Raw genomic sequence first — 115,343 nt, 5'->3', positions numbered from 1 at the left:
TTGCTGATTACCATTCTCCTTATTTTCGAAATATCGCCGCCTGTGGATAAATCCATAACAGCGTCTGCACCATATTTTATTGAAGTTAAAAGCTTTTGCCGTTCATACGAAAGGTTACAATTCATCGGCGAAGTCCCGATGTTGGCATTGACTTTTATTTTAAGTCCTCCGCCTATACCTTTTGGCTGAAATTTAGGATTGTATTTTCTTAACTTGTTTTTACAAATGACAATGGTCCCTTTTGCAATGCCATTACGGACAAATTCAGCAGAAACACCTTCCGCTTTTGCAATTGCCTGCATTTCTTTGGTAATAATATTTTTTCTGGCTGATTCTATCTGGGTCATATATTTAAATGGTCTTGAATACAGATTCCCGTTTTCACGGGAATGACAGACTTTTAAACAGATACTATTATAAATATTTTAGTATTTCCTTTTCTATGTTATAAACCTTAAACCTGATTTTTTTGAATTTCGCTCCGGCAGTTGCTGAAATAGTCTTTGAAAATTCCTCAAGAACTCTTAATGATTCTTCCGCTCTTTTAATATTTGAGACAACAACCGCATAATTGTTACTTTTGCCGGATTCTTTTGTTTCACGGAAAACATCGTCTTTCGTGTTGCGTGAAGCAATTAACTCAGGGTAAATAACCCTTGATGTCTCATCTATTTGGTGTCTCAATTTTTTAATTTCTGATGATAATTTTTTATCTTCAACTACAAATCTTATAAAATCCTCAACAACCCGCAATCCCTCTTTTGACCTGTTTAAGTTAACATCAATAATTCTGTAAATATTATTCATTTTGTGGTTGTTTTATTTTTTATCCGTCATTGCGAGGGAGGTCACCTTAGTGACCGACCGTGGCAATCCCATTACTAAAACCGAGATTGCTTCACGGAGTTTACACTGAACGTAGTGAATGTGTTCGCAATGACACCTTTGGTAATTTTAATTATATCTTCTTAAAGGCTTTTTAATTTTTTTATTATATTAGTTGTTGAATATCCTTTTACGACAGGGAATCTTTTAACTTTTTTGGAAAATTCAGCGCCTACTATCTCACCATTTTTCCAATCAGAACCTTTAACTAAAACGTCCGGCTTAATTTTTTTTATAATCTGATAAGGAGTCGACTCGGAAAACTTTACTACAAAATCAACCATAGAAAGCGAAGCGAGAACTTCCATCCTTTCATTTTCCGGTATTAGAGGGCGGGTTTTCCCTTTAATAATCTTTACAGAAGAGTCGGAATTAACCCCTATAATCAGAATATCGCCGAAAGATTTTGCCTTTTCAAGAAGCCGTATATGACCTATATGCAAAATATCAAAACAACCATTGGTAAAAACAATTTTTTTACCCGCTTTCCTTAATTTTTGAACAATTTTTATAATTTGACCTAGTGATTTGATTTTTTCCATTTTTTAACGAGGGGAATATTTTTGAAGAACTTTCTCCGCTCTGCTTTCTTGCAAAAGCAAAGAAGAAACAACTACATAAAATCAGCAGACCAAGGGTCTGCAACTACATTAAAGTCATTTATTTCTTCAGCCCTTAATCGCAATTGCAAGCAATATTTTGCTTTTTTTAATCGCAAAGCGAGGAAATAATTTCTGCAGAACCTAAATTTGCGACTTATTTGTTCCAGGAGCAAATGCCAGAGCGAGTTCTAACGAGCGTTTCAAAGAAATTAGTTTCCGAGCGATATTTTACTGCTGAGCATCCTCAATTAGTTTACATATAATATGTCCAACAGTAATGTGTACTTCCTGGATACGGGCTGTGTTTTTTGAAGGAACACTTAACGTTATATCACAAACATCCTTTAATTTACCGCTATCACCGCTAAACCCGACAACTATTGCACCCTGCTTTTTCGCTTGTTTCACCGCTTCAATGACATTTTTTGAGTTGCCGCTTGTTGAAATCGCTATAACTATGTCGCCCTTTTGGACAATTGATTCAACTTGTCTTGAAAATATTTTATCAAAACTATAATCGTTTGCTATAGCAGTCAATTCGGAAGTGTTAGTAGTAAGTGCAATGGCATTTAGAGATTTTCTTTCTTTTTCAAAGCGGCAAACAAGTTCCGTGACCAGGTGTTGCGCATCGGCGGCTGAACCGCCGTTACCAAAAATAACTACTTTTTTACCTTTACGGTAACCATCAATTATTGCTTTTGCTATTTTTTCAATTATTCCTGCAAGTGATTTGGATTTTTCTTTTACTGCTATGCTTTCATCAATAATTTGTAAAATTGTTTCTTTCATATAAATAATGAGCCGAGCAAGCTCGGCAACTACAACTACGACATGGTAACATAAGCACGCCAAGGGCGTGCTACTACATAACTACTGTGGGATACAATCCCACCGCTACATAACATCAGCAGACCAAGGGTCTGAGATTACATAAAAATTAATAGAAACGGGAAAAACTATTTCTCGCCGTAGATTCTTTTTTGGACAAAATTTGTATAAATTTCGCCTCTTTTGAAATAATCGTTCGCCATTGTAATTTTATGGAAAGGGATGGTTGTTTTTATTCCTGAAATCTCGAATTCGGATAATGCACGCTGCATCCTGGCTATTGCTTTTTCCCTTGTAGAATCAGTAACAAGTAATTTCGCAATTAAACTGTCATAAGTTGAAGGTACGGTATATCCGGCGTAAATGTGAGAGTCAACCCTGACCCCGGGACCACCGGGAAAAATTAATGATTCAATCTTACCGGGACTCGGGATAAAATCCTTTTCGGAATCTTCGGCGTTAATCCTGCATTCAAATACGTGCCCTACAATTTTTATGTCGTCATAACTATAACCGAGCCGTTCACCCGCGGCAAGACGAATTTGTTCTTTTAATAAATCTATTCCGGAAACCATTTCTGTTACCGGATGTTCAACTTGTATACGGGTATTCATTTCCATAAAATAAAAATTCTCTTTTTTATCAACTAAAAACTCAATTGTGCCTGCTGTAAAGTATTTAACTGCTTTCGCGGCAAGCCGCGCATAATGTCCCATTTTTTTTCTTAATTTTTCAGAAATCATTGATGGAGATTCTTCAATAAGTTTTTGATGCCTTCTCTGAATTGAACAATCCCTTTCCGGGAATGAAACTACATCACCTTTTATATCACCAAGTATCTGAAACTCAATATGTCTGGGTTCTTCAAAATATTTTTCAAGATAAACATCCCCATTGCCAAACGCTGCCTTTGCTTCAGACTGTGCAGTAAGTATCGCATTTTTTAACGCATCTTCCGATTGAACAACTCTCATACCTTTTCCGCCGCCGCCGGCAGATGCCTTTACTATAAGAGGATAACCGATACTTTTGACAATCTTAGCAAGTTTCGGATGGTCAGCTGTTATACATTCGTCTGTTCCGGGAATAGTCGGCACACCCGCTTTTCTCATTGTCACTTTAGCGGCTATTTTATCGCCCATTGTCTGAATTGTAGTTTTTGACGGACCTATAAATTTAATATTACATGATTCACATACATCAGCAAAATACGTATTTTCCGAAAGAAAACCGTAACCCGGATGTATTGCATCAGCACCGGTAACTTCAGCGGCAGAGATTATATTAGCAACATTTAAATAACTCTCCTGGGGACTGGCAGGACCGATACAAACAGATTCGTCTGCAAGTTTTACGTGAAGACATTCATTATCTATATCCGAATGAACAGCAACTGTTCTTATCCCCATTTCCCGGCAGGCACGAATGACTCTTACGGCTATTTCCCCACGATTAGCTATCAAAATTTTATTAAACATTTGTTCGCTTCGCTCACACGCTGATTACCGCTGATTTGACACCAACTGAACGCGGATTATCGCTGATTTTTATCTGCGGACATCTACTCTTTTTTATCTGCTGGTATCTGCGGTTCCAATTCAAAAAGAGGCTGACCATATTCAACCGGATGATTGTCTTCTACTAAAATTTTCACAACTTTTCCGGCAATTGATGAAGTTATTTCTTTCATTAATTTCATAGCTTCAACAATGCAAACTTTTTGACCTACTGTTACAAAATCACCTTCATCTACTAAAGGTTTCCCACCTGGTGAAGATGTTCTTAAAAATGTTCCTACCATTGTAGATTTTATAATATTGTTGATCTCTGATGGCACCGGTTGAACTGATTTGCTTTGTGAATTATTTTGCACTACGGAATTGACACTCTTAGTTGCCAATACCGGTTCCGCAGAAATATCTTTTCTTTTAAATCCGGATTTCTCACCGTCTTTCTCCATCCAGATTTCTTCGATATCCGTATCTTTTATTGCTTCTAATATTAATTTGATTTTATCTATTTCCATAATCGCTGATTACTGCTGATTTGAAACCTTAACTAACACTTATTATCGCTGATTACCGCTGATTTTGACACCAACTGAACGCAGATTACTGCTGATTTGACACCAACTGGACAAGATTATCTCAGATTCTTATCCGCCTTTATCTGCCGTACCTTTATCTTCATTTATCTGCGTTCACTTCGCGACGCGCAGTAGATATTCTCCGGTTCTGGTGTCGATTTTTATAAGATCGCCTTCTTTAATAAAAAGCGGAACTTGAATTTCAATACCGGTTTCTAAAGTGGCCGGTTTAACAAGATTTGAGACAGAATCACCGCGAATGCCGGGAACTGTCGATACAACTTTCAATTCCACGTTCGAAGGTAAATCCATTGTCAGAAATCTTTCGTCAATATAAAGGGCTTCAACTTCAGCATCAGGTTTTAAATATTTTACAACATCTCCGAGTTTATCCTTTTGCATGGTTATCTGTTCATAGTTTTCCATATCCATAAAGATATAATCATTACCTGCTGAATATAAAAACTGTTTTTTTCTCTTTGTAACTGATACTTCTTCAAATTTCTCTCCTGATTTAAAAGTTGTTTCTGTAATTGAACCTGTTTCAAGATTTCTTAACTTTGTACGCATTACTGCTCCGCCCTTACCCGGTTTGTGATGCTGAAACCAGATAACCTGGCACGGTGCTCCATCTACCACAATATTTAATCCATTTTTAAAATCAGAAGTTGAAACCATATTTATAATACCTCACAGCCGTTCTTTGTCACTAAAACCATATCTTCTATGCGAACACCGAATTTACCGGGAATATAAATGCCCGGCTCTACTGTAACAACCATACCTGCTTTCAATATCATATCTGATTTTGAAGAAAGCGCAGGTTTTTCGTGAACATCAATACCTAAACCATGACCTGTTGAATGAATAAAATATTTATTGAAACCGTTTTTATCTATAAAATTTCTTGCTTCAAAATCTACTTTTCTACAACTTACGCCATCTGCGATAACATTTATCGCTTTTTGCTGTGCTTCTTTTACAATTTCAAATACTTTTTGTTGATATTTGTTTATTTTACCTAAAAAAACTGTCTTTGTCAAGTCAGAATTATAATCATCATAAATACATCCAAAATCAATAAGAACGATTTCATCTTTATGAAATCGCCTGTTAGTCGGTTTATGATGACAATTAACAGAATTTGGACCTGACGCAACTATAATATCAAAAGATGACTTTTCCGCACCGTTTTTTCTTAAATGATATTCCAATTCATCGGCAAGTTCCTTCTCTGACATACCACAGTTTATTTTCTTTTTGACCGACTCAAACGCCTTTTTTGAAATTTTGCAGGCAGTTTTTATTTTTGATATTTCCGGGTTGTCTTTTACGAGCCGCATGTTCTCTATAAAATCAATACATATTTTCAATTTAATATTCGGAATTTTTTCAAGTTCTTTCAAATACCAATATGAAATGCTACTCTCAAAACCAATTTTTTTATTTTTGTATTTTTGGAAAGAATCTTTGAAACTTCTGATAATTTCCACCTTGCACCTTGCAAGTTTTTTTGCTGATGAATAGAGAAGTTCGGGAACTAACAATATCGTTTCCTTGCGGGAAACGAAAATAAAAGAACTTTCCGCACGGAATCCGGTTAAATAAAAAATATTAGATGGATTAAATGAAATCAATCCGTCTAACTTTTCTAATTCAATCTTTTTCTGAATATTTTTTATTCTCAAAAACATAGTATCCTATGGTTATAGAGTTATAGAGTTTTAGGGTTATAGGGTTATTTCGGCACGCCAAGGGTCTATGAAACTACATCATTTATTACTATTTTATCCCTTTGTTCTAAAGTTTTAAAGTTCTTTGGTTTCAATTAACATCAGAACCTGAGAACTCGAGAACATAAGAACGCTTTTTACTTTTTAACAATTTCAATTGCGGCAAGTAGGCCTAAAAGATAGGAATTTGTACCAAAACCTGAAATTTGACCTGTTGCAACACCTGCAACCAGTGATTTGTGCCTGAACTCTTCCCTGTGATAGATATTAGAAAGGTGAACTTCCACTACAGGAATGTCTATGGCAGCAACAGCATCCCTAATCGCTACTGATGTATGTGTATATGCAGCAGGGTTCATTACAATTGCACTATATTTTTTAGGCGACTTTCCGATGATATCGACAATTTCACCTTCGTGGTTTGATTGAAATACTTCAACTGAAACGTTTTTTTCTTTTGCCAGCTTTTTTATTTTTTTATTTATATCTTCAAGCGAAAACTTGCCATAAACATCCGGCTCTCTTTTACCAAGCAGATTTAAATTGGGTCCATGAATTATAAGTATCTTTTTCATAACAAAACTATTCTCCTTTTTGTTCTTCTAAGACTTTTTTTATTATTTCATCAGGGATATCGTCTTTTAAGACAGTCCTGCCGGGACGGCCATCGGGCAACACAAATCTGACTTTTTTATCCAATACTTTTTTGTCATAAATAAGTTTTTCAATGATTTTATCAGTATTTAAACTATGTGTTACCGGAAGCCCTGCCCTGGTCAATATTTTTTCAATCCTGTGAGTCCACATGTCATTGAGTAAACTTATTTCTTTTGCAATTTTGGCAGCACAAACCATTCCTATTGAAACTGCTTCACCATGCAGGTATTCCTGATAATTAGTCGCTGCCTCAATTGCATGACCTATTGTATGACCGAAATTCAATATTGCGCGTAAACCCGTTTCTTTTTCATCCAATTCAACCACCCATTTCTTTATCTGGCAGCTTCTCCATACTGTATATTCAACCCTTTCAAGGTTAAGTGACTTAATTTTTATAAGGTCTCTTTCCAGAACAGTAAAATATTTCCTGTCTCTTATAATCCCGTACTTAATAGCTTCTGCAAGCCCGCTGTTAAACTCTCTTTCCGGAAGTGTTTTTAAGGTTGAAATATCAGTATAAACCAATGCCGGCTGGTAAAATGCTCCTATCATATTTTTTGATTTCGGGTGATTAACTCCGACTTTCCCACCGATAGAAGAATCTACTTGTGAAAGTAAAGTTGTCGGCACCTGGACAAAAGGAAGCCCGCGCATAAAAGTTGCAGCGACAAACCCGGCTATATCTCCCACCACCCCGCCGCCAAGCGCTACTATAGTCGAACTCCTTTCGAGGTGTTTATCCATACACACCTGATAAAGATTATTAACTGTTTCAAGCGTTTTGTATTTTTCACCGTCAGGAATCTTTGTAATGAATGTTTCAAAACCTGCACGTGACACGCTATCAGTCACCATATCCCCGTAAAGCTTATTAACGGTTGTATTTGTTATTATAAGCACTTTGCCGAAAAAGTCTTTTTCTTTCAGACAATCGCCAAGATTTGTCAAAGATACGCCGACATGTATCGGATAAGTCCTCTCACCAAGTTTTACTTCAACTATTTTCATATTAAACACTACTCATCTTCTTTATAATTCTCTTTGCAGCTTCTTTAGGTGTCGTATCTGTTGTATCGAACGAAAAATCACATTTTTCATAATGCGGTGTTCTTATATACAGGAGTTTCTCTGTTTCGGATTTTTTATCTCCAACATTAAGAAGCGGTCTATCAGAATTTTTAGATACCCTTTCTAAAATTTTTTCAACTGATGCTTTTAGATTTATTATTTTACCGTTTCTCTTTAAATTATCAATATTCTCCTGCCTTAGAACAATACCACCGCCTGTGGCAATTACATAATTGTCATAACCGCCGACTTCTTTGGCAATTTCGGATTCAATATCCCTGAAATATTTTTCCCCTTTTTCGGAAAAAATATCAGATATTTTCATGCCGGCTTTTTCTGTAATAAGGACATCCGTATCAACAAATTTCATCTTCAAAAGCCGGGCGATTTCACGGCCTACGTCACTTTTGCCAGTCGCCATAAAGCCGGTTAAAATAATATTCATTTTTTAATTTTAAGCCCATTGAAAAAATACCATTTACCGATAATAACCTAGACCCCGAAACAAGTTCGGGGTGACACTGTTGAAATTTTTCAACAGTGTCATTTTATAAAAAATACCTTGAATTGTCAATGTATTTATATATAATTAAGGAAGAACCAAATAATTTCTGTATCTATATAATAAAAACTGCATCTAAACAAATGGACTTAAACGAAAAACTTCTAATTTCAAAGTCAAAAAATGGCGATACCCGTGCTTTTGAGCAACTAATTAAAAAGCATGAGCTAAAAATCTATAATTTATTACTTAATATGACAGGCAGAAGGACTGTTGCCGAAGATCTTTTACAGGAAACATTTTTAGCTGCATGGCAAAAGATAAGTCACTTCAAGGGAAATTCCGAGTTTTCGACATGGCTTTACCGTATTGCAGTCAATTTGGTCCTAATGAAACGGCGGAAGAAGAAAGTCGTTCATACTGTCTCTATTGATACTCCTATCATTACTTCAAAAGGAGAGATAAAAAGAGAATTTATAGACGACTGGTCAAAAAACCCGTTGGCAAATTTAGAAAACACTGAACTAAAAAACCGTCTAAACAAAGCAATAAATACTTTGCCGGAAAAATATAAGGATGTACTTGTTTTAAGAGATGTTGAAGGAATGACAAATGATGAAGTTAAAAAGATATTAAGGATTTCGCTTCCGTCAATAAAATCGCGGCTCCACAGGGCACGATTGTTTTTAGTCGCTGAACTTTCGAAGTATTTTAGAGGACACTAATGGATTTGGAAAGATTTTTACTATTATTATCTGATTTCATGGACGATGAAATGGATTTTGACTTGATTGAAGATTTTGAAGAAAATCTTGAAGATGAGTTCTGCTGTCACTTTTTAAATACATTCAGGAAAACAGCAGAGTTATGTCACCAGATTGAAATGCAGCAAGTTCCAAGGATACTTCACTACCGCATAATACAAACAATTGAAAACATTGAAAATACAAAAAAACCGGTTAAAATGAGAAAGAAACCAACCAAGCGGCTTCACCGCAAGATCGTTTCCCACCACTCCCTCTACTGAATCTTTGGCGGGCAAGGAGCCGTTGGCGGGTTTGGAGTCATTTCATTACCCGCAACAACAGCAACATTTACCTGCTTTTCTTTTATTATCTAAAATCTTTATCGCTTCAATTGCTGTTTTTATTGCTTCTTCTATTCCAACTTTTCTTATAATCGGCTTGTCTGAATATGTTAAACCGATAATTGCAAGTACTTCACCGGCATAAACTTTTCTAATTGCCGAAATAACAAAAATTGCAGAAGATTCCATAGAAGTTGACAGAACATTTGAACGGCACCATGTTTTCCACATCTGTTCGTTATAATCTGATAAAGGTAAATCTTTCGCATTTTCAGTATAAAAAGCATCTTTACAATGATTAATCCCGGCATGCCATTTAAAACCTAATTTTGCTGCTGCTTCAATAAGTGCATTCGTAACTTCTAAATCGGCAACGGACGGATATGACAGCGGAACATACTGACGAGTAGTACCTTCTTCACGAACAGATGCTGTTGAGATAACAATATCGCCAAGTTTAACATTTTTTTGAAGAGAACCGGCAGTACCAACCCTTATAAATGTATCTGCGCCGATTTTTATCAATTCCTCAACTGCAATCGCTGTTGAAGGACAACCGATACCGGTTGAAGTTGCAGATACTTTTATTTTTTTACCGTCAAAACCTGTAATATTTCCGGTAAATGTCCTGTATTCACGGTTAAAAGCCATTTCTTTTGCATTCTCGAAAGACTTTGCAATAAGAGGTACCCTTCCCGGGTCCCCCGGTAACAAAACATACCTTCCAACATCACCCTTGCCTAAAGTTATGTGATACTCTTTTCCTTTTTTCATTAAAATCCTTTGCTTACGCGATTACAATTATCCGGATTACCCGGTTATTCTTCCTTTTCTTGCTCGCTTTGTGAATAGAACTCAATTTTATATATTTCAAGAATAGTAAGGAAAATCGCAGCTATAAGAGGTCCTATTATCAACCCGGCAGGACCGAAAGTAACAATCCCTCCAATCATAGAAAAAAACACTAATAAATCATGCATACCGGCGTTCTGCCCTATTATCCTGGGTCTGAGAATATTATCTATCATAGAAATAAAGAGTACGCTTATAATTATTATCGCTATACCCTGACCGGGATTGCCGTTAATTATCTTTATGATACCGGCAGGTATCAGTACTGCACCGGTACCTACAAAAGGGATGGGAGAAAGTATGAGTATCACTATTCCCCATAACAACCATGCCTTTATTCCAAAAATCCATAAAGTTATTGTTGCAAAAACGCTTTGCAGGAAAGCTATAAAAAGTATTCCCTTAATTGTAATATTTGTCATAGCATAAAACCTGGATATTATCCTGTCTTTATACTCATCACTGAGAGGTATTACATCTTTAATTTTAGACAACATGCTTTTCCCGTCCCGTAAGAAATAAAACAGTGAAAACATTGTGATAAATAAATCAAATATTATACCCACTGTTGCCCGTGAAGATTTGCTTATATTTCTTACTATTGCAGAGTTTAAAAAAAATATAAATTTATCCAAAAGGGGTTTCCACTCAATTTTTATACTATACGCTGACAGATATTTGCCTATAGATGAATTCATAATTCCCTGGATTATTCCAACACTGCCTTTTTGAATCAACCCGTCTACATCTTTTCCTGTAGTACTATAAAACTCAATACTCTGAACTATCACAAGGTTAAAAATAAAAATTAGCGGCACAACTATCACCATCAGTATTATCAGGCAGCTTAACAGGGATGCAAAGGTCTGCCTGTTTCTTGTTAGTTTTAGGGTTATTTTATATAAAGGGTAACTTAAAGTCGCAATTATTACGGCAATAATTATCGGCAGGATAAATACTTTTATCATACTTAAAAAAACTAAAAAGGACAAAATGAACGTTATCAGTAAAAAATATTTGCTGAACTTTTTCTCTTTTAAGATGCTTGGTTTTTTTTCCATTTATTCTCCTCCCTTAATTAAATGTGTAATGTGTAAAGTGCTTGCCACAAGCGGTTTACACGCTTGTGGTAAATTGTAATGAATAGTTAAAACATTAAACCTGAGATACCTCCTAACCTTTTATCCCCTCCCCTTAGGAGAATGAGAATTTTGAGTTAATTCCTTAAAAATTATAAAACCTATTTCAGATTCAACAATATAATACGAAGAATCATTATTTTAACTTTTTGAGTATTTTTAATATTTTTTCTATCTGAAACGGTTTTTCCAAATACCCGGATATCCCTTTTTGTACAAGTTTCTTTTTATTGTTTTCATCTAACCACCGCCCTGTTATAATAAAAACTTTTGTTTTAGGCGATATTTTTTTTATTTTATCTAATAACTCATCCCCATGAATGCCCGGCATAAGCAAATCCATAAATATAATATCAAACCTTCCAGATTTACATAGTTTTATGGCACTTTGCCCGTTTAATGCATACTTTGAATGATAACCTTCAATATGTAATAATTCCACTAATAATTCACAGAATTCTTTTTCATCATCTACTATAAGAATTTTTTTTAATTTAACCATCGAGTTCAGTTCCTATTTTTAACAGGTAATTTTATGGTAAAGATGGTCCCTTTTCCCTCTTCGCTTTCAACTGTAATGCTCCCGCCATGCCTTTTAATAATACCATGTGAAACCGGCAATCCAAGTCCCGTCCCTTCTTCACCGTGTCCGGGCATTTTTCCACCACCAAGTATACCCTTAGTAGTGAAGAACGGGTCAAATATTTTGTTGATATTATCTTTTTTTATTCCTTGCCCGGTATCACTAAATTTTATTTCAATAGTTTTATTAGCTTGCCTGATACTTATTTCCAGCTTACCACCTTCAAACGACATAGCATCACGGGCATTTATTATTAAATTCAAAAATACCTGTTGCATCTCTGATATATTAAAACTAATGTGTGGTATCTTGCCGTATTTTCTAACTATCTTTATATTTTGTCTGGATAGTTGCCTTTCCACTATTGATAATACAGCTTCGATAGATTCAATAATATTACTCATTTCTACATGATGTGATTTTTGTCTTGCAAAAGTAAATAAATTTTTAATAATTTTACTGCCTCTGTCACTAGTAGTTAATATTTTATCCATAATTTCCCTGATATTATTAATATTTTCTATTCTTTTTGCATATTCTATGTTACTATTGATTATTTGAAGTACATTATTGAATTCATGTGCAACTCCGGCTGTCAGAATACCAATCCCGGCCATTTTCTCAGACTGGATAAGTTGCTGATTTAATGATTCCTTTTCTTTTTCTATTTTATAGTATTCAGTAACATCCCTTACGGTAGCTTGTAAATATTTATTATTACCAATTTCTACTCTTGTAAGTAAAACAGTTGCAGGAAATTCTTCGCCGTTTATCCTTTTATGCATCCACTCAAAATAATTAGAACCTTTTTCCATTGCTATTTGTATCATTTCAAGTGCTTTTTCCATTGATAACCTGCCGTCCGGTTGATACCGCGGAGAAAGTTCATATGGTTTTCTTGAAGTAAACTCTTTTTCATTTTTCGCTCTGAACATAGATATTGTAGAATTATTGCCGGTTGTAAAATTCCAATCCGGCGGAGCAAGAGTCATTATTGCATCTTTAGAACTTTCATAAAGTGTCCGGTACTTCTCTTCTTTTTCCCTTATATTTTTCTCTGCTTTCTTACGATCAGTAATATCACGAAATATCCCCTGAATTACTTTTTTATCTCCAATTTTTATTACATGTGCATTTATACTTACCGGAACAGTAGTTCCGTCTTTTCTAACAATCTCTGCTTCATTATCGAAAACCATGCCTTTTTTAATATGCTCGCAAAAATGTTGATGATAATACTTTAATTTATCCGGAGAATGTAATTTAGAACGATTACTGCCTATAATTTCCTTTTTTGAATAACCTGTTAACGATTTAACATTTTTATTTGCATCCAATATTATTCCTGTTTTTACATCTGCTATTAAAATCGTATCAACTGCACTTTCAAAAAGATGCATATACTTTTTTTCATTCTTATTTAAATTATATACTGTTTTTATTTTCCCAAATTTCGACATTTTTAGTTTAGAAACCTGATGACGCAGTTGTTCAATTTCATTTATAAGTTGATTTTTTGTTTTTTCTTTGTCTTTCATTTGACGACCTTAAAAACCACTCCTTTTCACCAAAAAGCTATATTCTGTTAATCCGTTCATATTCTACATATTTTTAGTTAATTTTCAACCAATAAAAGCAATAGAATCATTTGCTAAAGATGAGTTTTTATAGTAAAATTGTCCGCATTCCTACCTGATGGCAGGTAAAAATCATGAAAAGACCTTTAATTGTAATAACTGTTTTGTATATTATCATAATCGTTCTGCTTGATACACTTGGAGTTCTTAACAAAATTCCATCTGACAATATAGCACGACAAGCAGTTGGAAATACTGTTAAAATTACAGGCAAAATTAATACTGAACCTGAGAAAATCAATAATAGGACATCTTTTATTTTAGAAACAGAAAAAATAAACGATAATGCTACAAAAGGGGAAATTTTAGTTAATATCTATACTGATAAAATTGATCTTTCATATGGAGATATAATTGATATCACAGGTAAATTTTTCAAGCCAAATCCATCATCAGTTTTAGGTGCTTTCGACTACAAAAAATATTTGTTCAGGAAAAAAATTTATGCAACATTATCTGTAAATAATGAAGAAAATGTTAATGTTATAGGAAGAAACCCGTCATATCTATGGCAATTATCGTTAAAATTAAGAAAGCAAATTCTGGCATCTTATTATAAAAATCTTCTGCCACAGCAAGCGGCAGTACTTTCGGGAATAACTATAGGTGCAAGGTCCGGGCTAACCCCGTATATCCAAAAAATATTTGTTGATGCAGGCGTCATGCATGTTCTTGTTGCAAGCGGTTCCAATGTCGCTTTTGTTGCTGTGATATTCTTCTGGATATTTAGAAATATTTTTAAACTTAAAAAGAAATTTGCCTTTGGACTGCTGATTCCTATAATTCTGCTTTACACGATGATTACCGGCGGAAATCCGCCTGTTGTAAGAGCAACAATAATGACACTTACTGTAATCCTTGCTATGCTTTTATCAAGGAATGCAGATGTTTACCAGGGCCTTTTTTTGGCAGCATTAATAATTCTTATTTACAATCCTCTTACTTTGTTTGAAGCAGGTTTCCAAATGTCTTTTGTGGCGACAATTGGAATAGTTTATCTCTATCCAAAATTTCAATCTGCACTTCAAATGCAAAAGCTTCCAGGTATTTTTAACTGGTTTTTAAGCATTTTTTTTGCATCTTTATCAGCCCAGATAGCAATCGCTCCGGTACTGGCATATTATTTCAACAAAGTTTCGTTAATAGCAATAATTTCTAATCTTATTATATTGCCATTAATCGGAGTTTTACTTGCAGCGGGTTTCATATTATATTTAACAAGTCTGATAGGAACTCAGTTATTAATTATTGTTGCAAAAATTACAGGTGGAATAATATCATTTATGATATATATGATTGATTTTTTTGCCAATATCCCCCATTCTACAATAAGAACACCAACACCAAGTATCTTTTTCCTTATTATTTTTTACCTTGTTATTATAGGAATTCCAAAAATGAGGAACTATTTATGGAAATGGCTTGTAATTATTGCACTTACAGTTTTAATAATCTCCTCTTTTTTTAATAACTCCCTGCGAAATAAAAATAATCTTTCAGTAACATTTTTAGATGTAGGCTTGGGGGATGCAGTTTTCTGCGAATTTCCGGATGGCTCCAACATGCTCATTGACGGCGGCGGTAACTGGGAAAAAAAATATGATATCGGCGAAACAATTATCTCGCCCTTTTTATGGAATAAAGGAATTACTAAAATTGACACAGTAATACTGACCCATCCGCACATAAATCACTACCAAGGGTTAATTGCTGTTTGTAAAAATTTTAAAATCAAAAAATTTATAACAATCATTGCAATATCGGAAGAAAGTGAATACTCAGAATTAATGGAAATAATAAATAGTAAAAAAATACCGTTTGAAAGAATTTCGAAACCAAAAATACTTGAAATCGGGAAGGTTAACATAAATATACTAAATCCTGAAATAATTTCTAAAAATAACGATGCTAATTCCATGGTATTACGTTTACTTTACAACGAATTTTCAATTTTGTTATGCAGCGATATTTCTATGAAAACACAAAAGACACTTGTTAAAAAACCCACAGCTTCAAATATTTTACTTGTTCCAAACCATGGTAAAAAGAAACTTTCCCATGATTTCCTATTACAAATTTCACCGGAATTTGCTATAATATCAACAAATGCTGCTTCCCTGAAAGTACTTGAACAATTAAAACGATATAAATTGTTTACAACAGCTAATTCCGGGACTATAATTATTGACACTAACGGTAAAACCTGTAATCTAAAAGAAACACTAATAGATGCACCAATGGAAATGATAATTTTAGATTAAGTTTTTAATAGAATGTTTTGGTATGTGGAGAAAAATATGAAGGATATTTCTAAAAAAGTAGTGGTGATAATCTTTTTTGTTAGTATTTTAACAGGAAAAACTTTAGCGAAAAATACTATTTCCAAAGATAAAATAGATGAATGGAATACTTATCGGAATGAAAAATATGGTTTTGAAGTTAAATATCCAAAAAATTTTATATTACAAGATGGGGATGCCAATTTCAGTTTTAATTCTTTTATAAATGCAACACCTGTAATTATTATTGGTTTTCCAGGATCCGAATATACAGGCACTAACTTAGGGGAAGCTTATTTTGCTGTTTGTATCAGTACTGAATATTTAACAAAATGTCTAAAGTATACAGATCCATCAGGATTGTCAATACAAGGTGAAGAAGAAGATGATGAAGATGGTTGGGATGTAGTTTTAAAAAAAGCGAAAAAAATTAATGGTATTGTTTTTCACACTGGCTCTTGGACCGAAGGAGGAATGAGTCAAATTTCTTCTACAGATATTTATCGAACTATCCATAAGCAATATTGTTATGAAATACAATTATTTACCCATTCGACTAATATGGGTGTTTATGTTGAAAGAACAGTTAAAGAATATAATGTGAAAAAAATTTGGAAAATTCTTGAGCAAATATTGGCTACTTTTAAGTTTACAGATTAGATTGCTTTGTCGCGAAGTTTATCCCACACATTTTTTGTACGGGACTTCTCGCGATGATTTTTTAACAAAGTTGTAAAAAATTATAAAAACAACATTACTAACTGATATTCGGGAGAGATTATGAAAAACATTATAATTCTTGCAAATAAGGAAAAATCAAAAGCGGTTGAATTTTCTAAGAAAATAGCAAATTGGCTTAAAAAGCAAAAAATCTCAGATACATTGAAATTTGCTATAATTCTCGGCGGTGACGGAATGATGATAAAATCTGCAAGAGAGTTTGCGTCCAAGAATATTCCTCTTTTTGGAGTCAATCTCGGCAAGCTGGGGTTTCTTAATGAAACAGATGTAAAAAATGTATTTTCAGCGTTAAAAAATATTATTTCCGGAAATTATAAAATTGAAGAAAGAAATATGCTTCAAATTGAAGTTTTTCGTAAACAAAAAATGATAAAACGTTCTGTCGCCTTAAATGATGCCGTTATAAAAAACGGTAAAACTGCCCGGGTTATAAAACTGAAATTAATTATTAATCAAAATTTTGTTACCGAAATAATCGGTGACGGTGTTATTATTTCTACCCCAACCGGTTCAACAGCATATTCACTTTCAGCAGGCGGACCGATTGTACATCCAAATACAAAAAATATTATTATTACTCCGATTGCCCCTCACACATTAACACAAAGACCGGTAATTATCCCTGATGATTGCCTTATCTCTGCTGAAATAAATTCAAACCATAACGATGTGTTGCTGTCAGTTGACGGGCAAATTGATTTAACCTTATCTATCGGGGATATTGTTAAGGTGCAAAAATCTAAAATACCTGCAAAACTAATTACTTTTGGCAAAAGTGATTATTTTGAACTCCTTAGAAAAAAATTTAATTGGGGCAAGCGGTAAATGTTACAGACATTTATAATAAAAAACTACGCGATTATTGATGATTTGACTATTAATTTCGGGAATGGTCTCAATATTCTGACCGGTGAAACCGGTGCCGGAAAATCCATAATTATTGATGCATTAGGACTTATACTCGGCGAACGGGCAAATTCATCGATAATCAGAAAAAATTCATCAAGTTGTGAATTGACAGCAAGTTTTAATATTGAAAATCTGCCGCAAGTAAAAAAGTTATTATCTGCTATCGGCATATCTTCTGAAGATATGCTTATTATCAAGCGGGAAATCACTAATGATAGCAAAACAAAATGTTTTGTTAACGGCGCTCCTGCAACAGTAGGAATGCTTCAAACAATAGGTACCGTACTTGTTGATGTCCACGGTCAACATGAACACCAAACACTTATAAAAACCGATAGTCAAAGAGAATTGCTTGACAGTTACGGGAACCTTGAAGCATTAAAAACGGCTGTCGGCAGTATATTTGAAAAGTTCACGTTACTCAGAAGCAATTTAGATGAGTTAAAAAATTCTGAAAAAGACCGTTTACAAAAACTTGACCTTTATAAATATCAGCTGAAAGAAATTGAAGATGCAAAGCTTTCTGAAACTGATGAAACCGGTCTGGAAAACGAATTTAACCGTTTAAATAATGCCGAGAAACTGTTCAATTACGCGCAGGAAATATATTCGTTATTATACGATTCAGAAGGTTCGGCAATTGAAAAATTAGGTATTGCAAAAAAGGCAATAGAAAATCTCTCACTAATAGATACATCTACAAATGAAAATACGAAAACTATTAACAAAACATTGGATGAAATAAAATCAATTGCCGATACATTTCGCCAATATAAGGATAATATTGAATTTAACCCTAAAAGACTTGAGGATATCATCGTTAAACTTGAATTGATTAAAAAACTTAAGAAAAAATATGCCCCGACAGTTAAAGAAATCCTGGATTACGCTAACAATATAAAAAAGCAGATAGAATTTTTTGAAAAAGCAGATGAAAATATATTAGAAATGGAAAAGGAACTCAAATCCTCTGAAACAAAACTTAAAAAATCATCTGTTGAACTCTCTGAAAAAAGAACTGTAGCCGGAAAAAAACTCTCTAAAGAAGTTGAGAAGGAACTTTTTGAACTCGGTATGCCGAAATCAAAATTCTCAATTTCTGTAGAAGATGAAAAAGATGCTGACGGTACCTATAAATTCAAGTCAAATGGAATTGATAAAATCGAATACCGGATTGCAGTAAATGTCGGTGAAGATTTAAAACCGCTGAAAATGGTAGCGTCCGGCGGAGAGATGTCAAGAATTATGCTTGCCATAAAGACAGTTCTTGCCAAAGCTGATAAAACACCCACGCTGATTTTTGACGAAATAGATGCCGGCCTTTCAGGATATATGGGTAAAGTCGTCGGCAAAAAGTTAAAATTACTTTCTAAAAATCACCAGATATTCTGTATTACACATCTTCCTCAACTTGCAGTGTTTTCGGCAATACATTTCCATATATCAAAAAACGTATCCGGTGAGCGAACGGTAACTTCAGTACAAAAACTCGAAGGAACAGAAAAAGTTAACGAAATTTCAAGAATGCTTGGTAGCGAAAAAAATACCGATATTTCTATAAAGCATGCAAAAGAATTGATAAAAGAAACTACAATGTGAATAAGACTTACATGTTAAAAGTCTTATAATCACCCCTCACCTCTTTCCTCTCCCCGCAAGGGAGAGGATGGAAAATTAAGTATCTTCTACCCCGTGGGGAGAAGATGAAAGATGAGGGGTAAGTAAATACCTATTATATGATATCAAAAAAAACAACCGGACCTGTTATAATTCTTACTGCTTTTCTTGGAATATCTTCACTTTTGTTAATATTCCAGAACAAAACGATTGATATATTTTCATTTTTTATTTTATTAATATTCGCCTCTTCATTTTTTGTTGAATCACTTATAACGGACCTTGTTGCACTTTTAACAAGTGTAACGGGACTCCTCGGAATGAATTTTACCAATGCTTCCGGAAGACTTGTCCTTTTAGGTGAGATAGCTTCCATATGGGCTATCATCTGGCTTATTCACCTTCTTAATGACAGGGCAAAATATCAGCAATCTTCAAACAACCGTGAACTTGCAGATATTTCTTCCGCAATTGAAAATATGGGAAAAGAACTTTTATCAAATAGAAGCAATTTAGAAAAAGTTTCGGGAAGAATTGCCCAATACAAAAATCTTACACTTGCAACTAAGGAAATAATAAAAGTCACAAATTTGCCTGATTTGAAAGTAAAACTTTTAACAATTATAAAAAAAATATTAAATTGCAACGACACCCGCTTTACGACATTTCTTCCCAGTGACGATAGACCGCCTGATACGTTTGACGCCTGGGTAGTCAGGAAAAGATCTTCACTGTTGATTCAAAATACTATAAAAGATTACCGTTTTGAATATACTGCAATTCCAAAAGCTACAAAATCCGTTATAGCAGTCCCTTTATTAAGCGACAAAAATATTATCGGAATTGTACGGCTGGATTCTGATAAAGAAAACAGATTTACACAAGAAGATATGTCTATAATTTCAATATTGGTGAATGTCGCTGAAATGACGGTAGAAAATCTTACACTGCTAGAAAAAACAAAAGAACTTTCAATTATAGACGGCTTAACCGGCGTATATGTCCGCAAATTTTTTGACGAAAGATTACAAGAAGAAATGACAAGAGCTTCAAGGTTTAAAACACTTCTTTGTTTAATTCTCTGTGATATTGACCATTTTAAGAAGTTTAATGACACTTATGGACACCAAAAGGGAGATGAAGTTTTAAAACAATTTTCACATGTTTTGAAGCAGGTTTGCCGGGAAACGGATGTTGTTGCACGTTATGGCGGTGAAGAATTTGCTGTCATATTACCGGAAACATCAAAAGATGTTTGTGTGAAAATTGCGGAAACCATAAGAACCGAATTTCAAAAGGAAACAATAGAAGGACAACCCGTTACCGTCTCTCTGGGAATTTCATCTTATCCTGATGATGCTAACGAACATCATCAGCTTATCCGCAGGGCAGATGAAAGACTTTATAAAGCTAAAATGTCAGGGAGAAACAGAACTATATGGAAAGAATAATATATTTTTTACCATTATTAGTATTTATTATAGGATATAAATTTGGAATAATATTATCAAGATTAGCAGCTATATTGTCAATAATATTTACAGTGTTTTTCCACCCGTCACCTCTTTCTACTATTTCCGTAATTCTGACTTTATGCCTTGTCGAACTTGTTATAGAAAAGTTTTATAAACAATTGGCTTCCAGCAGAAGAAATTTCAATAAAGAATTGAGTAATCTTACGGGAAAACTTGCACTTGTAAAAGGAGAATCAGGCAAAACAAAATTGGAACTTCTTAGAAATGAAAAAACAATTAAAAATATTTTACATATCTACGAATTATCAAAAAACATAGCAGCGTATGTAGATTTAGAAAAAATGTTTGGCCTGATTGCAAAATCATTAGATGAGCAATTCAATATAAAAGATGTAAACCTGAAAATATTTGAAGGTAATAAAAACTTTCAGAAAGGACTCCCGGTTCGCATTGACGAAAATATCAAAACTCAGACTATTTCTAATGGTATAATCCATGTACCCCTATTTATAGGTGAACAATCGCTGGGAATTATTTCAACAAAAATACCTCCGTTATACGAAAAGGACGAAGAATTTTTCGATGAAATAGCAGCGTTTGTGGAAGAGCTCATTTTAGCAGTACAACGGGCTATTTTATACTCAAAGGTTGAGGCAATGTCACGCACGGACGGTCTTACGGGATTATATCGCCGCGGATATTTTAATGAAAGGTTAAAAGAAGAAGAATTCAGGGCAAAAAGATGGAACGGAAGGTTTTCAATTTTAATGATGGATATCGACCATTTCAAGAAAGTTAATGATACGTACGGTCACCAGGCAGGAGATTTGGTATTAAAAACAGTTACCGGAATCTTAAAAAATTCTATTTACGAGACTGATTTTGCGGCAAGATACGGCGGTGAAGAATTTGTGGTAATTTTTCCGCAAACAGACCCGGCAGGTATAAAAATTAAAGCTGAAAAGATTCGTGAAAAAATTGAAGAAACAGAAATTCTTGCAGGTTTAGAAAAATTAAAAGTTACCTCATCTTTCGGTATTGCACACTACCCTAAAGATGCTTTAACTGCAAACGAAGTCCTCCACAAAGCGGATATGTCACTTTATAAATCCAAGGAAACCGGCAGGAACAAAGTAACAGAATTCGAAGAGTAGAGCTTTACAAAACATCTTTTAGCTGTCATTTTTGGTTGTTTTGGCCGGTAATAAGTTTCTTTATCCGTTCAAGTAAATCACTCATACCAAACGGTTTTGTTAAGTAATCATCAGCACCCAATTGGAACGCTTTCTGTTTATGTTCTGCAAGTGTTGATATGCCTGTTAATATAATTATAGCAATATTTTTAGTCTGCTGGTCTTCTTTCAATATTTTACAAACTTCAAAACCGTTAATACCGGGAAGAACTACATCTAAAATAATAAGAGCGGGATTAAACTCTTTTACTTTTTCAATACCTGTTTCTCCATCGCTTGCTGCGTTAACAGTGTAACCTTCGCTGGTCAACACATCACTCAAAATTCCTAAAATTGCAGGTTCATCATCAATAATTAAAATTTTTTGTCCCATTATATTTCTCCTTTAAATACCACTGAACTATTTCCGTGCCAGTTCCGTGTCTTGTTCTGCTTTAGTTCTATGTTCATTATGCTATCGGCAAAGATACTATAACTGCAGTGCCTTTCCCTTGTTCACTTTTTACATTAATTTTCCCGCTGTGATGTTCAACTATCTGCTTTGCAATTGCCAGTCCCAACCCTGACCCATCCATCTTTGTTGTAAAAAACGGCTCAAATATATTCTTAAGTTTGTCATCTGGAATTCCACAACCGGTATCGGTAATTGTAACATCAACCATCTTTTTATCCTGCATACCGCTTGTTTCAATTTTAATTTCACCGCCAATACTTATTGCTTGCAAGGAATTAATAAGCAAATTAATAAACACTGATTGAATATAGGTTTTATCAACCAGTACAAGAGGCATATTATTACCATTATATTTATTATTAAGTTTTACTTTTTGTTGTCTGAATCTAATTTCCAGAAATCGACAAGCATCATCCAAGATATCACTGACTTGCTGCGGCTGAAAAGCTATTTCTGCCGGTTTGGAAAATGTCGACAAATTTTTTATTGACTGATACGCAAGTTCTTCATTTTCAAGAATAGTTTTTAACTGGGCTCTTACTTTTTCGTCTAATGGTAATTTCAGCAGGCAATATTCAACACTCATTTTAATAATAGCAAGATAGTTTTTGAACTCGTGGGCAATATTTGTTGCTACCTGACCCATTGTACGCAATTTTTCTGTCATTAGTAGCTGCCGCGTCCTTTCCTGGACCTTTTGCTCCAATTCCTCTACATGTTTTTTTATTTGTTGGTGTAAAGAAGTATTCTCAATAGAGAGTCCTGATTGTGAAGCAAACACAGACAATAAATTGGTTTCTCTGATTGTAAATTTTTTTTCGTTTTTCGTTCTCTTCAAGTTAATATAACCGATTAATGTTCCCCTGACTACCATTGGAAGTATCATTGCAGATTTTACTTCTTTATATTCCTCCAGATGTTTGAACCGCGGATCTTCTTTCAGGTGACCATGTATAACCATCGGGGTTTTTTCTATAACACCACTGCCAATAATTCTTTCACCCACTTTAATACGTCTTCCAATAATGTTCTCGCTAAATTCTCCGTATATTGTCTTTATTTCATATTCCTTGCTCTCCGGATAATAAAGCAATAAAGAACCCCCGTCTGAATCACTTATTTCAACTGCTAACTTCAAAACCAGATTCAATAGCTCCTCTAACTCCATTAAAGAACCAACTGCTTGTGTAATCTCGTATAAAGCAACCGTTTCTTTCAAGTCTTTTATCTTCTCTGTCTTGTGCAAAGTATTTCTTATTTTGCCAAGCAAAACATCGGTATCACAAGGACGAGTGATATAATCTTCAACACCTAATTTAAGAGAGGCAATTTCGTTTTTTATTCCTGTTTTCTGAGCGGTAAAAATAACTACGGGTATATGCGCGGTTTTATTATTATCCTTTAATACTTTTGCCACTTCCCAACCGTTCATACTGGGAAGCATTATATCCATTATCACTAAATCGGGCTGTAACTCTATCGCTTTTTCAATTGCTGTTTTGCCGTCTTTTGCTACAACAACTTTAAATTTTTCTAATGTCAAAAGATCTACAAGAAAATCTGCTGAAGATGAATCATTATCAACTACCAAAATCTTTTGTTTTTCTACAATTTCTCTTACCAGACATTTATCTATTTTATCTGTTAACTCATCAAAATTAAACGGTTTGATAACATAATCAAATGCACCTATTTTAATACTTTCCAAAGCAGTTTCTACAGTAGCATTCCCTGTCATCATAATCACGTCTGTATCATATTTAGTTTTTTTTATCTCTGCAAGTGTTTGTAATCCGCCAAGCCTTGGCATTTGTAAATCAAGAAGGATTAAATCGAATCTTTCATTATTTACTTTTGCAAGACACTCTTTCCCACTTTCTGCAGTTACAACATCAAAACCACGGTTCCCTAACTCAAAACGAAGCGATTCTCTTACTTCCTGCTCATCATCGACAACTAAAATTCTTCTCATAACAATGCAGCTATGGTTAAGTTTGTTTTATTTTTCTGTTTCTTCTTCAGTAATTCCTTTTTCAAGTTCTTTATTTTCCAATTCCATTTCACGGTATAGTCCATCTATTTTTTCTTCTTTCCACTTTGCTTCCTGTTCTTCAAGTTGTTGAATCTTTTTTTGATATTCTGTTTTCAACTGGGCTTCTTTTAATTCTTCCCATGTTTTATGTTTCTCTTTTTCTAAAACTAATTCTCTTTCATAGGCGAGCAATTTTTGTTCTATCCCGTCGTATTCTTTTTGCAGTGATTTCAGATTCTTCTGCATTTCAGCTTCACCTGAAGAAATCTGCTTAACACGCTCTTGCCAATATATTCTTTCTTCTGCCATTCTTTTTTTTAATTCCTCGCGTTCTCTTTCCAAAGCAACCTTAATTGCAACTAAGTCCTGTTGACCTGCAACATGCTTTGCTTTTAATTCTGCTTCATTAAGTATTATTTGCGACTTCATCAAATTTTTTTCTTCTTCCCCGTTTCTTCTGGTTTTTATTTCTTTATCAAGTGATGCTTCAACAGAACCAAGCCTTTTCTCTTTTTGCTCAACTTCCGAATTCAGACGTTTTATCTCCCCTTCACTATTTTTCAGTTTTTCTTCCCAGAGAAGTTTTTCATTTTGTGATTTTATTCGGAAATCCTCAAGCTGTTGTTTAACCACTTTGAGCTCTTCTTCTTTTTTATATTGCTCTGCTTTAATGCGAGCTTCTCTTTTTATCATCCCTGCTTTTATTATCGGGCTTTTTTCATCTTCCATTATGTTATTCAATAATTCTATTTCCTTTTCTAAATGTTCCTTTGCAGCAACTAATTTTAGTTCTTTTTCTTTTGCTTCACCTAATCTCTGCGCCATCTGAAACTCTAAATCTGAAATATCTCTTTTCTTCTTCTCTATCTCTTCTTCTCTCTGGGATATATAACTTTTCAAACCTCTAATTTCATTTTCTTTTACCCTGACCGATTCTAACCAATGCTCCCTTTCTTTTTCTAACGTTTCCTTCGCCAGGATAAGTTCCCCTTCTCTCCTCTTTGTCTCCATTTGCCATTGTTTGACATGCGATTTAAGATCTTCTATTTCTCCATTTTGTGCTTTTATTTTTTCTGTTAAATTAAAACTCTCCATTTCATGCCATTTCTTCAAATCTTTAGTTTTTTCATCTAACTTTTCTTTTAATAATTCAGTAAATTTCTTTTCTTTTTCCTCAATTTCCACCTGCTTTATTTCTAATTTATTTTTTAAATGTTTTAAAGCAGTTTCCAAACGTGCCTTAGTCGCCTGCAAATCCCTAAATTCTTTTGGTCTTTGTTCATCTTCACGTTCAACAAGTTTTTTCTTTACATTCTGCAATTCCTGCTTAAGGGTATTTTTGATTTCTTCTAAAGAATCCCTGAGATTAATAATTTCTTCTTCTTTGCTTTTAATAATTGATTCATTCACATTGTCATCAAGGATACGAAAACCTTTTGCCTGCGCTTGATTTAATGCATTATTAAAAATCTCATCTGCCCATTTATTATGATCAGATTGATTAGCCATAATATCACCTCAAAGACAGGTAAAGAAAAAATGTAGGTAGAGGTAGAGAATTTTTGTCTTTCTTTATCTGGCTCACCCCTTTACCTGCCTTTAATTATTCGGCACAACACCTAAGAATTTTTCTATTTCTTGTTTAAGCGCCTCAACTGCTAATTCTTTGTCTTTAATTTCTTCCATATTTGCCGCTTCCATTGTAGCAAGATCTCTTTTCAAAGTATTGATTTCATCTTGTTTTATTAATATCTGCTCCCTGACTTTTATCTCCTGGGAACTTGATATTTCATCAAGCTCGGTTAAATGAATTTCCAGTTTTTCCCTGTTTTTTCTAAATGAAAGAACTTCCTCTTCCTTTTTATGATATTCAGATTGCCACTCTTTAAGCCGTTGTTCAAGTTCATTTTTTATAGCTATGAAATCCTGCTCTTTCATTTTTAACAATTCTTCCCAGTGTATCTGTTCTTCACCCAAACGACTCAGCAACACCTTCGATTGGTCTACTAGGTTTTTTTCTTTTGCATCTACTAATTCCCATTCTTCTTCATGTTCATGGTTTCTTTTGCCGGCATCTACTCCCACCTGTTCTATTTCTCTTTGTATGTTCTTTATTTCTTCCTCTCGTGATTTTTCTTCTTCTTTCATGGTCCTTTCTTCTTCGCTTACTTTTCTAATTAACACACTAATATCCGCGTTGAAATTTTTTATTTCATCTTTAGTGACATCGAGAATTTTTTGTTTCCGTTGAATGTCAGCATTTAAATCGACTTCCATCTGCACATATTTTGTTTTAATCTCGGATATTTGTTTGTCTTTTTCTTCTAATTGCTTTTGCAGTTTTTGCTCGTTTTTCTCCAAAATTGACTGCCAAGCTGCCTTGTTAGCCGATATGGTTTTCCTGAATTCCGCCATTTTTTCATCAAATTTCAAATCTGCCATGTTTCCCCCTATAAGATACGCGAATGATCGCGAATGTAACGCGAATTATTCGCGAATATCTGCGTTTGATTAGCGTTTATTCGCGTTTTCTTTATTTTCCTAACAATTTACTCCAAAATGATCTTTTTATTGGCGTTTCTTCTGTCTTAACTTCACTATTTTCATCAACCAATTTGGTTTTTTCAGGAACCGATACCACCGATGCAATAAATTTGGGCTCTTCCAGTACAGGTATTTCTTTTTGTACTGCTTGTTCCTCTACTTTTTTCTCTACTTTTTCTTTTACTTTATCTTCTTTTATTTCTGTTGATTTACTTTCGAACTTTACCCCGACCCCGCCTGCTAATTCTTCAATAAACCTATCCATTTCTTTCTGAAGCGCCTCAAGATCTTTTTCTCTCGTCAAAATTTCTTTTTGATGTATTTTTACTTTTGATTCAAATTCGCGTTTTAGTTTATTAATTTCATTCTCCATCGACGTCAATTGGTCCCGCCATTTTGCCTCTCTTTCCCTAAATTGCCTTTCTTTCTCCTTCACCTTGTTTTCAACATCCTGATGAATACCTTTCATTGTTTGCACTTCTTTTTCTTCTTCTTTATATTCACTTTGCGACATCTTAACTTTATTGACAAGTTCATCCCTAAGTGATACGAAATCGTCACCCTTCATCCTTACGACTTCCTGCCATCGTTTTTTGTCATCAGCCAATCTATTGGTTAATTCTGTAACCTGTGATTCTAATTCCTGAATGTGAAGTTTACTTATTTCACATTTCATTTCATTTTCACGAAACTTTTTATTTACTTCTTCTTGTCTTCGTACTACCTCACCTCTCATAGTAATCACGGTCGATTCGTGCAGTTTTTCCTTTTGTTTTTTTCTTTCATTTTGTATAAACATCAAATCTTCTTTTAATTTATTTTTCTTGGTTATAAGATTATTTTTCTCAAAATCCATAGCAGAAATATCCCCATCTATCTTATGAACTTGCGTCAATAATTCAGTCTCTTTCGATGTCGATTTAGAATTAAGCACAATCATTTCATCGCTTTTTTCTTTCAGTTTTTTCTGCCATTCCTGCTGTTTTGTAGCAACAATCTGCTTCCATTCTGATCTGTTTTTCTCAATAGTTTTTTTCAACTCTCCCAGATTCCCGCCAGTTTTTAATTCAGTCATTTAAAACCTCCTGTGAATAACGACAACGCTCCACTAATCAATTTTCATTTGATTTTACACACATTATTGATTATATGAATATTTTACAATTCTGTCAAGTAAAAAAGGGGTTGTTTTAAGTTCAAGGTGTTAGTGCAATACTTTATTGGAAACCTGCTATAAATCGGTAAGTTCGAGCCATTAGATGTTTTTAGATTTTTGGACAATTTCTTTATTTTTCTCTATTAGTTTTATAAGCCCGTCTAATTTGAGGTCAGTGCCTTCGCATCCATCTTTGGAAAGAGGATAAAAATATACAGGAATTTTATGTTTTTCGCATTCCTTGATACCTTGAGTGCCTTCAAAATAGCAAGCAACACCTAAAATACCTTTGGGATTCAGCTCTTTAACCATTTTCCTGATAGTGCTGCCGCCTTTTAAAATTCTTACCCCCAAATAACCGGTATCTTTTGCTGCTTTTACAATTTTGGCTATCTTACAGCCGCCGCATTCAGCACATAAATAGTAACTTCCAAATTCTTTAGCTTTGCATTTCTTAATATTTCTTAAACATTGCGGTACAAAGATGATTTTTTTATCCACACTATTTCCAAAAAATATTTTAAAGTATTTTTTGTTCTTTTCAATCGTAAATTTTTTATAGTTCATAAAAGTATTAAAAATGCAACAAGTATTATTACTACAGAACACAAAACAGGTAGCCAGACGGGACCAATCCATGCTGTTGGAATCAAAAAGAAAATATCAGTTGTATTAAATGATTCCGGCCAGTTCAATATTATCTTTAAAAAAACATAATAGAAAATATCCCAAATACCAAATGCTAAAAGAAAATATGCAAAACAGGTTATAAGCGAATTACCGAGCAGTATTGCAAAAACAAGAAGCATTACTATCGTAGAGAATTCCCTGCCAATTTCTGTCCATATTAATTTTTTAGCGAATGGTTTTAGTTCCTCAACCTGTCCGAATTTTATAAACGGGAATTTAACCTTTACCAGTATTTTGAAACCGTTAGGATAGTAAAGTTCCCTTAAATAAACAACAACGGCCGATTCCAGATAACCCATCGCGACCGCGAAAATCACAGTTAAAAGTATTTTCATTTCTATATTTTTGTTAAAATCAGTTTTTGAACGATTTAGATGTTTTTAGCTTAAAAAATCGTTAAGAAATTGCTATGTCTGACGAGCAAAGCGAGGAGTTTAGCAATTTTAGATTTTTTAAGCGTTAAAAAACATCGTTAAGTGAAAAAACTTGATTTTATAAAAACTTCTTTAGTGCGGATACCTGTTCGGCATTCCCCATAACTATAAGCTTATCACCTTGCTGAACAACAGTATTTTGTGCCGGATTAAATACATATCCGGACTTTGATACAATAGCAAGAAGTAATACTCCTGTCTTTTGTGTTTGTATTTCAGATAATACTTTTACAGCAGTATTTTTTACTTCAATTTCTTCAACCCGCAAATCTCCTTTGCCTTCTTTTAACATTATGTCAAGAAATGACACTGCTGTCGGTCTAACCATCTCCGATGCCATACGCAGCCCGCCAATAAGGCTTGGCTGGACTACGGATGTCGCCCCGGCTGTTATTAGTTTCTTTGCCGATGTATCCTTTACTGATTTTGCGATTATTTTTATATTCGGGTTTATTTCACGTGCGGTTATGATTAAAAAAATGTTTTCTTCATCGGTAGAAAGCGAGGCAAAAAGACCTGCCGCATTTTCAATTCCCCCTTCTTTAAGAACATTTTCATCACTTGCATCACCGTTTAGACATAGATAATCGCTAAATTTATTCAACAATTCTTTATTATTATCAATTATCACAAAATCTCTTTTTGTTTTGGCTAATTCAGATATTATGTGACTCCCAACCTTTCCTGCACCGCAAATAATATAGTGGTTTTTTAGATGAGATATCTGTTTTAACATTTTTTTCCTCCTGAAAATCTGACTTTATTCGCCTTCTATAAAAAATGATGTAATTGATGAAACAGTATAAAGCAAGATACTTATCCCTGTCAAAATAAGAAAAATAGTAAAAATACGCCCCGGAAAAGAAAGCGGATGCGTTTCACTATAACCGACAGTGGCAAGAGTGATAACGGTCATGTAGAGTGCATCGAAAAACTGCCACTTTTCAATAACCACATAACCGAGTGTCCCAAATAATAAAACAATTATAAGGATTAGTATTGTGCGGATAAGATTCTTGTACATTGTTAGACCTGGGGATTTGGTTTTTCTGCCTCTTTAAGTTCAGGCAGGTCAGGTTGGAAATCGTATTTTAGAAATTCTTCAACTATTTTTGAATCAAACTGAGTACCGCTATTTCTTTTAAGTTCTATAAATGATTCTTCCAATGTCATTGGTTTTTTATAGGGACGTTCTGACATCATAGCATCAAAGGAATCAACAACAGCAAGTATCCTTGCGCCTAAAGGAATTAAATCTCCTTTAATCTTATCGGGATAACCATTACCATCATACCGTTCATGATGATGCTTTACATACTCTGCGGCACCTTTAAGAAATCTTACTCTACTGATAATATTTGCACCAATTGTAGAATGTTTTTTAATTATTTCATATTCTTCAGGGGTTAGTTTCCCTGGTTTCAAAAAAACAGATTTGTCAATACCTATTTTACCGATATCGTGAAGGATTGCAGCCATTTCCAAATCTTTCAACTCCTGTTTTGACATCCCTAAATTCTTCCCGATATGAGTTACATACTTGACCATTCTTTCAGAGTGACCTCTTGTAGAATGGTCTTTTGCTTCAATCGCTTCTGCCATTGCGGAAAGTACTTCCAAATAAATTTCTTCATTTTGCCTGTAAAGCGGCCAGTTCTTGCTATGGAAAATCTTCTTAAAAAATTTAATCATAGTTTTATTATATCAATTAAAACCAAAAAAATCAATATTCTGTAGTTATATGAATTTATTTTCCAAATATTCACCTTAAATCACATTATTCCTGCATCTCTGGTTCTGTGTGAACATGTACATCACATCTTTCTATAGTATCACGAAGTTTTTTTTCAACACGGTGTGATATCTCGTGTGATTGTTTTATAGTTAATTTTGATTTGACATGAATATTCAATTCAATGAAAGTATCTGCCCCTGCTGTTCTTACTTTTATATCATGATAATTTGTTATTTCCGGAATTCCTTTGAGTGCAGCATCAATTTTTGTTAAAATTGTCGTAGGGGTCCTGTCTAATAGCGCATCCATCGCTCTTTTTCCAAGACGAAAAGAAACAAATATAACAATGAAAGCAACAAATAGTGCAGCTATTGAATCTGCTAAATAATAACCAAAATTTGCAAATATCAACCCGATTAATACAACTGTCGAACTCCATATATCAGTTGAAAAATGCAAAGCATCTGCTTCCAGTGCCTGACTATTGTATGTTTTTGCAGCTTTAGACAATGCTCTTGACCTTGAATAATCAATTATTATAGATGTTAAAACAACTATATAACTCCAAATATTTACTTCAATTCTTACTTTTCCTGTTATTAAACGATGCACTGCTTCATGAACAATCCAGACACAAGTTATTAATAATAATATTGTTTCAATGAACGCAGAAAAATTTTCAATTTTACCATGTCCAAAATTATGATCACTGTCGGCTGGCTTATCCGATATACGGACTGAAAAAAAAGTGATAATTGCTGCTGCTAAATCCAAACCGGAATGCAACGCTTCTGAAAGTATTCCCAAACTATGAGTCAATAAACCGATAAAAAGTTTGAAGCAGGTAATAAAAATAGCTGCAAATACCGATATTAGAGCAACTTTCTTTTTTTCATGACTTGCTATTTGTCTTTCGTCTATCATAACTGTGTTTATTATAGCAAATTGAAGTAATTTTTGTCAAGAAAAGTTCTGCTCACTTTTCCAGAACAATTTTTATGATTTCTGAGCGCGAGAAAAGCCGCATGGGGGGTCCCCATATTCCAGTACCGGAGGTTGTGTATAAATACGAGGTATTTTTTTGATATAATCCATACGGATATTTAAAATAAAACTCAACTATCAAATCCATTGGCGGGATTTGACCTGCATGGGTATGACCGGAAAGCTGTAAATCAACTCCTGACTTAACTGCTTCATCAAAAACATCAGGTTGGTGTGAGAGAAGAACCACCAATTTTTTAAAATCACAGTTTTTTAACGCTCCCTTTAAATCAGAACCTGTTTCTGAAAACCTTTTACCGGTATTATCATCAATTCCTATAAGTTCAACATAGTTTGCTATTGTCCTTTTTTCATTCCTTAAGACAGCTATATTTGAATTTTTCGCTATTTCCAAGAACTTATCAATCCCAGCATAAAATTCATGGTTACCTGTAACTGCGAAAACGCCATACTTTGATTTCAACCGTTTTAATATCTCATAAAAATTCTTCAAACCTTCTACATCGGCATCTATTAAATCGCCTGTTATAACAATTAAATCAGGATTTTGACTATTTGTTTTATCTACAATTTTATTTAGCCATTCTTCTGATTTTAGAAAATTTAAATGGACATCGGAAAGTTGAATAATTGAAAATTTTGGAAGATTTGAAGGTAATTTACCGGTTTTTATTTTTATTTCTTTAAGAAACGGTTCTCGTGCAACATTGTAAATTGAATATAGCGATATCACAGCTATCACTATAAGTGAGAAAATTACGGAATAATATCTAAATGGCTGGGAGTGGAAAAATATTCTCAAAATATCTGCAACTAGAAAAACTGTTACTGCAATTGAAATAGCACCAATCCAGACACTACTATACTGAGCTGCTATTTTAATCCATGGCGAAATTACTACTTTTCTGCTAATAAATTCAATAATTACAAACGATAAAGCAGAAATCAGAAAAAATATTTTAATATAATTCTTAACCGGTCCTGAAACCATCAATCCATAAATAATTCTATTGTACGTATAATAGTGAATTCCGAAATATATTAAAGAAAATATTGAGATAAATAATGCAAAATATATTTTATTCATATTAATTGATAAATTTATTTTTCAAGATTATAGTAATAATCATACATGTAAAACCACCTGCGACTACAGTTATCGGTGCTGTTATCTTATGTGCCAGAAATCCTGCAACTATACTCCCAATAGGAGCTAAGCCCATAAAAGACATTACAAAAAATCCCATTATTCTTCCTCGCATTTCGTTTGGAATTGTCAATTGTATAAGGGTGTTACTCAAAGCCATTTGTAAAACTAAAAAATAACCGATTACAGCAAGAAACGGAATAGCAAGAAAAACATTTTTTGAAACTGCAAATGCAGCTATAAATAACCCTAAAAAAAATGATGACTTAACTATTGCTTTTTCTATACCGATAACATCTTTTTTATTTGCAATTTTCATTGTTCCAAAAAGCGCACCTATTCCCACTGCTGACATAAATATTCCGAGACCCTTTGCATCTAATTTATAAATATCTTTAACGAATACCGGCATTAAAGTCATAGGAAATGCGCTTACCACACCCGTAACCGATATCAGTAAAAGCACATTTGAAATAATTTTAGAATTGCGGATATATTTGACTCCCAAAGATAGTCTTTGCAAAATCGGTAAATCATCTTTAGTAGAATGACTCGTTAATTGTGTAATTAATAGTAATGCAATAATCACTGCAATAAAACTTAAACCATTAAGTAGAAAACATAAGCCTTCGCCAAAAGAAGCAATCAATAGCCCGGCAATTGCAGGACCTATTAAACGTGCTGAATTGAAAATCAAAGAATTCAATGCAATTGCATTCATTAAATCATCCTTACCAACCATTTCAAATAAGAATGCCTGACGGGTAGGCATATCAAAAGCAGTTACTATGCCGAGTAATATTGCTAATACTATTATGTGCCAAATTTGTAATTTTCCGGAAATTGCGAGAACACCGAGAACAACTGCCTGTACCATTTCGAAAGTTTGAGTTATAATTAATAGTTTCTTTTTGTTATAGCGGTCAGCGACAACACCTGCAAGGGGTGCAAGCAAGAAAACAGGAATCTGGCTTAGAAATCCAATCAAACCTAATAATATAGTAGATGAGGTAAGCCGGTATACCATCCAGGGCATAGCAGTTATTTGTAACCATGTTCCTGCTACGGATATACCTTGTCCGACAAAAAACAACCTGAAATTTCTATGCCGAAGCGATTTAAATATGCTTTTATCCATAATGTGGAATATTTATAATACTCTACAAACCCTATAACCCTATAACCCTACGAACTCTATAACCCTCTTTTATTATTTCCCAACTGCTCTTTCCAAACTCGCTATAGCGACATTATAATCATATAACGCCTGTATGTAATTTGTCTCTGCTTGTGTCAATGCTAACTGTGCATCTCTCACTTCAATATCAGTCATAAGACCAAGTTGAAATCTTTTCTGCGCTGTAACCAGATTTTCCTTTGCGGCATCAACGTTTTCATTGTTTGCTTCAATCGAATCTTTAGCCTGTTTGTAATTCAGGTATGCTGCACGGGCTTCATATTTTATTCCTTCTTCAAGCGCTTCCCGTGTTAATTTAATTTGCTCTAAACTTGTTATTACTTGTTTGGTTTTATAATAATTAGAAAAACCATCGAATAGCGGCAAATTTAAAACAGCAAGTGCTGTCCACGAATTATACCAGTTTTTCATTTCCCAACCAGTATTCTGCCATTCTGTATATGCTGTAATAATGATATTCGGTTTGTTGCCGGCAGCAGTAAGTCTAACCAATGATTCTGAAATATCTTCCTGAAGTTTAACCTGCTTCATTTCAGGACGGTTATTCATTGCTTCGTTTAACAAACTGTCAAGATTTAAATCCAACTGCACATACTCTAACCCACCCGTAAATTCAACATTTATTTCTTTAATATTTAAAATGTTTATAAGAGATTGCCTTGCCAGGTCAAAACCATTTTCAACCCGGATTAAATTTGTTTTTTCATTAGCAAGTGAAACTTTTGCACGGGAAACATCGTAGGAAGAAGAACGTCCTTCATTATAAAATTTTTCTACAACTTTTAGATGCGCTTCGGTTACATCAAATGCTTCTTTAGAAATGGCTACTAACTGTTTTGATAATATGTATTTATAAAACCCCTCTTTAACTTTATAAATAATCTCCTGCCTGGTTCTACGATATTCTTCATCAGTATATTTGTAATTCAGTGATGCCTGTCTATTTGACTGGTAGATTTTACCCCACATAAATACAGGTTGAGATAATGTCAATTTATTATCATACACTTCGTTCGCAAAAGCAAACCTAAAAGTTGGAGAAACGGAAGTAATAGCCGAAAGTGCCGATGTGTTAACTTCTTTCCTGTCGAGATAGCTTACAGTCCCTGAAATATTAGGAAGATATCCTGCAAATGCTTCCCCTTTTTTTGCTTTTGCAGATTCAAGTTTCTGTTCAGCTATTTTTATTTGCGGATTTTCTTTTAAAGCAATCTCTAAACATCTGTTTAAATCAAACGATTGGCTGTAAAGACAGCTAATCGTAGATAGTTCATAGTTCATAGTTAAACCTAATAAAAATACTATCAATCGCTTATTCCGGATTTCAAATTTTAAACTATTAACTGATTTTTTCATTTCTCGGTTACCTTTTTAAACATCCAATATTTCATTTTATATACTGTAAAATTTGTTTCTTTACATACTGCATCCCCATCTTTCAACTCACTATATCATGCTGTTACAGATTTCTATCGGGACACACCAGCGGTTAAAAGGAGACTCCGAGCGTTACTCGGATGTCATACTTGACTTTAGAAAATGTATATTCTCTGTTTGCTTTTCCAAGTGTAGAATTGACTAAAAGCCCCGCGGAAAAGTCATTAATATTCTTGTAGGTGACTCCTGTTGAAAGAATTCCCGAACTATCACAGAAATTGCTGATATAATTCATATTCAATGTCATATCGGTTATAACGAACCTGCTGACACTAGTAAAAAGAGCGCCATAATAACGGGATAAATTATTCGGGTCATAAAGGCCGTTCAGTAATAAAAAATCTTTTTTTGTTCCTGAAAAGACAGATGAATCAAATTGGTATATATTGCGGTCATTGAAAAGGTTCTCTTTATACCCAGACTGGTTATAGAAAAATTCGGTTGAAACCGTAAGCCTGTCATTGAAGTTTCCTAGTCGAAATCCTTTTGATAAATTAATGCTTGCTTTGGTTGTGAAGTCTCCGTTGTTCCTGTAAATGCTGAGTATTCCGTTGTCCTCCCTGATTCTTTTTATATTGTCGCCTTTAGAGACGGCCAATTCGCCAAGTATATCAACATCTCCTATACGGCTTGAAAAATCATACCCATAAACTGAGTTATATGTTTTCTTCGCCCAACCGGAAAACGCCATTTCGGTTTTGCCTGCAAGGAACTCGTATTTTAGCGCACCGCTTAAATTGTCCGGTGATAATGCATTCCCTGTATCAAGAAATCCGTAGATGTTATATTTCGTTCCGAACGGCACATGGACTTTCAGTCCGTAAGCACCCTCCCGATACCCGATTTTAGTGATGAAAGTTTTCTTTTCAATATTTATAAGATCGGTCGGGTTCCATAGATAACAGCGTCCCCACTGGAGAACCTGTTTCCCTGTTCTTAGGTACACCCTGCGATTAAGGTTAAAATCGAAGAACATTTCACGAAGGCCAAATGTGGTGTCTCTTGTCTGCGGATGATAGTTTGTTTCAAGATTGGCAAACGCTTTTATGTCATTTTTCATCCGGACATCGAGAAATATATTACTAAGGATGTATGAATCCAGGTAATCTTTCGTTGAGGTACTGATTCCGATATCCTCTTCTACACTCGTGACTGAACCGGAAAACCCTATCGTTTTTTTTCCTTCAGATGCCGGGACAGTGTTAGCAGCCTGCATAACAACTTCGGAACTAGAGAACATTTCGTTTTCATTGATAGTTTCCGCAGCCATTGAAAGAGAACGGAAAACTGAAATAAAGAGAACAGGTAAAATAATTCGGTTAAATGTTTCTTTTAACTTTTTCATAACCGCTTCCTGACTTCTGCCTCCATCACTTGCTTAAATTTTCCAAATAAGCCTTTGTAAATATTTTGTCGTCTATTTTTTGAGTTGAAATGTCAGATATTTCCACTATTGTCTTGTTGCCTTTTTCAAATTCATCAATATAAATATGTTTAACCGGTACAAATCTTCCATCAATAACTGTAAATTTCAAGTAATAAGCCGTTTGCATTAATGTGCCTGAAAGTGAATAAGATTCTTCTTTAAGCACAAGATTGTTATCTTGACGCGTCCAGTAGATTTTTTTAGGATAATCCACATCGTTAACTTTTGCCTTCACCTCAAATTTATTTATGGGAATTTGACCAAGCATCTCCTTGGAAATTTTTTCATTACCATTTGCATCAATCACTGGTGCATAAAGTTCAGTTAGTTTGCGGGTCTCAAAATTTCCGCTGTGTGCATCCGTTCCTCCGATGCTCTCGTCGCGGTTGATATGCTGGAATGTCCTTGTGTTTATGCGGTACATCCAGAAATTATCTCCGACACGCAGGTAACCGTTGCCTTTCTCATTTTCAGGCGATTTCATAACTATCAGGAACGCATCATCCGAATCCCTGCGGTAATATATCATCTCAATTATTTTAGTGCCTTCCTCTGCTTTTTGCTGTGTCATTACAACGTTTGCGCTTGCATCTGTTTTGATTTTATAATTACTATCGATGCTTATAAGTATTGGCATGATACGACTTTCCGCAGAAACCATTGTAGAAAGCATGAGAACTAAAAATGTGATAATAATATTACGTTTCATTTTTTACTCCAACTTGTTACGATTTTCATCTGTGTAATCTTGACTTTAATCTGTGTAATCCGTCGTTATTCAAAATGCCGTAAAGCCTTTGCCGGCGAAAGATTTGCAGCACGTCTTGCAGGAAAATAAGCCGTCACAACTGCAATTGCAACTATCAGCAATACGTTGCCTGCTATACCTGCGACTGTCGGTAGAAAATAAAGGTGGCCGTTTACGAGCAGCATACCTAACGGGTTATCCTGCATATTTATTGTAATACGGGTGAGGAACCAGATTCCACCGAACCCGATCAAAGTTCCGGTAATAGAAGCGAACAGCGTCAGAAAAAAAGTTTCAAGTATAAATGTGTTTCTGACATCATTTCTCTGCATACCGATAGCACGTATGGTGCCTATCTCGCGAGTGCGCTCGCGAATAGTCATTCTCAAAGTATTTACAACCCCAAGAACTATAATGAAAAACAGCACCATAACTGCTGAAAGTGTTATCAGTTTAAGCACGCCCTCAAGTTTTAATATATCGCTTGCAGTCTCATACATTGTTGCTACATCTACAACCGTTCCTTTCCATTTCTTTCTTCCTAATTCCCTATATTTTTCAATTGCCTCGTCAGTATTTGATGTCCTTTTCAGAAGTATCCATTCAGGTGCGAGTAATTGATAACAGGGATTGTTTTCTTCCGGAACTATTGCCGAAGAATATAGGGTGTAATCCTTCGGTAAGTTTTCGTAATAGGTATCATAAAATTTTTCATCATTCATGAGAATAATGTTTCCGTCCAAACCTTCTATAGATTCGCAAACAGCGCTTATATCATAATTCAATTCGGCATTTGTGCTCTCAAATTTCCTTTCATAACTAACATTAATGATATCTCCCGCAGAAACACCCAGTGCCGATGCAACCGACCGGGCAACAATAACACCGTCCTTTTTCATAGCGGCTTCAATAGTTCCGCCGGTCAGCTTAAGCATTCCGGAAAGTTTCTTCTTTGTTTCATCGTCACTTTTGTAGCCCAAAATAGTAACATATTGTTTTTTATTTTTGTTTTTTACCGAAGCATAAATAACGGCAAGACCAGGTTTCAGCCGTGCGTGAATTCTGTCTGCAAGTGCACTCGCGTTCTTTTGCGGGTCTTTCAATATAATGCTTATGCTTCCTGTCTCATAGGGACGATAAGCCAGCAATTCTTTTGCTTTATCAAGTTCAAGAAAAATAACCGGCTGCATGAAAATGTTGTCGTTTTTCATAATTCCTACAATTGTAAGCCGGGCTGCCTGGTCCTGACTAAACATATTCCGGAAACGTACGCGGATAATATCGTTTCTCTTTACATTTAGATATCGCGCTTTTTCCTCCGAAACTATCACAGGATTTTCTATAGCTGAATTTTCCAAATCCTTCCATGTCCCATCTATCAGCCTGAATGATTCTTCAACTTCTTTTCTGGTTTTTTCGCTTATGCTTTGAGTAGTGTTCACACCAACCAGTATTACGTTGTCCGACTTTCCATTCCCGATGGCACGCATGAACATCCCGACGCCAGCATCCGCTTCAACAACACCCGGCTCGCTTTTAATTATTGCCATAATGCGGTCTTTATCACGGAACAATTCTCTGGATACTCTGCCTCTTTCATTGAAGCGAACCGTCACTTGTCCTGTCACCCAGCGCATTATTTTATTGAACATTATATCTGAAATGCCATGAGAAAACGAGTTAGCAATGACTAGAATCGTCACACCCATCGCCATAGCAATACCCAAAAATATATTTCTCCGTTTTTGACGGAAAAGGTTACGCAGACTTAACATTATTATAAGTTTCATTTTTTAATTCCCTTTAAATAGTAACGCCCCTTGTCTTATCAGTCCCTAGAAATCGCATCTAACGGCGTAATGCCTCTGGCAACACCTACCGGATATAGCGCCGCAATAATAGTAACAAATATTAACTGCAGTACCGTCAGGCTGATATCCGGCACCATCAGCACCGGATGAAAAATATCGCCGCCATAAAGCAGCTGAACCATATCATTAGAAGTAGTTATTTTAAACAGCGGTATCAGTTTGACTATTATTATGCCTGTGATGATACCGGCACCGCCGAAAACTGCAGATAGTATTCCAGTTTCCCCAATGAACATTCCCCCAATAAATGACTTTCTTGCACCGACCGCACGCATCATTCCTATTTCAGAAGTTCTTTCCAGCGCCGCCATAGTAAGCGTATTAATGATAATTATAACCGCTACACAAAAAAGTATTGTTACGAAAACAAACAATGCCCCTTTAATAATTATCGCCATGCTGCCAATAGGACCCGATGCCTTATTCCATGTAATCGCTCTTACTCCGGTTTTTGATTCCGAAAGTACGCGATTCAGTTTTGCGATAGCTACCTGGTATGAGACTCCATCTTTAAGTTTGACGAAAACAATATTGTAAATCCCGCTTTCTATATTTGTTTGTTCTTTTTGCGCTGATGTACCGGATTTTTTAAGTTTCGGTGCTTTATTCTGGGTATTTGATATAACAAGAGATTCTGACCCGAACATAGAGTCAAGGTCGGAACTTCCCATGGTTAACAATTTCTTCTCTTCCTTTGGGACATCAACAGCAGTATCTGCTGTGGAAAAATAACCAAGACATTCACGATATGATTCAATATCCGTAATACAGAAATGACCAAACATAGTTTTAAGCGCATTATATTTCACTATACCTTTAACTACAAATCTGACATCAGTAGCAGAGTTCACACCGTTTGCCATTCCCATAAGAACAATACTTGAAGAAATAGTGATATTTTGAATATTTTCAAGGGCTTCCTTTGTCATATTCTGTTTTATAAGCTTGCCGTTTTCCGGAATAATCCATGTATTAAAAGCGGTATATATATGTTCGTTACGGACATGGGTTGGTATCAAAATTCCTCTTTCTCCCGGCTTAAGCAACCGACCTTCTATGACCTTAAAACTATTAGGAAACATTTTTTGATATTGTACAATATTGACACCTAAAAGATAAGCGGGGCTTGGTGTGTTTTCATCCTCTTGCAATATCATAGCAAGATTTTTCCCAACAGGTAGGTATCGGTCTACATAATTCTGAGTTTTAAGGATTGCATCTATCTGCTTATATGTGCTTATAGGCTCTACTGATGCTCCCATGAAATCAAAAAATACGTTATCGGTCTTTTGTTTATCGGATATCAACACTATGTCACCCATGAATGCGTTCACTATGTTTTTCTTGATACCGTCATTCATGCCTGTTATTATACCATTACCCAACGTCATAAGCAGCGCCCCGAGGAATAAAATGATACCGATAACAAAGCTTTTTCCTTTGTGACGAAATATGTTGCGCCAGGCAATTTTAAGCATTAATCGCATAAAGTCAGTTCATAGTTTATAGTCATCGTTCATATTGATTTTGTTAAATTATAAACTCAGAACTATTAACTAACTATTTATTTCAATGAGTCCGTCTTTAATTTTTGTTATATTATTTGCATATTTTAAGACATTGGCGTCATGGGTTGAAAAAATAAATGTCGTTTTCTCTATCCGGTTCATTTCCCTCATTAATTCCAGAATCTGGTCACCTGTTACCGAATCGAGGTTTGCTGTCGGTTCATCAGCAAGTACTATGTCGGGATTAGTAACAAGCGCCCGCGCTATTGCTACGCGCTGCCTCTGTCCGCCGGAAAGCTCTGCCGGACGGTGTTTCATAAATTCTTTCAGTCCCACTTCATCAATTAGTTTTTCAGCCCGTTTCCGTATTTCTGCAGCCGGCTGTTTCTTCATCAAAAGAAGGGGGAACTCCACATTTTCAATGACGTCAAGAACAGGTATAAGATTGAATGTTTGAAATATAAATCCAATCTTATTAAGTCTTATATCGGTAATTTCTTTGTCATTCAGTAAAGTTATCTCTCTGCCGCTGACTTTCACGCTTCCGGTTGTTGCAAAGTCTATACATCCGATGACATTCAAAAGCGTGGTCTTTCCGCTGCCTGACGGTCCGATTATACTCATAAAATCGCCCTCGTTGACATTGAGGTCGACTCCGCGAAGTGCATGTACAGTGGTAGTACCGAGAGGATACTCTTTTTGTAAACCTTTAATTTCGATAATGCTCATTTTAAATCTCCTGAAATAATCGGTATATTTTTTATATTCATTTTTCTATTCCCTTTGAAAAAACGTCCCATATAAACTGTGGAGTGATATTAATTTCTATCATCTTATTATGCATTCCTATTTTCTGGTGTATATTGACAGACATAAGTGAAAGATATAACGCCGCAAGCGATGAAGACGGAAAACTTTTAAATTCACCATCTTTTTTACCTTTTTCAATAATTTGGGAGACTATATCCATAAGTACATTAATCTTTTTATTAAGCGCATTATGAAATTTTTCTTTATGTGATTTTAAATTCTGTCTGACAGCCATAAAAATATTTCGGTATTTTCCCATAAAATCTAATTGTTTTTCCAAAAACAGTAATAGTTTCTTACTTGCCGATAGATTACTTTTGTAGATATCATCCGCCATTTCGTTTAATTTATCCGTTAACATAAAAAGTATTGAAAAATAAAGTTCTTCTTTACTTTTGAAATACAGATATACTGTCCCTTTTGCAACACCTGCATTCTTTGCAATTTCGTCAATAGGACATTTATGATATTCCTTATTGTTTAGAATTTTAATTGCAGCATTTAAAATTTTTTGTCTTTTTACTTCGGGATCCCAGCTTTTTGGTTTTGGCATATTGTTTTATCCAACTATTGCATCATTAGATAGTGTAACTTATCCAGTATTATATTTAACAGGTTAGAGTTTAATCTTCTTCTTTATCAATTTCTCTTAGTTCGGGTCTTCCTACTAATTTTCTGGTCCACCTGCGAAGAGTATCCATATAACCAAAAACGGCAGGAATAACCACCAGCGTAAGTACTGTTGAACTTACTAGTCCGCCAATGATGGCAATACCCATACCCCTTCGGGATTTACCGACTTCACTTAGTCCGAGGGCTAACGGCATCATACCTGCTATAAGTGCAAAGGTAGTCATAAGTATAGGTCGTAATCTTGTAAGTCCCGCCTTTACAATAGCTTCGTTACAATCAATTCCTTTTCGTATGAGTCGCTGGGTATAGTCAACCAACAGTATCGAGTTTTTAGTAACAAGCCCTAATAGCATTATAAAACCAATCATTGTGAACATATTTAATGTCTGGTGTGCAACAAAAGTAGCTATCAATCCGCCAACAATTGCCAATGGTAGTGCAAGCATTATTGTAAACGGTATTATCAACGATTCGTATAAACTTGCGAGGGCAAGATATATAAATATTATTGACAAAGCTGCAGCTATCATCATGTTTTTAAATAAGTCCATCATATCTTCCGATGTTCCAATAAACTCATATGTTACACCTTCTGGCAATTTTTCTTTAGATAATATTTTTTTCGCCTGAGCTGTTATATCGCCAATGGCTCCATTCTTACCCATATTTCCAACTATCATAACATAACGGGATCTGTTTCTTCGGTAAATTTTGGAAGGACCTGTTGTTTTGACCGGGTCAGCAATGTTACTAAGTTTGACCAGCTGCATATTAACATTCGGTACATATAGTGAACTAAACAACTTGCTTAAATCACGCTGATCATTCTGCAATTTTATTCTGATATCATATTCTAATCCGTTTTCACGGTATTTTGCAGGAATAATACCTTCAACCATTCCTCGCAATTCCAATCCGGCGGTAATTGACTGAACTCCAAGCTTAATCATCTTAGAAGGATTCATCTTTATCTGATATTCCGGTTTACCCGGCTTGTAATTTGTATCAACATCCACAAGACCAGGTATTTTTTTGAGTTTATCGATTAAACCGTTTGATATCTTAGCCAGATCATCCAGATTGTCACCGACAAGCATAAAATTAAACGGCTGCTGATCGCCACCTCCCATAGACATATCGTTTACTTTTAAATGGAGAATTTTAGCATAAGGGCTTAAAATATTTCTGACATATTCTTTCATATCTGCCGTAGAACGTTTTCTCTGATTTGAAGGTACCATTTTTATATATAAGGAAGCTACATTGCTTTCGCCATTGGTATTTCCGATAGTTGCGGAAACATATTCTATATCTTTTTCTTTTCTTAAAATCACATCCACTTCATTTGTATATTTTTCCATCTGGCTAAGTGAACAACCTGGGTCGGCTTCCAAAGAAACAAAAAATTCACCAAATTCGTTACTCGGCATGAATGTTTTGGGTATATTTTTTATTAAACCTAAACTTGATAAAAATATAAATACCGCTAAAAAGATAATTGTCAATTTATGCTTGAGCGTGAATCTTATAGTATTTTCATAAACCTTGTCAAGCCAATCCTGCACAATTCCGAACCATCTTACAGGTGCATTGAGTATTGAAACTAAAACTGAATCTTTTTTCTTTTCCGGTTTAATATTGGAAATCATATATGCCGAAAGCATCGGTGCGGTGGTTAAAGCGTCAAATAGCGAAATTGTCATAGCAAAAACAACAGTTAATCCAAATTCCTTGAAGAACTGACCTACCATTCCCTGCAAAAATCCGACCGGCAAAAACACCGCTATTACAGTCAGAGTCGTCGCTATTACGGCAAGCATAACTTCATCTGTCCCTTTCTGGGCTGCTACCATTGGGGTTTCGCCGTTCTCAATATGTCTGAAAATGTTCTCGCGGACAACTATTGCATCATCTATCAGCAATCCCACAGTAAGCGAAAGTGCCATTAAGGAAAGCATGTTGATTGAAAATCCTGCCAGCCCCATAAAAATAAAAGCACCTACCAAACTGTTTGGAAGGGCTATAACCGTAATAAAGGTTGACCTTAAACTACCCAGAAAAAGAAATACTACAATAATTGCCAGCAGTATCCCTTCAAAAATAGTATTCCTGACGTCTTCAAGATTCATCCTGATAGGTCTTGCTCCATCTTGAATGATAGCAAGACTCGGTGTACCTCTTACATTTTTTAATATGTCGTTAAGTTTGCTTATCCGCTTCATTAGTGAATCTGAAACCTCAACGGTGTTTGAGCCTGACTGTTTATATACATCTATCAGCAATGCCGATTTACCGTTTAAAAGACCCAACGTTTTTACTTCTTCTGTCGTATCGTTAACCTCACCAAGCTTATCTATCGTTACAGGTACGTCACTACCAAAAAAATTTACCACAACATTTTTTATTTGATCAACTGATTTATATTCACCAATACTTCTGAAAGTCAGTTCATTGACACCCTGAGAAACTTTTCCTATAGGAATATTTTCGCTATTGGCAGCGACCCTTCCGGCGACCATAGAAAGGCTCGTTTCATATTCCTTGAGTTTTTTCAGATCCAAGTTAACCTGTATCTCTCTTTTTGTACCTCCGATGATTTCAACACTGCTGACATTCGCAATTTGTTCGAGTCCGTTTTTTATAGTAGTATCTGCCAAATCGTAAAGTTCAGCAGGATTGAGGTTTGCGGATAAACTTAAAAACAAGATTGGTCTGTCGGCAGGGTCAAATCTTTTTATAATGGGTTCCTTGATATCATTAGGCAGATTATTTCGTACCTGAGCTACTTTATCTTTGACTTGTTGTTCTGCATATTTAGCATCAGTTCCAAGATTAAACTCTGCGAAAACCAGTGATAACCCGTCCTGACTTGTAGAAGTTACATTTTTTAAACCTGCAATTGAACTTATTTGTTCTTCAAGCACTTTTGATACAAGGGTTTCCATTTCTTGCGGACCGGCGCCGGGATATATTGTTGTAACCCCTACATACGGGAAAGTTACATCCGGGAACATATCCACACTCATACGTTTCATAAAAATAAAACCTACTATAAGCATAACAACTATAACCGCTGTCACAAAAGTCGGTCTTTTTATGGATAATCTTGCTAAATTCATATTTTATTCCCCTCTATAGTTCGAAGTTCATAGTTCATGGTTCGGAGTTAAAATATTAAAGTACGGCTATGAACTATGAACTAATTTCTATGAACTTGCCTATTCTATCGGTTTCGTATTGTAAAGATTTGTCTGTGCGTGTGTAATCATTTGTTCCAATATTAACCTATACACATTTAATTCTGCATCGTCCAGATCATTTTGAGCGGCAAGAAGCTGAAATGTTGTCGTTCTTCCACGCTGAAACCTCTGCTGCTCATTGTCCAATCTTTCACTTTGTATATTTTTTATTTCAACCGCATTAATCAATCTTGATTTTACATTGTTCCAGTTTTTTAAAATCTGTTCCCAGTCATTTTTTGCGGAAAGCTCTGTCTTAATTAACGATTCTTCATATGACTTTACATCTATTGTGTATCCGTTACGAACTTTTTTTATAAGTCCAAAATCCAGCGATGTCATAAAATTAACGCCAACCGTGTAAGTAGGTTTATCTGCACCTGTAACCTGACTCCAGGCATCGGAGTAATTTAAATCAAGTCCGTGAAGAGATGCTAATCCGAAAACACTTAATTCCGGACCGGAACGGTACTGTGCTTCGGTATTTGCAAATTTACTGCTTTCATAAAACATTTTTGCAGACAAGACATCTGCCCGCTGACCGGAATAAGTCAAACTACCGGTCCCTTCATAATCTTTACTTATTTCTTCCAGTTTCTGAAGTTGTTCTTCAACAACTTCACTTGATTTACCCCTAATTTCGTTGAAATTACGGCATGCAGTTACTTCATCTTCAACTGCCATCGTAAGGTTAAAATCTCTTAATTTGTAACCGGCTTGAGATTGCAACAGGTCACTTTTATCAGCCAAATTAAGATTGTATTTATCCTCATTCCATTTAAATATTTTTTCTGCACGCTCCAAAGATTTTTTCCTAAAATAAACCACTTCTCTGTCAAAAGATAGTGATAAATATGCCGATTGCGCTTTTAATAGAATTTGCTGTTTCTTGAATATCTGCATATATTGACCGGCTCTTGCCGCATTTTTTGCTTTTTTTATACCTGACTGGGTTAACCGCGAATTATAATCCTTTAATAGCGACTGTTTTACTCGCACAAATGGTTTTATATCATATCCCTTAAAATTTGAAACCTTGTCCGGTCCGATTATTACAGTCGGCTGCGTCAAATCAAATTCTGCCGTTGAATCTATATAACCGAGAGATACAAGCGAACCAAAAGGGAATTTTTTGTTTAATCCCAAATTCCACGATGTCAGCCACATTTCCTGTGTGGGCAGCGTTGAACCAAAACCAGGCCCGCTCTTATCATCCATATAATTGAAATTACCGGAAAAATAAGGTGAATACGCCATATCCATTTCTAATATTTTCTGGTCAATTGCTTTTATAGATAACTCAACGGATTTTATATCAGGATTGTTTTCTTCTACCTGAGATAAATACTTTTCAATTGTCAGTATCTCCTGGGCAGCACAATAATTATAAAATAATATATTAAAAAAAATAACCAATAAAATTGTTGTTTTTTTCTTCATAACACCTTCCTCTTTTGGTTCTATTTTAAACTGACTGACTGGTCAGTCATACTATAACAAATATGTTAAAACTTGTCAAGTACTTTCTTTGATTCCTTCTCATATAGATAAAATCTATGCTGTTTTATTGAGGATGGGAATAATGATCGATTAATCTTTTTAGTTCGGTATCTGATGGGCTCAACTGCAATGCTCTTTTCCAGAAAGGAAGTGCAGTTTGTATATTATTGGTTAAAATATAACAATTACCTATAAGCTTGTAATCGAAAGCTGTCTTGCTGCTTTCAGGAATATTTAAGAAATCTTCCAATGACTTATTATATTCTTTCGCATTATAATAACTTATCCCTGAACCTCTATAATAAGCGGCTGAACCCTTTTTAGGAAATAACTGCATAATTTTCATGCCGTCGCGGTAGGTTCCAAGTATTTTGAAATCATACCATTTGAAAATATCCTTTATTTCGTTCATCGAAACATTCCAGTCCTTAAGTCCTTTCCCGGTCACTTCTGAAAATATTTCAGATAACGCATAAACATTCATACCCTGGCTTATAAGCGTTTCGACTTGATTTTTTAAAATCCGGAGTCCTTCAGCTTTAGGATTATAACAAAAAATTAAATCGAAAGAAATCCGCCCTACATTTGCAAATGAAGGTATATAAACCTTCCCGGGATTCCACCCTATCCCGGAAATTATTACTACGCCGCCTTTTTCTACATATTTTTTTATAAATAACGCCTTTAAATAATTTTCATTATTTTCAACCCTGGAAATCGGATAAATTGAATCAAAAAAGTTTACTGTCGGAATTACAACAACTGAACATAAAAATAAACCCATTACTGCCTTTCTCAACAACAAACTTACATTTTCATCGTTTAAAAACTCGGAAAACGAATAGGCAATTAAAATAAAAATAGTTATTAAATGCTGGTACCAGTAATCCCCGTTCCCCGGATTAAAATTTGTTACAATTAAAATATAAGTTCCCATCCAGATTACAAAAAGGGCAAATATATGCGGTTGTTTTTTCCAGAATTTCACTTTAAAAAAGAAAAAAAGTGATAAGCTGATAAATATTATTTTTGAGACAATAGGCCAAAATTGGTTCCCGGGAGTACCAAAACCCGACCTGAACCAGATACAATTCATTAATACCTTCGTATTAACTATTGTCATATTTTTTAAATTAAACATTTTCCAGTAACCGTTCTGTTTCAAATCCATCTTCCCTTCAGGTCCGATATAATCGGCGTTGCCAAGAAGCCATTTATAGGAAGCCAAAACGGATTTTTGATTAATAACTAAATTTCCATCTCTTGATAATAATATCCGTTCCTGATATGTTAACGCCCATAAGTACGGTATTACAATTATAAAACCGGTAACTGCGGAAAATATAGCAAAATTTTTAATCCTTTCCTTTTTTACATATAATACTGCAACAGCAATTGCTGGAATAAGAAAAATATTACCTTGATGCATCAGAACCGTTAGTCCCAATGAACATGCCAGGATTAAAAGTTTCTTCCTGTTTGGATATCGCATATATGACCATGCAAGCCACAACGAAATAAATGTATGGAAAACCGAAGGCGGGTAAACATGCGCATCGGTACTTCGCCACCAAAAAGTATTTGAGAAGGCGAGCAGCAGCGAAAAACAGATTGCTATCCAGTTTTTACCTGTTAATTTCTTTAACCATAAAAAGAAAAGCGCGGAAGTTAAAGAACCAAAAAGCGAATTCATAACCTGAAGGGTGCTGTAGCCCTCCGGCGGTGCAGTTTCAACTATTTTTTGTAACCCGATAAATTTGAGAAATTTCCAAAATAAATTACCATAGAAGTTGAAACTTAAATGATTAGCCCACGCGAGCCGCGAACTCCACCCGGATTCTTTTTCTGCAATAAGCGAGGCAAACATTAAAGCATCGAAAAAAAACATTTTACAGAAAGTCAGAAGATAAACACAAAAGACAGATATGAAAATTGCAAAGGCAACAATTAATTCCTTTCTTGAAAAAATGAAGTCAGTCCAATCTTCCCGAGATACAGGTTGGTTTACATTGTTTTTAAATTGGTGATTTATTTTATTTTTTTTATGTTTACTCATAATATATTAAAACCCTTTAAAAAATCTTCTATACGCTGAACTTGTAAAAAAACAAAACCGGCGAGGCAACCAGGAAATATTCCGGAATTGATTAAACCAGAATGCAGGCCTTAAATAAAAATCCCTATACATCTTTTTATACCAGTATATAACTTCGTCTTGAGTCATACCGGCAGGAATATACAGCAAATCGCCTTTATTAGAAGTATAATCGTGTTTATAAGTATTCCATGATTTTTGTAAACTTTTTTTATTCCGCATCATCTCGTTATAAAGTTCAGAACCGGGATATGGGGTAACCATTGAAACACCGATGAAATTAGGATTAAGTTCTTTCAATAATTTCAAACTCATTTTCTCCGACTCGCTTGAAGAACCGGGTAACCCGACAACCAGGTACATGCAGGTATAAAAACCCATTTTCTTGCATAATTTAACTGCTTGCTTTATCTCTTCTATTTTAATGCCTTTATTGATTATGTCAAGTACTTTCTGGTCACCCGACTCTACTCCAAAAAAAAGCATGTAAAATCCGGCTGCACGCATATATTCAAGCATTTCCTTATCAACCTGATCAATTCTTATACCATTTGGAAGAGCAAAACTCACGTCCAATTTTTTTTTAACTGCCAATTTGCAAAATTCTATAACTCTGGATTTTGAAAGCGTGAAACAATCATCATATATCCTTATTTCCTTTACCTTATAATCTTTGATATCTCTTTCTATTTCTTCTATCATATTTTCCGGACTTCTCATACAACACCGCTGTTTATATACTGCCTTTGAACAAAAAACACATTTACCGGGACATCCCCTGCTGGTTATTATGCTTAAATATGGTACCCGCTTGGTATGTGCAAACATTTTTTGTCTTTTGAAATATGTCTTAATATCCAATTTACTGAAATCAGGGAACGGGATATTGTCAAGCTTTTCAATCAATTTAGCAGGACCTGTTGATTGAAGAATATTATCTTTTTTAAAGTAAATTCCGCCTTCATTTAATTTTTCATCAGCCAGTATATGTTTTACCAGATTGATAAACGAGTATTCCCCCTCGCCCTGTATAATATAATCTATAAACTTATGTTTTATTAACTCATCCGGTAATGCCGAAACATGCGGTCCGCCAAAAACAATCATAATTTCAGGTCTGATTGATTTTAATTGTTCTGCAATCATTAAACCGTTAGGAAATTGATTAGTTGTACAGCTGATTCCAACTATTTCAGGATTATACTTTATAACACTTTTCACAGCTTCTGAAACATTTAACTTACCCGCTCTTGTATCCACTATGCAATTATTAATATTATTTTTACTAAGCGATGATGACAAATAAGTTAATCCCAAAATAGGATCACATAGCTCGTATTCCCTTTCCCCGCTATAAGGCGTGAGCAGACATACACTAATATTTTTTTCACTATTCATATTTTTTCATCACCAAATTAAAAACTTGCTTTATATCATTTAACCTGATACCTCTGATAAATAATTTTCTCAAACCCATACTCATCATTTTTATAGTAAAATGCGGATGATAGAACCTCGCGCCATCAGAACTTTGTTTCCACCCTAAATTTGCAAAATCTTTCTTAAAAATATTATAAGAATCATTTATTTGCTCAGGTGTAAGATACGGCGTACGGATTACAGAACCTTTTTTTTCATTATATTCATTCCAATCCTCTGAAACTAACCATTTGTTTTGTTTGGCAATATTATAAAATTCTGTTCCGGGCCAGGGAGTTAGAACATTCATCTCAACTGTCAACACGCCAAGTTTAGCTACATCTTTTGCATAATTAATAGTTTGAAGTACTTCTTCCGGTTTTTCACCCGGCATACCAACCATAAACCATACCCCGACATGGATTCCTGCTTTAACGGTTTCGGCTATAATTTCACGTGCACTATTCAGTGAAATATTTTTATGAAGGACTTCATCAATTACGCGTTGCGAACCGGACTCTATCCCATAACTTATGTATATACACCCGGCAGAATAAAATTTTTTCAGCAAAGCTTTATCTAATTGATCTACCCGTGCATTACAATTAAAAGTTATAGAAAGTTTTTTCTTTTTTATCCGGTCACAGAACTCGGAAGTCCACGATTTTGGTCCTGTCAACTCGGAGTCAGAAAAAACAAAATGTCTAACCTTATATTTTTTAACCAAATATTCCAGTTCATCCACCACTTTTTCCGGTGAACGGCGCCTGTATTTCCCGATATTATCCAGACAAGGCTGGCAATTAGCGCACCTAAACGGGCAGCCGCGGCTGGCAATAATCCTGCTATAAGCTGTTTCTCTATCAGGATAACAATCCATATTAAAAATATGTTTGGCAGGAAGAGGCAATTCATCAATATCTTTATTTGTCGGTTTTTGCGGGTTTAAAATAACTTTACCGTCTTTTCTGCAAACTACTCCCGGAATTCTGGATATATCATTTCCTTTATTCCAGGCGTTTACCAATTCCTGCATGATATATTCACCTTCACCTACAACAACAGCGTCAACTACATCTTTTTTTGTATTAAAAAAATCTTCCGGGAATACAGTCGCATGAGGACCGCCGACAACAACAAATATATTCGGATTTTCCCTTTTAGCTATCTCAGCAACACTTAAAGTCTCATTGAAAGTTTTTGAAGTCGCATAAATGCCTACTAAATCAAATTCTTTAAAAATATCTTTTCTCAATTCCTCTACTTCTAAATTAATACCTTTAACCTTAAAACCGTTATTCTCTAAAACTGCACCAATATAAGACAAACCCAACGGAACAGCTACACTATTCAGATAAAAACCTTCCCTGAAAGATGTATGTATAAGAAGTATTTTATTTATTTTCATTTCTTAAGCCTGGGACACCGGTGGATTTCTGCCCTCTCAGTTGATATAAATATTCGAGCTGCTTTTTAACGTCATACCCGTAATAAAGATATGTTTCATATTCATCTATTACGCTATCCCACATTTTATTCTCTGTAAACACCATTAATAAACTGTTGTTAGCCCAATTTTTTTTCTCAAGTTCTTCCAGGATATTTAAACATGCTTCTTTGGGATTATTTTGACTGCCGACCGGCAAAACGCTGTAAAGATATACCCCTTCATCAAAATATTCAAATTTAATATATTTTTTCCAAAATTCATCAAATATTTTTCTTTCACTCTCAGTCCAGTAAAATGTCTTATACGAGGAATTGACCCTGACTGCTTCTCTATAATTTATTAAAAAGTGGGTTACTCTTTTTTCCTGTAAAAGCGTTCTAAAAGCATTTGCATCCTTTGATGCTTTTAAAAATTCCATTAACGGCTGCAAATTCGTTTCTACCGAATAAGAAATAAAATCTCTTTGCATATAATAAGACTTGCTTTCTCCGACAAACAACACTTTGGAATCAGCCGGGATATTCTTATTCAGCCATAATATTACACTATACGGCGGGTTAGGGTAAGTTGGTTTTGTTTTTGACAGGAATTCATCTTTTGTTTCATTCCCCCCGAAGGGTTTATAAAACCTCGTCATTGAAAAAGCTATGCTGTATAGCGCCAAAAGATTCGTTATACAAACAGCAGAAACTATCCATTTTATAAACGGAATAAAAGCTGATACTGCTGTTGTTGCCCACCCCACTACGATTGCCAGACAAACTAAAGAAGCTAATAAATGCCTGTATACCGGAGCACCTAAAAACCAAAATACATATGCTGCTATGAAACAGACTAACGAGTATTTAATTTTTGAATCAACCTTTTTTGGCAGGACAAGTAACGGTAACATAAAAAGTAAAAGAGCGCCCATATATGACTGAGAATCATTACCTTCTATCGTGTTTCTCCAGGGGAAAAGAATAAATTCTTTAACGTTAAAATTAAATATTTTAAGGGGAAAAGTCGCTACACCTTTCCCGCCCCCGTCAATCTTCATATTCTGTCCCCCAAATGTTTTATATAAAAACGGCTGGACAGGATTGCCTGTAAATACATAATTTTTTATCAACCATGGAGCTACCAAGGCAAAAACGACCAATCCCCATATAATTATTTTTTTTGTTGCTTTCCAGAAAGGTTCGTTAATAAAAAGGACTGTCGCTACTGCAATACCAAGACCTATGACTGGAAATATCCCGGTATATTTCGCACCAAGTGTCATACCGGAGAAAAATGCCGATAAAAATAAAAATCCGTTATTTTTTTTATGCAGCCAGTTAAGAAAAGAACAAAAAGCTAACGTGAAAAAGAATGAAAGACCGATATCATTACCGCAAGTCCAGCTATTCATTGCAACCATTGGTATAGAATAAAAAATTGCAGCTGAAATTATTCCTGTTTTTGTAGAAAATATATTTTTACAAGTGGAATATACAAGAAGCATAATAAAAAGCCCGGTACCAAAATGAAACATTTTAGCGAGTATTTCATCTTTTAATGTAATGGCAAGTAAATACAGCATTTGCATATTAGAAGGAATATTTGAATGCATTAAAAATTCCATAGGCATTATTTTATGATGTATAAGGTAGAAGTTGGGGCAGGCAAGATGATAAACCAGCGAATCATAGAATATTTCAGGCATGAATACCATTCCGATATTCAATAACACAAATAGCGTAATAATACCTATTAAAAACCACCAACCAAAATCCAGTTTTTCCGGTATATCATTTTTTAAAGACGGGAGCTTTATTTTCCAGATTGAAATTGCCAGACAAATTACCAGTCCTATCTGAAATGGCATTCTGTAAAGTAAACCTAAAACACCTAACCCGAACATTAAAAATATTATTATGCTTAAACCGGTACCTATACAGAAAATTATATATTCCAAACCCGATATCTGAAGATTAAGCCATTTAATTATTTGCTGTCCTATTCTATACGCAATTACAGATACCGAGGCAAACATCAAAATAATTATAATGTCTTTTATCAATACTAATACAAAATCCGATATAATTGTTATTAAGCTTGAAATATCTCTAAATGGCCATGCAACAGGATGTATAGAATAATAATTTTTCGCTACTATATAAAACCAGAATATTAAACCTATTATAATAACCCAAACAGGTAATCTCAGTGATTCAATATAGGACGGTTGTTTTTGTTTCTTGTTTTTATTTACCATTTATTAATCTCCGGACTGCCAATTGATAAACAGATTAATTTAGATTCCCGCTGGAGTTTATCCCGCACTCTGATGCGGGGCGGGAATGACACATCTGAAGAGATTGTCATTCCCGAGTGTTTTAATCGGGAATCTATAACATTGAAATTCCTAGACATAAACATAATTAAAACTGATTTTTAATTACTAATTTTTTTCAGCGTAAATAATTACCTGCTGACCCCCGTACCCCTCAGGCATTGTGTTCCAAAGTATATACGCTAAAATATAGCGTATTCCAAACAATATATTAATTAGTATATTATCACTTCCCTGCCTTACATCCAAAATATATTTTATTTTCTTAATTGAAAATCCCTTTTTCGCTAACTCAGTCCTGTAATATTTCATATTATGTATTTTTTCGTTAATAGTACCATTTAGGTGCCACCCGGTTATTTTCCTTAAATTGTGCCCGACAAAATTACTTATTTTCCAGGTAATATTAGAGCCATTCGGCTCGATAATAATCAATTTACCTTTTGAAGATACCCAGTAACTGAAATTATGTATTGCATTGCTAATATCGGGAATGTGATGCAAAACAAAAGGACATAATATTATTTCAAAAGTATTATTTTTAAACAATTTTATATCATCAATATCACCAACAGAAACTTTATAATGTTCTGATTCCATTTTTTTTGCAACTTCTATTGTCTTTGTCGATAAATCAATTCCTGTAACATTATTGCCGTAATTACTGATTAATTTTCCGAAAGAACCCTTACCGCAACCTACTTCTAAAATATTGAAATTACCTTTATGCAGGATATCACAATATTCAATAATATTTTTAACGCGTTCTAAATCTTCTTCAGAAATTTCAGGTTTTTGCGTTACTTCCCAATCGTGATATTCTCTTTCTTTTACCTTATCCTGCTCTATCATAAATTATTATTCTTTAAACACAAAGTCGACTATCTTTGGTATCTGAATGTTCCAACTAAACTTTTTTACAGTAGACGAACCTTCATTCCTTATTTTTTCCAACATTTCAGGCGATTCCAACAAAAAAATTATTTTTTCTGACAAATCTTTTGAATCACCCGATGTGAAAAAAAGAATGTCTTTCTTATCCTGTGCTATTTCCTCGATTCCCGCTAATCGCGATGAAATTATCGCTGTAGCAGACGCCCAGTATTCATATAATTTCAGGGTAGTAATTATCCTGTTAGGTAAAGTATCTTCACGGGGAATTATGCCGATTTTCGCTTTTTTCAAATATTCACGCGCCTGCTGGCAAGGTAAATAATCAGTAAATATACAATTTTTAGATATACCCAGTTCATCTGCGAGTTTTTTTATATTAGGGAGCTCCCTGCCTCCTCCAACTATGAAAAACTTTACATTTGGCATTTTTTTAACAACCCCCGGTATTGCATGAATAAATATTTCAACGCCGTGTTGCCTGTCTACTGACCCCAAATGAATTATATTAAAATTAGAGCCCGGCTCTTTTTCCGTAGACAAGTGGTCAATTTCTGCCCCGTCATAGACAACTTCTATTTTTTTAGCATCTATGCCTTTTTCTACAAGCAGATTTTTCATCTCCTTTGTCGCTACTGTTATAGAATCGGCACAATTTATTACCCAATATTCAACCATTAAAATAATCGGGGTTAAAATTTTCTCAAACATATTCCTTTTTCCAACCAGCAAATATTCAGCATGAATGTCTGTAATATCAAGCGCAAACTTGAACGGATATATTTTTTTCAAAAACGGGATTGTCATTGCAGCAATTGTATTATGAATAAAAAAAATATCGGTTTTTTTAGCAAATTTTATAAATTTTATGAGAAGCCGTGTATTAAATTTAATTGAACTTAATATCGAGGACCTCTGCTTTCGGGGAGCGTGAAGCCAGTGCGTTTCTATCCCGGAAAGCATATTTTTGCCGTCGGTAGGAGCGACAATTTTTACATTATGACCTCTTTTCTTGAATTCCTCTGCTGCTTTAAGTGTTCTTAAAGCACCTCCGCCTATTATAGGATGAAGCGGGTCATGAGTTGAAACAATAATATTTTTAGCCATCTACACATTCCTCATTTCATCAATAATAATTGAATTTATTTGTTTAAAAAAGAATTTTATCCCAAGTCCTTTAATGCTGCGGTAAACATTACGCAGTTGCCGAAAAAACCAGGAAAACGAAAAAAACTTATAAACAAACCATCTTAACAGGCTTTTTTTCATAATCTTCTCAACCATCATTAAATCTAATTCTGGATATGATACGACCTCAGATGCTTTACCGTCGTATTTCTGCCAATCTTTACTTTTTAATAGACCTTGATTTTTTACCTCTTCAAAAAATTTTGTCCCCGGAAAAGGAGTGCAAATAGATAACTGAATAGTATCCACGTCTAATTTATTTGCAAACTTTATCGTCTCTTTTATAGTTTTCTCTGTCTCGCCTGGAAGTCCGAGACTAAAAGTAGCATGACTCTTTATTCCATACTTAGCACACATTTTAGCTACATCATATACTTTTTTGAGATTTATCGGTTTACCCAGATTTTTCAGCATTTCCTCACTACCGCTTTCAACTCCGAATTTTATTCCGATGCAGCCACTTTGTGCCATTGTTTTTATAATTTCTTCATCAAGGTTAATGGCATCCCCCATACAACTCCAGCTTACTTTCAGGTGCCGGTCCATTATTTTATTGCATATTTCCAGAACAAATCTTTTATTTATTGTAAAATCATCATCATCAAAGTAAATTTCCCGGGCATTATATTTTTGTACAACATCTGCCATTTCTTCTACTACCCTGTCTGAAGTAAACGTTCTATATTTTCCATTTCTATACATTACCTGATTCCACAGGCAGAAAGAACATTTATAAGGGCAACCGCGGGAAGCATGCATCTGTATTGCAGGACGTTTTTGGCAAAACCCGTCCCAATAAATAGTCGGGTCACTTTTGTCGTTAGAAGGAAATAAATCTCTTGCCGGAGGAGGTAAATTATTCAATGGTTCTGTAAGCGGTGCAAACCCGTTGTCCTCAACTCCGCCGTTTTTTCTCATCACTATCCCCGGGCAACCTGAAAATCTGCCTTCCCGTAAAGATTTTGCCAAAGTCAGGAGAGAAAATTCATATTCACCTTTAAGTATGAAATCGATATTTTTAGAATTTTGTAATATTTCGCGGGCATAAGTAGTAGCATGCGCACCGGCAATAACAATATTCGGAACACCTGCAACTTTTATCTTTTCTACCAGCTGCAAATCGTAATCAATTGTAGGAGTGGTGACTTCAAAAAGTATTATTTCGGGTTTTATGTTTTTGATTCTTTGAATAAACTCCGACTCTGAGATATCCAAGGCTATAGCGTCAATAACATAAACCTCAAAACCGGAATTTCTCAGCAAAGCAGCACTATAAGCAAGATAAAACGGAAAAGGAAGATAGTGCGGGATATCTTTCTTTTTTTTTACTCCTGAATGCGGCCAGCGGGAACCGGCCCGTATGAAATATTTCTCATATTTACTGTTTATTTCATACTTGCAAGGAGGATTTGCTAATAAAACTTTCATCTTTTAAAAATATCCTTTTGTCCTTTTGCCCATTCTATTAAATTCGAAATTCCTTTGGCAGGAGAAATCAGCGGCTTCCACTTTAAATCTTTCTGAACTTTGCTTATATCCGAAATATATACTTTTTGGTCGGAAGGCCGCCAATTGGTGTATGTAACAGGCGGGTGACTACCCATTTCCTTTTTAAGTAAAGTAAGAAACTCGATTAGCGATATAGTATTATCCGGACCACCGCCGATATTCCACACACAATGTTTTATGTCAGATTTAATAAATGCATCATACGCAGCAACTACGTCATCAGCATATAAAAGATCCCTTACCTGTTTGCCGTCACCATATATTGTTAACGGCTGTGAGGTTAAATTAGCTATAATAAACCAGGCTACCCAACCCTGGTCCTCAAAACCGAATTGTCTGGTTCCGTAAATACAGGACATCCTGAATACAGCTGTTTTCATTCCATAAATATGTGCATATTCCTGGGTATATAAATCTCCTACATATTTGCTTGCCCCGTATGGCGTATGCCCGGTATGGTCAATAGACAATTTTTCCGTAACACCTTTTACTTTTTTGTAAACATATCGTGTTTTTTCTTCCTCAAGCTGAATTTCATCTACATTTTCGCCATAAACTTTATTTGTTGAACAATAAACAAAAGCGGCCGATGGACATATATTTCTGACACATTCAAGAACATTTAAAGTTCCATAAGCATTTATGGAAAAATCCTCGCGCGGAATCCTTACCGAAAGGGGAACTCCCGGTTGTCCAGCAGTATGAACTACGGCATCTACACCGTCACCGAGAGCCTTTTTAACATCTTCTTCATTGCGAACATCGCCTTTTACTCTTTTAATATTTTTAAAATTACTCAGATAATTCCAGTTATATTCCACGCTTTCTTTATCATAACCGAAAAGATGAGAACGCATAAGGTTATCAAGAACAATTACTTCGCAATTTTTCTTTGCGTAATATTCCGCGCAATGACTGCCTATTAACCCTGCACCGCCTGTAACCAAAACTTTCATAAATACCTCCATATAGTCCATAATCCGGCAATCCCGTCTTTCCAGCCGATTTTCTTGCCCTCTTCAAGACGGCGAGGGCTGTAACTGATCGGGAGTTCCAATATTTTTATACCTTTTTTCAAAAACTTCACAGTAACCTCTGCTTCAAATTCAAATCCTTTCGATTTCAAATCAATACTTTTTATCGTTTCTGCTTTGAAAATTTTATAACAGGTATATGAATCTGTTATCATCTGACCATATAAAATACTGATTATTTTGCTTAGCAACCAATTGCCTATTTTGTATCTCTTGTAAATATTTATTATAGGTTTTTTTAAAAACCTGGACCCGTAAACAACTGATGTGTAGTTTTCTTCTATTGGTTTTATAAGATTCTGAATTTCATCAGGATTATATTCCAAATCCGCATCCTGTATAACTATAATCCCGTCGTTTATACATTCTATTGCAGTTCTTATGGCTGCACCTTTTCCTTGATTCTTTTCGTGATGTATTACCTTTATTTTCCCGTTTTCAATCTTTAATTTTTCAAGTATCTCTTTAGTCCCGTCAGAGGAACCGTCATTGACTACTACAATTTCTGCCGGTTCAAGAGAAATCATTTTTCTGATAACCTTTTCAATTGTATTTTTTTCATTATAAACAGGAATTATGATTGATACTGAATTTAACCCAGCCAATGTAGAGCCCTCCTTAAAAGAAATTTAAAATGTTTAAACGATTTTATTGCCATAATATTCTTTATTATTATTTTGGGTCTTAAAAAGAAACTTAAAAATGCTTCCCGCTGAAGTTTTTTGAGTTTATTTCTTGTCAATCCTTTCGGGACATAAGAAGCAGCTGTAAATAAAAATTTTCCCCAGTCAATATTTTTTAATTCACCGGTTTTTTCAAGTTCACTGTATATTTCTGTTCCCGGTAATGGAAGAAATGTAAAAAAATTAGCGCGGACTAACGGAAGCTTCTTTGCAAGTGATATTGTTTTTCTAATATCTTCTTCCGTTTCATCAGGAAATCCCATAATAAAAAAACCGGCAATATCGAAACCGAAAGATTTTATAAAATTCACTTCTTTCTTAATAACATCTACGGTTAAGTTTTTCTTCATTAGTTTTAGAATCCTGTCCGAACCAGATTCTATTCCAACTGAAACAAGATAACAACCTACTTCTTTCATAAGCGAAAGCAGTTCCGTATCAAGTGTGCCAAGCCGTATCCCGTTTGGTACTGCCAGAGAAATCTTCAGGTTGCTTTGTTTTAATTTTTTTAAAATTGATTTAGCATGTTCTTTATTTAACGTAAAATTATCATCAACAATATGAATTTCCCTTATATTAAATTTATCATAAAGCAGCTTTATTTCGCTGACAACACTTTCTGCACTCCGCATTCTCAGTTTCCTGCCGGTTGTTTTATGCGCAGCGCAGAAAGTACACCCAAACGGACAACCGCGGGTTGTTATTATCGGCGCAATCGGAAAATTTTTAAAGAAAGCCCCGTGCTGTGCTTCCGGATATGTTTCCGGATGAATCAAATCCCATGCCGGGAAACCTAATTCATCTATATTATCACAAACTACGGAGGAATTAGCTATTACCTGCCCGTTCTTTCTCCATAAAAGTCCGCTTACTTTTGAAAAATCGTTGCTTTTTTTAGAAAAACCTGATAAAAACTCCGGAAAACTTTTTTCAGCTTCACCCTGAAATGCAAAATCAATATTTTTCATCTGTTCAAGCACTTCTATGCCGCAAGAAGATGGATGAGGACCGCCAACAACAATAGTGATAGCAGGAAATCTTTCTTTAATTTTTTCAATCGCTTCTTTGATAAAATTGAAATCGTAAGTATAAAATTGAAAACCTATAACATCCGGCAATTTATTTTCAATATATTTTACAAGACCTTCTATTTTGATATTTTCTTTTATACAATCAAGAATCTCAACATCGTGTTCTTTTCGTATTGAATTAGCAAGATAACCCAACCCGAGTGACGGCTGAATATGGTCTGAAACGTTATATGGCTTGACTAATAATATTTTCATAAACTAAGCCTCGTTACGCTCGGCATTCCGCAGAGACCGCAGAAATTCCGCAAAAGCCGCAGAAAAAGTCTCCCCTTTTTGCGTAATCTATGATTATTTTGCGTCCCCTGCGAAAAATTCTTATATTACAAGAATTCTCTGAATACGTGATTTGCAAACATCACACCTTTACTGCTTAACTTTATAAGGTTATCCTGCTCACTTAACAATCCCATACTCTTCAAATTGTTAATCTTATAGGAATATTTTTTTTTAACTTCATCGGATACAGTAATCCCTTTTATAAGCCGCAAACCCAACATTAAACTTTCCGATACTTTTTTGTGGTCGCTAAGTTCTTCAACGCAATACTGAAATTCTTCATTAAAATATTCTTTGATATCTTCCGTATTCTTGATTCTTTTACCGTCAATGTATGAAACTGCGCCTAAACCCAAACCTAAATACTGACCGTTCTGCCAATAGTTTATATTATGTTTACATTCGAAACCCGGTTTTGAAAAATTTGATATTTCATACTGTTGAAAATCATTTTTTTTAAGAAATCCTATGGCAAACTTATACATATCTGCATCCAGATCATCATCTTTTACCACATTCTGCCGGAAAAAATTTGTTCCTTCTTCGACAGTAAGAGAATAAACAGAAATATGCTGTGGATTTAGCTGTAAGACATTAACAAGAGTATCTTCCCATGTTTTCATCGTTTGACCGGGAACTCCAAAAATTAAATCAATATTTATATTATCAAAACCCGTTTTTTTTGCTAATTCATAACTTTTCTTGAAATCATCAACTGTGTGAACCCTGCCTAAATATTTTAATATCTCGTCGTCCAAAGATTGAAGCCCAAAACTTAAACGGTTAACACCGTAACTTTTCAGAAGTTTTAATTTACTTTCTGTAATTGATTCGGGATTAATTTCAAAAGTTATCTCACATTTAGGCAAGTTAGATTCCCGCTGGAGTTTACCCCGCACTCCGATGCGGGGCGGGAATGACACATCTGGAGAGATTGTCATTCCCGAGTGCCTCAATCGGGAATCTATAATATTGAAATCCCTATACATTAAATTAGAAACTATTTTTTCAAATAAAAAAATGATTTGTTTTTCCGAAAGCAGTGACGGTGTTCCGCCTCCGATATAAACAGTAAGTGGGAAACCCTCCACTCCCTCCACTGAATCTTTGGCGGGCAAGCGGGAAGTGAATTCATTGACGAGAATATTTAAGTACTTATCTGTGTAATCTGCAGTTTTTTCCGCGTAATCAGCGCTCACAAAATCACAGTAGTTGCATTTTTTTCTGCAAAATGGTATATGAATATAAACGGCAGGAATAAACCCTGCCGTTGTATTGGTTAAATCTGCAGTATTCATCAGCGTAATCTATGTTATTTCTTCTCTTCCTTTTTATCTTTTTCTTTGAAGAGTTCGGAAATTCCCGCTATTGACCCGAGAACACCCGAGGTTTCTAACGGCAGGAATATTTTTGTTGCCTGACCATTTGCAACTTTTTCAAGGGTCTCAAGATATTTTATTGCGATAAGGTCAGTTGTCGGACGACCGGAATGAATCGCATTATATACAATCTCAATCTGATATTTTTCTGCGTCTGCAACACGTTTTATTGCTTCGGCTTTGCCTTCTGCTTCCAATATCGCCGAAAGTTTTGAGCCTTCAGCTTTTAAAATTGCTGCCTGACGAAACCCTTCCGCTTCAAGTATGTTTGCACGTTTTTCTCTTTCTGCTTTCATCTGCTTTGACATTGCCTGTGTAATATCGGCAGGAGGGTCAATTTTCCGCAGTTCAACACGTGTAACCTTTACTCCCCATGCATCAGTTGCTTCGTCTAAAACCATACGTAACTGTGTGTTTATTTTTTCACGGGAAGTTAGCGTTTCATCCAGAGCAAGTTCTCCGATAACGTTTCTCAGGTTAGTCTGGGCAAGATTTATTGCTGCCTGAATAAAATTTGCAACATTATAAAGAACCTTAAACGGGTCTGTTACCTTAAAGTAAATGATAGCATCAACTGTAACAGCGACATTATCTTTCGTGATAACATCCTGCGGCGGGACATCCAGAACCTGTTCACGCATATCAACCTTTCTGATAGTTTCAAACATCGGGATTACAAAAGCAAGCCCTGAATCTGCAGTTCTATTAAACTTACCTAAAAATTCTACAAGTCCTTTTTCAAATGGCCTAATTATACGAAGCGCCATCTTTGCAAAAATAAACAATAAAATTATTCCAACAATCAATAACGGAACCGGAATTTGCTGCATAAATACCCTCCTATATAACTTTGTTCTTATGCTCTAATGTTCTTAAGTTCTCTAATCTTTTGGTCTTTAATCCGCCGACGACTCAGTGGCGAACAATCTTTTAATCTTTGAATCTTTTAATTTTCTTTTTTCACTATTAATCGCGCACCTTTTACTTCAATAATTTTTACCCAGATACCTTTCGGAATTTCTTCAGATGATCCGGCAAGCCATTCTTCGCCCTCAACTTTCACTCTGCCGTATTTTGACGGTTTTATTTCTTCCAAAACAAAAGCGTTCTTATTTATAAGTGCATCGACATTGGCAGGACGGGACGGGGTTTTCATTAGTTTGTTAACGAGAGGTCGTGAAAGAATTATCGCCGAAAATGAGACAATAAAAAAAACTGTCCAGTCAAGCCACATCAAATTAAATATAGTTGCAACTGCAGCGAAAACCGCACCTAATCCCAAACAAGCAAAGAAAAAAACAGTCGGAGAAACCATTTCAACAATAAAAAGAACAACTGCAATTACTGCCCACGTAAGCCAATTTTCAAACATATCAACTCCTTAGTCACGAATAAAATATCACGAATATTCTCACGAATTGGCACGAATAACTTCAGGGTTTAATATCCGTTGGTAAGTTAATCTCTCTGAGCGAAAATTTACTAAAATACCTAATGGTAATTTTACTTCCTTTAAATATGAAAGAACTTGTTTTATATCATCCCTGTGAAATTGAACAACAGTTTTGAGTTCCACAACTATTTTATTCTCCACAATAAAATCAAGAATATATTTCCCAATTTTACTACCTTTGTACATTAAATTAACAGCAATCTGTTCCTTGCAAAATAATTCTGCTTCCCGAAATGCTGTTTTAACCGCACGTTGATAATATTTCTCCTGATATCTATTCCCCATTGTTGTATGAACATCAAATAATATCCCCATAATTTTATAGCTTAATTCTGACTCGATAATTCTTTTATTCGTGCTTATTCGTGATGTTTGCATTTATTCGCATGTCTCTATTCGTGAATTATTTAATTAGTTTAACTCGTTTTGGGGGCCAGAAAATTAGAAGCGGTTTGCCTTTAATATACTTTTCATCAAGAGTTCCCCAAAACCTTGAGTCTTTGCTATTGTCCCTGTTGTCTCCCATCATAAAATAATTTCCCGTAGGTACCGTAATTGGACCAAAATTATCCCTCTGTGGGATATTATCATTATAGACATCTGAAATAATTACATATGGCTCTTTCTGAAGAACATCATTTACATATAATTTTTTCTTTTTGACTTCAATTTTGTCACCGGCAACACCGATACACCTTTTAACAAAATCTTTTTTTATACCTGCTTCTCTCTCATAAGGTTCAAGCGCTTCAGGCGGTGCGGCAAAAACCACTATATCGCCCCGCTTGGGTTTCTTCAATACTAAAACTCGTTTCATATTAACCTTTATACCGCTTGAGAAATCGGGATAATAAAGCCGGGTTCCATAAACAAATTTGTTAACGAAAAGATGGTCACCTTCTAATAGCGTGTTTCTCATGGAACCGGAAGGAATTTTAAACGCCTGCAGGAAAAAATACATTATTAAAAACGCAAAAACACCTGCCCATATCAAGGTATCTGCCCATTCAATCGCTTCTTCAACCGCTTTTTTTAAAAACCCCTTGGATTTTTTCCTTATTTTCCGGAAAATAATCGCATCAATTATAGATATGACGAGCACAATGCCAAGTCTATATTCCATAGGATATTCCTGCATCTTAAAAAACACATATCCCACCGAGCCAATACCAGCTAACGAAAATATCAAAAATAATATAAAATTCATAGATTGCAATTATATCAAAAAAACACGAAAAGTCAATAAAATAATGCTTGTTATACCCAGTTTAATTGTAGTTGCATGCCCTTGGCATGCATTGGTGTAAACAAAGATAAATACATCAATTAACATTATGGCACCGCAAGGAGACTGTGTCATAATTGTCAAAAAGCCTGTCATTCCCGTGAAAACGGGAATCTATAAAGTTGTGTTATCATCAGAGACTGGATTCCCGGTTAAAGCATTCGGGAATGACAAAACCAAAAACAGTAATTATGACACAGTTTCAAAGCGGTGCGACTACAAAAAAATAATCTCTGATTTTAAATTATCCAGCCGTTTTTTATTTTTTCTTCGGTGATTTGGTGCTGGGCTTTTGAAATCATATCGGAAGGGATTTCAGAGGGATGGACTTTACAAATATTATTAAGAGAAATTATCACTGCTTTTTTAACATTATTGTCAGAATCACCCAACATATCAAAAAGAATTTTGAATGTATCAGCAATTAAAATACTGTCGATGATTTTAACACAGTCATATCTTAGCCGCACCTGGTTACTTTTAGAAAGCCGTAAAATATTCTCGAGAGCTACACTTTTGTTTACAAGGATAATGGTTTTAAGCGAATCTATCATTTTTTTTGTGACTTGTTCTGAGTATTCTTCTCTTTTTATATTATCCGATATAGTATCCAGAAGCTTGCTTTCTTCGATTGTTGCTTCAAATTGCCGGCGAGCAATTTCACCGTCTTTCTCATTTACTGCTTTTTTATCTGCTATCTGAAGTTTCAATTTTTCAGATATTTCCTTTTTCAATCTTTCCTCTTCGGCTTTCTTGATTTTTTCAAGTTCCTGTCCGAATTTTTTTTCTGCTTCAGCACGAATTTGGTTTTTCAACTCCTCCATTCTTTTATAATTATCTATAGTTTTTTTCTTAATCCACACATAAAAGACCAAACATAACAATATAATAACAATTAAACTTATACCTATAACTAAAAATATTTCTTTGTAGGATTTAGGCTGAAGCTTTTCTTGTTTACTAAATTCATCAAAAACAGGTGTTTTAATCTTTTCCGTAACTTGTGGTTTTTCGATTTTTTTTTCAGTAGATTTCGGTTTGCCCATCTTTATTTCAGGCTCTTTTATTGTTTGAGCGGATTGTTGAATGACTTCCTTTTCTTTTTTAATTGGAGTCCCCATTATTATATTTTGCAATTCATTTATTTTGGCATTATCCGGAGCAATTGTTTTTGCTTTTTCGATATATGTCTTTGCTTTTGTATAATTACTTAGCATAACTTGTTTTTCTGCTGCTTCAATTAAAACTTTTATTAAAAACTCCTTAGATTTTTGATGCTGTGGATTTTCAGCAAGTAATTTTTCAAATAATTCTATAGCACTGTCATAATCACCTTTTATGTATTTATCAATAGCGGAATTAAAGTAAACCTCGGGATTGACTTGAGAAAAACAGGGAGTAGGAAGTAGTAAGTAGGAAGTAGTGAGTAGAAAAAGCATTAGTGCCCACTTCACACCTTTTATTCTATATTTCCTGTTTATTATTTTCATTTGCCCTCCATCACATCTAATATTGTTTGAACTCTTTGTAAAAATTCCAAGATACTTTTATCGTTTGGGTTAATTTTTATCGCTTCAACAAGTTCATACTTTGCATCTTGATATCTTTTCTGTATAATATAATTCTGGGCTTTGGATTTATGTATCAGGACTTGCGCATCAATATAACCACCGTCAATTTGAATAACTTCTCCTGCTTTTAATGCAGCATCTGAAAACCTTCCCTGCTCGTAAAAATCTACCGCTTTTAGATATTTTTCTTTTGCAAAGGTAGAAGTGGACATCTCTGAAATCTTTCTTAGAAGTGTCAGCCCTTGTTCGTTCTGAGGGTCTTCTTTGAGTATTTGGTTCGTAATATCTGATGCATTTTCGTATTCTTTTTTGTCAAAATATTTCTGAGCATTCAAAAGCATTTGAGAAAACTGCTGTTTCTTTCTCGCATTTTCCAGTTCGAAAGATATCTGTTCTTTTTCTGACTGAATTTTTTGCCATTCTTTCTTCAAGTTTGCATCATTCATCAAAAGTTTTTCAACTTTTTCTTTTTCAACATTAAACACTTCTATGTCTTTTGCCAAGTCTTTCCTTTTCTGCGAAATCCGTACCTCCTCCTCGTCAACTTTTAACTTGTTTTCTTCAAGGAGCTTAATAGCATGCTTCTCTGCCTCTGTTGATTCAACTCCAAATCTTAAAGCAATTGAAAACCTATGTGTTATGTCAAGTGTGTGAAATGAAACGGCATAATCAAGTGAAAATTTATCTTCTGCAACACCAATGCCACATGTTGTTTCTTTATAATTCGTACCTACTCTAAAAAAATATACTTTATACTGATACTCCGCACCAAAAAATAATTTACTTATCGATTTCTGTAATATGTTATCAAAAGCTAAATCACCGCTAAAATAAAGTTTATCATAAATTCGTTGTGCAAGCCCCAATCGCAACGACATAGGAAGTTTATCGTTTCCAAGTTTAAGCGGAATAACATTTTTCACAGCAATTCCATATTTAGTATCCTCTTCCGTAGATACAACTCCGGCATCAGCAGAAAAAGCATGTGCAGAAAAATCATCTATGCTTTGAGTCAGAAACTTTATATTAATTCCTCCATCAATTGGTCCACCCAGATTTACAGCATAATCTAAATTAAATACCGTGTCTTGTGATGAAAAATCATAAAGTGTTTCACCAACGGAATTTGTTTTTTCTATATCACCGGTTGAAAGAACTCCAATAGAACCTGCTATCGTTTCTTTAGGCGCCAACGGATATGAATAACTAATATAAGTAAATTTTGTCCCATAAAAAAGCGGTGTATAAAAAAACGAAAGTTCGTTGTAAAAATCAGAAGCAATCCCGGCAGGATTATAATATATGCTGGATGAAGAACCCGATAATGACGTTGCTGCCCCGGCAAGTGCAGAAGTCCTGGCATCCGGATAAAATGACAAAAGATATTCGGCTGCAATACCTGAAGTACCGTTTGCACAACAATCGCTGATTACACAGATTAAAGACAAGATTACGCAGAGTAAAACCTTACGTAGTATCTTTATCTTTTTATAGATTCCCGCCTTCGCGGGAATGACATATGGGATAGTAATGAGAGTCATTTTTTTTCGGCAAAAACGTTATTTATTTTCTCTAAAAGTTCTTTCATCTGGAATGGCTTTTCAAGATAGTCAACAATAGTAACATCTGCTCTTGCTGTAATAATTTCTCTCAAATGTCCTTTTCCGGTAACTACGATAACAGGGATATCTTTAGTCTCGGGATTTTCCTTAAGTCTGATGTTCAGAGAATGCCCATCTAATTTAGGCATCATAATATCAAGAACAATTAAATCCGGTTTTTCCACACCGATTTTAGCAAGCGCTTCCAGCCCATCATATGCACAAATTACCTGGTACCCATCTTTTTCAAGATAAAGTGAAATAATCTCAACAATGTCCCTTTCATCATCCACTACAAGAATTTTTTTCATAGTCGCTCCGCTCCTTAACGCTAATTATCGCGAACTATTCGTGTATATTCGCGTTTACTTTACTACCGCGATTTTTCTAATATCTTTTTCATTACCTCTTTTAATTTCCATGATATATATGCCGTTTGCCACAGTTGTTCCGTTACCATTTTTGCCATCCCAAACTACCTCATTTGTATAGCCTTCAGGCTGACCAATTGCTCCCTCGGTTCCTTCATCCATATTTATGCGATAAACTAAATCGCCAACGAGATTAAAAATACTTAATATCACCTTACCAGATTCAGTTAATACGTACTTTATAGTTGTATTTTCCTTCTCAGGATTAAAAGGATTAGGAAAATTTACGATATTGGAAACTTTTTTAGTAGGTATAACCGATGCTACCATTGTAAAATATGCATTTTGCTCAATATTTACTTTTACATATTTTTCTGCTTTATCAATAACCTGTAAAGCGTTGGGAAATTTCCAACTATTTTTACTTTCATTTAAATATGCAATGCGAATATTGTTAATTTTTACATCTGTTCCATCTACATAACCATCTCCGTTTCTATCACTATACTTAAACCTTGCCGTACCTTTAATGTTAAGATTTTGCGGGATATTACTTTTATCGTAAATAGTCAGTTTATATGCCGGCTGATTTAAGCATTTTATAAGCCGGTCTGATATTGAATTCTTTATTGCAATAGCAAAATCAGTATTTGTATTTTCAACTTTTACATAATAACCTTTAGGCAATCCTTCAGAAACTTCAACACGGACTTTGCCGTCATCAGAATCATCTCTGCTCCACGATGCAATAAAACTAAACGGGTTGGAAACCGCACTGTACCCGAAAGGGTCAACGGCTGTAACTTTCCAGTAATATTTTATATTTTCGGCTAAATTGGACGGAGTATATTCTGTTTCAGTAATTCCAGTTACCATTGTTTTATAGAGGAAATAACTGTCTGTTGAATAATAAATTGTGTATGTTAAAAAATCCTCCGGATTAGGGTCAACTGATTTCTGCCAAACAAATTTTATAGTAGCCATTGTATTATAAGAATCATCAAGAGGTGAAATAAGTACGGGTGTGGAAGGTGTTTTATTATTGTTATTAACTTCAAAATTAGCATCCGAATAATCTTCGCCTGAAAGATTTGGACTACCATTATCTGTAGCAACTACTTTTACGCGATATTTGGGCGAATTTACAAATTTTGTTGTATCCCATAAATAATTTGTTACTGTTAAATTTTCCACAATCTTCACATCGTAAGAAATTCCTGAATTAGTTGAAGCATAAATCGTGTATATGTGGTTATCTGATAAATTAGTATCTGAAACTGTAAAACTTATTGTATAATTACCGCTAATCTTTTCAGTTCCATTTGGTACTGTCAAAGCAACGATAGGAGCAACATTAAGATTATCGACTGTAAAAATATTATCGGATACATCGTACCCCTCAAGACCTCTTATATCGCAGGCAACAACTTTTATTTTATGAGATGAAGAATTTTTAACACTTTTTGTATTCCATAAATAAGATGTCGTATTATTAGAAAGACCTGATACTATCAAGCTGTTAAAGTTAATACCATCCGAAGAATCATAGATTGAAAATGTATGTGTATCGTTTGGCGGATAAGCATCTGAATATTCCCAATATATATATCTATTTTCTACATACACTTCACTTCCATTAGGAGATTTTATGATTACGATGGGAACAGCATTGGTCATGCAAACCGGAGATACTCCGGAAATTTCAGAAATATTGTCTGTTCCATCCTGGGTCTTAACAGAAAAATAATATGTAGTTCCATTAGCAAGTCCATCAAAAGTAAGTGTTTGTGTTTCATTGGGACTAATTAGTGGTTTTGAAATTATTTTTTCATTAGTATAATTCTGCTGCCAGTCTGCATCTGTTAAAATTGGATATGTTGCTTTTCTCACAAAATATTTCCCGGATAAAATATCACCGAAAAATCTATCATTACCAGGGGCAGACCATGAAAGATTTATTGTACCATTATAAGAACCTATAACAGCAGAAAATGATGTTATAGAAGATGGTGGGATTGTATCTATATAAAGAGTATATGTGGATGTCCATAGAGAATAACTTGAACCGTCATTTGCACAAACCCGCCAGAAATACTTGCCATGACCCATTACGGTTGTTGTAGAGTATGATGTTGTAACAATATTTGAAGATGTTATTACTGGTGATAAAAAATCGGCATCATTATCTACTTCAATCTGATATGTAATTGGGTCGCCATCATCATCAGAACCTGCATACCAGGAAAAATCAGGCGTTGTATCATTGGTCGAAAAATTGTTAGAAGGCGATGAAAGTGACGGTCCGTTAGGACTTCTATTGAAACTAACAGTGGCTCTTTGGAGTTGTCCTGATAAAGGCGGTTCAGTTGTTTCAAAATAAAACCTTATTTTTAAATATCTTCTATTGTTATGTGAAGAACTTATTGTAAAAGGACTACCCGAATATATACAATAATCATTTGGATTATCTAAATAATCGGTATAGGCTGAGTAAGTATTATTGTCAGCTGATGATGCAACCTGGAATTTTATAGTTGTATTTGATGGAATCCCGCTTTGATTCGGTGCTTCTATAGTGGACCAATAGAGCTTTGTTGAAAATGGAACATCATAATATACTGTTGTGTAAATACCTGAAGAACGGCAAATATAATAATAGGAATCATCTCTGGAACCGACACTACCGTCTCTTCCTCCAAAAAGGAATGCCTTTTGAAGTGATGAAATATAATTCAAACTAAAACCATATCTTGCACTTGGAGGTGAGGCTGGACTTGATGTGGACCATTTGTTATTGTCGTAGGAATAATACCAGACATCATTTTTAAGCAAGTTGGTAATACCAATTCCTCCGAATAAAACAGTCTTTTTGTTTCTTGAATCGTAAATCATTGATGCTTCAGTCCGAACAGTTGGTATTGCTGATGGATTTCTATTTGACCATATATTCGTATTGCAATCATAAGCCCAAGTATCGGAAAGAAAAGTACCACTTTCATTTTCTCCGCCAAAAAGTATAATTTTTTTGTTTTCGGAATCATAACAACCGGCAGCACCTTTTCTTGAAGATGGACCATAACTACCTCTTGTCCAGGACGAACCTGAAATATGATAAATCCATGTTTGCGATGATTTTACACTTTCATAAGTTTGCCCGCCAAAAAGTATAATTTTATTATTAAAAGAATCATAAGCAGCACAACTATAAGCACAAGCAGTCGGTGACGGAATCGTGTCAACTTTAGTCCAGTTATTCGTATTAAAATCATATTCGTATGTATCGTTTAAATAATCTGAGCCATTCCAACCACCAAACAAAATCGCTTTGGTACTTCCGGCTGAAACCAAAATATGCCCATATCTTCCCGGAGGAACTATTGAAGGTGATTTCTGTGTCCACTGTTCTGTCGCCGGGTTATAAATCCAAGTATCATTTAACGCACTAATATCGTTATAGCCGCCGAATAAGATAATTTTATCTTCTGATGAATTATATGCTGCCGCTGACCATCGCCTTGCTGTTGGATTAGATACCGTTGAAATATTGTCAAAATTATTTGCTAAGCCAACATATGCACTATCTCCTGTACCATAGACAATTGTATCGTTACACATTCCTGCATTAAAATGATTATCATTTGTATATGTGGTTGAAGAACCTGCATAAAGGCAGGAAGTAGGTAGTAGAAAGTAGGTGGTAGCAGATAAACAAATGAAAAACCATTTTTTAATTTTTATTTTCATATTGGTAGTGTGAATATAAACTTTGAGCCTTTGCCTAAACCATCCGATTCTGCCCAAATTTTACCGCCATGCAATTCAATTATTTTCCTACAAATGGAAAGTCCTAAACCAAAACCACCCGACTCTCTTGTTAATGATTGGTCAACCCTAAAAAATTTTTCAAATACTTTTCCCATATTTTCTTTTGTAATTCCTTTACCATTATCTGCAATAACAAACTTTATTTCTCCATCTATCTCCTCAAACGATACAGATACCATTCCACCTTCCTGTGTATATTTTATAGAGTTTATTAAAAGATTCACAATAACCCTTTTAATATCCTCATAATTGCAATTAATATCTATATTTAAAGAAGAACGCTCCATAACCTCTATTTTTTTAGTATCTGCCAATGACTGGACTTCTCTGATTGCGTCTTTTACTATTTTCATAATTTGTATTTTTGATTTTTTAGGATTCACAAAACCTGCTTCCATTTTTGCAAAATCCAGTAAATCATTTACAAGAATACGCATTTTCCCTGATTGTCGTTCAATTATTTCTAAAAGTTTTTGAGTATCATTATCATCTTGTCGTCTCAGCATCTTTCTTTTTTCTTTTACTATTTTCTCTTTGTCTGATAGAAATTCAATTGCGCCCGAAATCGCAGTAAGCGGAGTTCTTAACTCATGTGATACAGTAGAGATAAACTCATCTTTCAATTTGTCCATCTCCTGTAAATTTACAAGCTGTGATTTCAGGTTACTAATTTCCAGAGTTCTCTCTATGGTTGCCAAGAGTTCGGATATTTCAAACGGTTTTACCAAAAAATCACTCGCACCCTTTTTCATACATTCAACCGTTGTTTCAACCGTAGCGTCAGCTGTAATAATAATTACTTCAATTTTTTTATGGTTTTCTTTGATTGTTTCTAAAAGGTCTAGTCCACTCATTCCCGGCATTCTAAGGTCAACTATGGCAATATCAAAATCGGTGGATTTTAAAATATCAACCACTTCAAACGGATTAATTGTCGTTTGGACAAAATATTCTTTTTTAACAAGGACATCTTTAACAAATGCTAAAATCCCAATTTCATCATCCACTACAAGAATTTTCTTTTTCTCCATAAATAATACCTCTTTCTAATTCATCCCAATTCAATTGTTCAATATCAGGATTGTTCTGAATGTACTCACGGATTTTTGATAATGCTTTTTCGTTCCTAATAATATGCTCGTAATAGTTCCACTGCCATATTGTAGCGGGCGAATTGCTATTCGCCTTTATTTGGTTGGATGGCAATCCAACCGCTACATTTTTAGTTATATTGTATTTCAATGCTCTAACAACTTGTCCTAATGTTTTATTACAATCGTCAAGAACAAAAATTATATGGATATGATCATTCATTACCACAAACCAATCTATTGATAAACCACTAATAAATTTCGGTAAATCCTTTATTGCGAGTTTACACTCACCGCTACAATTTTTTAATAATGGTAATTTATTCCATGTTACCAGTGTTACAAAATAATATCCATTTGTTTTATAATCATAATCTTTTAATCTGATATGTTTTCTAAATTTCACCTAATTGTTTTTACCCCCCCCCCCCCAATCTCCCCCAGAAATTTTATTGGCAACTTAATAACAAACTCTGCACCTTTTCCTTCACCGTCTGAAAAAACAGCAATTTCTCCATTATGTTTTTTTACAATACCATAACAAACAGACAATCCTAACCCTGTACCATCTTTGTGGGTTGTAAAAAACGGTTCAAAAACTCTATTCATATTCTCCTTTGAAATACCGCTACCGGTATCTTTGATGGATATTTCTATAAAATCATCTGAGGTCCGAGGTCCGAAGTCCAAAATCGAACTACTTTGAACTTTAGATTCTGGACATTGGATCCCGATCTTATCGTGAGACATTGGACATCGGACTTCTTTTGTCGTTATTGTCATTGTTCCACCTTTAGGCATTGCTTTTTGAGCATTAGTAATTAGATTCATTATAACCTGCCCTATGTGTGATTGCGAAATAGTTATTTTTGGTAAATTACCATAGTTTTTTACAACTTTTATTTTTTTAAGCTCTAATTGTTTTCCATACAAGGAAAGTGTTCTTTCAATTAAGTTATTTATATCATCAACACTAAATTGTATTTCTTTTTGCCTTGAAAAATCCAGAAGATTTTCCAATATCTTTTTTATACGAATTGATGCATCTTTTATTGATTGCAATTCACCGGATTTAGTGTCCATAAGAAGTAAATCTGCATTACCCAAAATTGTCTGTAAGGGATTCCCTACTTCATGTGCCAAACTTGCTGAAAATTCACCAATAGAAGCTAATCTTGACTGATGGACAAATTGTTGCTGAACTAATTGAAGTTTTTTATATAAATTTGTATTTTCAAGGGATAAAATTGCAAGGGAAGTAAATATATTTGCTTTATGCAAATCAGTATCGGTAAAATGTTCTTTGATATTTATTCTGTTTATATTAAGAACTCCAAACATATCACTTTTTCCTATTAGAGGAAGAACCATAGATGATTTTATCTCTTTTCGTTTCTCAATATCTTTAAACCGGAGATCACCTTCCAATCCATCAATTAAAATAAGCGGTTTCCTATCTTTAGCTACAAAACCGGCGATTCTTTCTCCTAAAGCTAATCTGGTGCGTTTTTGAATCTCTTCGCTTAAACCATATGAAGCGGCAATATATAATTTTCCACCTTCGTCAAATAACATCAGAGAAGCATCATCTGCTATTAACACTTTCATAGTTAAATCAATAATAATTTTTAGAAGTTTTTCTATTTCTACAGTTGAGAAGATAATTTTGCTTATTTCATATAGTGCAATCGTCTCCTTAAGTCGTCGTTTTTCTAATGCTCTATCTACTACAAGTAATAACTCATCAATATTTAATGGTTTCTTAACATAGTCAAAAGCGCCTTTTCTAATTCCTTCAATAACTGTCTCGACCGTTCCGTAAGCAGTAATAATAATCACTTCTACTTCGGAATCAATTTTTTTAACTTCGGTAAGAACTGTCATGCCGCTCATTCCCGGCATTTTCATATCGGTAATAATAATATCAAAAGAAGTCTTTCTAAATTTTTCAATGCCTTCTTCACCATTTTTCGCAACAACTACCGCATAACCTCGTTTTTCCAAATCAATGGAAAGCACATCCAGTATTTCCTTTTCATCGTCAATAACTAAAATTTTTCCTTTAGTTTCCATTAAAACCTCCGTTTTACAAAGAACGTGTGATGTGCGATGTGTTATGTGTAATGAAATAATAATACGTCGTGTGAAACAATATTAACTACTTTGTTTTGCCTGTCATTCCCACGAAAGTGGGAATCTATAAATTTTTGCCGACCACAGATTCCCGATAACAACTTTTGGGAATGACACATTTGATGTTCTAACATAAAAATGAGTTAAAATATTTTTCATAGATTGTCTATTTACCTTATTGGTATTGTGAAGATAAATCTGCTGCCTTTTGCCAAACCTTCCGATTCTGCATAAATTTTCCCTTTATGTAATTCAACAACTCTCTTACAGATTGAAAGTCCTATTCCAAAACCACTTTCTTCTTTTTTCAAAGACGGATCAACACGATAAAATTTGTCAAATACTTTTCCTAAATTTTCTTTTGTAATCCCTTTACCATTGTCTTCAACTACAAACTTTATTTCTTTATCAATTTTTTCAAAGTACACATTTATTCTCCCGGCTTCCCGTGTATATTTTATGGAATTTGCTATCAAATTTGTAAGAACACGTTCTACCTGTTCATAGTCGCAATTTACTAAAATTTCATCTGATTTGAAAGTATGACCAATTAAAGAAATATGTTTAGTAATTGATATCTTCTTATTGTCAGCCAATGATTGCACCCCGTTTATTGAATCATTTATAATACTAATAACCGATATGTCCTGCTTTTTCAATTGCCAACAACCTGCTTCCATCTTTGCAAAATCCAACAAATTATTAACAAGTGCTCTTATTCTTTCTGTATTTCTATGAATTATCAACAATAATTTTTTATTTCTTTCAGATTGAAAATCAAGCTTGGTCTCGTCACTTACTTGTTCATCAGACAAAATTAGCTCAAGTGTTCCTGAAATTGCCATAAGAGGCGTTCTAAGGTCATGCGTAACCATTGAAAAAAATTCATCTTTTAATCTGTCCAATTCTTCCAAGCTTACAAGCTTAGATTTAAGTTGTTTCGTCTCATAAGCTTTAGATAGCAGGGCGGACAGTTCATCTAAATTAAATGGTTTGTTTATAAAATCGTATGCACCTTTTCTTAAAGCTTCTATTGCTGTCTCCATTGTTCCATAGCCCGTAGCCACGATTACTTCTATATCAGGTTTTATTTCCTTTATTTTTCCAAGGACTGTAATGCCATCCATTTCCGGCATTTTTATATCTGTAATAACCATATCTATCTTTTGTTCTGTAACTTTCTTAAGCCCTTCCATCCCATTTTCTGCAGTCAGTACTATATACCCTTCCTTTTGTAAAGCAAAAGAAAGCATATCTCTTAACCCTTGTTCATCATCAATAATTAAAATTGTTGGTTTATTTTCCATAAAAATCTCCTCTATGTTGTAGTCACTCTTTGAGACTGTATCGCAATGTCATCGTGTATTATGACATTGGCAACTTTACCCTAAATGTTGTTCCTTTGCCAACTTCACTCTCTACTTCAATTGTTCCATTGTGTTTCTGTATTACTTCATATACAAGCGACAACCCTAACCCTGTACCTTTACCTACTTCTTTTGTCGTGTAAAATGGCTCAAATATGTGCTTTCTTACTTCTTCTGTCATTCCATCACCTGTATCGGTAACGCTGATGACCACTGATTTCTTATCTGCGGTAATCTGCGAGGTGGTGATTGTTAAAGAGCCACCTTTTGGCATTGCATCCATTGCATTATTACACAGATTCACTATTACCTGTTGTATCTGGTTTTTATTAACAACTATTTGCGGCAAATTATCTCCATAACTCTTTATAATCTGTACATTCTTCACTTTTGCCTGTGCCTCTATCAAAGATACTGATTGCTCTATTACTCCATTGATATTAGATATCTCTTTCTCTGTTTTACCTATCCTTGAAAATGTTAGTAAATCTCCTACTAATTTCTTACACCTTATCGCTTCCCGTTCTATTGATTTCAACGGCATATATAAGAGGTCTCCCTCTTTTATATCTCTAACTATACTTTGGGCAAAACCTAATATAACCCCCATCGGATTATTTATTTCATGTGCCACCCCTCCGGCTAATTGTCCTATCGCTGCCATCTTATCCATCTGTAATAGTTGTTTTTGGAGTTTGTCTTTTTCTTCCTCTGCTTTTTTACGTTCGCTTATATCTATAAATGTTTCAAGTAGAACTTCTTCTCCTTCAAGATTTATTAATCTTACATTTTTTAGTATAGGAGTTTTTTGCCCTGTTTTGGTTAATAATATAGCTTCAGAATTATCAACTTTATTTCCAAGGTCTAATATCGGACATTTGTCCAGTCCTATTTTACAAAGATAGTTATGACAATCCTTACCCAGGAATTCTTCTTCTGCTTCTGCTCCAAACATTTTTAAAGCAACCGAGTTTACTTTGCGTATTTTTCTATCTTTCCCCACAATCATTAAACCTATAGGAATTTGTTCCAGAAGGGTTCTTGTATTATCTAGTGCTTGTTTCAAGTCCTTCTTAGAAACAAGTGTATTTGATAAATCTTTGGTCATTTTGTTAAATGCTACTGTAAGTTCACCTATTTCATCTTGGGTTTTTACCGGGACTGTCCAATCAAGAATACCATCAGCAATTTTCCTTGTCCCAAAAACTAATTGATTAACAGGTTCATCAAGAACAAACTTCACAAATAAATAACTTACCAATGATGCCAGGATAACAAAAAAGATAATAGTAAAAACCAAAATCATTTTCAATCTGTTAAGTTCATGGTTGAATTCTTTTAAGGAAACAACTAAAATTGCTTTACCGAGCTCTTCTTTTGCACCTTCACTTTTGTTAGAATCTAACATAATATCTTCAAAAGATGATTTTTTAGTGTCTTCTGTTGTAATTATTGCCACAAAAGTTTTTATATCTTTTTCTTTATCTAAACCTTCTTCATATAAAGTATTTCCATTTTTATCTTCAATTCGGCAATATATAATATCTTTTTGGACAAAAAGACCTTTAACTAATTTTGAAATTGCCATTTTATCTTTTACAAGAACCGGATATTCACTATTATTACTTAAATTCATTATCAAGGCATTTATTCTTTTATCCATTTCAAAGGTTAACATCGTTTTTTGTTTTTGAATAAAATAAAAGCCGAGAACACAACCAAATATTATAATAACACTTACAATAAGTAAATTTATTTTCGTTGCTATTTTAAGTTTCATTTTATTTATTCTCCTTTTTCTCCAAATATTTTATTTGTTTCTTTTTTAATTTGTGAAGGAATTTCTATGCTTAATCTCTCTGCAACTAACATATTCAAAGATAATCTTGTTTTAATCGGGTCTTCTACTGATATTTCTGATGGTTTTTCTCCATTTATTATTCTTAAAGCGATTTCTGCAGATTGTTTGCCTATACTATTATAGTCACATTCTAAAGAAAGAAGAGCACCGGCTTTTGTAAATGAAGCTGATAACCCGAATATTGCAATTTTGTTTCTTAATCCTTCTAACAACAAGTTTTCTACTGATTTCAAAAAAAATATATCTGAATCTGACGTTATTATAAAACAATCGACTTCCTGTAAAATTTTTGTTATAGCAGTAGGAATATCTGTTTTGGATTTAATTTCTTCTTCAAAAAGATTAAAACCCATTTGTTGACACACATCAGAAATTTCTTTATATTTGTTTATTGATTCGGGAGAATAAAACATTCCAATTTTGTTAGCTTTAGGCATAAGCTCCCGTATCATACTTAATTTCTTACTTACAGGAACTTCCATTAATACTCCGGTAACATTTGATGCCTTTATCGGCTCCGGATTAAGAACCATGCAAAATACAATAGGTATGTTTTGAAATTTATCTCTTGCTAACTTCGCTGCACTTGTTCCTATAACAAAAATTATATCCGGCTTCTTTTCTGTTATCTCCTGAGATATCTTATCAAAGGATTCTTTTTCTATGTTATATTCGGAAGATAATAAAACAATGTTTTTTTCTTTAAAAAATATATTAAATCCATTCCATGCTTCTTGATATGGTTCAAGGGAAGATGAAAAGATAACTGAAACTACACATCTGCCAGATGCAAAGATGTTTGGTGTAAAAGAACATATTATATATAATAGCAAATAGCACACTTTTACATAACAAATATTTTTAATTAGCTTTTTCATTTTAATTCCATCCTAATTATAACTTTATCTTAAAAATTATACATTAACTTTAAAACAAATGCTCTTGATAATCCCGGTGTGGAATTTTTATAGCTTTTGTATCCGGGGGCAATATCCATACGCTGATTAAATAAATCACGGACACCAAGATTTACTTCTGTACCTTTACAAAATACTTCACGAATCCTTAAGTTAATATTAACTTCCGTAGCAGGATCTATTTTGCTTAAAATATCTTCTTGTAATGTATCGTCCCATCTCAAATATGCATATTTTTTGCTGAAATAGGAAGCCGACGGATGTAAAGAAACATTGGGATTAAATTTAATACCGGCGATAGCATTAATTCTATGTGCGGGATTACCTATAGTAAGTCTTGGATTATTCGGTACTTCTGAAGTTAACACATCATTATCCATCACAAAATAATAAGCATAATTCATAGTCAAATCAATCATATTACCATAAAAACGATATTCACTCTCAAGTCCGCGAGTCCAAAGTTCTCCATAGTTTCTATAATTTCCAACTCCGGTAACAGGGTCTGCTCCGTATATAATAGGATTATTGATTGTTATATCAAAACCATTAACAACAAACCACATTGAATGAGTAATTTTATAACCCATTTCAGCTTCATAAGTAGTAGCTATCTCCGGTACAATTTTAGGTGCACCCGGCAAGACCCGGTTAGGTTGGATTCCCATAGGCGATCTAAAAGATTGTCCGACTTTGAGTTTATAATGAAATTTATCCATTGCCTCGGTAATTGTAACTCTGGGAACAAATGCTGTTCCCAATTTACCGGTCTCATATCGGGAACCAAGTGTTATATTTACAAGATCAATTTTTGTAATATATTGTGCAAACCCGGCAAAATTATCGTTTTCTATTTTATTTGTTCCATTTTTAAACATCTCTTCAAATGGACCGGGATTATCAGGTAAGTAAACACCGCTTCTTGAAACCTCTACTCCACCTAATAAATTATTTTTTTCAGAAATTTTCCAGGTTCCGGTAACATTGGCTAATTTTCTTTCACCTCTTTTGTGATTAGTGTATTCTTCATCTACAACATTAAGTATCCAGGGATAATCTACTTTGTACTCAATTCGTGGAGTAAGAGTAAAATTATTGCTGATTTTATAATTATATTTAAGTTCGGCGATGTAAGTGTCCCAATTTTCTTTAGCAGGTCCATTTTTATAATTAAAACCCCACATGTCTATCTGGGTTATTCTATTCTGATTTATATATACTCTCATGCTATAATCTTTATACTCTACCAATCCGTTAAAATTCGCTGTATTAACTTTTGAATTGCCCAACATACTCGCTTTATCACCATAATAATCAGTTATGTTTCTTTCACTGCGGTTTCCAAAAGAAAGCTCTATGTTAGAATTAAATGTTAAATCTCCGAGTTTCTTGCCAAAACCGGAACTTAATCCGCGATGTGAAAACGTTTTACTCATCTGGGAATTATTTATGCTTAAATAATTTCCGCTCGTAGTAGGTTTTTTTGTTATGATATTAACGACAGATAATTCTGCGGCATCACCATATATTACGGAACCGGGACCGCGGATAATTTCAATTTTTTCAATACTGTCTATGGGGTAATGTCCGCCAACTTGCTCAGGAGCTCCCCATATCCTTTCATTTATTTGCAATCCGTCGACTAAAAACAACACCTTTGCTTCCAAAATACTGATCCCCCGGAAAGAAGGTAAAATAACTCCTTCGGCTTCTGAAACAAAACTGTATCCCGGTACATATAAAGTTAAAACTTCCTGTAAATCTCTTGCTCCTGAATTAATAATTTCATCATTTGTAACAACGGTAACTACTCCGGGTGTTTCACGAAGAGGAGTTTCAACTTTTGATGCAATTACTACGGGAATGTCCATAAACATTAGCTCTTCTGATTTATCTAAATTTTGTTCTCCCATAATTAAAGGACTAATATTTACCAGTATACCTACTGTAAATATAAATAATCTATTTTTCTCAATAAATTTACTAATAATTTTGTACCTATCATTTGCCAATCTGTTTTCTTTTTCCATGTTATCTCCTTTTTCTATTGTAATCGTTGACACAATTTAATATGTAGTCTTTATTATAGCACCATAAGATGGTGCAGCTACATTGTAAGACTTATACACCGACAAAAAACTACGTTGCTTTTATTGCTTTATCTATTATGTCTAATATCTCTGATATATCTACTGGTTTATAAATACAAGTATATGCTCCTAGTTGTTTTGCTTCTGATTCGAAAGTAAAATTAGGGTCTGAACTGCTACTGAAAATTACTACAACCTGATTAGGTTTCATTTGTTTAATTTTCTTAAGTGCTTCTGGTCCTGTCATTCTTGGCATATGAACATCCAGAAAAATAACATCATATGAATCTTTTTTAACCATTTCCACACCTTCTAATCCATCATTGGCTGTAAAAACCTGGAATCCTTTCGGCTCTAATAAAAATTTAAACAAATCCTGTATCCCTTTTTCATCATCAATAATTAGTATTTTCTTTTGCATTTTAGTATCCTTATTAAAAAGTTTAGAGAACTTAGGCACGCCAAGTCTAGCGACAACTACAAACCTATAATTAAATTGTAGTTTCACGCCCTCGGCGTGATAACATTGAAATTCCTATACATCAAGTTAACGCCGACCAAGGTCGGCAACTACATCAACATTGTAGTGGCAGAGCCTGACTACCGTTAGGCAGGCTTGCTCTGCTTGTTTTAGCACCCACAAGGGTGCGACTACGTCGTAGGATTCGCTTGCCAAGGGCAAGCAACTACATCGACCCTGGAACATCAGGCTTCGGACTGTCTTTATACATTAACCTATTGGTAACTTTACTTTAAATGTTGTTCCTTTGCCTACTTCACTTTCTGCTTCAATTGTTCCATTGTGTTTTTGAATTATTTCATAACATAAACTTAATCCTAATCCTGTCCCCTTGCCTGCTTCTTTTGTCGTATAAAATGCTTCAAACAGATGCTTTTTTACTTCTTCCGTCATTCCACTTCCCGTATCGGTAACGCTGATGACCACTGATTTTTTATCGCAGATTACCGCTGATTTTTTATCTGCGGTCATCTGTGTTTTTTCATCTGCAGTAATCTGCGTTGTGGCGATTGTTAAAGAGCCACCTTGAGGCATTGCATCTATCGCATTATTACTTAGATTTATTATTACCTGCTGTATCTGGCTCTTATTCACCGGTATTTGTGGTAAATTATCTCCATAACTCTTTATAATCTGTATATTCTTGACCTTTGTCTGTGCCTCCACCAGTGATATTGATTGCTCTATTACTTCATTGATATTAGATATCACTTTCTCCGTTTGACCTACCCTGGAAAATGTCAGCATATTTCTCACAAACTCCTTACATCTTATCGCTTCACGTTCTATTGATTTCAATGACTTATATAAGTTGTCATCCTCTTTTATATCTTTAACTATACTTTGAGTAAATCCTAATATCACTCCAATCGGATTATTTATTTCATGGACCACTCCTGATGCCAATTGCCCTATCGCTGCCATCTTACCCGACTGAAGAATTTGCGCCTGAAGTTTTAATTTCTCTGCTTCTGCCATCTTGTGCTCGGTAATATCTTTAACTATCTGCACAAACAACGTTAATTTATTATTATCGTCAAACACCGGAGATGCTGATACCAGATATGCCCGTCCATGTTCTTCAATTTCCACTTCGCATTCTAAACCCGTTTCTAATGCAGATATACACGGGCAGTTTTTAATCGGACTGTCTGTTCCGTGCATAATTTCATAACACTTTTTACCTAAAAGCTCTTCTTGTGTTTTGCCAAAAGATTTACACGCTGCTTTATTTAATTTTAATAATCTTTGTTCAGAAGAAATTAACGTTATACTATCCTTTGCTGAATCAAATGTATCCTGCCATTCTTTTGCCGATTTTTTCAGTATTTCTTCTGCTTTCTTGCGTTCAGTGATATCCTGGAATATACCCTGGATTACTTTTTTTCCTTGAATTTCCATTACAACAGCGCCTATTTGTACCGGGACTTGAGTTCCGTTTTTCTTAATAATTGTTGCTTCAGAATAATCTACACTTCTTTTTTCAATATGATTCCGAAAATGCTTATCATAATATTCAGCTTCATCTAAAGGATGTATTTTAGAACGATTCATTCCAATGATTTCCTGTCTGTTTCTTCCAAATAATTCTTCAGCTTTTTTGTTTGCGTCAAGGATTATTCCGGTTTCTGTATCTGTAATAAGTATTGCAGCATTAGAATTTTCAAATAAGCTTCTATACTTATTTTCACTTTCCAGCATATTCTGCTCCACTTTTTTTTGTGTGCTGATATCTCTGACTGTAGCTTGAATCAGTTCTTTTCCCTTATGCTCTAATTTTGTTAGTAAAACGGTTGCGGAAAAATCCTCTCCGCTTAGTCGTCTGTGCGTCCATTCAAAGAAGTTAGAACCTTTAAGCACGGCTATCTCAATCATTTTCTTTGCTTTATCATTTGAAGATTGACCATCTGGCTGGAATTCCGGTGAAAGTTTCCAGGGAGGGAAAGAAATAAATTCCTTTTCGTTCTTAACACCAAACATCTTTATTGTTGCAGGATTACCGGAAGTGAAATTCCACGAAGGCGGTTCAAGAGTCATTATAGCATCCTGCGAACTCTCGAAAAGAATACGAAATTTAGTTTCGCTGTTTAAAAGTTCAATTATATTTTCTTTCGCCTTCTTGCGTTCAGTAATGTCTTCGGTAATACAAATGCCTCCCAGTAACAAACCATCTTCGGAAAAAAGTGGTGAATACACATTTTTTATCATGATAGACTTTCCACTGACAACGGAAACATATTCACCTTCAAAATGTCCGATCTTACCCGAAAGGACTTCATGGATTGCGGCTTTCGCCTGAATATCCTTTACACCAGTTTGCATATTAAAACCAATAATATTTTTTATTGAAGTCCCCAATATTCCGATTAAACGAGTATTACAGGAAGTAATTACTCCATTCATATCAAAATGAGTGATACCAATAGGAGCTTTCTCAAATATCGCATGATATTTATTTTCACTTTCTTTCAACTCTTCTTCTGCATGCTTGCGATTGGTGATATCTTGTATAAAAACATTTATTCCTACAATATTTCCATTAGACAACTTAAGCGGACTCCAATTGAATTCATAATACATGTTTAGGTCCGGTTGTTTTTGTATTTCTATAAAACTTTCCCCATTGAGTACACGGTCAAAACTTGCCTTTGCGATGGGTTTGACTTCAGGAATTGTAATGTAATCCAGCATGCATTTACCGAGCTTTATATTGGCATTATAGACTTTTTTCATTTCCTTGCGATGTCTCTCATTAAAAATCATGTAACAATAATTTTTATCAAGCGCAAAAATCAAAATACCTTTCCTAGAATTTATGATGGATTTGAGCAGAATATTTTGTTTACTTAACACTTGTTCTGCAGCTATAATTTTTTGATTAAATACTTTTAATATGAACTCATTTTTTTTATTTTTTGTAGATGATGCCTTTTTTTTCGTCATTTCAGACCTCGCTTAGAACCTATTTCTCGTTTGCAAATGTAATATTTTTTCATAGTTTGTCCATTTATTAATCTAATATTTCACCTATTTTTCTAATTAATTCTTCAATATCAAATGGTTTTATTAAATAAGCATCCGCACCTGCTTTAAAAACCTTTTCTTTTGTTTCTTCTGAATGATAAGCAGTAATTACTACAATTTTCATTTTTTCTTTTTTAAGTTGTTCCAAAACTTTAAAACCATCTATACCAGGAAGCCGGATATCCAAAATAAGCAGGTCTGGTTTAAACTCACTAATTTTTCTACCTGCCGCAAAACCATCTGCCGCTGTTTCAATTTCCACATTTTTAAAAAATTTTTTGATTGCACGCGAAATAAAATCCAAAATACCTTTTTCATCATCAACTATAAGAACCTTTTTCAAGATTGCTTCAGGCTTAACCCTGGTAATTACATCGGGAACCGGCATTTTATATTTCTTTAGAAAATCTACCAAGTCATCAATTTGTACTCTTCTATGCCCTCCCGGCGTCTTATATGCCTTAAGCATTCCTTTATTAACCCAATCAATAACTGTGGTTATGTCTACATTAAGCATCTTTGAAATTTGATAAGTTGTAAATATTTTCATATAGCTCCTTTCATGCAAAATCCATATATCCCTATTATCCCAATAAACCTAATATAAGTATAGAGTAAATTATTGCTCTTGTCAAGCGAAATATTTTTCTTTGACTCTTATAATGATTGCCGTTGTTTTTACTTAGTTAACTTTTATACTTGAAATCACTAAATATTTTATTATTAACTAAGGTTCGCCAATTGTTCTTTTTACTTCTGATACAATGGTTTCCATTGGAAGCGGTTTAAGAAGGAAGTTGCAGAATTTCTTTTCATTTAAGGAAGGAGGTTGTTTTTTATATTCTTCATATGCTGTGTAAACTATTACCTGAGCTTCACTATATTTTATACCTATTGATTCTAATATTATTAATCCATCTATATCAGGTAATCTCATGTCCAATATAACTAAATCCGGTTTTGTAGCTTGTAATAACTGAATGGCACTATTACCCGACAATGCTACTTTGACCTCGTAGCCGGATTCTTCAAGTTCTTCTTTGATTATTTCGGCTAAGTATTTGTCGTCTTCTATAATAAATACTTTTTTCATAACTTTATCTAACATACCGACAGATTCCGTATCAAGTACGGAATGACAAAAAAAGAGAATCTTATGATTGTAAATCTTTTGTTTGCTGATTTAGGACCTTATTGACCATATGTTCGAATTCTTTTACCTCGTACGGCTTTATAATAAATGGTATATTGTTATCTATTAAAAACTTTTTACTGACTTCATCAGTAATATATCCTGTAATAATAATCAAGTTTTGTTTTAAGTGCGGAAATTTTTTCCCCAAATATTTATATAATTGTAACCCATCCATATCAGGTTTTCTTGTATCAGAGATAATTAAATCATATGGTTTTGCTTCGAGTTCTCTTAATACCTCATCCATATTATTAACTGTAGTAACTTTATGTTTCTTTTTTTTCAATATTTTACAATTAAGATCCAAAATACTTGTTTCATAATCAATTAATAAAATATTTTTCCCGTAAGATTCCGGTATTGACTGAAATTCTTCAGAAAAAGAACTTATTTCCGGTATAATTACCGGTAATTCTATTACAAAGATAACCCCACTGGGAAACGATTGGTTATTTACCCACATTTTCCCTTTCTGAAATTCAACGATACCTTTACTTATAAACAACCCTAAACCTGTGCCTTCTCCATCTGACTTAGTCGTGAAAAACGGTTCGAATATATTTTTTAGATTTTCATCGGGAATATGCGGTCCATTATTATAAATCGAAACAACTATTTTATTTTCTTTAAACACAGTCTCTACTCTTATAAGTTTATTATTTCTGTTTTTAAGTGCCTGATATGCATTGCACAAAATATTTATCAATACCTGCTGTATTTGATGTTCATCTGTATAAGTAACCGGTATTTCGGGAGACAGATTTCTTTCTAACTTAATATTTTCAACCCTAAACTCATACTCTAACATTTCTAAAGTCTGCTCAATAAGATGATTAATATAAACCTTTTTTTTCTCACTTTTGTTTTTCCTAATTGCATTTAGTAAGTTATCAACTATCTTTTTACACCGCCGTGCGTTGCCTGCCACTGTCTCTAATTCCTTTTTCAGCGATTCGGAACAATCTTCCAGCCTTATAAGTTGTATATTGCCAAGCATTATAGTTAAGGGGTTATTTAATTCATGTACTACACCTGCAATCAATTGCCCCATACAATTTAGTTTCTGGGATTGGATAAGTTGTTCCCTGGTAGTTTGTAATTGTTTTTGAGTATCGTTTAATTCCACAATTGTTTTCTCCAACAATCGCGGGAACTGCTTATTGTCTGCCTGATTTGTTTTATCAACATCAAACAGATAAATAGGTTCCTTGTGAGTTTTCGAATTAGCAAAAAAACTAAAAAGATGTTTAAGTGTTAATTTCATTTTGCCACCTCAACTTTATCCATAATTTCTTTTATTTTCAGCTTTAGTTGCTCAGAAGTAAATGGTTTTTGAAGATAACCGTCAGCACCCATATTTAAAATTTTATTTTTATGCTCAGGGGCAGAATATGCTGTAATTGAAATAATCTTTATATTTTTAGTAATTGGATCTTTTCGTATATTCTGACATACTTTAAAACCATCCATCCCCGGCATAACCAAATCAAGAGTAACTAAATCAGGGAAATAATCTACTAAAAATCTCCCAGCCTCAAACCCGTCCATAGCATGTTTTATTTCCCACTGGTCTTCTGCTAAAATTGTTTTGATTAACTCCGGGACATCGGGATCATCATCTATTACAAGCATCCGTTTTTTAATACCATTTGTTAAAATATCTTTTATTTGAGAAAGTGAATGTCCACGAAAAAAAAGATGTTTTATTTTAGCAAGTTTTGAAAGTGTTTGTTCTTCATTATAAAGTCGCTGTCCGCCACCTGTTCTCTCGGAAATTTGCAAAAGTCCTAAATCTGTATAATGCCTGATTGTACTTGGTAAAACTTTTGCCGCTTGTGCAACTTCGGAAATTTTTACGTTTGCCATTTTAACCTCATATTGTTAAATATCTCACACATTACATGCTTGCCTACCTGCTTGACAACAGGCAAGTATAGAAACACATGCCTGACCGGCAGTCAGAGGCAGGTCAGCAGGCAAGCATGTAATGTGTTCAATTGTGATGTTTTTTTTCAAATTTATCCATAAATTTACTAAAAACAAAATTTGTATATTTATCCTTAAACTTTTTTAATGCATTCTCCAGCTGCATTTCTTCAGTTAAAATATCATTCACGCTATTCTTAATAAATACTTCAATATCTACCGGCAATGTTTGGTTTTTAGATTGTAAATTACTACGCCCTTTATCCAGAGCTTCGCTAACAGCATTTTGTAACTCATCAATATCAAAAGGTTTATCAAAATAATTACAGGCGCCTAATTTAATAGCCCTGGTAATGGTATTTATTGTGTCTACTGCAGATAACATTATAACCGGTATAGTACTATCAATTTTTTTAATAATTCCCAATGTTTCAATGCCATCAATACCGGCTAATTTCACATCTAAGATAACCAGATTTTGGTTTTCTTTCTTAATAATTTCAATAGCTTCCTCTCCACTACGTGCAGTAGTAATAAAATAATTACTACTTAACGACTCCGTAACAGACTCCAAAACCCCATTATCATCATCAACCAACAATATTTTCTCTTTCATAAATCTCCTTTTATCAAGATTTCCATATTTTTGTCCTTCTACTAATCTATACTGCAAAAAATATGCCAAAAAATAACTAAAATAAACGCATTTATTTTGATATTTTTAGAAAAAGTGCACAAAAAGTGCACAGTTGTTGCACAACATATTGTGCTTTATAAAAAATAAATCGTTTATATTTGAGATATTAAACCAATATTTTATATAATAGCTGTAAAATAAACTGGGATAAGTATTATTTTTAGATTTGCTTGACAGGAAGTTTTACTGTAAAGATGGTCCCTTCGTTTAATTTGCTACTCAATTCAATTGTACCCTTGTGCTCTTTAATTATTCTGCTGGAGATTGAAAGACCTAATCCGCTTCCTCTTACCTTAGTAGTATAGAATGGCTTGAATATTTTACTCATAAATTCGTCAGATATACCGCATCCATTATCCTTAACAGAAATGTTAACATAGGGTGTAGTTGAACCTTCTTTTGCTTCCAGATTTCCACTTCCCACTTCCCACTTCCCACTTTCCGCTTCTGTCGTTATCGTTATCGTTCCTCCATTTGGCATAGCCTGAATAGCATTGAGTATAAGATTCATAAAAACCTGCTTTATTTGTTCTTCGGCAGCCATAATTAATGGTAATTTGTCATCATACTGTCTAATTATATTAACATTCTGCTTAAACATCTCATAATGTAATAAATCCAGTAAGTTATCTAAAATATTGTTAACATTAATCTCTCCAAAACCTAATTCCGGCAATTTGCCAAAATCAAGCAACTGCCCAAGAGTATGTTCCATTCTTTCTATCGCCTTAGGCACAGCATCACTAAATCTATTAATAAAATCCATTTCATTGTACCTTCGGGGCACCAATTGACAAAATGTTTTTACTAAAACTAAAGGGTTTTTTACTTCGTGTGTTATACTTGATGCTAAAACACCGAGTGCAGCAAGTTTATCTGTATGAAGAAGACTTTTTTCTAAAACTCTCATTTCTGTAGAAAGCTGTGCATTCTCAATTGCAATTGCCGCCTGATTTGATATAGTGGTCAGTAATTTTAAATCTTCGGTTGTATATGTATCCTCGGATAACTTAGTACCAAGATTAAAAATACCTATTAATTTATTCTTGCTCATTAATGGTATACTCAAATATATATTTTGAGCTTTTAATTCTTCAAAATTATTTATAGATTCATCAAGTATCAATATAGTTTTATTTTTTTCTAACCAAACAACAAGAGTATCGGTCTTATTAAGTTTAATTTGTTTTAGTGTTTTAGAATCTATACCTTTTGAGAATTTTACTAAAAACCTATCTTTATCAGTATCGAATAACATAATATACCCTTTATCTATATGCATAGTTTCCGTTACTTTAGTTATAAGTAAATCCAACAATTTATTTAATTCAAAAATGGTAGTTAAATCACCACTAAGAGTTTTTAAAGTTTCATAATAATCATATTTGTCTTTAAAGAAAAGTTTATCAACAATAGACTGAATTTTGTTTTTTATAGGGAGGAACATTACTGCGACAATCATACCAGTAAGACCATTAATTATTATCAACCATGGCTTATTTTGAGTTATATTATTCATATCAAAAATACTTGTAAAAATGCCAACCGTTAAAGCATATATCCCTATAATAGAAAGGGTTAAAGTTCCATAAACAACACCTTTACGAATTACAACGTTTATATCCATTAATTGATGTTTTAAAATAGCATATGCAATGATACTAGTAAAAGCAATAGGACCCAACCAACCAAGAGGATATATTTTCATACCAAAATATAACAAAGCGTTAGTATAACCTAAAATTATAGCAACTATACCTGCTAATAAAACATATTTCAGTTGATTGCGAGTTGTGATTGAATTAGATTTTTTATATCCTTTGAAAACTTCATATAATGAATATGCTGTGACTATTATAATATATCCTAAGAAAACAAAGTAAACTTGTGTTACTTCCGGAGAATACTTAAATTCTACTTTTTTAATAAATCCTTTTTCAAAAAATCCAAACCAATTAATTACATAAAATACTATTGCTACTCCATAAACAAAACGAAGTACATTTTCTTTAGTTTTATTTTCATTTTTAACAAGCCTTAACACAAAATGAAGGAAACATGGTGCAACCATAACATAACCTATTCTAAAAAACTTAATCCAATAATTAAGAATAGAAATATTATGAACAATATAGAGTCCAAATAAAGCAAGTTCAAAAATACCCATGCTAAAACAAAAACAGGCGAAAATGATATTTATTGGATTTTTTTTATCTTTTGAATAAACAAAGAAAGTTAAAAATAGACTGAATAATGCGGCAATAAGAGAACTTATAGCGTGAGGATTATGCTTTATCACAATAATAATTCCTAACACAAACGGTATTAATAATAAAAACAGTAATACTTTACTAAAATTATTTTTCATTATCCTTATTTTTCAATATGTTGCGGTTGTTTAGCCAATGAATAAGTATATGCTCTATGATTAGAACTAAGGTTCCTTATCATGGGTGAGATTCTGTCGTCTAATCTTACTGATTTTTCATTCCATAAACCCCATATAGCTTTCAATCTTGTAAAAATGTTTTCGAATGTATAGACTTTCTGTTGTGCCCATACTACTCCATTTTGTAATACCTCGGGAGCCATTAGTTTTGGACGAAAACACACATTTTCTCCATCATATTTATTCCAATCTTTATGTAAAATACGGCCTTCACTATTTAATCGTTCGGATAATTTTGTACCCGGGAAAGGTGTAAGTACGTGGAGAGATGCAATTTCTAATTCGGCATTCTGAACAAAATTTACTGTTTTTTCAAATACGGATACGTCATCGGAATCGTATCCGAAAATAAAAGAACCTTGAATTCCTATACCAAATGATTGTATTTTTTTAATGCTCTGTGCATACCCTTCTACTTTATTTGAATAACTTTTATTCATTTGTTCAATAACCTTTCCAGATATAGACTCAAAACCAATTAATACACTATTACATCCGCTTTTTGCAAGTAATTCCAATAATTCTTCATCATTAGCTAAATCCACTGATGCCTGAATATAATAAGATATTTTTAATGGAATCAAAACATTAAGCAGCTCTTTAGTTCTTTTTTTATTACCAATAAAATTATCATCTACAAAAAATATCCGTTTTTTTTCCAACATCATAGCTGTTTCAACTTCCTTTAAAACTTTTTCTATAGATTTATAACGATATTGTGGACCCCAAAATACTTTGACAGAACAAAATTCGCAATCAAAAGGACATCCACGAGTTGTTTGTATAGTATGAAGGTTATATGAATTGTTCTTCAACAAATCCCACCTTGGTATAGGCTGTTTTGACAAATCCGGTTTCTGAGTAGATTGATAAAATTGTTTTAGCTTGTTTTTTTTGCAATCATCAATAAGATTGCTCCAAACCTCTTCTGCTTCCCCTATTACAACAGTATCGGCATGTTGAATTGCTTCATCTGGTAACATTGAAGGATGGATCCCTCCCAAAATAACTTTTATGTTTCTTTTTCGAAATTCATCTGCTATTTCATATGCTCGTGGAGCTAAAAATGTAGATGCTGTAATTCCTACCAAATTAGTATCTATATCAAAATCTATCTGTTCAATATTTTCATCAATTATATTTACTTCTATATTAGGTGGAGTCAATGCTGCTATAGTTGCTAAAGCTAAAGGCGCAGAGTAATATTTCTTTTTCCCAAATAGAAAAGAAGAAAATTCAGTACCCCACTTTTCACTATTTCCATCTTCTACAATTTGACGTGGTGCTATCAAAGTTATTTTCATAATAATATCCTCCAATTATAAAAATTTTATATTACTTATTTAATTTTTATAAATTTTAACATTCTCATTTATTTCTGAAACCATTTTATATAATGCGTTGCGGTCGCCAGTATGTAAATAATTGTGGCTTTTATCTCCAAACTCTTTTGGACTCATTCCAGAAAACTCTGCGACAAGAAATACCTGGTCAAAAAGTTGCGTTGTCATGTTGTTTTGTGATAGAAGTTTCACAAAATTGGCTGTTTCTTCTGCTAATTTTTCAAATGATTTTCTATCAAGTAAAAAATCATCAACTTTCGGCCATAAAGGTGGCGGGCAAAGAGTATTGGTTTTATAAGTCATAGCCTTTTCAAAAAATTCTTTTGGTTTATTTATTTTAAAACCGAATTTATCCATATTTTTCTCCCATTCTGTTCCTAATGTAATTATAGGAAAAAATACCACTGTTGAATCAGGTCTTATTTTTAGCAGACGACTTAATGTTTCATTTTTAGTTGCTTCTGTTTCTCCAGGTGCCGGCATAATTATGCTGGCTATAGCATAGATACCTGCTTTCCTGCATTTTTCAATAGTATCATCTATTTGTTCTACTTTTGTTTTTTTATTTAAACTCTTACTTAATATTTCTTGAGAACCAGATTCTACTCCAAAAGCAAGAGCACAACAACCTGATTTTTTTAATTCTTTATATTCTTGTTCAGTTGAGTTCCCAATATGAGCATACGAAGAATAAACTATATTAATCCCTCTTTTTAGTAATTCACTGGCTATATTTCTTCTGTGATTCGGAGGTGGGTTTGAACCGGCAAATCTAAATCCGTGTACACCATATTTATGAATTAATGATTCTATTCTATCTACAACCTTTTTTGCATCTACTGTCCGCCAACGTCCGCCGCTTTTTAATGGATGAATACAAAAATTACAGCTATTAGGACATCCCCGACTTTCATCAATTAAAAAAATCTTTATTTTCTGGTTATCTTTCATAGCAAGATATACATCGTCATCGTATACCGGCAATGCCAATTTATTTAAATCATCAACTCTCTTCATTGGTGTAGTTATTGTTTTACCGTTTTCTTTATATATTAAGTTGGGTATATCTTTTAATAACACTTTTCCCTCAACATAATTCGCAAGTAAAGGAAGAGTTTCTTCTCCTTCTCCATATACGAGGACATCAAAGACATTTGTCACATCAAACACCCTTTCATTAAACCAGTCCACATGAGGACCTCCTGCAAAAATTGGAAGTTTTGGATTGTTCTTTTTTAGTTCTTCCGCAATAATCATTGAACCTTCAAAACCTGCTCCAGACCATAACTTAAAACCAATAAAATCAAAGTTGCCGTTCTTGACAAATTTGCTAATTTCGTTACCTATATCTTTTATACTTTTGGTTTGCCTTGATTCAATTTTTCCACTTAAATCGTAGAACATATCTAAATCTTTTGTGACAGGCTTATCACCGGCAGATATAGATTGCATAATCTTTTTTGATAGATTACGATACTCATCAGAGTATTCATAGGGAAATAATTTCTCAACTACATCTACAGTAGAACAATCCCAAATTTTTGTTTTATGGTTTTCCCTCATTAAAGCACCGGCTAAATTGGCTAACCCATTATCCGGCATAAAGTTAAATGGTTCATTAGGATAACCTGCAAAATTTATTAATAAACTATTTGTTGCCATTTTCCAAATCTCCTTTAAAAATCGGGGACGGTTCTGGTTATTTAACTCTTTCCCACTTTAGGAGAACACCCACCATGTGACCAAATTGGTTTTAGTCCTCTTTTTTTCAATATCTCTTTAAATTCTACAGAACCATATGCCCCTTCTTTGAAAAATCGTTCTTCTGTCCGTTGCTCAAACAAACCATCGTTTATATATTCTTTGTATCTCTTTTTTCTATTATCTATGTCCTCACTTAATCCCATATATTCAGGATTAATATCTATTAAATTTGATTTCTCCCCCTCTGCATATACTTTATAACTGCTCCATTTGTATTCATTAGGATATTTCACAATACCGGCACTTACGGGATTCAGTTCTACATACCTACCACATTCAAGCAGATATTTTCCATCTTGTATCAAAAAACTCTTGAATCTATCCTGGAAAAAATGTCCTATACCTTTATACAACTTACGATAATATCTCATATAACTTACCATCATCCGCTTCATTGCTTCACTCAAATTCTTTCCTATGACTGATTTTATTATTATATGGATATGATTATTCATCAACACATAATGATACACCTTCAAATTGTATTTCTCTTTATTATCTTTAATTAACTCCATAAAATAACTAAAATCTTCGCTATTTTGAAATATCGGATTACGATTGTTTCCTCGTATCATTACATGATATGTTCCATCTTCAATTGTAAATCGTGCTCGCCTCGGCATTAACTATACTCCTTTATTATACTTGAACTCTTATATCCCAAATAACCAGAACCGTCCCCGATGTTTGTTAACTGAGCCATAATTTTATTTGCGCCCATGGTTGTTATTGCTGAAGCATATGTTTTACGGTATAATTCTATTAAACATTTGTAGAAATCCTTAGTGGGTAATTTTGTCGGTAAAACAGAATGGACAAAATCATACATTTGATAGTTGTGAGTTGTTAACTCATTATATTTTTCTTTGTAGAAATCGGTACCGGGTAGCGGTGTTAAAACAGTAAAAATCGGTTGTTTCAGGTTAAGTTTTTGTACATATTCCGCTAATCTGTCAAAATCTTCTTTTATATAATTTGGATTGATTATAAAATAGGCCGCTATTTCTACCCCATTTTCTTGTAAAATACTAACTGCTTTTTCATTGTTACTAATAGTATTATGTTTATTTAACTCTTTGAGTTCGTCGTCTTTGAATGATTCCAATCCGATAAGGACCAGTTCCATTCCGATTTCTTTCCATTTTTCCACAATTTCAGGATGTCTGACAATAGTATCTGACCGAGCATATAATTTATACGTTTTTTTAATTCCTCGTTTTTTTATTAATTCGTATATTTTTTCTGCTCTTGGTATATCGTGAAGAGCATTATCTTCTGCAAAATCTATAAAATGTTCTTTGATGTTTTCCAACTCATCAACAACTGATTCGGGACTACGTACAAAATATTTCCCATTATTTATTTTCCATAAAGCACAGAAATTACATCTGAAAGGACAGCCTTTAGAAGTCATTATTGAAGCAACAGGTCGCCAGGAACCACGAAAATATTCATTACGATGATTAGCTGTTAAACTTCTGTTTGGAACAGGCATATCGTCCATATTAGATATCAACTCCCGAGGAGTCGTAAAAAATAAATCTTTCTCTCCATTTTTAAAAGCAATTCCTTTTATATTTGAAAAAATATCTTTTTTTTCAAATGCATCTACGAGTTCTTTGAAAGTTACCTCCCCCTCTCCTATTACAACTACATCAATATAGCTTTCTTTAAAATCTTCCGGTATCATAGTAGCATGATGACCGCCTATTACTGTTAATATTTGTTGATTGTATTTTTTAATTTTGAAAAGTATTTCTTTGGCAATATAGACGTCTGGTGTTAAGCTTGTAATACCGACAATATCCGGTCGGAAAGAATCTAATGTTTTAGTTAAATTATTATCAATTCTCATATCGAGAATATGAACATCATGATGGGGTATTGAAGCAGCCAGTATTTCCAAAGCAAGTGGTTCTGTAAGAAACCCGGTTCCTGCGCCGATAATATTGGGGTTGAGTGGTGGTTGAATCAATAATACTTTCATAAAAATATGACTGTCAAGGAGAATCTACTACATAATTACGGAGCAGTAGCACGTATAATATGGCACGCCAAGGGCGTGCGACTACAATTATTAAAAACTAAATAAAAGATTAAAAGAAAATGTCTATTCCTATTTCAAGGCGGTTTGTAACATAGTTGTTTTTGCCGGATACGGGTATTCTGTAATTGCTATAAACTCGTACCGGGATTTTATAAATTTTATATGCGCTGTACTTTATTTCCGGCTGAAGAAATAAATAGTCTCCGGAAGTATTTTTTTCTTTTGACTCATCATATGTTTGAGAATTTGAAGTATAGTCATCCTTCATATCAATTCTTTCTTCTATCCTCATACTCGCTGATAATCCCTGAGCAACGATATCCCGTCTCTCTAAACCGGCCGCTAACCATAATTCATCACCGATTTTCTTTTTGTAGGTATTGCCTAGACGAGCTATCTGTGCATTAGATGCATCATATTCTCCTTCAAGCTGCAAGTTATATCTTAACATCCCACTTGCTACCCATGTTTTTTCTAACAGATAATAATCCACATAATTGGTAAATTCTATATAAGTCTGTCCGGTTCCTATATCAATATCTTCCCTATCGTTCGGGTCATCAACTTTACCTGTAGGTAATTTTACTGTACTTCTAAAAGTTAACGTTAGAATATCCGTCTTATAATACCTATATTGCCCACCTAATTTAACATCCCCGATACCGGATGCTTTCTGTTCAGGTATAGTTTGTGGCTCAAGTTTATAAGAGCGATAAGTATAAGGGATAATTGTTCCAACAGATAAATCATCTGTTAATCCATAACCATACTCCATTGCCGGCACATTTTCTCTGGCATCAGATTTAAATCCGGTAACTAAAGGTACTATTTTTCTATCTTCATTATATTTTTCAGATGCCCAGGTGCTTACATAATACACCTTGAGCCAAGAACGCCCTTTCGGCAAAACCTCACCCCATGGCGCACCGGCAAAAACATCTTTAAAACTCAAAATCAATACAACCCCAATTAAACTTAAAAACAAAAATACTTTTTTCATTTTCCCCCTTTTCTACTTCTAAAATTTAGATTCTATCTTCTGTCAATTTTACTCCTTTTATTAAAAACTGTCAATAATTTTAAATATTACCGACTTTGTGCATTTTGGAAATTACTATATGATTGAGGTATCTCTACTTTGAAATCTGTAACAATATTTCTGGGAACACTTTCAGGGATACTATCATATTTTTTCAAAATCATTGAAATATTGTTACCTCCAAGTCCAAAACCATTTATTAATGCAGCATCTATCTCACAAGTTTGTGATTTATTGGGAGTGTAATTAAGGTCACAATCCGGATCTTCTTCTTCATAGTTTATTGTCGGAGGGATACATCTGTTTTTTATTGCTAAAGCCGTAGTAATGGCTTGAATTCCTCCGGTTGCTGCTAATGGTTGTCCTACCATTGATTTTATTGAACTAATCGGTGTTTTATAGGCATGTTCACCTAAAGATAGTTTAATCGCATTCGTCTCCCTTTTATCTGATAACGGAGAAGAACTTCCATGTGCATTTATGTAATCTATATCTCCTGCTTCTAAATTTCCGCTTTTTAATGCCAGTTCAATTGCTTTTGCTACTTCGTTACCCATCGGTTCCATTCTTAACATGCTAAAACCATCGTTGGTAACTCCATAACTTGCTACTTCAGCATAAATGTCAGCATTTCTTTTTAAGGCATGCTCCAAACTTTCTATTATTAGAATACCACATCCTTCGGCTAATACATAGCCATCTCTATTTTTTTCAAAAGGTCTGCTTACTTTTTCCGGTTTTTCATTTCTTCTTGAAAGAACGCCTGCTGCACAAAATGCATTAAATGCAAACGGAACTAAAGGCGCTTCACTGCCTCCTGCAATAACAATATCTGTCTTACCTGACTTTATTAAATCAAGCGCATACGCAATAGCACTTAACGCAGAAGTACATCCTGTGGATATAGTAATGTTTGGTCCTTTAATCTTTAATTCTGATGCTATTACTCCTACTGCATAATTGTTGCTTGCTCTTGCAGAAGAAAAGGGATCAAGATTTTCCCAACCCTTTTCATGAAAGACAATATGCTGCTCCTCATCAATCTCTTCTCCTCCCAGTGTATTACCAAAAGAAATCCCCATTCTATAAGGATCTTCATTCTCGGGTTTTAATGCCGAATCCTCTATTGCCATTTTAGTAGCCACTAAAGCAAATTGGGTAAACCTGCTCAACATCTTTGACTTTCTTTTTTCCATATAATTTGCCGGATTAAAGTCTGAAACTTCACCGGCTATTTTGGTTGGATATTGCGAGGTATCAAAACTACTTATTTTTTTTATACCTGATTCACCTGATGTAATTGCTTTCCAATATCTATCTTTGCCAATACCATTCGGGGCAATTATACCGACTCCTGTTATTACTGCACGATTTGACACTAATTTACCTCCTTCAAAAATCTTAAAAATCCAAAAGTGATGTCAGTGGTGTCTAATAGAAAGAGGTGCAAATTATGTGCCAACAAATAAATCAATCCTATTTGAATTTGAATTAAAAGTGTATCTTTATTTGTGCAATGGTATACAATTTATTGTGCAATCTATTTTTTGGAACGCAGGTCTAATTTGGCTTGTTTGATAATGGGGCGTAGGTTAAAAGCTTCTATTTTGAAGATAATCGCGTTTCTGTGAATACCTAAAAGTTTTGCTGCTTTTGTCTGATTCCAATTAGCTTTTTCTAAAACTTTTAATACAAATTGTTTCTCAAATTCATACCTTGCTGCTTTTAGTGAAACAGTAGCATAATAGTCCTCGGGTTTTATTTCTTGTGAAAGCAAAATATCTACAGGTAATCTTTTATGAGATATAATATTTTCTTTACTTAATGCAATTAATCTTTCCATTACATTACGTAATTCTCTAACATTTCCAGGCCAGTCATAATTACTAAGATAAGCTACTGCTTCTTCTGATACCCCGGAAACTTTTTTATTAAATTCCTTATTATATAAGTCAATGAAATAATCCACTAACATCGGTATGTCTTCTTTTCTCTCCCGTAACGCCGGTGCAAAAATCGGTATAACGTTTAATCTATAATATAAATCCTCACGAAATTGTCCTGCTTTTACAGCTTTTTTTAAATCTACATTCGTAGCAGAAATTATCCTTGAATCAATTTTTATAATTTTGCTACTGCCTATCCTCTGGATTTCACGTTCTTCTAACACTCTCAATATTTTACTTTGTATATCTAACTTTAAATTCCCGATTTCATCAAGAAAAAGAGTACCTCCACTAGATAACTCAAATCTACCTATTCTTTGGGTAGTAGCATCTGTAAATGCTCCTTTTTCATGACCGAATAATTCGCTTTCTACTAAATTTTCCGGTATAGAAGCACAATCAACAGCAATAAAAGGTTTATCTTTTCTTGAGCCCTTATTATGGATTGCCCTTGCTATGAGTTCCTTTCCGGTACCACTTTCCCCTGTAATTAAAATTGTTGAATCATTATTGCTGACTTCTGAAATCATATTAAACACTTTGGTTATTTTTTCACTTTTCCCAACCATATTTTCATATATATAATTTTTAAGCGCTGCCTTTAAATAAATTATCTGCCTGTTTAAACCCTGCTTTTCTAAAACCTTATTTATAGTTGCCAATAAATCATCTATATCAAATGGTTTGGTGATATAATCATATGCGCCTAATTTCACTGCCTGAATTGCGGTACGGACAGTCCTTACTGCTGTAATCATTATTACCTCAACTTCATTATCTTCTTTTATCTTTTTTAATGTTTCTAACCCGTCCATACCAGGCATTAGTATATCCAGAAGAACTAAGTTAACAGATTCCTTTTGTAATATTTCCAATGCCTTGGTACCATCGTTGGCAATTAAAACATTATATTTATCCTCTAATAAAATCTTATAAGATTCTATTACACTTAGGTCATCATCAACTACTAAAATAGTAGATTTAACTTCTGTCATATAACCACCTATGTTTCTTTAAAATAATTAGTTTTTATTCTCCTGATTCTTTTCTACATACCGCAACTGTTCTGCGAGAAACATCAATTTTAAACTCGTTTTTCAGTATACATTTAATTTCCCTATCAGTCAAGTGATTATTTTTTTCATTTTCAATTATTTTTTTGATTATGTCTTTTCTTATATCTTTCTTACTCGGAAAGAAAAATTGCAATGGTACTTCCTTGTTTTGTGGAGTCTCAATACTTCTGTTAGCAATTGCACGGCTAACTAAACTATTATCTGACTTTATTTCTTTTGCCAATTCCATCTGAGTATACGGTATTATATCCTTTTTATCACCTGACAATAAATAACCTTTTTGTTTTTCAGTTATTTTTTTTATCACTTGAAAAATAGTCATCTTTTTATTATTAATAAGGTTTAGATTTTCTAATAATCTATCTATTTCTTTTAATTCTTCTTTTGAAAATGTACCTTGCTTTTTTAATTTTGAAAGATTGGAATAATTAATTATATATTTCCCCTGACTGTATTTTGGAGAAAAATAATTTATAATAAAACCTTTTGAACCATCATCGTCAATTTTAGCAATTTTATAATAATTTATATTTAAATTACCTTGTATCGCTGAAGGATAATAAAATTCATTATGAACAGATAATTCATTGATTAAATTATATATTTTTTTTACATCCTTTTCAGATATTTTACATATTGAGCTTATTTCTCTAGTAGATTTTTCAACATTATTATATAGAAAGTATTTTTTTAAATTAGCTATTCCTAATTTTTTTATAATAGAAACTGTTTCTTTCCGTTTAGAAATTAACGATTCAACTTCAACATTATCTGTTCTGTTTATGTTAGCTTTTTCATTAAATTCTAAGAAATCTGAAGAAAAATCAGTTTTTGAGAATCTTCTATTACTTATTATTCTTTGATTTTTATAATAAAACGACGACAACTTTTTAAATAAGAAACCCTTTTCAACATCTTCAACTAACTGAGCGTATTTATTTTCAGGAAGTTTTATAATTTCAGACAAACGTATTTTAGCAGTAATATTAAACTTTTGTTTAAAAAAAATACCTTGTTTTTGTCTGATTTTTAAATTCATAGCAAAAAATTATGTAAGAATATAACATAACAATGCACCTTAATGAAAAATTCTTGGTTAATTTTACTTATTTTACATTATTCTGTGCAATATATCAATAGTTATATATCATTTATAAAAATAAAAAGCCCACTATGCTGGGCATTTCTAGCTTTTTAATATCATATTACTAAATGTTTTTTTATTCAGAATCGAGTTTCAGGACTGCCAGGAAGGCTTCCTGGGGGATTGATACGTTGCCGAATTGTTTCATTTTCTTTTTGCCTTCTTTCTGCTTTTCAAGAAGTTTTCTTTTGCGGGAGATATCACCGCCGTAGCATTTGGCGATGACGTCTTTCCTCAATGCACGGACATTTTCACGGGCTATGACTTTATTGGCTATTGATGCCTGGATTGGTACTTCAAATAGCTGGCGGGGAATGAGTCCTCTTAATTTTTCAACAATCTTTCTCCCATAAAATTCAGCATTATTTTTATGAATAACAAAAGAAAGAGCATCAACGGGTTCGTTATTAACAAGGATGTCTAACTTGACCAGCTCGGATTCTTTATAATCGCAAATTTCATAATCAAAAGATGCATAACCGGAAGAGACCGACTTTAAATTATCATAAAAATCTACAATGGCATCTGCAAGCGGCATTTCATACGTGAGTTTCACCTTGTCCTCAGTAATATATGTCATGTCCAGGAAATCGCCACGCTTGCCTTCACAAAGAGCCATTACATTGCCAACGAATTGGGCGGGTAAAATGATTGTGGCTAAAATATATGGTTCATAAACCTTATCAATAAACTGTTTTTCAGGAAATTTTGACGGGTTATCTATCTCAACTACAGCTGATTTATCTACATCGTTAAGCTGTAACGCCCTTGAGGGTGTTTTATTTTCTATATATTTAATTTTATACCGGACATTGGGTGCGGTAATAATCAAATTCAGGTCAAACTCACGTTGCAGCCGTTCTTTTATAATATCCATATGCAAAAGTCCCAAGAAACCGCACCTGTAACCAAAACCAAGAGCAACTGATGTTTCCGGCTGGTAAAAAAATGCAGAGTCCTCAAGATGAAGTTTCCCTATTGCTTTTGTAAGATTGTTATAATCTCCGGGATTTACCGGGTATAACCCGCAAAAAACAAATGGTTTTAATTCCTTGTAGCCGGGGTGCTGCATAGCGGTTGGATTTTCAGCGTCTGTAATTGTATCGCCGATTTTTATTTTATGAATATCTCTTATCCCGAGAATAACATAACCTACTTCACCTGCCGATAGCTTATCTGTTTTTTGCCGGCCTGCGGGTATTGAGGGATTTTGGACCTGGAAAAACCCGACTTCTTCAACGTCGAACTTTTCGCCGGTTGAGAAAAAAAGCACCTTCCTGCCATTTACAAATTCACCCTCAAAAACACGGATATAAATTATCACCCCTCTGAAAGAATCATAATGCGAATCAAAAACTAACGCTTTGAGCGGTTTTTTAACATCATCGGCAGGTTGCGGAATCTTCTCAATTATTGCATTTACAATTTTATCCGTACCAATATTTTGTTTTGCTGAAACAAGAATCGGCGGCTCTGTAATTTTCAATATTTTCTCTATTTGATACTGGGTCTTTGGAACATCAGCTTGTTTTAAGTCAATTTTATTAATTACAGGAATTATTTTTAAGTTATGCTGTTTGGCAAGTTCATAATTAGAAAGGGTTTGAGCTTCAACACCCTGCGAGGCATCTACAAGTAATAGACATCCTTCGCAAGCGGCAAGTGCACGGGAAACTTCATATGTGAAATCAACATGGCCCGGCGTATCAATAAGATTTAACTGGTAGGTTTGGTTATCAGGTGCAGTATAACTAAGCCGGACAGCTTTCGCTTTTATTGTAATCCCGCGTTCTCTTTCCAAATCCATAGCATCTAAAACTTGTCCTTTGTGCGAAGTGGTTATTGACGATGTAAACTCCAAAAGCCTGTCTGCAAGAGTAGATTTACCATGGTCAATATGGGCTATGATTGAAAAATTACGAATATTCATATAATATTTAGTGTGATTTACGCTGTTTAACTCTTTTAATTAAAAGTTCTCTGTTAGACTCGGCTAGAATTTCATCGGTTATCTTTTTGGCAGTTGCAAGATCTATTTTTCTTATTTCTTTTTTTAATCTTAAAACGGAAGAAGAAGCCACGCTAAAGTGTTCAAGCCCTAATCCTAAAAGTATTTCGGCATATGATGGGTCACCTGCCATTTCACCGCACATTGAAACCCACTTCCCTGCTTTATGACCGGCATCTATTATATTCTTCAAAAGTCTTAAAACGGAAAGATGCAACGGTTCGTAAAGATGGGTAACAAATTCATTGACTCTATCAACGGCAAGAGTATATTGTATCAAATCATTGGTCCCGATAGATAGAAAATCGGATTCTTTTGCTAAAATATCTACTGTTAATGCCGCAGACGGGATTTCGATCATTATACCAACCTCAACATCCTCGTCAAATTGAATGTTTTTACTTTTTAATTCTTGTTTGACTTCATTCAGTATGACATTTGCAGCACGAAGCTCGTCTATCCCGGAAATCATCGGATACATTATATTAACATTACCGAAAACCGACGCTCTTAAAATCGCTCTAAGTTGTGTCTTAAATATCTCAGGATATTTAAGGCAGAATCTTATTGCCCGCAGACCCATAAATGGATTTCTTTCTTCGCCCATCTCAAAAAAAGGAAGAAGTTTATCGCCGCCTAAATCCATAGTCCTGATTACCACCGGGTTAGGAAAGACCTTTTCCACAACAGACCTGTATGATTCAAACTGCTCATCTTCGGTTGGGAACTCTTTTCTATTCAAAAAAAGATACTCTGTTCTGAAAAGACCTATACCTTCCGCACCATTTGCAATTACTGATTTTATTTCGTCCGGAATTTCAATATTTGAAGCAACAACAATTTTTTGCCCGTCCATGGTAATTGCCGGCAGATCAATAAACTGGATAAGTTCCTGCTGTTCGGTTAAATAAAGATGCTGTCTTCTTTTGTAGTTATTCATTGTATCTGCATCGGGCTTAACAATAATAACACCTTCTATCCCGTCAACAATAACAGCATCACCATGGGTAATATGTGACGTAATATCTCTCATCCCTACAACTGCCGGTATTCCTAATGCTTGCGCCATAATCGCCGTGTGTGAGGTCTTGCCGCCGATATTCGTGGCAAACCCTATTACACTTTCATCTTTCATGGTAATTGTGTCTGTCGGCGTAAGATTATTAGCAAAAATAATCGAGCCTTCTGTAATATTAGTCAGTGTTTTTCTGTGAATCCCTATCAAGTGTTTCATAACTTTCTTGCCGACGTTAAAAACATCCTTTCCCCGCTCTTTAAAATACTCGTCTTCTATCTTTTCAAATGCTTGTGAATTTTCTTCAATCACTTCATGTAATGCATATTCGGCATTAATTAATTTTTTAGTTATCTTGGAAACGACGTCATTTTTAAGTGTCGGGTCTTCAACAATAAACAGGTAGGCGTCAAAAAGTTTTATGTACTTTTTGCCAAGCCGTTTCATCGCCTGATTTTTTGTTTTTTCAAGTTCATTTTTTGCATCTTCAACTGCTTTTTTAAATTTTTCTACTTCTCCATGCACTTCTTCTTTTGAAATGGTCCTTTTTATAACATAAAAATCCTCATCTTCAATAACAAATGCCTTGCCTATCGCAATACCGGACGATGCCGGGATTCCTTTATATAACATAGTTTTATGCTCCTATTAATAAATAAGTTATACCGACCAAGGTCGGCAACTACAAATATAAATTAATTATAGCACCGCAAGGCGGTGCAACTACGCTTTTAAACACAAATCTCAATCAATCTTCTTCAAATTTTCGGTCAACTAAAGCTTCAACTGCCTTTATTAATTCGTTTTCGTCTTCACCATTTGCTAAAATACGTAATTCAGTATCCATCCCTGCTGCAAGCATCATTAAACCCATTATAGATTTACCATCCACTTCTTGTCCCTCTTTAATTATCTTTACTGACGACTTAAACTTCGATGTCGTCTGGACAAAAAGAGCCGCAGGGCGGGCGTGCAATCCGAGTTTATTTTTTATTTTTACAGTTTTTTCAATCATAAATAAGTTAGTGCCGACCAAGGTCGGCAACTACTCCAACATTGTAGTGGCAGAGCTTGCTCTGCCTACATCTTCAAATCTGTTCCATATCCATTTTTAATGTAAATTTATATTTTCCTTTCGGTTCCAGTAAAAACTTTTTATTAACTGTAACTGATGAGCCTTGATATGTTTTTTCAAAACCGGCTTCGGACAGTGAAATCGTCCATATCGGGAAAACCCAGAAATCAAATAAATCCGATGCCTCCATTTTTAAATTAAAACCACCGTAAATGTCACTGATTATCAGCGATTTCATTTTTTCAAAAGATGTTTTTGCTGAAAAATTCTCTTTTCTTTCACCGGCTAAGTAGAAGCATTTTTCATCATTCGGATTTGAAAGAGCAAGATTGAACTCGCAGCCATACCATAATTCCATTGCTTTTTCGTGGTTATTTGTAATTTCATAATCTATATTTACCGCTGTCTCTTTTATGTTTATCGTTTTCAAAACCTGTATTGGAATTAAACCGCTTTCAAGCCAAAGATGGCCGTCTCGTTTTAAACTGATATCCTTTGTTTTTGTTTTCCGGCTTTTTGATTCAATATTATACGGCTGATTTACAAAATCACCGATTTCCCCGTATTCACAATCGTTATATTTTTCTAAGGTTGTTGCCTTATGAAAAAAATGGTCAAGGAGCGAACACCTGTTATACCAGTCGTACTTCAGATATTTCTGTAATCCGAGTTCCTTTGTATAATAAGCATTGTGAATTGTTTCCAGTTTTTTACCTTCTATTTTTATAGTAGCACTGTCAACTTTTCTATGATATGCTTCAAACCTCCGGGTCAGGACATCGGTTAAATTAAAACTAACCGGCTTGAAGTCAAGTTCAGTTATCGCCCCGCCATATGATGGTTTTAAATAAACATTTATATTTTTAGTAGTCGCAATTATTTCTTTTTGACCGTCTTTGTCAAAATCACAGATTTCTGTTGATGGCGGAATTGAATTCTCTGCTTCTATCAGATTTTTGTAAATTGCGTGCCTCAAATGCGGAAGATATAAACCCCCGAAAATTCCGTGCCAATACGCACAATTACACTGACCTTTATACAAAAGGTTTACAGGGTCATCTGAACCTGACTCTTTTAACGACTGTGCAGCTGTATCATTTTTTAATTCTTTTATTTTTTCACTAATATAAAGCATTTTTTTGTGCATGTTGTTTGATTCTGAATATTTTGTCAGGAAATTTCTCCAGAACCCGCCTTTTAAAAACCTTTTCAGGTTGTCGTCCGAATTAATAATAGCTTCTTCAAAATCAACTTGTGTTTTGGCAGGGAGTGACCATTCACTCATTTCAAAATACGAAGTTGCCATAAGATAAATCCTGTCTACTGCAGGATATTTTTTAATATATTCTGAAAATGTCGTTATATTAATCCAATCGGAATTTTGTTCTAAAAGCACAAGAAATTTTTCAAGCCATTTTTCTTCATAACATGTTTTATATGTTTCGGGCCAAATGCCGAATTTTTCGCCGTCATCAGCCATAACAAGTAAAGTTGAAGGGTCATCGGATGCTTCACTCTTAAGGTAATTTATCGTATCTTCCGGTTGCGCAAACGGCATAGTGTATCTTAATTTCTGGCATATGGGGAATATTTTAAGCGGTACTCCCTGGTCCTCTGTTATAAAATAGCCGCGCAGTTTTTTTTCATCAATACCGGAAGCAAGAAAATGCGCATCATCAAGAACAATATATTCAACGCCTGCTTCGTTTAATATCTTAGCAAGTGTCGGCTCCCAAACCCGTTCAGCAAGCCACAATCCTTTCGGAGTGCATAAAAACTCTTTTTTTATATAATCGGTTAGTTTTTTTATTTGACCGTTCTTATCAATATCAGAAATTACAGGTAAGATAGGTTCATGATATCCGCCGGTCAACATTTCCGCCTGACCTTTTTTTACGAGTAATTTAAGACGGCTGATTATATCCGGTCTATTCTTCTCAAGCCAATCGATAAGACACCCTGTATAATGGATTACTATTTTTACCTTAGGATGTTTCTCAATAACACTTAAAAACGGCTCGTATGCCGTCTTTACAGCCCACTCAAAAACATTGTCAAAATTCCCTACAGGTTGATGGTTGTGTACTCCAAAAATAAAATTTATTTTTTTCATTTTTTAAGCGCCCCTCTTTTAAGACTGTGTAATGTAGATTCTGAAATTAGGGAAATAGAAATTGACAGAAATATGCTTTGCGAAACTTATTGTAATTTATGGAAACTTGTTGTTTTATTTTTTTCAAATCCGCCGATGGCTTAGTGGCGGACTACTAATTTCTATTTATTTCTACCAATTTCAATATATTCCTCCAGTCTCCTAATATCTATTTTTAATCTTTTATCACTACTTTAGCAAAATCCCTAAAATCAATTTCTGAAAAAACAGTATCTATGTTTTCGGTTTCTTTCAAAAATGTAAGAAACTCATTAGTTTCAATACCTTGTTCTTCTATCGCAGCAGCAAGACGGCAAAAACGGTTAAAATGTAAAAGAAATCTTTCAGTAGCATATTCTTTCGCCTGTTTTGTTGTAATTAAAAAAGCCCAATCAGATGATTGTAGCAAAAGCAGTTCCCGTGCTGCTTGTTTTAATGTTCTTAAGGTATTAGCCGGAATATTATTATTCTTAAATATCTGGACAACATCCTCCATTTGAAGCTCGGCATCATGAATATAAGGCCACATCCACTTTGTTTCCGGGTTAAGCCACATATAATGGTTGCTGTCCTCACCCCAGGATGACTCGGCAATTTCAGCAACACATTTCGGTTTATGTTCCTGCAAATACTCAGATGGCGTTAGAAGCGATACTTTCGGATTTTGGGATATTTTGATTAATACCTGTTTTAACCATTCAATACCCTCAAACCACCAGTGCCCGAAAAGTTCAGCATCATACGGAGCGGTAATCATTCCATAATCGCCATTTTTTTTATTAAATTCGTCAAGTTTTCTTTCCACAACATTACTGAAATGCCCGGCATCTTCTTTTATTTTTTCAGAAACATTTTTTAAATTATAAATTTCTTTTAATCCTAAATCGACTTTTGTTGAAGTAACCCGCCAATACTGCAAACCTGAATCATAATCATTCTTGTAAAATTCACGATATTTACCATCAGCAGGATACCCATGTTCACTGGACCACACTAATTGCCCTGTCTCTTTGTCTCTTCCAAAAACCGCAACACCATCTCTCGTAAGATACGGCAATAAAGTCGTCTGTTCTATTTTTTTATTCTCACAAAACGCCTGACCGCATTCTATTCCGGAACTATCAACAATAAAATATTCCACACCTAAATCGCATAGGAATTTATCAAGAGAAGGACTACGGTATGATTCTTTATTGCCTGCCTGAACATTTTTCCCCTGCCTGTAGGCACACTCAGGAAGCCATACACCTTTTGGTTTTCTATCAAAATGTTTTTTATATGTATCAATCCCGATTTTTAACTGTGCATAAATTGAAGAATCGCAGGATAAAAGCGGCAGATACCCGTTAGTTGCTGCGGATGTCATAATTTCTATGTTGTTGTCATCCTGCAGTTTTTTAAAAGCCGCTATAATATTCCGTTGATATTTATTTTTGAAATTATCAAGAATCTTTACAAAAATATTTCTATAAAATTCAGCAAGGCACTTATAATCGGACTGGTGCCTTGCAGAAAACTTTTCAATATCAAATTCAGCACGTTTAATTTTTTCGGAAACAAATTCTTCAAACCTTTTTATAAAATATTCATCCGCCAGTTGTTCTATTAAAACAGGGGTAATATCTATTGTTGCTTTATAGGGAATATTATTTTCTTTAAGTTCATAAAAAACATCCAGAAGCGGAATATACGTTTCTAAAAGACCTTCTAACAACCACTCTTCCCCAAACGGCCAAGTCCCAGCTTTTTTTACATAAGGTATATGACTATGTAATATAAAGCAAAAACCCCCATTAGCATTTTTCATACCAGCTACAATTATACTTCAATTATATTATTTTTCAAGGAAAATTTTCCACGATTAGTTTTGTAATAGGTAAAACCGGCAAGGTGGGTTAATATTGAATTACTGATGTCTTACCTACTTGTCTTGCACCATGTAAGACAATGACATCTTTTGTATCAATAAATTGTTTTATGTATTTAACTATCTCTCTTTTTAATATTTGCATAAATACCTCCAAATATAAACCTATGTGTAGTATACACTATATTTAATATAATGTCGAGTGATAAATCGTTCATATTTCAACTTTCAGGGGCATGTCAATTATGTTCAAATACACATTAACATTTGGTATAATGAATGGGGGCAGATCACTTTACAACCTTATTTACTCCAATTAATTCACTAATACTGTTTATAAATAGCTTGTCGCCAAAATATATCTGCCCGGTTACTTTCAAGAACCAAAACCCTTTTATTTTTAATGTGAAACGGTCATGGTTCTTAATCTTATCTACTCTTATTGCCTGTTACTAATTGCTTTAAAAAATTTACTTTATTTTGAATATCTTTATCATTTGGTGCTAAACTTAAAGCGATTTCAAATTCTTGAAGTGATTTAAAATATTCTTTCTGCTCATAATATAAAATGCCTAAATTGTTATGTGCTTTTGTATAATTTGGATTTAACCTTATCGCTTCTTTGTATTCTTTCACAGCTTCATCAAATCTTTTTAAATTGTGGAGTAAAAAACCAAGATTATAGTGTGATTGTGCAAGATGCGGATTTATTTCTATGAGGATCCTTAGCTCATTCTCTGTTTCTCCAAGTTTTTTTGAATTATATAGCAATGTTCCTAGGTTATTTCGTGCCTCTATATAATTAGGATTTATCCTTAATGCTTCCCTATATTCTTTTTCAGCTCCTTCAAATCTTTTTGTATCATTTAGTAAAACTCCGAGATTAAAGTGTGCTTCTGCATAATTCGTATTTATTTTTATCGCAACTCTATATTCATCTTCAGCTTCTTTAAATCTTTTTAAATTTTTAAACAAAGATCCTAGACTGTTATGTGTATATTCATTATCTGGCTTTATCTTTATCTCTTCTATATATTCTTTCTCCGCTTCATTATATCTTTTTAAATCTTCTAATAAAAGTCCATATTTATAGTGAACATCTACACAATTTTGATTTAAATTTATAGCTTCCCTATATTCTTTCTCTGCTTCATTATATCTTTTTGATTCACGTAGCAGATCTCCAAGATTGATGTGCGACGGTATGTTATTAGGATATTTTGAAATAACGTCTTGCCACAAAAGAATCGGTTGTTGAAAAAGCTGATTTCTTCTAAATGTAAATATTGATAGCAAAACTATATGTATTAGTAGCAAACTAATTAACATTTTATCTTGAACTTTTAACTTAGATATAATATTTAAATTGTTACCTAATACTGTTTTGGTAGAAAACAATAAAAAGTAGAGAATTATAATCGTTAAATAAAAACCAAATCCTGAAATATACAAACGGTTATCGACCATGGAACTAGTAGTAGAAAAAAAACTTGATGTTGGTGATAAAGTAATGAAATACCATAAAATGGAAAACAAAAATATTTTCGTCATACTTGTTCTTTTCTTATATAACCACCAACTTATTATCAAAACTGCCATAATAACTATGAACGAAACTATTATCTGGGGTTCATATACCGTTTTGACAGAGTAATATACACCACGGTATATGCAAACATCAATAGGCACTAGAAGAAGCAGAAAGTATTTAAGTACCACGTAGCACTGACTAGCAAGATACAATAAAGGTTTACATAAATTTTCTGCCTCCAAATCACCAATTCCCCCAAAATAAAAATATCTAAATAACAAAAAAACAATAATTAAAAGTCCGAAAATTATATAATAATATTTATTTTTAATAACTTTTTGCATGTCAAAGTTACTCAAAAATATATAGTCAAAAATTAAAATAATTACTGGAAGTGTAATGGCGTCCTGTCTTGAAAATAATGCTAAAATAAAACTTAATACTGATATACAGTAATATAGCAACTTTTTCCTTTCTATTGCTAGTACAAAAAATATTAAAGATGATAAATAGAAAAATGCCATCAAAACCGTAGAGCGACTGAATACATATGATACCGAACTTGTATTAACAGGATGGATTGCAAAAAATAAAGCTACAAAAAATGGTAATGAAATCGAATCTTTATTATAAGCATATAAAATAATTTTCCTTGTCAAAATAAATATCAATATAGATGTTAATATGTGAACAATAAGATTAAATAAATGGTAACCAAATGGGTTTAATTTTCCAAAATAATAATTTACCGTGAAAGTAAGATACGTTAAAGGTCTGGAAGGGTCATTCCTTTTAAAATTTTTATTCTCATTATATTTATAAATAAGCCTGGTTGTAATATTGTCTAATCTTTTTATATCGGGGTTTTCTACTATTTTTGCTATATCATCAAATATAAACGGTGCATGAAGAGAAGGCAAGTAGATAATTGTTGTAACAATAATTATCAAACTAATTGCAAACCATTTTTTTTCAATAAGTTTTTTCATATTTAAAAGTATATTATATTTTAGTGTATTTTACAAGAAAAGATTTTGTGGTTAGAATTTTATACTAAAACTGATTCTATGTGTGTTGCCAAGGTCACCGTAGGATATAAATATACCCTCTCGCCTCTTTCCTCGCTCTGCAGAAGAGGATAAAAAAGAAGCAGTCAGGCTCGGCAATTACATAAAAACATTATAAGTAATTTTTGTAATCAATATTCGGAAAGATATTGTCCCTGTTCTCAAGGTCGGATAAAAAACCTTCGTCTATCTGATTTCTTTCTATTTGTTCAAATAAGATAGTAAACTGGGAAATATGGTTTTTTGTTCTTTTATGAGCATACTGAACCATAGTGCCGGATGTCATAATAAACGCCCAATCGGATGCCTGTGCAAGCAGTAATTCTCTTGCTGCCTGGTTAAGGGCACGTTTTTTTAATTGCTGGGCATCGGGGTTCTTTCGTGCAATTTCAACCATTCTCTCGGCGGCTTTATGAAGATGCCGGTAAACCCAGTCATTTGTACCATTAAGCCAGAATTCGTTATAACCTTTGTCTCCCCAAGATGACATGGACAACTGTAGTACCTGGTTATCCGGTTGAATTTGCAAATATTCCGAAGGTGTTATTGTCTTTATAGTTTTTTGGTCAAAATGTATTTTCCTGAATAAATACTCTAAAAAGTCAGGTCCCTCATACCACCAGTGACCGAAAAGTTCGGCATCATACATTGAAACGACTATCGGCTTTCTCTTCAATAAGTTTAAAAGATAATCTACCTGCTGCTGGCGATTGAACATAAAATTACCGGCATGACTTGCTGCTGCTTCTTTCGCTTCATCATAATTATACGGTTGTTTGTCCGCGAGATTAACGTTTCCGGTTATTTTATAATTTTTTATACCTACATTTCTCCTTATACCGTCAGAATGCAAGTATGATTTAATATATTCATAATCCAGGTCATAACCAACATCCCTGTAAAATTCCCTATATCTGAAATCGCCGGGATACCCGATATCTGCAGACCATACCTGGTGTGCCGATTCCATGTCCCTTCCAAAAGCAGCTACACCGGACGGGCAATAGACCGGTGCAAAAACCCCATACCTGGGACGTGGTGTTCCATATAAAATACCGTGAGTATCAACAAAAAAATATCTTAAGCCGTTCTCTTTTAATATATTATCTACACCAGGGGTATACCCGCATTCGGGAAGCCATATACCCTTGGGCGCCCTGCCGAATTTTTCTTTATAATCAGAAACCCCTACCGCTATTTGTGCTCTTTTTGAATTATCACTAATCATTAACGGTAAGAATCCGTGCGTAGCACCGCAAGTAATAATTTCAAGTTTGCCTGTATCCTGGATTCTTCTAAATGCATTTATTAAATTACCGCCGCACTTGTCAAAAATTTCACGGCACTTTTTTAATTTCTTGTTGTACATCTGTGCTGTATTGTAGAATTGTCCCTGGTTTTTGGTCCTGAAAAGTTCCTTTTCGGAAAGCTCTACCAGTTTGCCAAGATACCGCTTGTACCTGTACTGCAAAAGTTCATCCGCAAACATTCCGCACAGGGTCGGAGTAAGTGACATTGTTATACGGAAATCAACACCATCCGATATAAGTCGTTCAAACATATCCAGAAGAGGAATATATGTTTCTGTAATACCTTCAAACAACCAGTCCTCTTCCAAAAAATCATCATGTTCAGGATGGCGAATGTAAGGAAGATGAGCATGTAAAACCAGACACAAATAACCTTTTTCCATAATTTAATATCCTTTATAACAAGTCAAGCTTGCCAAGGGCCTAGCGACAACTACAAAAATTAATTATATTGTAGTTTCACGCTCTCGGCGTGATATTATTGAAATTCCCGGACATCAACTTTAACCTGGAGTTCATTTTGCACCATTAGATGGTGCCTCTACAAGCTATTTATTGGCACCATGAGATGGTGCAGCTACAAATTAATTAACTGTCTATTTGGTTTTTCTTTCTGCTGTTATCTTTATTTTACGTTCTTCTACTTTATCTTCAGAGACTGCTTTTATATCAAATACTTTATCACCATCAGGAAAATCTACCCTTATAGAAAATGTCCCGTCAGGATTCAACTTTACCGCTTTCCCGTTTATCGTTAGCGCTGCTGTAGGCTCTGTCGCTCCATATACTATCAATTCTGCATCCGCCA

The 115,343-nt window shown here is 34.1% G+C and carries 95 protein-coding genes (1 of these 95 running past the window's edge); 8 read left to right on the top strand and 87 right to left on the bottom strand.

What is annotated here, in order from left to right; translation table 11 throughout:
* From thiC to PHE88_08880, 11 genes are all read right to left on the bottom strand, one after another.
* Positions 1-347: the beginning of a phosphomethylpyrimidine synthase ThiC gene (gene thiC / locus PHE88_08930; GenBank protein MDD5687941.1), read on the bottom strand. Its footprint begins 922 nt before the window's first position; 347 of the gene's 1,269 nt are visible here — the first part of the coding sequence; its start codon is at positions 345-347; the stop codon falls past the left edge of the window.
* 67 nt (positions 348-414) lie between these two features.
* Positions 415-807, bottom strand: a complete 393-nt coding sequence (locus PHE88_08925) for a thiamine-phosphate pyrophosphorylase (GenBank protein MDD5687940.1) — start codon at positions 805-807, stop codon at positions 415-417.
* A gap of 161 nt (positions 808-968) precedes the next feature.
* Positions 969-1,427 carry a D-glycero-beta-D-manno-heptose 1-phosphate adenylyltransferase gene (gene rfaE2, locus PHE88_08920; protein ID MDD5687939.1) on the bottom strand — a complete coding sequence of 153 codons (459 nt, stop codon included), beginning with the start codon at positions 1,425-1,427 and terminating at the stop codon, positions 969-971.
* Positions 1,428-1,715: 288 nt separating this feature from the next.
* Positions 1,716-2,276 carry an SIS domain-containing protein gene (locus PHE88_08915; GenBank protein ID MDD5687938.1) on the bottom strand — a complete coding sequence of 187 codons (561 nt, stop codon included), beginning with the start codon at positions 2,274-2,276 and terminating at the stop codon, positions 1,716-1,718.
* Between the two features lie 167 nt (positions 2,277-2,443).
* A complete protein-coding gene (accC, locus tag PHE88_08910; GenBank protein MDD5687937.1) occupies positions 2,444-3,793 on the bottom strand; it encodes an acetyl-CoA carboxylase biotin carboxylase subunit in 1,350 nt (449 codons plus the stop codon).
* A gap of 83 nt (positions 3,794-3,876) precedes the next feature.
* Positions 3,877-4,341, bottom strand: a complete 465-nt coding sequence (accB, locus tag PHE88_08905; protein ID MDD5687936.1) for an acetyl-CoA carboxylase biotin carboxyl carrier protein — start codon at positions 4,339-4,341, stop codon at positions 3,877-3,879.
* Positions 4,342-4,515: 174 nt separating this feature from the next.
* Positions 4,516-5,079, bottom strand: a complete 564-nt coding sequence (gene efp, locus PHE88_08900; GenBank protein MDD5687935.1) for an elongation factor P — start codon at positions 5,077-5,079, stop codon at positions 4,516-4,518.
* A gap of 2 nt (positions 5,080-5,081) precedes the next feature.
* On the bottom strand, positions 5,082-6,095 hold the full coding sequence (locus tag PHE88_08895) for a Xaa-Pro peptidase family protein (GenBank protein ID MDD5687934.1): 1,014 nt from the start codon (positions 6,093-6,095) through the stop codon (positions 5,082-5,084).
* Between the two features lie 176 nt (positions 6,096-6,271).
* Positions 6,272-6,709, bottom strand: a complete 438-nt coding sequence (aroQ, locus tag PHE88_08890; protein ID MDD5687933.1) for a type II 3-dehydroquinate dehydratase — start codon at positions 6,707-6,709, stop codon at positions 6,272-6,274.
* Positions 6,710-6,716: 7 nt separating this feature from the next.
* Positions 6,717-7,802 carry a 3-dehydroquinate synthase gene (gene aroB, locus PHE88_08885; protein ID MDD5687932.1) on the bottom strand — a complete coding sequence of 362 codons (1,086 nt, stop codon included), beginning with the start codon at positions 7,800-7,802 and terminating at the stop codon, positions 6,717-6,719.
* A gap of 1 nt (position 7,803) precedes the next feature.
* Positions 7,804-8,307, bottom strand: coding sequence for a shikimate kinase (locus PHE88_08880; protein ID MDD5687931.1), 504 nt, complete (start codon positions 8,305-8,307; stop codon positions 7,804-7,806).
* Positions 8,308-8,435: 128 nt separating this feature from the next.
* Between PHE88_08880 and PHE88_08875 the strand changes: the two genes are divergently transcribed.
* Both PHE88_08875 and PHE88_08870 read left to right on the top strand, forming a co-directional pair.
* A complete protein-coding gene (locus PHE88_08875) occupies positions 8,436-9,089 on the top strand; it encodes a sigma-70 family RNA polymerase sigma factor (GenBank protein MDD5687930.1) in 654 nt (217 codons plus the stop codon).
* Positions 9,089-9,391, top strand: a complete 303-nt coding sequence (locus tag PHE88_08870) for a hypothetical protein (protein ID MDD5687929.1) — start codon at positions 9,089-9,091, stop codon at positions 9,389-9,391. Before PHE88_08875 ends, PHE88_08870 begins: the two co-directional genes overlap by 1 nt.
* 45 nt (positions 9,392-9,436) lie before the next feature.
* Here PHE88_08870 and PHE88_08865 read toward each other — a convergent pair whose 3' ends face one another.
* From PHE88_08865 to PHE88_08850, 4 genes are all read right to left on the bottom strand, one after another.
* On the bottom strand, positions 9,437-10,225 hold the full coding sequence (locus tag PHE88_08865; GenBank protein ID MDD5687928.1) for a nucleoside phosphorylase: 789 nt from the start codon (positions 10,223-10,225) through the stop codon (positions 9,437-9,439).
* A 44-nt stretch (positions 10,226-10,269) separates the two neighbouring features.
* Positions 10,270-11,364: an AI-2E family transporter gene (locus tag PHE88_08860; protein ID MDD5687927.1), complete on the bottom strand. Its 1,095-nt coding sequence runs from the start codon at positions 11,362-11,364 to the stop codon at positions 10,270-10,272.
* Between the two features lie 214 nt (positions 11,365-11,578).
* Positions 11,579-11,944 carry a response regulator gene (locus PHE88_08855; GenBank protein MDD5687926.1) on the bottom strand — a complete coding sequence of 122 codons (366 nt, stop codon included), beginning with the start codon at positions 11,942-11,944 and terminating at the stop codon, positions 11,579-11,581.
* Positions 11,945-11,949: 5 nt separating this feature from the next.
* Positions 11,950-13,563, bottom strand: a complete 1,614-nt coding sequence (locus PHE88_08850) for a PAS domain S-box protein (GenBank protein MDD5687925.1) — start codon at positions 13,561-13,563, stop codon at positions 11,950-11,952.
* Positions 13,564-13,736: 173 nt separating this feature from the next.
* Between PHE88_08850 and PHE88_08845 the strand changes: the two genes are divergently transcribed.
* From PHE88_08845 to PHE88_08820, 6 genes are all read left to right on the top strand, one after another.
* Positions 13,737-15,923 carry a DNA internalization-related competence protein ComEC/Rec2 gene (locus PHE88_08845; protein ID MDD5687924.1) on the top strand — a complete coding sequence of 729 codons (2,187 nt, stop codon included), beginning with the start codon at positions 13,737-13,739 and terminating at the stop codon, positions 15,921-15,923.
* A gap of 36 nt (positions 15,924-15,959) precedes the next feature.
* On the top strand, positions 15,960-16,601 hold the full coding sequence (locus tag PHE88_08840; protein MDD5687923.1) for a hypothetical protein: 642 nt from the start codon (positions 15,960-15,962) through the stop codon (positions 16,599-16,601).
* A 120-nt stretch (positions 16,602-16,721) separates the two neighbouring features.
* Entirely contained in the window at positions 16,722-17,507 is a 786-nt protein-coding gene (locus tag PHE88_08835; protein ID MDD5687922.1) for an NAD(+)/NADH kinase, read from the top strand.
* The gene (gene recN / locus PHE88_08830) at positions 17,508-19,190 is read left to right on the top strand and encodes a DNA repair protein RecN (GenBank protein MDD5687921.1); all 1,683 of its coding nucleotides are present in this window, start codon (positions 17,508-17,510) and stop codon (positions 19,188-19,190) included.
* 137 nt (positions 19,191-19,327) lie between these two features.
* On the top strand, positions 19,328-20,659 hold the full coding sequence (locus PHE88_08825) for a sensor domain-containing diguanylate cyclase (GenBank protein MDD5687920.1): 1,332 nt from the start codon (positions 19,328-19,330) through the stop codon (positions 20,657-20,659).
* The gene (locus tag PHE88_08820; protein ID MDD5687919.1) at positions 20,647-21,837 is read left to right on the top strand and encodes a sensor domain-containing diguanylate cyclase; all 1,191 of its coding nucleotides are present in this window, start codon (positions 20,647-20,649) and stop codon (positions 21,835-21,837) included. Before PHE88_08825 ends, PHE88_08820 begins: the two co-directional genes overlap by 13 nt.
* 25 nt (positions 21,838-21,862) lie before the next feature.
* Here the strand turns inward: PHE88_08820 and PHE88_08815 are convergent, their stop codons facing one another.
* From PHE88_08815 to PHE88_08460, 72 genes are all read right to left on the bottom strand, one after another.
* Complete coding sequence (locus PHE88_08815) at positions 21,863-22,249, bottom strand: response regulator (GenBank protein ID MDD5687918.1); 387 nt, start codon at positions 22,247-22,249, stop codon at positions 21,863-21,865.
* A gap of 76 nt (positions 22,250-22,325) precedes the next feature.
* A complete protein-coding gene (locus PHE88_08810) occupies positions 22,326-24,302 on the bottom strand; it encodes a response regulator (GenBank protein ID MDD5687917.1) in 1,977 nt (658 codons plus the stop codon).
* A 27-nt stretch (positions 24,303-24,329) separates the two neighbouring features.
* Positions 24,330-25,871, bottom strand: a complete 1,542-nt coding sequence (locus PHE88_08805; protein ID MDD5687916.1) for a hypothetical protein — start codon at positions 25,869-25,871, stop codon at positions 24,330-24,332.
* 90 nt (positions 25,872-25,961) lie between these two features.
* Entirely contained in the window at positions 25,962-26,804 is an 843-nt protein-coding gene (locus tag PHE88_08800; protein MDD5687915.1) for a hypothetical protein, read from the bottom strand.
* 91 nt (positions 26,805-26,895) lie between these two features.
* A complete protein-coding gene (locus PHE88_08795; protein MDD5687914.1) occupies positions 26,896-27,981 on the bottom strand; it encodes a hypothetical protein in 1,086 nt (361 codons plus the stop codon).
* Between the two features lie 180 nt (positions 27,982-28,161).
* On the bottom strand, positions 28,162-28,629 hold the full coding sequence (locus PHE88_08790; GenBank protein MDD5687913.1) for a DUF116 domain-containing protein: 468 nt from the start codon (positions 28,627-28,629) through the stop codon (positions 28,162-28,164).
* Positions 28,626-29,087 carry a hypothetical protein gene (locus PHE88_08785; GenBank protein MDD5687912.1) on the bottom strand — a complete coding sequence of 154 codons (462 nt, stop codon included), beginning with the start codon at positions 29,085-29,087 and terminating at the stop codon, positions 28,626-28,628. The genes PHE88_08790 and PHE88_08785 overlap by 4 nt, the downstream gene beginning before the upstream one ends.
* Before the next feature lie 157 nt (positions 29,088-29,244).
* Entirely contained in the window at positions 29,245-29,922 is a 678-nt protein-coding gene (locus PHE88_08780; protein MDD5687911.1) for a TrkA family potassium uptake protein, read from the bottom strand.
* Positions 29,923-29,946: 24 nt separating this feature from the next.
* On the bottom strand, positions 29,947-30,210 hold the full coding sequence (locus tag PHE88_08775; protein MDD5687910.1) for a potassium channel family protein: 264 nt from the start codon (positions 30,208-30,210) through the stop codon (positions 29,947-29,949).
* Between the two features lie 2 nt (positions 30,211-30,212).
* On the bottom strand, positions 30,213-30,878 hold the full coding sequence (locus tag PHE88_08770) for an HD domain-containing protein (GenBank protein ID MDD5687909.1): 666 nt from the start codon (positions 30,876-30,878) through the stop codon (positions 30,213-30,215).
* 85 nt (positions 30,879-30,963) lie between these two features.
* Positions 30,964-31,845 (bottom strand): cation diffusion facilitator family transporter, encoded by an 882-nt coding sequence (locus PHE88_08765; GenBank protein ID MDD5687908.1) that lies wholly within the window; start codon positions 31,843-31,845, stop codon positions 30,964-30,966.
* A 52-nt stretch (positions 31,846-31,897) separates the two neighbouring features.
* Complete coding sequence (locus PHE88_08760) at positions 31,898-33,013, bottom strand: metallophosphoesterase (GenBank protein MDD5687907.1); 1,116 nt, start codon at positions 33,011-33,013, stop codon at positions 31,898-31,900.
* A gap of 1 nt (position 33,014) precedes the next feature.
* Complete coding sequence (locus tag PHE88_08755) at positions 33,015-34,211, bottom strand: MFS transporter (GenBank protein MDD5687906.1); 1,197 nt, start codon at positions 34,209-34,211, stop codon at positions 33,015-33,017.
* Positions 34,212-34,283: 72 nt separating this feature from the next.
* Positions 34,284-35,627 carry a TolC family protein gene (locus PHE88_08750; protein ID MDD5687905.1) on the bottom strand — a complete coding sequence of 448 codons (1,344 nt, stop codon included), beginning with the start codon at positions 35,625-35,627 and terminating at the stop codon, positions 34,284-34,286.
* 133 nt (positions 35,628-35,760) lie between these two features.
* The gene (locus PHE88_08745) at positions 35,761-37,053 is read right to left on the bottom strand and encodes a hypothetical protein (protein MDD5687904.1); all 1,293 of its coding nucleotides are present in this window, start codon (positions 37,051-37,053) and stop codon (positions 35,761-35,763) included.
* Between the two features lie 25 nt (positions 37,054-37,078).
* Complete coding sequence (locus PHE88_08740; protein MDD5687903.1) at positions 37,079-37,843, bottom strand: outer membrane lipoprotein-sorting protein; 765 nt, start codon at positions 37,841-37,843, stop codon at positions 37,079-37,081.
* Positions 37,844-37,908: 65 nt separating this feature from the next.
* The gene (locus tag PHE88_08735; protein MDD5687902.1) at positions 37,909-39,672 is read right to left on the bottom strand and encodes an FtsX-like permease family protein; all 1,764 of its coding nucleotides are present in this window, start codon (positions 39,670-39,672) and stop codon (positions 37,909-37,911) included.
* Positions 39,673-39,710: 38 nt separating this feature from the next.
* Positions 39,711-41,144: an FtsX-like permease family protein gene (locus tag PHE88_08730; protein ID MDD5687901.1), complete on the bottom strand. Its 1,434-nt coding sequence runs from the start codon at positions 41,142-41,144 to the stop codon at positions 39,711-39,713.
* Between the two features lie 165 nt (positions 41,145-41,309).
* Positions 41,310-41,990 carry an ABC transporter ATP-binding protein gene (locus PHE88_08725; GenBank protein MDD5687900.1) on the bottom strand — a complete coding sequence of 227 codons (681 nt, stop codon included), beginning with the start codon at positions 41,988-41,990 and terminating at the stop codon, positions 41,310-41,312.
* A 37-nt stretch (positions 41,991-42,027) separates the two neighbouring features.
* A complete protein-coding gene (locus PHE88_08720; protein ID MDD5687899.1) occupies positions 42,028-42,624 on the bottom strand; it encodes a TetR/AcrR family transcriptional regulator in 597 nt (198 codons plus the stop codon).
* A gap of 70 nt (positions 42,625-42,694) precedes the next feature.
* The gene (locus PHE88_08715) at positions 42,695-45,823 is read right to left on the bottom strand and encodes an efflux RND transporter permease subunit (protein MDD5687898.1); all 3,129 of its coding nucleotides are present in this window, start codon (positions 45,821-45,823) and stop codon (positions 42,695-42,697) included.
* A gap of 99 nt (positions 45,824-45,922) precedes the next feature.
* Positions 45,923-47,383 (bottom strand): TolC family protein, encoded by a 1,461-nt coding sequence (locus PHE88_08710; protein MDD5687897.1) that lies wholly within the window; start codon positions 47,381-47,383, stop codon positions 45,923-45,925.
* 124 nt (positions 47,384-47,507) lie between these two features.
* Complete coding sequence (locus tag PHE88_08705) at positions 47,508-49,499, bottom strand: DUF2723 domain-containing protein (GenBank protein MDD5687896.1); 1,992 nt, start codon at positions 49,497-49,499, stop codon at positions 47,508-47,510.
* 6 nt (positions 49,500-49,505) lie between these two features.
* Positions 49,506-50,936: a radical SAM protein gene (locus PHE88_08700; GenBank protein ID MDD5687895.1), complete on the bottom strand. Its 1,431-nt coding sequence runs from the start codon at positions 50,934-50,936 to the stop codon at positions 49,506-49,508.
* On the bottom strand, positions 50,929-52,365 hold the full coding sequence (locus PHE88_08695; GenBank protein MDD5687894.1) for a radical SAM protein: 1,437 nt from the start codon (positions 52,363-52,365) through the stop codon (positions 50,929-50,931). Before PHE88_08695 ends, PHE88_08700 begins: the two co-directional genes overlap by 8 nt.
* Positions 52,352-54,646 carry a glycosyltransferase family 39 protein gene (locus tag PHE88_08690; GenBank protein ID MDD5687893.1) on the bottom strand — a complete coding sequence of 765 codons (2,295 nt, stop codon included), beginning with the start codon at positions 54,644-54,646 and terminating at the stop codon, positions 52,352-52,354. Before PHE88_08690 ends, PHE88_08695 begins: the two co-directional genes overlap by 14 nt.
* 186 nt (positions 54,647-54,832) lie before the next feature.
* Entirely contained in the window at positions 54,833-55,576 is a 744-nt protein-coding gene (locus tag PHE88_08685) for a class I SAM-dependent methyltransferase (GenBank protein MDD5687892.1), read from the bottom strand.
* Between the two features lie 6 nt (positions 55,577-55,582).
* On the bottom strand, positions 55,583-56,722 hold the full coding sequence (locus tag PHE88_08680; GenBank protein ID MDD5687891.1) for a glycosyltransferase family 4 protein: 1,140 nt from the start codon (positions 56,720-56,722) through the stop codon (positions 55,583-55,585).
* A complete protein-coding gene (locus PHE88_08675) occupies positions 56,723-58,231 on the bottom strand; it encodes a radical SAM protein (protein MDD5687890.1) in 1,509 nt (502 codons plus the stop codon).
* The gene (locus PHE88_08670; GenBank protein MDD5687889.1) at positions 58,228-59,268 is read right to left on the bottom strand and encodes an NAD-dependent epimerase/dehydratase family protein; all 1,041 of its coding nucleotides are present in this window, start codon (positions 59,266-59,268) and stop codon (positions 58,228-58,230) included. Before PHE88_08670 ends, PHE88_08675 begins: the two co-directional genes overlap by 4 nt.
* Entirely contained in the window at positions 59,265-59,951 is a 687-nt protein-coding gene (locus tag PHE88_08665; protein ID MDD5687888.1) for a glycosyltransferase family 2 protein, read from the bottom strand. Before PHE88_08665 ends, PHE88_08670 begins: the two co-directional genes overlap by 4 nt.
* Positions 59,939-61,315: a radical SAM protein gene (locus PHE88_08660; protein MDD5687887.1), complete on the bottom strand. Its 1,377-nt coding sequence runs from the start codon at positions 61,313-61,315 to the stop codon at positions 59,939-59,941. Before PHE88_08660 ends, PHE88_08665 begins: the two co-directional genes overlap by 13 nt.
* Before the next feature lie 125 nt (positions 61,316-61,440).
* On the bottom strand, positions 61,441-62,694 hold the full coding sequence (gene hemW, locus PHE88_08655) for a radical SAM family heme chaperone HemW (GenBank protein MDD5687886.1): 1,254 nt from the start codon (positions 62,692-62,694) through the stop codon (positions 61,441-61,443).
* 14 nt (positions 62,695-62,708) lie between these two features.
* The gene (locus PHE88_08650; protein ID MDD5687885.1) at positions 62,709-63,605 is read right to left on the bottom strand and encodes an SPFH/Band 7/PHB domain protein; all 897 of its coding nucleotides are present in this window, start codon (positions 63,603-63,605) and stop codon (positions 62,709-62,711) included.
* Between the two features lie 116 nt (positions 63,606-63,721).
* Entirely contained in the window at positions 63,722-64,147 is a 426-nt protein-coding gene (locus tag PHE88_08645) for an NfeD family protein (GenBank protein MDD5687884.1), read from the bottom strand.
* Positions 64,148-64,186: 39 nt separating this feature from the next.
* Positions 64,187-64,606, bottom strand: coding sequence for a GxxExxY protein (locus PHE88_08640; GenBank protein MDD5687883.1), 420 nt, complete (start codon positions 64,604-64,606; stop codon positions 64,187-64,189).
* 25 nt (positions 64,607-64,631) lie between these two features.
* Positions 64,632-65,435, bottom strand: a complete 804-nt coding sequence (gene lepB, locus PHE88_08635; protein MDD5687882.1) for a signal peptidase I — start codon at positions 65,433-65,435, stop codon at positions 64,632-64,634.
* Between the two features lie 317 nt (positions 65,436-65,752).
* The gene (locus PHE88_08630) at positions 65,753-67,003 is read right to left on the bottom strand and encodes a hypothetical protein (GenBank protein MDD5687881.1); all 1,251 of its coding nucleotides are present in this window, start codon (positions 67,001-67,003) and stop codon (positions 65,753-65,755) included.
* A complete protein-coding gene (locus PHE88_08625; GenBank protein ID MDD5687880.1) occupies positions 67,000-68,532 on the bottom strand; it encodes a PorV/PorQ family protein in 1,533 nt (510 codons plus the stop codon). The genes PHE88_08630 and PHE88_08625 overlap by 4 nt, the downstream gene beginning before the upstream one ends.
* 89 nt (positions 68,533-68,621) lie before the next feature.
* Positions 68,622-68,996 (bottom strand): response regulator, encoded by a 375-nt coding sequence (locus PHE88_08620; protein MDD5687879.1) that lies wholly within the window; start codon positions 68,994-68,996, stop codon positions 68,622-68,624.
* A 54-nt stretch (positions 68,997-69,050) separates the two neighbouring features.
* On the bottom strand, positions 69,051-72,800 hold the full coding sequence (locus PHE88_08615; GenBank protein MDD5687878.1) for a kelch repeat-containing protein: 3,750 nt from the start codon (positions 72,798-72,800) through the stop codon (positions 69,051-69,053).
* A complete protein-coding gene (locus tag PHE88_08610; protein MDD5687877.1) occupies positions 72,797-73,912 on the bottom strand; it encodes a response regulator in 1,116 nt (371 codons plus the stop codon). The genes PHE88_08615 and PHE88_08610 overlap by 4 nt, the downstream gene beginning before the upstream one ends.
* Complete coding sequence (locus PHE88_08605; protein MDD5687876.1) at positions 73,881-74,378, bottom strand: transposase; 498 nt, start codon at positions 74,376-74,378, stop codon at positions 73,881-73,883. Before PHE88_08605 ends, PHE88_08610 begins: the two co-directional genes overlap by 32 nt.
* Positions 74,375-76,045: a response regulator gene (locus PHE88_08600; protein ID MDD5687875.1), complete on the bottom strand. Its 1,671-nt coding sequence runs from the start codon at positions 76,043-76,045 to the stop codon at positions 74,375-74,377. Before PHE88_08600 ends, PHE88_08605 begins: the two co-directional genes overlap by 4 nt.
* Positions 76,046-76,275: 230 nt before the next feature.
* Positions 76,276-77,412: a response regulator gene (locus PHE88_08595; GenBank protein ID MDD5687874.1), complete on the bottom strand. Its 1,137-nt coding sequence runs from the start codon at positions 77,410-77,412 to the stop codon at positions 76,276-76,278.
* A gap of 58 nt (positions 77,413-77,470) precedes the next feature.
* Positions 77,471-79,252: an ATP-binding protein gene (locus tag PHE88_08590; protein MDD5687873.1), complete on the bottom strand. Its 1,782-nt coding sequence runs from the start codon at positions 79,250-79,252 to the stop codon at positions 77,471-77,473.
* A gap of 5 nt (positions 79,253-79,257) precedes the next feature.
* The gene (locus tag PHE88_08585; GenBank protein MDD5687872.1) at positions 79,258-80,211 is read right to left on the bottom strand and encodes an ABC transporter substrate-binding protein; all 954 of its coding nucleotides are present in this window, start codon (positions 80,209-80,211) and stop codon (positions 79,258-79,260) included.
* A gap of 29 nt (positions 80,212-80,240) precedes the next feature.
* Positions 80,241-82,280, bottom strand: coding sequence for a TonB-dependent receptor plug domain-containing protein (locus tag PHE88_08580; protein ID MDD5687871.1), 2,040 nt, complete (start codon positions 82,278-82,280; stop codon positions 80,241-80,243).
* A 109-nt stretch (positions 82,281-82,389) separates the two neighbouring features.
* The gene (locus tag PHE88_08575) at positions 82,390-82,761 is read right to left on the bottom strand and encodes a response regulator (GenBank protein ID MDD5687870.1); all 372 of its coding nucleotides are present in this window, start codon (positions 82,759-82,761) and stop codon (positions 82,390-82,392) included.
* Between the two features lie 309 nt (positions 82,762-83,070).
* Positions 83,071-85,803 (bottom strand): PAS domain S-box protein, encoded by a 2,733-nt coding sequence (locus PHE88_08570; GenBank protein MDD5687869.1) that lies wholly within the window; start codon positions 85,801-85,803, stop codon positions 83,071-83,073.
* A gap of 67 nt (positions 85,804-85,870) precedes the next feature.
* Positions 85,871-86,434: a response regulator gene (locus tag PHE88_08565; protein MDD5687868.1), complete on the bottom strand. Its 564-nt coding sequence runs from the start codon at positions 86,432-86,434 to the stop codon at positions 85,871-85,873.
* A 177-nt stretch (positions 86,435-86,611) separates the two neighbouring features.
* The gene (locus PHE88_08560) at positions 86,612-86,992 is read right to left on the bottom strand and encodes a response regulator (protein ID MDD5687867.1); all 381 of its coding nucleotides are present in this window, start codon (positions 86,990-86,992) and stop codon (positions 86,612-86,614) included.
* A gap of 46 nt (positions 86,993-87,038) precedes the next feature.
* Positions 87,039-88,343 carry an ATP-binding protein gene (locus PHE88_08555; protein MDD5687866.1) on the bottom strand — a complete coding sequence of 435 codons (1,305 nt, stop codon included), beginning with the start codon at positions 88,341-88,343 and terminating at the stop codon, positions 87,039-87,041.
* The gene (locus tag PHE88_08550) at positions 88,340-88,945 is read right to left on the bottom strand and encodes a response regulator (GenBank protein MDD5687865.1); all 606 of its coding nucleotides are present in this window, start codon (positions 88,943-88,945) and stop codon (positions 88,340-88,342) included. The genes PHE88_08555 and PHE88_08550 overlap by 4 nt, the downstream gene beginning before the upstream one ends.
* A 127-nt stretch (positions 88,946-89,072) precedes the next feature.
* Complete coding sequence (locus tag PHE88_08545) at positions 89,073-89,621, bottom strand: response regulator (protein ID MDD5687864.1); 549 nt, start codon at positions 89,619-89,621, stop codon at positions 89,073-89,075.
* 241 nt (positions 89,622-89,862) lie between these two features.
* Entirely contained in the window at positions 89,863-92,070 is a 2,208-nt protein-coding gene (locus PHE88_08540; GenBank protein ID MDD5687863.1) for an ATP-binding protein, read from the bottom strand.
* Between the two features lie 5 nt (positions 92,071-92,075).
* A complete protein-coding gene (locus tag PHE88_08535; GenBank protein MDD5687862.1) occupies positions 92,076-93,455 on the bottom strand; it encodes a radical SAM protein in 1,380 nt (459 codons plus the stop codon).
* Between the two features lie 39 nt (positions 93,456-93,494).
* Positions 93,495-95,156 (bottom strand): radical SAM protein, encoded by a 1,662-nt coding sequence (locus PHE88_08530; protein MDD5687861.1) that lies wholly within the window; start codon positions 95,154-95,156, stop codon positions 93,495-93,497.
* A 41-nt stretch (positions 95,157-95,197) separates the two neighbouring features.
* On the bottom strand, positions 95,198-95,881 hold the full coding sequence (locus PHE88_08525) for a transposase (GenBank protein ID MDD5687860.1): 684 nt from the start codon (positions 95,879-95,881) through the stop codon (positions 95,198-95,200).
* Complete coding sequence (locus tag PHE88_08520) at positions 95,881-97,245, bottom strand: radical SAM protein (GenBank protein MDD5687859.1); 1,365 nt, start codon at positions 97,243-97,245, stop codon at positions 95,881-95,883. Before PHE88_08520 ends, PHE88_08525 begins: the two co-directional genes overlap by 1 nt.
* A 109-nt stretch (positions 97,246-97,354) precedes the next feature.
* The gene (locus PHE88_08515; GenBank protein MDD5687858.1) at positions 97,355-98,305 is read right to left on the bottom strand and encodes a hypothetical protein; all 951 of its coding nucleotides are present in this window, start codon (positions 98,303-98,305) and stop codon (positions 97,355-97,357) included.
* Positions 98,306-98,391: 86 nt separating this feature from the next.
* Positions 98,392-99,723, bottom strand: coding sequence for a beta-ketoacyl-ACP synthase II (locus tag PHE88_08510; GenBank protein MDD5687857.1), 1,332 nt, complete (start codon positions 99,721-99,723; stop codon positions 98,392-98,394).
* A gap of 161 nt (positions 99,724-99,884) precedes the next feature.
* Positions 99,885-101,285 (bottom strand): sigma-54 dependent transcriptional regulator, encoded by a 1,401-nt coding sequence (locus PHE88_08505; protein MDD5687856.1) that lies wholly within the window; start codon positions 101,283-101,285, stop codon positions 99,885-99,887.
* Positions 101,286-101,319: 34 nt separating this feature from the next.
* A complete protein-coding gene (locus tag PHE88_08500) occupies positions 101,320-102,405 on the bottom strand; it encodes a hypothetical protein (protein MDD5687855.1) in 1,086 nt (361 codons plus the stop codon).
* A 181-nt stretch (positions 102,406-102,586) separates the two neighbouring features.
* Positions 102,587-104,440, bottom strand: a complete 1,854-nt coding sequence (gene lepA, locus PHE88_08495; GenBank protein ID MDD5687854.1) for a translation elongation factor 4 — start codon at positions 104,438-104,440, stop codon at positions 102,587-102,589.
* A 7-nt stretch (positions 104,441-104,447) separates the two neighbouring features.
* Complete coding sequence (gene ptsP / locus PHE88_08490; protein MDD5687853.1) at positions 104,448-106,166, bottom strand: phosphoenolpyruvate--protein phosphotransferase; 1,719 nt, start codon at positions 106,164-106,166, stop codon at positions 104,448-104,450.
* Between the two features lie 115 nt (positions 106,167-106,281).
* Positions 106,282-106,548, bottom strand: coding sequence for an HPr family phosphocarrier protein (locus PHE88_08485; protein MDD5687852.1), 267 nt, complete (start codon positions 106,546-106,548; stop codon positions 106,282-106,284).
* 73 nt (positions 106,549-106,621) lie between these two features.
* Positions 106,622-108,721, bottom strand: coding sequence for a DUF1926 domain-containing protein (locus PHE88_08480; GenBank protein MDD5687851.1), 2,100 nt, complete (start codon positions 108,719-108,721; stop codon positions 106,622-106,624).
* 214 nt (positions 108,722-108,935) lie between these two features.
* A complete protein-coding gene (locus PHE88_08475; GenBank protein ID MDD5687850.1) occupies positions 108,936-110,567 on the bottom strand; it encodes a DUF1957 domain-containing protein in 1,632 nt (543 codons plus the stop codon).
* Between the two features lie 489 nt (positions 110,568-111,056).
* A complete protein-coding gene (locus PHE88_08470) occupies positions 111,057-113,147 on the bottom strand; it encodes a tetratricopeptide repeat protein (GenBank protein ID MDD5687849.1) in 2,091 nt (696 codons plus the stop codon).
* A 190-nt stretch (positions 113,148-113,337) separates the two neighbouring features.
* A complete protein-coding gene (locus PHE88_08465) occupies positions 113,338-114,918 on the bottom strand; it encodes a DUF1957 domain-containing protein (GenBank protein ID MDD5687848.1) in 1,581 nt (526 codons plus the stop codon).
* A 213-nt stretch (positions 114,919-115,131) separates the two neighbouring features.
* Positions 115,132-115,343: hypothetical protein (locus PHE88_08460; protein ID MDD5687847.1), on the bottom strand; the 212-nt coding region annotated here is incomplete at its 5' end.

It is taken from the genome of Elusimicrobiota bacterium, from assembly GCA_028718185.1.
GTDB lineage: Bacteria > Elusimicrobiota > UBA8919 > UBA8919 > UBA8919 > JAQUMH01.
This window is presented reverse-complemented; position numbering and strand designations above follow the sequence as displayed.

Excerpts from the sequence above, each read along its gene's own strand:
- PHE88_08925 (MDD5687940.1), bottom strand. The coding sequence starts at position 807 with ATGAATAATATTTACAGAATTATTGATGTTAACTTAAACAGGTCAAAA.
- rfaE2 (MDD5687939.1), bottom strand. The coding sequence starts at position 1,427 with ATGGAAAAAATCAAATCACTAGGTCAAATTATAAAAATTGTTCAAAAA.
- PHE88_08915 (MDD5687938.1), bottom strand. The coding sequence starts at position 2,276 with ATGAAAGAAACAATTTTACAAATTATTGATGAAAGCATAGCAGTAAAA.
- accC (MDD5687937.1), bottom strand. The coding sequence starts at position 3,793 with ATGTTTAATAAAATTTTGATAGCTAATCGTGGGGAAATAGCCGTAAGA.
- accB (MDD5687936.1), bottom strand. The coding sequence starts at position 4,341 with ATGGAAATAGATAAAATCAAATTAATATTAGAAGCAATAAAAGATACG.
- efp (MDD5687935.1), bottom strand. The coding sequence starts at position 5,079 with ATGGTTTCAACTTCTGATTTTAAAAATGGATTAAATATTGTGGTAGAT.
- PHE88_08895 (MDD5687934.1), bottom strand. The coding sequence starts at position 6,095 with ATGTTTTTGAGAATAAAAAATATTCAGAAAAAGATTGAATTAGAAAAG.
- aroQ (MDD5687933.1), bottom strand. The coding sequence starts at position 6,709 with ATGAAAAAGATACTTATAATTCATGGACCCAATTTAAATCTGCTTGGT.
- aroB (MDD5687932.1), bottom strand. The coding sequence starts at position 7,802 with ATGAAAATAGTTGAAGTAAAACTTGGTGAGAGGACTTATCCGATACAT.
- PHE88_08880 (MDD5687931.1), bottom strand. The coding sequence starts at position 8,307 with ATGAATATTATTTTAACCGGCTTTATGGCGACTGGCAAAAGTGACGTA.
- PHE88_08875 (MDD5687930.1), top strand. The coding sequence starts at position 8,436 with ATGTATTTATATATAATTAAGGAAGAACCAAATAATTTCTGTATCTAT.
- PHE88_08870 (MDD5687929.1), top strand. The coding sequence starts at position 9,089 with ATGGATTTGGAAAGATTTTTACTATTATTATCTGATTTCATGGACGAT.
- PHE88_08865 (MDD5687928.1), bottom strand. The coding sequence starts at position 10,225 with ATGAAAAAAGGAAAAGAGTATCACATAACTTTAGGCAAGGGTGATGTT.
- PHE88_08860 (MDD5687927.1), bottom strand. The coding sequence starts at position 11,364 with ATGGAAAAAAAACCAAGCATCTTAAAAGAGAAAAAGTTCAGCAAATAT.
- PHE88_08855 (MDD5687926.1), bottom strand. The coding sequence starts at position 11,944 with ATGGTTAAATTAAAAAAAATTCTTATAGTAGATGATGAAAAAGAATTC.
- PHE88_08850 (MDD5687925.1), bottom strand. The coding sequence starts at position 13,563 with ATGAAAGACAAAGAAAAAACAAAAAATCAACTTATAAATGAAATTGAA.
- PHE88_08845 (MDD5687924.1), top strand. The coding sequence starts at position 13,737 with ATGAAAAGACCTTTAATTGTAATAACTGTTTTGTATATTATCATAATC.
- PHE88_08840 (MDD5687923.1), top strand. The coding sequence starts at position 15,960 with ATGAAGGATATTTCTAAAAAAGTAGTGGTGATAATCTTTTTTGTTAGT.
- PHE88_08835 (MDD5687922.1), top strand. The coding sequence starts at position 16,722 with ATGAAAAACATTATAATTCTTGCAAATAAGGAAAAATCAAAAGCGGTT.
- recN (MDD5687921.1), top strand. The coding sequence starts at position 17,508 with ATGTTACAGACATTTATAATAAAAAACTACGCGATTATTGATGATTTG.
- PHE88_08825 (MDD5687920.1), top strand. The coding sequence starts at position 19,328 with ATGATATCAAAAAAAACAACCGGACCTGTTATAATTCTTACTGCTTTT.
- PHE88_08820 (MDD5687919.1), top strand. The coding sequence starts at position 20,647 with ATGGAAAGAATAATATATTTTTTACCATTATTAGTATTTATTATAGGA.
- PHE88_08815 (MDD5687918.1), bottom strand. The coding sequence starts at position 22,249 with ATGGGACAAAAAATTTTAATTATTGATGATGAACCTGCAATTTTAGGA.
- PHE88_08810 (MDD5687917.1), bottom strand. The coding sequence starts at position 24,302 with ATGAGAAGAATTTTAGTTGTCGATGATGAGCAGGAAGTAAGAGAATCG.
- PHE88_08805 (MDD5687916.1), bottom strand. The coding sequence starts at position 25,871 with ATGGCTAATCAATCTGATCATAATAAATGGGCAGATGAGATTTTTAAT.
- PHE88_08800 (MDD5687915.1), bottom strand. The coding sequence starts at position 26,804 with ATGGCAGATTTGAAATTTGATGAAAAAATGGCGGAATTCAGGAAAACC.
- PHE88_08795 (MDD5687914.1), bottom strand. The coding sequence starts at position 27,981 with ATGACTGAATTAAAAACTGGCGGGAATCTGGGAGAGTTGAAAAAAACT.
- PHE88_08790 (MDD5687913.1), bottom strand. The coding sequence starts at position 28,629 with ATGAACTATAAAAAATTTACGATTGAAAAGAACAAAAAATACTTTAAA.
- PHE88_08785 (MDD5687912.1), bottom strand. The coding sequence starts at position 29,087 with ATGAAAATACTTTTAACTGTGATTTTCGCGGTCGCGATGGGTTATCTG.
- PHE88_08780 (MDD5687911.1), bottom strand. The coding sequence starts at position 29,922 with ATGTTAAAACAGATATCTCATCTAAAAAACCACTATATTATTTGCGGT.
- PHE88_08775 (MDD5687910.1), bottom strand. The coding sequence starts at position 30,210 with ATGTACAAGAATCTTATCCGCACAATACTAATCCTTATAATTGTTTTA.
- PHE88_08770 (MDD5687909.1), bottom strand. The coding sequence starts at position 30,878 with ATGATTAAATTTTTTAAGAAGATTTTCCATAGCAAGAACTGGCCGCTT.
- PHE88_08765 (MDD5687908.1), bottom strand. The coding sequence starts at position 31,845 with ATGATAGACGAAAGACAAATAGCAAGTCATGAAAAAAAGAAAGTTGCT.
- PHE88_08760 (MDD5687907.1), bottom strand. The coding sequence starts at position 33,013 with ATGAATAAAATATATTTTGCATTATTTATCTCAATATTTTCTTTAATA.
- PHE88_08755 (MDD5687906.1), bottom strand. The coding sequence starts at position 34,211 with ATGGATAAAAGCATATTTAAATCGCTTCGGCATAGAAATTTCAGGTTG.
- PHE88_08750 (MDD5687905.1), bottom strand. The coding sequence starts at position 35,627 with ATGAAAAAATCAGTTAATAGTTTAAAATTTGAAATCCGGAATAAGCGA.
- PHE88_08745 (MDD5687904.1), bottom strand. The coding sequence starts at position 37,053 with ATGAAAAAGTTAAAAGAAACATTTAACCGAATTATTTTACCTGTTCTC.
- PHE88_08740 (MDD5687903.1), bottom strand. The coding sequence starts at position 37,843 with ATGAAACGTAATATTATTATCACATTTTTAGTTCTCATGCTTTCTACA.
- PHE88_08735 (MDD5687902.1), bottom strand. The coding sequence starts at position 39,672 with ATGAAACTTATAATAATGTTAAGTCTGCGTAACCTTTTCCGTCAAAAA.
- PHE88_08730 (MDD5687901.1), bottom strand. The coding sequence starts at position 41,144 with ATGACGTTGGGTAATGGTATAATAACAGGCATGAATGACGGTATCAAG.
- PHE88_08725 (MDD5687900.1), bottom strand. The coding sequence starts at position 41,990 with ATGAGCATTATCGAAATTAAAGGTTTACAAAAAGAGTATCCTCTCGGT.
- PHE88_08720 (MDD5687899.1), bottom strand. The coding sequence starts at position 42,624 with ATGCCAAAACCAAAAAGCTGGGATCCCGAAGTAAAAAGACAAAAAATT.
- PHE88_08715 (MDD5687898.1), bottom strand. The coding sequence starts at position 45,823 with ATGAATTTAGCAAGATTATCCATAAAAAGACCGACTTTTGTGACAGCG.
- PHE88_08710 (MDD5687897.1), bottom strand. The coding sequence starts at position 47,383 with ATGAAGAAAAAAACAACAATTTTATTGGTTATTTTTTTTAATATATTA.
- PHE88_08705 (MDD5687896.1), bottom strand. The coding sequence starts at position 49,499 with ATGAGTAAACATAAAAAAAATAAAATAAATCACCAATTTAAAAACAAT.
- PHE88_08700 (MDD5687895.1), bottom strand. The coding sequence starts at position 50,936 with ATGAATAGTGAAAAAAATATTAGTGTATGTCTGCTCACGCCTTATAGC.
- PHE88_08695 (MDD5687894.1), bottom strand. The coding sequence starts at position 52,365 with ATGAAAATAAATAAAATACTTCTTATACATACATCTTTCAGGGAAGGT.
- PHE88_08690 (MDD5687893.1), bottom strand. The coding sequence starts at position 54,646 with ATGGTAAATAAAAACAAGAAACAAAAACAACCGTCCTATATTGAATCA.
- PHE88_08685 (MDD5687892.1), bottom strand. The coding sequence starts at position 55,576 with ATGATAGAGCAGGATAAGGTAAAAGAAAGAGAATATCACGATTGGGAA.
- PHE88_08680 (MDD5687891.1), bottom strand. The coding sequence starts at position 56,722 with ATGGCTAAAAATATTATTGTTTCAACTCATGACCCGCTTCATCCTATA.
- PHE88_08675 (MDD5687890.1), bottom strand. The coding sequence starts at position 58,231 with ATGAAAGTTTTATTAGCAAATCCTCCTTGCAAGTATGAAATAAACAGT.
- PHE88_08670 (MDD5687889.1), bottom strand. The coding sequence starts at position 59,268 with ATGAAAGTTTTGGTTACAGGCGGTGCAGGGTTAATAGGCAGTCATTGC.
- PHE88_08660 (MDD5687887.1), bottom strand. The coding sequence starts at position 61,315 with ATGAAAATATTATTAGTCAAGCCATATAACGTTTCAGACCATATTCAG.
- hemW (MDD5687886.1), bottom strand. The coding sequence starts at position 62,694 with ATGAATACTGCAGATTTAACCAATACAACGGCAGGGTTTATTCCTGCC.
- PHE88_08650 (MDD5687885.1), bottom strand. The coding sequence starts at position 63,605 with ATGCAGCAAATTCCGGTTCCGTTATTGATTGTTGGAATAATTTTATTG.
- PHE88_08645 (MDD5687884.1), bottom strand. The coding sequence starts at position 64,147 with ATGTTTGAAAATTGGCTTACGTGGGCAGTAATTGCAGTTGTTCTTTTT.
- PHE88_08640 (MDD5687883.1), bottom strand. The coding sequence starts at position 64,606 with ATGCAAACATCACGAATAAGCACGAATAAAAGAATTATCGAGTCAGAA.
- lepB (MDD5687882.1), bottom strand. The coding sequence starts at position 65,435 with ATGAATTTTATATTATTTTTGATATTTTCGTTAGCTGGTATTGGCTCG.
- PHE88_08630 (MDD5687881.1), bottom strand. The coding sequence starts at position 67,003 with ATGAAAATAATAAACAGGAAATATAGAATAAAAGGTGTGAAGTGGGCA.
- PHE88_08620 (MDD5687879.1), bottom strand. The coding sequence starts at position 68,996 with ATGAAAAAAATTCTTGTAGTGGATGATGAAAGGGACATTGTTGAGATT.
- PHE88_08615 (MDD5687878.1), bottom strand. The coding sequence starts at position 72,800 with ATGAAAATAAAAATTAAAAAATGGTTTTTCATTTGTTTATCTGCTACC.
- PHE88_08610 (MDD5687877.1), bottom strand. The coding sequence starts at position 73,912 with ATGGAGAAAAAGAAAATTCTTGTAGTGGATGATGAAATTGGGATTTTA.
- PHE88_08600 (MDD5687875.1), bottom strand. The coding sequence starts at position 76,045 with ATGGAAACTAAAGGAAAAATTTTAGTTATTGACGATGAAAAGGAAATA.
- PHE88_08595 (MDD5687874.1), bottom strand. The coding sequence starts at position 77,412 with ATGGAAAATAAACCAACAATTTTAATTATTGATGATGAACAAGGGTTA.
- PHE88_08590 (MDD5687873.1), bottom strand. The coding sequence starts at position 79,252 with ATGAAACTTAAAATAGCAACGAAAATAAATTTACTTATTGTAAGTGTT.
- PHE88_08585 (MDD5687872.1), bottom strand. The coding sequence starts at position 80,211 with ATGAAAAAGCTAATTAAAAATATTTGTTATGTAAAAGTGTGCTATTTG.
- PHE88_08580 (MDD5687871.1), bottom strand. The coding sequence starts at position 82,280 with ATGGAAAAAGAAAACAGATTGGCAAATGATAGGTACAAAATTATTAGT.
- PHE88_08575 (MDD5687870.1), bottom strand. The coding sequence starts at position 82,761 with ATGCAAAAGAAAATACTAATTATTGATGATGAAAAAGGGATACAGGAT.
- PHE88_08570 (MDD5687869.1), bottom strand. The coding sequence starts at position 85,803 with ATGACGAAAAAAAAGGCATCATCTACAAAAAATAAAAAAAATGAGTTC.
- PHE88_08565 (MDD5687868.1), bottom strand. The coding sequence starts at position 86,434 with ATGAAAATATTTACAACTTATCAAATTTCAAAGATGCTTAATGTAGAC.
- PHE88_08560 (MDD5687867.1), bottom strand. The coding sequence starts at position 86,992 with ATGTTAGATAAAGTTATGAAAAAAGTATTTATTATAGAAGACGACAAA.
- PHE88_08555 (MDD5687866.1), bottom strand. The coding sequence starts at position 88,343 with ATGAAATTAACACTTAAACATCTTTTTAGTTTTTTTGCTAATTCGAAA.
- PHE88_08550 (MDD5687865.1), bottom strand. The coding sequence starts at position 88,945 with ATGGCAAACGTAAAAATTTCCGAAGTTGCACAAGCGGCAAAAGTTTTA.
- PHE88_08545 (MDD5687864.1), bottom strand. The coding sequence starts at position 89,621 with ATGAAAGAGAAAATATTGTTGGTTGATGATGATAATGGGGTTTTGGAG.
- PHE88_08540 (MDD5687863.1), bottom strand. The coding sequence starts at position 92,070 with ATGAAAAATAATTTTAGTAAAGTATTACTGTTTTTATTATTAATACCG.
- PHE88_08535 (MDD5687862.1), bottom strand. The coding sequence starts at position 93,455 with ATGAAAATAACTTTGATAGCACCACGTCAAATTGTAGAAGATGGAAAT.
- PHE88_08530 (MDD5687861.1), bottom strand. The coding sequence starts at position 95,156 with ATGGCAACAAATAGTTTATTAATAAATTTTGCAGGTTATCCTAATGAA.
- PHE88_08525 (MDD5687860.1), bottom strand. The coding sequence starts at position 95,881 with ATGCCGAGGCGAGCACGATTTACAATTGAAGATGGAACATATCATGTA.
- PHE88_08520 (MDD5687859.1), bottom strand. The coding sequence starts at position 97,245 with ATGAAAGTATTATTGATTCAACCACCACTCAACCCCAATATTATCGGC.
- PHE88_08515 (MDD5687858.1), bottom strand. The coding sequence starts at position 98,305 with ATGAAAAAAGTATTTTTGTTTTTAAGTTTAATTGGGGTTGTATTGATT.
- PHE88_08505 (MDD5687856.1), bottom strand. The coding sequence starts at position 101,285 with ATGACAGAAGTTAAATCTACTATTTTAGTAGTTGATGATGACCTAAGT.
- PHE88_08500 (MDD5687855.1), bottom strand. The coding sequence starts at position 102,405 with ATGAATTTAAAAATCAGACAAAAACAAGGTATTTTTTTTAAACAAAAG.
- lepA (MDD5687854.1), bottom strand. The coding sequence starts at position 104,440 with ATGAATATTCGTAATTTTTCAATCATAGCCCATATTGACCATGGTAAA.
- ptsP (MDD5687853.1), bottom strand. The coding sequence starts at position 106,166 with ATGTTATATAAAGGAATCCCGGCATCGTCCGGTATTGCGATAGGCAAG.
- PHE88_08485 (MDD5687852.1), bottom strand. The coding sequence starts at position 106,548 with ATGATTGAAAAAACTGTAAAAATAAAAAATAAACTCGGATTGCACGCC.
- PHE88_08480 (MDD5687851.1), bottom strand. The coding sequence starts at position 108,721 with ATGAAAAAAATAAATTTTATTTTTGGAGTACACAACCATCAACCTGTA.
- PHE88_08475 (MDD5687850.1), bottom strand. The coding sequence starts at position 110,567 with ATGAAAAATGCTAATGGGGGTTTTTGCTTTATATTACATAGTCATATA.
- PHE88_08470 (MDD5687849.1), bottom strand. The coding sequence starts at position 113,147 with ATGAAAAAACTTATTGAAAAAAAATGGTTTGCAATTAGTTTGATAATT.
- PHE88_08465 (MDD5687848.1), bottom strand. The coding sequence starts at position 114,918 with ATGGAAAAAGGTTATTTGTGTCTGGTTTTACATGCTCATCTTCCTTAC.